Origin of the sequence: Mycobacterium lehmannii, from assembly GCF_002245535.1 — a bacterium.
Taxonomy (GTDB): Bacteria; Actinomycetota; Actinomycetes; order Mycobacteriales; family Mycobacteriaceae; genus Mycobacterium; species Mycobacterium lehmannii.
Genome location: NZ_NKCN01000003.1, coordinates 226,099 through 340,580, shown reverse-complemented (window position 1 = coordinate 340,580; position 114,482 = coordinate 226,099). Strand labels below are relative to the sequence as shown.

Here is a 114,482-nt window from a genome sequence, read left to right as displayed (position 1 = left end):
ACCGAGTTCCCACAGGAACACGTCTCCCGAATTACCCACGACCACCGTGGAATTGGCGCACCCATCCCACGCCGCCCTCGACTTGTCGAAGAACCGCTGCGCCTCATCGGCCGACGTGTACAGCACCGCGGTCTGCTCGACCCAGTGGTTGTTGTGGTCGTCGGGTTCGCGCGCCACCTGGTCGCGCACGTCGGTCCATCCGCTGCCCGCGTACACCGGACCCTCGGCGCCGTACATGGCGCCGAGGCACTCGGGATCCGATACGTCGTCCGAATGATCGGTCATCTCCTCGAGTTCGCTTGTGACTTTCATCGTCGTCGAGCCCATGATGCCGTTCAGTTCGCCGATGGTGAGCAACACGTCGTCGAGCGTCGCCGCGGTCAGCTCCGGCACGTCGACCGCCCCGCCGCGCATCGCGACGCCCGCCACGGTGCTCACACAGCCCGCCAGCACGGCCGACGTCACCAGGACGACACCCGCGGCGCACAGCCGCGACACGGTGCCGAAACGGGTCACCGCGTTATTGTGACCGACTTTCGGCACATTCGCGGCGTAGCCGACAATCTCGACCGAACGCTCAGGAGTGGGCGATCTTGTCCATCATCAGGTCGGCGACCGCGGTCGCGTGTCGGGCGCCGGTCGGGCTGGGGCCGGCGACGTCGGTGATCTCCACCTCCACGATGCAATCGCCTGCCACACCGAGGGCCCGCTGGACCGTCGATCCGGCGTCCTGCATCACCACCGCCGAGACGATCTCGTCGTCGACGCCGACCTCGGTGATCCGGCTCGATCCCTGTGCGCCGCGGTCGGGTTGGCTCAACACCAGCGTTTGGCCGTTGCATCGGTGCCACTTGTCGGCCGATGAGGCGAAGAACTCCTGCGCGGCATCGGCGTCGATGAACTCGACCACCCCGAAGAATCCGGTGACGGTGGGGCCGTTGGCGTCACCGCCGGCCCACGACTGGCTGACCACCGACCGCACCGGGCTGGCTTGATACACCACCTTCTCCAGCCGGTAACCGGTGCTCACACAGTCGGGCGGACTCGCCTCGGCCTCCCGCACGCCCTGCAGCAGCATGTCGGCGCCACCTTCGACGACCTGGCCCATGAAGCCGCTGGCCCCGAACATCGTGGTCAGCTCCTCGGCCGTGGGGAGGGCCTGGTCCAGCATCCGGTTCGGCGACGGTTTGGCCACCTCGGCGATCCGTGGGGCCGGGGCATCACCGGCGGGCGCCGAACAGCCGGCGAGGATCGCGCATGCGCCCACGGCCGCCGCCGTCATCGCCGCCGAGCGCACGCCGACCTACTTCTTGGCCTTGTCGGCGGCCGACGAGTCGGTGGACAGGGCGGCGACGAACGCCTCCTGTGGCACCTCGACCCGGCCGATGGTCTTCATCCGCTTCTTGCCTTCCTTTTGCTTCTCGAGCAGCTTGCGCTTGCGGGTGATGTCCCCGCCATAGCACTTCGATAGCACGTCTTTGCGGATCGCGCGGATGTTTTCGCGAGCTATGATCTTCGAACCGATCGCCGCCTGCACCGGAACCTCGAACTGCTGGCGCGGAATCAGCTCCTTGAGCTTGGTGGTCATCTTGTTGCCGTAGGCGTACGCCGACTCCTTGTGCACGATCGCGCTGAACGCATCGACCGGCTCGCCCTGCAGCAGGATGTCGACCTTGACCAGGTCGGCTTCCTGCTCACCGGCCTCCTCGTAGTCCAGGCTGGCGTAGCCGCGGGTGCGCGATTTGAGCGCGTCGAAGAAGTCGAAGATGATCTCGCCCAGCGGCAACGTGTAGCGCAACTCCACCCGTTCCGGCGACAGATAGTCCATTCCGCCGAGCTCGCCGCGCCGCGACTGGCACAGCTCCATGATGGTCCCGATGAACTCGCTGGGCGCGATGATCGTGGTCTTGACGATCGGCTCATAGACGGTGCGGATCTTGCCGTCGGGCCAGTCCGACGGGTTGGTGACAGTAATCTCCGAACCATCTTCCTGCACAACGCGATACACCACGTTGGGCGAGGTGGAGATCAGGTCGAGGTTGAACTCGCGCTCGAGGCGCTCGCGGGTGATCTCCATGTGCAGAAGGCCCAGAAAGCCGCTGCGGAAACCGAATCCGAGCGCCACCGACGTTTCCGGCTCATACGTCAGCGCCGCATCGTTGAGTTGCAGCTTGTCCAGCGCATCGCGCAGGTCCGGATAGTCCGAGCCGTCAACGGGATACAGCCCCGAGTACACCATCGGTCGCGGCTCCCGGTACCCGGTGAGCGGTTCGGCGGCGCCGTGGCGGGCGGTCGTCACGGTGTCGCCGACCTTGGACTGGCGCACGTCTTTCACGCCGGTGATCAGGTATCCGACCTCGCCGACGCCGAGACCCGCGGAGGCCTTGGGCTCGGGCGAGACGATGCCCACTTCCAGCAGTTCGTGATGCGCGCCGGTGGACATCATCTTGATGCGTTCGCGCGGGACGATCTTGCCGTCGACGACGCGGACGTAGGTCACCACGCCGCGGTAGGTGTCATAGACCGAGTCGAAGATCATCGCCCGCGCGGGCGCGTCGGCGTCGCCGACCGGCGGTGGCACCTCACGCACGACGTGGTCGAGCAGGTCGGCCACGCCCGCGCCGGTCTTCCCGGAGACCCGCAGCACGTCCTCGGGTTCGCAGCCGATGATGTGGGCGAGCTCGGCGGCGTACCGGTCGGGGTCGGCCGCGGGCAGGTCGATTTTGTTGAGCACCGGGATGATGTGCAGGTCGCGATCCAGGGCCAGGTAGAGGTTCGCCAGCGTCTGGGCCTCGATGCCCTGGGCGGCGTCGACGAGCAGCACCGCACCTTCGCACGCCTCCAGCGCGCGCGACACCTCGTAGGTGAAGTCGACGTGGCCGGGGGTATCGATGAGATGCAGGACGAACTCCTGGTCCCCCAATTTCCAGGGCAGCCGGACGTTCTGCGCCTTGATCGTGATACCGCGCTCGCGCTCGATGTCCATCCGGTCGAGGTACTGCGCGCGCATATCGCGATCGGCGACCACACCGGTGAGTTGCAGCATCCGGTCGGCCAGCGTCGACTTGCCGTGATCGATATGGGCGATGATGCAGAAGTTCCGGATCTGCGCCGGCGCCGTGAAGGTCTGATCGGCGAAAGTGCTGATGGGAATCTCCTGGTGAACGCGGACTTCGGGTGCCACCAGCGTATCCAGGCTGCGCCGTAAGCACACAATCGTGCTGGGCGGCGCTCGCTTATGCTCGGAAATATGCCTGCGCCCTGGAGACCACTGCAGACATTCCAGAGGTTTGCCGAGAATCTGGTGTTCAACGAGGCGCCGAAGATCATCCGGCAGATCGGTCAGTCCGAGACCGTGCAGCGCGGCATCCAGCAGGGCATCCGGATCGGTCTGGACGCGATCGCCGGCGCATCCGGAGACGAGGCGCCCGCGATCACCGCCGGACGACCGGTCAGCCGGCACTTCGTGCCCACCGCCCACCGCGCCCGCAAGGTGGTGTACGCCCCCGACCTCGACGGGCGCGCCGACCCGGGCGAGATCGTGTGGACGTGGGTGGTCTACGAGGACGACCCGACGCAGGGCAAGGACCGACCGGTGCTGGTGGTGGGCCGCGACCGGTCCACGCTGCTCGGCCTGATGCTGTCCAGCCAGGATCACCATCGAGACGACCCGGACTGGGTGGCCATCGGCTCGGGCACCTGGGATTACGAGGGACGAGCGAGTTGGGTGCGCCTGGACCGGGTGCTCGACGTGCCCGAAGACGGAATCCGCCGCGAAGGCGCGATCCTGGCCCGCGAGAAGTTCGAGGTTGTGGCCGCGCGGCTACGTGCCGAATACTCCTGGAGCTGACTTTCCCTCCGCCGAACGTGGGGTACCCACACGCGTTCGCGCAGTTGAGCGCACATCAAGCCCACACTCGGCCGAACAGTCAACGCGGTTGGCGCCACATCGGCCACATGGGCGGGCCGCCGTCGGGCAAAGCGATCTCGCCGGTGACGTCGAACCCGAAGCGCTGGTAGTAGGCGATGTTGTCGGGGTTGCTGGACTCGAGGTACGCGGGCGCGTGCTCGGCGTCGCAGCGGTCCAGGCGCGAGCGCATCAGCGCCTGCCCGTATCCGGTGCCGCGCACCGTCGGATCGCTGCCGATCACCCCCAGATACCAGTGCGGCTCCTCGGGGTGGTGCTGCTTCATCAGCTCGGCCATCGCCTGGCCGCGCCGCACATTGGCTCCCATCGCCCGGATGAACGCGGGCATCATCCGCAACTCTTGGAGCCCGGTCTGCCGCCACTCGCCGGGCGGGTCCCACAGCGCGGCGGCCCCGATGTGCTGGCCGCCCGCCACCTCGACTCCTTCGGTGCGCAGGAAGTGGTGGCGGATCATTGTGGCGAACACCCGCGACAGGGCTCGCTCCCTCGCGGCGTCGTTCGGCAGCATCCACTTCATCACCGGATCGTCGTAGAACGCGCGCGCCAGCACCCCCGACATCTGGCGCACGTGCTGCCGCGCAGCCGGAGCGACCTCGACGTCAGCCACGGGTGATGTAGGCCTGCAGCTGCTCCTGCTGCGTTTCGAGCTCTTCCATCCGGGTCTTGACGACGTCGCCGATGCTGACGATGCCGACCAGCCTGCCGTTCTCCATCACCGGCACGTGCCGCACCCGGTTCGTCGTCATCAGAGCGCTCAGGCTGTCGACCGAATCGTCCGGAGCGCAGGTCGCCACCAGCGTGGTCATGATCTCCGACACCGGCTTGGTGAGCAGTTCGCCGCCCCGTCGGTGCAGCGCGCGCACGACGTCGCGCTCGGAGACGATACCCATCAGACCGTCGGGCGACACCACGAGCATGGCGCCGATGTTGTGCACCGCCAGTTCGGTGAGCAATCCCGAGACCGACGTCTCCGGAGTTATCGTGGCCACCGCGGCGCCCTTGCTCCGCAACACGTCCGCGATCCGCATCCTTGCCTCCGCTCGTGATCTTCCTCACAGGCTAGGTTGGACTGACTCGCCGCGGAAGGCTTTGCCAGGTTGCAACCCGGTCACACTCGGGGCGCAACGTCGCGAAAACGGCATTTCAGCAGCGCAAAGTCGAGTACACGACTGTCGGAATACCGTTTCGGAGCCAATTCGACGAGGCCCTCGGGTATATGTGGGGCCATGATCGAGGTCACACTGCTTGGCACTGGAAGTCCCATCCCCGACGCCCGCCGGGCGGGCCCGTCGACGCTCGTGCGCGCGGGCGGGCAGACGTTTCTGATCGACTGCGGTCGAGGTGTACAGCAACGTCTGACGGCCGCGGGAGCGCCGGCGAACGGATTGTCCGCGCTGCTGTTGACACATCTGCACAGCGACCACATCGCGGATTTGGGTGACGTGATCATCAGCCGTTGGGTGTCGACGTTCACGCCCGAGCAGACGCCGCTGCAGATCATCGGGCCGCCGGGCACCGCCGAGGTGGTCGAGCACACCCTCAAGGCGTTCGGCTTCGACATCGGATACCGCATCGCCCACCACGACGACCTGACGGCCCCGCCCCCGGTGGAGGTGCACGAGTACACCGACGGTGAGGTGTGGAACCGCGACGGCGTGACGATCCGGGTCGCGCCCACCGACCACCGCCCGGTCGCCCCGACGATCGGCTTCCGCGTCGAGCACGCCGACGCCTCGGTGGTGCTGGCCGGCGATACCGTCCCGTGCGAGAGCCTCGACCAACTGGCGGCAGGCGCAGGGGCGTTGGTGCACACCGTGATCCGCAAGGATCTCGTCGACAGGATGCCGATGCAGCGCATCCGCGACATCTGCGACTACCACTCCTCGGTCGAGGAAGCGGCGGAGACCGCGGCGCGCGCGGGCGTGGGGATCTTGATCCTCACCCACTACGTGCCCGCAATCGAACCCGGACAGGAAGAGGACTGGCGCGCACTCGCCGCGTCGGTCTTCGACCGGCAGATCGAACTCGGTGACGATCTGCTGCGCGTCGAGGTGCATCCCGGCATCTCGGCGAAGCCGGCCGGCTGACCGGTCAGGCCAACCGGGTGATCTCGACGACGACGTCGAGGTCGGTCGAGCCCTCTCCGGAGTAGATCCCCTTCAGCGGGGTGACATCGGAGTAGTCCCGGCCCACACCCACGCTGATGTACTGCTCGTTGATCGGGACGTCGTTGGTGGGGTCGTAATTCCACCAACCGCCGGTCCAGGCCTGCACCCAGGCATGGCTCTGTCCGTCGATTGTGTCGCCGATCACCGCCTTGTGGTTGGGATGCAGATACCCCGACACGTAGCGAGCGGGAATGCCCATGGAGCGCAACAGGATCAGCGTCAGGTGGGCGAAGTCCTGACAGACGCCCTTGCCCTCGCGCAACGCGTCCAGCCCCGACGAGTGCACTCCGGTGGTGCCCGCGACGTACGCCAACTCGCTGCTCACCCACGACGCGGCGGCGGTGACGGCCTCGTGCGGCGCGTGGTCCTTGATGATGCGCTGACCGACCCGGCGGATGCGCTTGCTCGCGGGCGTGTAGTGAGTGGGCGCAAGGACCTCGTCGAACCTGTCGACGACGGCCTCGGAGTCCAAGTCCTCCCATGTCACTTCGCGTTCGGACATTTGGTCGACGTCGGTCTCCACGACCGACGACGACGTCACCTCCAACTCGGTGTGCGGTGCGTGCAGGTCGAACGCCGTGACCGCCGTCCCCCAGTAGTCGACGTAGCGGTAGTTACGGGTGGCCGGGACGGTTTCCACGCGATTGAGGATCACGTTCTGCCGCGAGTCCGATCGCGGCGTCAGCCGCGCCTCGTTGAACGACGCCGTGACCGGCGACTTGTATGCGTATCCGGTCGAATGCACGACCCGCATCCGCCACATCAGAGTTCACCTTCTTCGACGACGAGCGTGCCGTTGTGACCCGCGTCGTGCCACGCCACCCACGGTGCGGAGTGAAAGTACTGCAGCGCCAACGCTTCACCGACATCGAAGCAGGTCTTCTGCAGGCCGGCCAGCCGCTGTTCCAGCGACTCGAGCAGCACACCGGGGCGCAGGAACTCCAGCTCGCTGCGGGCCCTGCCGAGTAGCCGCTGCGCCTCGGCCGTGGCGCCGAGGCGGCTGTGGGGTCGGTTCATCAACTCGTCGAGGCTGTGTTCGGCAAGCCGCAGCGAATAGAAGATCGACCGGGGGAAAAGCCGGTCCAGCAGCATGAATTCGACCACGCGACCGGCGTCGAGCACACCGCGGTAGGTGCGCAGATAGGTGTCGTGTGCGCCTGCCGACCGAAGCAACGTCACCCATGCCGGTGACGACGCGCTGTCCCCGACCCGCGAAAGCAGCAGTCGCACAGTCATGTCCACCCGTTCGATGGCCCGGCCGAGCACCATGAAGCGGTAACCGTCATCGCGCGACAGCGTCGAGTCGGCCAACCCGGCGAACATCGCGGCGCGGCCCTCGACGAACGAGAGAAACTCGTGCGGTCCGAGACGTTTGGCGGCTCGTTCCCGCTCGGCCAGCGCGTTGTATGTGGTGTTGAGGCATTCCCAGATCTCGGTGGACGTGACTTCGCGTGCGCCGCGGGCGTTTTCGCGGGCCGCCGAGATGGCGTCGACGATTGACCCCTGGGTGCCTCGGCTGAAGGCGACGATGTCGGTCAGCGACCACACATCCAGCGGTGCGTCGGGAGCCTCCATCCCCAGCACCCGCAGCAGCGTCCGCGAAGCCTGGTCGGGGTCGACGCTGGAGTCCTCGAGCAGTTGATGCACGGTCACGTCGAGGATGCGGGCGGTGTCGTCGGCGCGTTCGACGTACCGTCCGATCCAGTACAAGGATTCGGCGTTGCGGGCCAACATCAGCGCACCACCCCTTACTGCTGCTGTTGCTGTTGGTCTTGGGTCTGCCCGTCGCTGCTTTCGGCCTTGGGCCCACGCGCGGACTTGGGCAGCTTGCGCACCACTTCGGCGGCGCCGAGCTCGCGGTCGGCGACCGAGGTGCGCGAGGCCAGCACCCAGGTGTCCTTCGACCCGCCGCCCTGACTCGAGTTGACCACCAGCGAGCCCTCGGGCAGCGCGACGCGGGTGAGTCCGCCGGGCAGCACCCACACGTCGTCGCCGTCGTTGACCGCGAACGGGCGCAGGTCGACGTGCCGCGGCACCAGCTGGTCGCCGATCTGGGTGGGCACGGTCGACAGCTGCATGACGGGCTGGGCGATCCAGCCGCGCGGGTCGTTGCGGATCTTCTTGGCGACGGCGGCGAGCTCCTTCTCCGAGGCGTCCGGACCGAACACGATGCCGTAGCCGCCGGAGCCCTCGACCGGTTTGATGACGAGTTCGTCGATGCGGTCGAGCACTTCCTCGCGTTCGTCGTCGAGCCAGCATCGGAACGTGTCGACGTTGCCCAGCAGAGGTTTCTCGCCGAGGTAGTACTCGATGATCGTCGGCACGTAGGTGTAGACGAGTTTGTCGTCGCCGATGCCGTTGCCGACGGCACTGGAGATCACGACGTTGCCGGCCCTGGCCGCATTGAGAAGCCCGGCGACGCCGAGCACCGAGTCCGGCCGGAACTGCATCGGGTCGAGGAACGCGTCGTCGATGCGACGGTAGATGACGTCGACCTGCCGCTCCCCCTCGGTGGTGCGCATGTAGACGGCGTTGTCGCGACAGAACAGGTCGCGGCCCTCCACCAGCTCAACACCCATCTGCCGGGCCAGCAACGAATGCTCGAAGTACGCCGAGTTGTAGACGCCCGGTGTGAGCACGACGACGGTCGGGTCGGCGACGTTGTTGGCCGCGGCGTTGCGCAGCGACCGCAGCAGATGCGACGAGTAGTCGCCGACGGCGCGCACCCGATGGGTGGCGAACAGGTTCGGAAACACCCGCGCCATGGTGCGGCGGTTCTCCATCACGTACGACACCCCGGACGGTGAGCGCAGGTTGTCCTCAAGCACGCGGAAGTCGCCCTTGGCGTCGCGGATGAGGTCGATGCCCGCGACGTGGATGCGCACGCCGTTGGGCGGAACGATGCCCGCGGCCTCGCGGTGGAAGTGCTCGCAGGAGGTGACCAGCCGGCGCGGGATGACGCCGTCGCGCAGGATCTCCTGCTCGCCGTAGATGTCGTCGAGGTAGAGCTCGAGCGCCTTGACGCGCTGGATGATGCCGCGTTCCAGGCGCGTCCACTCCGCCGCGGAGATGACTCGCGGAACCAGGTCGAGCGGAAAGGGACGTTCCTGGCCCGACAGCGAGAACGTGATGCCCTGGTCGATGAAGGCGCGGCCGAGCGCCTCGGCGCGAGCTTCGAGCTCGGAGGCGTCCGACGGGGCGAGCTCGGTGTAGATGCCCTTGTAGGGGCCCCGCACGTTGCCCTGGGCGTCGAACATCTCGTCGAAGGCTTCGGCGTAGCTACCGAGATCGCTGTATCCGGCGAAGACGCCCTGATATCGCTTGTCCTGCCTACGTGGGCTCCGCGATTGTCGCGCGGACTCGGTCGGCAGGGTACGCAGGCTCATCCCTGCCATGCTGCAACACTTCGGACGTTTCGGCAGGCCAGAGGACTCACTTTGGGCATTTACCCACTCCGCTGGTAACCTGAACCCTCGCTGCCCGCGTGCCGGGCGCCTATCAGACTTTGAGAAACCCCTACAGGATTTACGAAGGACTACACGCGTGGCCAACATCAAGTCGCAGGAGAAGCGCAACCGGACCAACGAGCGCCGCAGGTTGCGCAACAAGTCGGTCAAGTCGTCGCTCCACACGGCGGTGCGCGGCTTCCGGGCGGCCGTGGAGGCCGGCGACAAGGACAAGGCCCAGGAGCTGCTGGCGTCGACCAGCCGTCAGCTGGACAAGGCCGCCAGCAAGGGCGTCATCCACAAGAACCAGGCCGCCAACCGCAAGTCGGGGCTGGCTTCCGCGTTCAACAAGCTCTGAGTTCGTTCGACTTCGCTCAGTCTTCTATGAGCTCGGCGACGCGCCGCACCGTCGCCTCCAATGCGTAGTCCGCGTCCGCTGCGGCACCTTTGACATCCGCATTGAGCGCGGCCACCAACCGCATCGCCTCGGCGACGGTGGTGGTCGACCATCGTCGCGCCTGCTTCTGCGCCTTCTGCACCCGCCACGGCGGCATGCCCAGCTCTGACGCCAGCCGGTAAGGGTCCCCCGACAGCGGCCGCACCCGCGCGATGGTGTGCACCGCTTCGGCGAGGGCGTCGGCCAGCACGACGTGTGGTTCGCCGCGCATCATCGCCCACCGCAGCGCCTCGGCCGCCCCGGCCACATCTCCGACGACCGCCTTGTCGGCGACGTCGAACCCCTTCACCTCGGCCTTGCCCGAGTGGTAGCGGCGCACCGCCTCCGCGTCGACCGCCCCGCCGGTATCGGTCACCAACTGCGAACAGGCCGCCGCCAGCTCCCGGATGTCGGAGCCGATCGCGTCCAGCACCGCGGTGACGGTGTCCTCGCCGACCTTCACCTTCAACGCGCGGAACTCGCGGCGGACGAAGTCGGCACGGTCGGCGGCCTTGGTGATACGCGCGCATGGATGCACTTGCGCGCCGAGCTTCTTGAGCTGATCGGCCAGCGCCTTGGCGCGCCCACCACCCGAATGCACGACGACGAGCATGGTGCCCGGCGGCAGGTCCGCCGCAGACTCGGCGATGAGCGCGGCCGCATCCTTGCCCGCCTCGGCCGCCGCCTCCAACACCACCACCCGCTCCTCGGCGAACAACGACGGGCTCAACAATTCGGCCAGTTCGCTGGTGCTGACCTCACCGGCGCGCAGGCGATCGACCGGAATGTCATGGACGCCCGCCTGTTTGCGCACATCCCGAAGAACCGCCGCCACCGCCCGTTCGACCAGCAACTCCTCGTCCCCGAGCACCAGATGCAACTGCGACGCTTCGCTCACCCCACGATCGTGTCACGCCCCGCCGACAGCCCCGACACCGTCCACGCCAGCAGGCACAGCGCGGCGGCGACCGCCGCGATCCGCACGAAGCGGAAGCGCCACGCGAGGACGACCGCGACTCCTACGCCCGCGGTCAGCGCCACGCCCGCTAGCCCGGACGGCACCGAGACCGTCGACCCCGGCATACCCGCCGCCCAGCGAGCCACCTGCAGTAGCCACCACACCTCCGGGCCGGTGAACCGGATCAGCAGGTCGGCGCCTGCGGGCCAGATTCCACCCAGCGCCGCGGCGGCGGTGCCGAGCACGGTGATCGGTGGAATCACCGGGGCCACCGCGACATTGGCGGCCACCGATACGACGCTGAACGTCCCGGCCATCCCGGCCACCAGCGGTGCGGTGACCAGTTGCGCGGCGGCGGCCACGCTGAGCGCGTCGGCGGCGGGCTTGGGCCAGCCCCTACCGACGAGGCGCCGCGACCACACCGGCGCGACCACGACGAGGGCCGCCGTCGCCGACACCGACAGCGCGAACCCGACGTCGACGGCCAGCTCCGGCGATCCGATCATCAACGCCAGCACGCTGGCCGACAACGCGGGAATGGCCTGGCGGCGCCGGTGCGACAACACCGCCAACAACGTGATCGCCCCCATCACCGCGGCGCGCAGCACACTGGCGGTCGGCTGCACGACCACCACGAACGCCAGTAGTGCGACCGCCGCAAGGCCGACGGCCGCCCGTGGCCCGACGAAACCCGCGGTCAACAGCACGGCGCCGCACACGATCGTCACGTTCGCCCCGGACACCGCGGTGAGATGGGTCAAGCCCGCTGCACGAAAGTCGGCCGTCGTCTGGCGCGGCACACTCGACGTGTCGCCGAGCACGAGCGCGGGCAGCATCGACGCCTGATCGGCGGGCAGCGACCGGCGCGCGGCCTCGGCGAATCCGGCGCGGACCTCAGCGGCCGCACGTTGGACGGCGGACGCCTCGCCGTAGGTGGGACCGCCGATCACCGACAGCACCGCCACGGTGAGATCGCGCCGCGTGGGCCGCCCGATGCGAGCCCGAAACGCCACCGGTGTGCCTGCGGTCAGCTCGCCGATGCGACTGGTCGACGCGAAAACCACGACGCGGCCAGATATCTCGTGTCCATCCAGCACCACGAGGGCCCCACGGAACATCGTCCGGTTGCCGTCGAGCGCACGCGGACTTTCCGTCGGGGTGACCACGACGGCGGCGGCCGTGCCGTAACGCTGGGTGACCGGATGCTCGCGCACCTCGTCGACCCGCAAACCGATCGCGATCGCGAAACCCGCCGCCACCAACCCGACCGCCAGCAGGCTCGCGCCGACACCATTGCCGTCGGTCGCCGCTCGCCGTCCACTACCCCACCACCCCAGCGCCGCGGTGGCCGCCACCGCGCCGACGGCGGCGATTGCCGAACCCCCGACCGGCCACAGGATTCCGGCGCCGGTCACCGCCCAGCCGGTCAGCGCCGCCGGGACCAGGCGCAGATCCAGTGGGGCCGCGTCGGCGTCCGCCACCGGAGTCACACATGCACGAGGTCACGCAGCTTCTCCAGCCGCGCCGGTCCGATGCCGTCGACGTCGCCGAGCTGGTCGACGCTGGTGAACCGGCCGTTGGCGTCGCGCCAGGCCACGATCGCCGCGGCGGTCACCGGCCCGATGCCGGGCAGCGTGTCGAGCTGCTCGACGGTCGCGGTGTTCAGGTCCACCGTGCCGCCCGCCGGTGCACCGCCGTCCCCCGTCGACGGCGTGTTCGTCGACGCGGGCGCCGCGACGCCCGTGCTGACCGAGCTCCCCATGGCGGCCGGTTCACCCGCCGCAGGCGCGATGCCCACGACGATCTGCTCACCGTCGGCGATCCGTCTGGCCATGTTGAGCCCCACCAGGTCGGCGCCGTCCAGCGGCCCGCCCGCCGCGGTGAGCGCGTCGGCGATCCGAGCGCCTTGAGCCAGCGTGACCAGTCCCGGCTTGTGGACCAGGCCCACGACGCTGACGACGACGGGGGCTCCCGGCTCCGGCGGCGCGCCATCGGGTGTCGGGCTGGCCGACGAAACCATCTGCACCGGCGGCAGTTTGGCCGCCGCCACCGCTGGGTTGTCGTCGCGCAGCAGCACGAACACCGTCACCAGCACGGCAATGAGACCGACACCACCGAGCGCCATAACCCCGGCGCGACCGGGATCTGCGCGGACCGCGGCGATCCAACCGGCCGCGCCGCTGCCTGCGGATTCCGGCAACCAGCGCGTCAACGACGTGTCCGGTCGCCGAACCTCATCGCCCGGTTCGGGCTCCACTTCCCCACTCAGCCTGCGCTGCACGCGCTCGGCAGGCAATTCAGTCCGCATGCATGTGAAGCTAGGTGCGGGAACCGACCGCGGGACTCGCCAGCGGCGGCCGGCGACTCGCCCTGTGGATGAAATGAGCGTTGGGGATAGGGCCGATGTCTACAGTGTTGCTGTGGATCGTCGAGTGCCGATGGTCGCGGCCATCGCGTTCGCGGTGCTGTACGCCGTTGCGCTGCTGACGGTTCCGGCGCTGCCCGGCATCGACCACCCGGGCCTCGACATCGTCACCCATCTCAACGAACACTCCGGCGCGATGCGCACCCAGGCGCTGTTGCTGGCGTTCGGCGCGCTGGCTCTGGTGGTGGTGTTCGGCCATGCCCGCGACCGACTCGCGGGACCGTACGCGTTCGTGTTCACCATCGGGTCGGCCGTCGTCCTCGTCCAGATCAGCATCGCGACCTGGTTCACCGCAGGGTTATCGCTGCATCCCGGCGATCTCGGCTCCGGAACTGCGCGGGCGCTCGCCGACGTGGTCACGATGTTCGGACCCCTGCTGACCGTGGCGAACATCATGGTCGCCGCCCCGATCCTGTTGGCGGCCAACGAGGGACGCTTCCCCCGTTGGCTCGGCATCGTCGCGGCGGTCTTCGCCGTCGAGCAGCTGATCGAGACCATCACGATCATCGGGCCGCCGGGAAGCTTCATCTCCCCGGGAGGCCCGATGAACACGTACCTCGGCGGGCCGTTGTTCATCCTGTTCTTCCTCGCGCTCGGGGTGGCGCTGTCGTTGCCCGACGAACCCGACACTCCGGCGTTGCCTGCCGGGGCCGATACCGTCGCCAGCGGGCCTGCCGACGACGCCGACGCATCCGCCTCCGAAGACCCCGCCGAGCGCGACCCGGAATAGCCCAGCCGCGCCGCGCCAACGCACTAGCATTCCCCCGGTGGCGACGTTGCAGCGGTTCACCGACCGTCGGGTGCTGATCACCGGAGGGGGATCCGGTATCGGTCAGGCGACGGTCCTGCGGATCCTCGACGAGGGCGGCACCGTGGTCGCCGCCGACGTCAGCGAGGCCGGGTTGGCCGACACCGAGGCCAAGGCCGGTGAGACGACCGCCGGGCTCACCACCGTGGTGATGGACGTCGGCAGCGAGGATTCGGTGCAAGCCGGGGTCGCACGCGCCGTCGCCGCGATGGGCGGTCTCGATGCGCTCGTCAACGCCGCGGGCATCCTCCGGTCGTCTCACTTTGCCGACACCACGCTTGCCGACTTCGAACAGGTTTTACGCATCAACCTCATCGGGACGTTTCTGGTCACCCGCGAGGCCCTGCCTGCGCTGCGCATCGGCACTGCCCCGGCAGTGGTCAACTTCAGCTCGACGTCGGCGAGCTTCGCACATCCCTACATGTCGGCCTACGCGGCGTCTAAGGGCGGCATCCAGGCGATGACGCACACGTTGGCACTGGAGTTCAGCAAGCAGGGCATCAGGTTCAACTGCGTCCAGCCGGGGTCGATCTCATCGGGAATGACCGACGGCACAGGGCGATCCGGCCAGAGCGTCGGACCCGGCCTGCCGGAGGACGCCGACTACACGCTGTTCGGCAAGATCATGCCGACACTGCCCGTCGACGGTGACGGGATGTTCGCCAAACCCGACGCCGTCGCGGCCGTCGTCGCCATGCTCGCTGCGCCGGAGGCCTACTTCGTCACCGGTACCGAGGTCCGCGTCGACGGCGGCACCCACATGTGAATCGCCGACACCGAGGAGTTTTCGTGACGACAGCTGACCGGCCGCTGCGGGTCATCCAGTGGACGACCGGCAACATCGGCCGCCGGTCGCTGCACGCGATCATCGGGCGAGACGATATGGAGCTCGTCGGTGTCTACGCCCACGGCGCCGACAAGGTCGGCGTCGACGCGGCGGAACTGGCCGGCTGGCCCGAACCCACCGGAGTGACGGCTACCAACGACATCGATGCGCTTCTGGCCCAACGGCCCGACGCCTGCTGCTACAACCCGTTGTGGCCCGACATCGACGAGTTGGCCCGGCTTCTCGAGGCAGGCGTCAACGTCTGCTCGAGCGCGGCGTGGATCACCGGCGGCAAGCAGTCGCCCGAGGACCTCGACCGGATTCGAAAGGCCTGCGAGAAGGGCAATTCGACGATCTTCGGCAGCGGTGCGCATCCCGGTATGAGCAACATGGTGGGGATGGTGCTCTCGGGCGCCTGCGAACGCGTCGACGAGATCCGTATCACCGAGTCGGTGGATTGTTCGACCTATGAGTCGGCGGGAACGCAGACCGCGATGGGCTTTTCGCAGGATCCGGCCACCCCCGGGCTGGCCGAGAGCGTGCGGCGCGAAAGCGAGGTGTTCGCCGAGTCGGCGGCGATGATGGCCGACGCGATCGGCGCAACGCTCGACCGGATGACCTTCGACGTCACGTTCACCGCGGCCACCGGCGATTCCGATCTCGGGTTCATGCGGATTCCCGAGGGCACGGTCGCCGGGGTCCACGGTTACCACCGCGGTTGGGTGGGGGAAAAGAACGTCGTCAGCGTCGGATTCAACTGGATCATGGGCGAGCACGTCACCCCGCCGAAGCCCCTCGAACACGGCCATGTGATCCAGGTGTTCGGACTGCCCAATATGCGCACGGTGCTGCATTGCCTGCCGCCCAGGGACTGGACCGAACCCGGCTTCATGGGCCTGGGCATGATCTACACCGCGCTGCCGGTGACCAACGCCGTACCCGCAGTGGTGGCGGCGCCGGCCGGCATCGTGACGCTCAAGGACCTTCCGCCGATCACCGGGCGCGCGGCGGTGTGAACTCAACGGTGCCGCACGCTCAGAGCCGCTGTGCCAGTCTCGCTTTGCCGGGTCCGTCGAGATCGCTGAGCGCAGCGCCTCGCCCAGCCATCGCCATCAGCAGCGCCTCCCCGCTACCCCGCACCTCCGGGCCGCTGCCGTGAGTCCAGTCGAGATCCGTCGCGACGAGTCGTAGCCCGCGCGCCCGCCACGCTCCCCTCAAGAAGGGCGCGTACTTGGTGAATTCCAATGCAACGACCAGTCTTTCGGGTTTGATCAAGCGGGGCATGTCGAGCGGTCGGCGGATGTCCTGTTGGTGGACCATCCCGTCGGTGAGCGCGATCCGTCCGTCGAATCCCGCCGTGCTGCCGCGCGGCCGGGCGTACTTGCGCATCAGCGCGGTGAGTTCGGACGGAGACTTGTCCGCGTTCAGCGCGACCCCGATCGCGTTCGGATTCCTGTGGCGCAGTAGGCCCAATGCCATGCGGGCCACTGCGCGGGGCCGGCTCAGATCCTCGTAACTGATGACGTGGGCGACCACATCGCGAACCCGCCAGTCCGTGCACAAACTCGGCTGATCCCATTGCTCCGGGGTCAACTGGTCGAGCAGCGCGGCGAAATCCTCGCGCTCCTCGCGTGCCATCTGCATTGGGGCCGTCATTGCGCCTCGCCCTCCAGCAGCTCACCGAACCGGCGCAGGTACAACGGCCAACCCGCATCCCCGCCGACACCGGAAGCCACGGAATCCCAACCGTCGCCGTGCCGTTCGATGTGGCGATGCTCGAGGGTGACGCGCGTGCCACCATCCGCCTCGGCGGTGAACAGCACCTCCACCTCGCTGCACCGCGTCGGATCCGATTCGACCTGCCACGTCGCGCCGATGTCCCACGAGAAGACGAGGCGGCGCGGAGGCTCGACGACGAGCACCCGCGCCCACACGCACACGCTGTCGTCGACACCGCGGTCGTAGATGCGACCGCCGGCGCGGGGTTCCAACACCGTCTCCGCGATCGGCACGCCCAGCAGGTTGTGCTCGCGGGGCTTGAAGTCGCCGAATCTCTCGGTGAACACCTGAAACGCTCGCGCCAGAGGAGCTTTGACCGTGATGTCGTGGCGGATGACCGCGGACCGGGCTGAGGTCATGGTGGATCTCCTTCGCTCTCGACTATCTCCTTGAAACCGGCCAACGCCTGCATCCAGAACCGATCGAGTTCGGCCCGCATCGCGGCCAAGCCCGCGGGCTCCAGTTGATAGACGCGGCGGGTGCCGTCGGCGTGGTCGCACACCAAGCCCGCGAGCTTGAGCACCTTGAGGTGCTGCGACACCGCCGGCCTGCTGACCGGAAGTTCGCGCGCCAGTTCGCCCACCGCCATCGGCCGGTGCGCGAGGCGTTCGACGATCGACCGCCGGGTGCGGTCGGCCATCGCCACCCAAGCGTCACCCTCTTGGTAAGCCAGCACGAACGGTAAGCTACCACTTACCAATCTGTCTCACAAGGCCCATCGCGCGCACGGTTGTGTACGCGAAACACAGGTGGAAAGCGTGCGATCGGCGGACGTTATTCGGCCAGTTGGACGACGACGCCGATCGCACCGGCGCCGAGATGAATCGCCAGCACCGGCCCCATATCGGTGACGGTGAGCGATTGGAGCTGCGGAAGCCGATCGGTCAGCGCGGCGCCGACCTGGTCGGCGCCGTCGTGGTTGTCGACATGGTGCACGGCGATCGAGGCCTGACGCTCACCGACGAGTTCGGCGATGCGGTCCACCATCGCGGCGTGTGCCTTGGTGATCGTCCGGATCCGCTGATCGAGTACGAGCCGGCCGTCGACATCGAGGCGCAGCAGCGGTTTGAGCGACAGCGCAGTCCCCAACCACGACGCCGCGGTCCCGATCCGCCCGCTTCGCCGCAGGTTGTCCAGCCGGTGCACCACGATGAACGCATGGGTGCGCTGAGCCGCCGAACGAGCAACGGCCTCAACCGAATCCAAGTCCGAGCCGGACACCGCGGCCTTGGCCGCCGCCACGGCCGTGAAGCCCACCCCCATCGCCGCCGACCGCGAGTTCACCACCCGCACCAACGATCCGAACTCGCGGGCCGCCTGGACCGCCGAACTGTAACTGCTCGACAGCGCCGACGACAGGTGCACCGCGACCACGCCGTCGCCGCCACTGTCCCGAAGCGCTTGCCGGTAAGTGTCGACGAGGTCGGCGGGCGCCGCCCCGGCGGTGCTGGCGCGCGGTACGTCGTGGATGTCGTAGGGCACTTCGTCGATCCCGTCGCGCAGATCGATCACATCGACCAGCACATGCAACGGCACCTGCCGGATGTCCCACTGTTTCAACTCGTCGGGCGCCAACCGCGACGACGAGTCGGTCACCACGATCACCGACATGGCACGCCGGCTTCGGCGAGCGCTTTGAGCATCGAGTCCGCGACGGCCCGATGGGCTTCGAAGTTCCAGTGGATCCCGTCGGGGTTGCCCTGTCCGCTCATGACGTACTCACCGACCGCCGCCTTGAGGTCGACGAGCGGAACATCATGCTGCCCAGCCCATTCGGTGAGCGCCTTGACCGTGCCCGCGCGGCCGTGGTGCGCCCTGCCGTACGTGTCGGCGATGTGCACCGAGGGCAGGCACGCGACGACGGGAATCCCGGGGCGGTTGAAGTCGATCGCGCCACGCGTCATCTCGAGGTACTCGGCGGACAGGTGCGGGGGCAGCGCCGCTCGCGCCACCGGCGACAGGCGCGGCTGCACCCAGCAGTACCCGTCACGCACCCAGCGCCGCAGCAACGGCGGGCGCACGTAGCGGATGAGTTCGCGCAGCGCGGTCGGCAGCGGCGATGGCAGCGAATCCATCCCGCCCGTGGCGAACACGACCGCACCGGCCCGCGGAAGCGCCGCCCAGGCCCGCGGATCCTGTGTGGCCGCCCACCACACGTCGCGACACGTCCAGCCGATCCGTCCGATCAGCTCGAGATCCCAATCCAATTGTGCGGCAACGATGTTTGGCCAGATACGCGGGTCGTCGGAGGGCAGCCCGCCGGTCGGCCCGTAGTAGGACAGCGAATCGCAGAAGACCAGCAGGGTCCGACGCTCAGAGGACATCGCCGGCAACCTGCGCTGAGGCGTTCCACACGTCGAGCCGCCAGCGGATATCGTCGGCTGCCGCGTCGACCGCGCTGTGGCCGGACAGCTGCACCCAGCTGGCGTTGCCCATTCCGCCCAGTATCGGCCAATTGTCCACCGGCAGGTCGAGCAGCGAGGCGGTCAGCGCCGCGATCAACCCGCCGTGGGCGACCAGCACCACCGGCCGGTCCGGTCCGTCGCCGGATTGGTCCAGCCCCCACTCGGCGTGTTCGTCGACGAGCTCGTCGACCAGCGGCCTGCTCCGCACCGCGACGTCGACGCGGCTCTCACCGCCCGGCGGCGCCCACCGTGAGTCGTCGCGCCATGCCAGCCTGGCTCCCGGCGCGACGGCGTCGACCTCCAGGTGCGTCATACCCTGCCACTGGCCGAGGTGGGTCTCCCGCAGGCGGGTGTCGACGGTCACCGGCATTCCAGCGTGTTCGCCCAGCGCGACTGCGGTGTCGAGGGCGCGGCGCAGATCCGACGACACGATCGCCTGCGGTCGGCGTTTGGCCAACACCTCGGCGGCGGCGACGGCTTGATGACGTCCCAGATCGCTCAGGTCGGTGTCCAGCTGGCCCTGCATCCGGCTGCCCGCGTTGTACTCGGTCTGCCCGTGCCGGAGCATGACCAGGCGCCGGATCCTCCTCACGGCCCGCCGTCCTCGTCCGCGGCTGCCCGCGCCGACGGCTCACCGACATCGACGGGGATCGTCGGGCAGTCTTTCCACAGGCGGTCCAGCGCATAGAAGTTGCGCTCGTCCTGATGCTGGATGTGCACCACGATGTCGACGTAGTCCAACAGCGTCCAGCGGCCTTCGCGGGCGCCTTCGCGGCGGGCCGGTTTGTAGCCGGCGACACGCATCTTCTCCTCGACCTCGTCGACGATCGCATTGACCTGACGCTCGTTGGAGGCCGAGGCGATGACGAAGCAGTCGGTGATGACGAGTTGACCCGACACGTCGATCACGACCACGTCGTCGGCCACTTTGGATGCGGCCGCCTTCGCGGCCACCGTCGCCATGCGAACGGCTTCGTCGGAGGCGCTCATCGATGCTTTCCTTGAGTTGTCAGCGGTTGGGCATAGAGTTTGCGCTTCGCCACGTATTGCACGACGCCGTCCGGCACCAGGTACCAGATCGGCCGGTTCTCCTGGGCGCGCTTCCGGCAGTCGGTCGAGGAGATGGCCAGCGCGGGCACCTCGACCAGGCGCAGCGCGTCGTCCGGCAACTCCTTGACCGCCGCGGCGATGTGCTTGCCGTCCAGTTCGTAGCCGGGCCTGCTGACACCCACGAAGTTCGCGATCGCGAACATGTCCTCCCAGTTCTGCCACGTAAGTATCGACGCGAGCGCGTCGGCCCCGGTGATGAAGTACAGATCGGCGTCGGGGTTGAGCGCATGCAGATCGCGCAGCGTGTCCTTGGTGTAGGTGGGCCCGCCCCGGTCGATGTCGACGCGGCTCACACTGAACCGCGGATTGGAGGCCGTGGCGATCACCGTCATCAGGTAGCGGTCCTCGGCGGCGGTGACGTCGCGGTCCTTCTGCCAGGGCTGTCCGGTGGGGACGAACACGACCTCGTCGAGCCCGAACAAATCGGCCACCTCGGAAGCGGCTACCAGGTGGCCGTTGTGGATGGGATCGAACGTCCCACCCATCACGCCGAGCCTGCGTCGCGGAGCCACGAATAGCCAGCTTACGGGGCTGCCGCGAAATGGCATTCCAGCAGGGCTCTACTCGCACTTTCTCTGCTGGAACGCAATTTCGCGGAACAAGTCAGACCGGTAGCAGCTGGTCGATCACCGTGGCCAGCTGCTTGGCCGAGCGGCATTCGTGCATGGTGATGACGTCTTGGTAGCGCGGCACCGCCGAGTCGCCGCTGCCCCACAGGTGTCGCGGTTCGGGGTTCAGCCAGTGCGCGTGCCTGCTCGAGTTGACCATGTGTGCGAGCAGCTCGATCTCGGGGTTGCGGTAGTTGTTGCGGCCGTCGCCCAGGATCAGCAGTGCGCTGCGGGGTGACAGCGCGTTGGGCCATCGGTCCATGAACGACACGAACGCATGCCCGTAGTCGGAGTGCCCGTCGCGGGTGTACACCCCGGCCTCACGGGTGATCCGCTGCACGGCGACCGCCAGGTCGGCGTCGGGCCCGAACAGTTCGGTGACCTCGTCGGTGGTGTCGATGAAAGCAAAGACGCGAACCCGACTGAACTGCTGGCGCAGCGCGTGCACCAGCAGCAGCGTGAAGTGGCTGAAGCCGGCGACCGAACCGGACACGTCGCACAACACGACCAGCTCGGGCCGCGCCGGATGGGGTTTCTTCAGCACGACGTCGATCGGCACCCCGCCCGTCGACATCGATTTGCGCAGCGTCTTGCGCAGGTCGATCTCACCGGCGCGCGACCGTCGTCGCCGCGCGGCCAGCCGGGTCGCCAGCGTGCGGGCCAGCGGTTGGACCACCCGGCGCATCTGACGCAGCTGATCCCCGGAGGCGCGCAGGAACTCGACGTTCTCGGCGAGCTGCGGCACCCCGTACATCTGCACGTGGTCGCGGCCGAGCTGCTCGGCGGTGCGCCGTTTGGTCTCGCCCTCCACCATCTTGCGCAGCTGGTTGATGCGTTGCGCGGCAAGCGCTTTGGCGATCTGCTCTTGCGTCGGTGTCGGCTCGTCGCCGTAGGGCGCCAGCAGACCGGCCAGCAGCCGGCCCTCGAGGTCGTCCAGGTTCATCGCCTTGAGCGCCTGATACGACGAGTACGACGGACCCCGACTGGAGTTGTACCGGCCGTAGGCCTCGACGATCTGGGCGATCATCGCGGCCATCCGCTCGTCGAGGTTGGCCAGGTCCTGGTTTTCGGCCAGCATGTCCAGCAGCGCCGCGCGCATCGCCTCGACGTCTTCGGGCGGCAGACCCGGCTCCTCGGCGTCGGTGTCGTCGTCGTCCTCGACCAGGATCGTCCTGGCGCCCAGTGCGGCGGGGAACCACAGGTCGAACATCGCGTCGTAGGTGTCGCGGTGGTCGGGGCGGCGCAACACTGCGCACGCGATGCCTTCGCGCAACGCGTCGCGGTCGCCAAGTCCCAGCACCGAGAGCACCCGTCCGGCGTCTACGGTCTCCGACGGTCCAACCGAAATACCTTGTGCCCGTAGCGCTTCGACGAACCCGACGAGATGACCGGGCAGGCCGTGCGGTGCCAGCGGCTGCGGCGGCCGGGTCCGGCGGACGGCCATGTCAGTTGAGCCTCAGCTCGCCGGACGCCTTGATCTGATCCGACTGATGTTTGAGCACCACCCCGAGGGTGGCCGCGATCGTCGCATCGTCGATGGTGTCCAGGCCCAGGGCCAAGATCGTGCGGGCCCAGTCGATCGTCTCGGCCACCGACGGAAGCTTCTTGAGCTGCATCCCCCGCAGCACACCGATGATCTTGACCAGTTCGTCGGCGATCCGCTCGGGCAACTCGGGCACCCGCGACAGCAGGATCCGGCGTTCCAGGTCGGGATCGGGGAAGTCGATGTGCAGGAACAGGCAGCGACGTTTGAGCGCCTCGGACAGCTCCCGCGTGGCGTTGGAGGTCAGCACGACGAACGGCCGCCGCTCGGCGGTGATGGTGCCCAACTCCGGCACGGTCACAGCGAAGTCCGAGAGCACCTCCAGCAGCAGGCCTTCGATCTCGATGTCGGCCTTGTCGGTTTCGTCGATCAGCAGCACCGTCGGCTCGGTGCGCCGGATCGCGGTCAGAAGCGGACGCGAGAGCAGGAACTCCTCGCTGAACACGTCGTCGCGCGTGGCGTCCCAGTCGCCGGACCCCGCCTGGATCCGCAAAATCTGCTTGGCGTGGTTCCACTCGTAGAGGGCGCGGGCCTCGTCGACGCCCTCGTAGCACTGCAGCCGCACCAGACCTGATCCCGTCGACTGTGCGACGGCGCGGGCCAGCTCGGTCTTGCCGACCCCGGCGGGCCCTTCCACCAACAATGGCTTGCCCAACCGATCGGCCAGGAAAACCGCTGTGGCGGTTGCGGTGTCGGGAAGATAGCCGGTTTCGGCGAGCCGCCTGCCGACATCTTCGATGTCAGCGAAGAGCGGCGCTGGGCGCGCGGGGACGCTCACGGGCGGGGTTCGATTCTCTTCGCGCAAGCGCTCATCGTTCTCCTGTTCAGGCGGGGCGAGTGTGACCGTCGCCCCACACAATCCATTTGGTCGAGGTCAGTTCGGGCAGACCCATGGGTCCGCGGGCGTGCAGCTTCTGGGTGGAGATGCCGATCTCGGCGCCGAACCCGAACTGCTCGCCGTCGGTGAACGCCGTCGATGCGTTCACCATCACCGCGGCGGCATCGACGCGTTCGGTGAAGCGTTGCGCGGCAGCAAGATCGGTGGCGACGATGGCTTCGGTGTGTCCGGTGCCGTATTCGTTGATATGGGCGATCGCGGCGTCGACACCGTCGACCACCGCCACCGCGATGTCCATCGACAAGAACTCGGCGCGCAACTCGTCGTCTGACGGGTCGTCGTGCACCGTCACACCGGCGTGTCGCAGCGCCTCGGTCAGCCGCGGCAACGCACGGTCGACGATGGCGGCGTCGATCAGAACCGACTCGGCCGCGTTGCAGACGCTGGGTCGACGGGTCTTGGCGTTGAGCAGGATTCGTTCGGCGACGTCTAGGTCGGCCGATTTATGCACGTACACATGGCAATTGCCGACACCAGTCTCGATCGTCGGCACGGTCGCGTCACGGACGACGGCGTCAATGAGACCCGCACCGCCGCGGGGGATGACGACGTCGACGAGCCCGCGGGCCTGGATCAGATGCGTCACGCTGGCGCGGTCGGCGCTGGGCAGCAACTGCACGGCGTCCACCTCGAGCAGTTCGGTGGCCAGTGCGGCCCGCAGCGCGTTGACCAGTGCGGCGTTGGAGTTGGCCGCCGAGGAGCTACCGCGAAGCAGCACCGCGTTGCCGGATTTGAGTGTCAACCCGAACGCGTCGACCGTCACGTTGGGCCGTCCTTCATAGACGATTCCCACGACGCCGAGCGGTACGCGCACCTGGCGCAGCTGCAAGCCGTTGGGCAGGGTGCGGCCCTGCAACACCTCGCCGAGCGGATCGGGCAACCGAGACACCTGACGCAACCCGTCGGCGATGCCGTCGATCCGTTTCGGGTTCAATGCGAGCCGATCGAGCATCGCCTCGGGCGTGCCTGCGGCACGGGCGACGTCGAGATCGCGCTCGTTGGCCTCGAGAATCTGGCCCGCCGACATCAGCACGTGGTCGGCGGCGGTGTTCAACGCACGGTTCTTGGTTTCCGAACTCAGGGTGGCCAGCGCGCGCGCCGCCAGGCGGCCCCGGCGGGCGGCGTCGTGCACCTGCTGGCGCAGATCGGCGCCGACAGCGCCGACGGGTGCCTCCACACTCATTTATCCAGGGTATCGAACGAGGTTCGGACGTTCGACACGTGTCAGGCGGGGCCCCTGCATTAGCGTTGGGAGCCATGGCGCCGCGGGACTGCAGCCGGGTATGCGTGGTCGGCAGTGTCAACGCTGATCTGACTTTCACCGTGCGCACCCTGCCCCGCCCGGGCCAGACCGTGCTGGCGTCGGGTCTGTCGATGGCCCCGGGCGGCAAGGGCGGCAACCAGGCCGTCGCCGCGGCCAGGGCAGGCGCGAGCGTGCGACTGGTCGCCGCGCTCGGAGACGACGGGTCGGCCGAGATGTTGCGCCACCACCTGGACGCCAACGGCGTCGCACTCGACGGCGTCGTCACCGTTGCGGGACCGAGCGGGTCGGCCGTGATCACCGTGGACTCGTCGGCGGAGAACACGATCGTGGTCGCGCCGGGCGCCAACGGAGCGCTGAGCGTGGACTCCGCCGAGGTCCGCGCCGTCATCTCCGACAGCGACGTGGTGCTGCTGCAGCTGGAGATCCCGATCGCGACCGCGATCGCCGCCGCGCAGGTGGCGTCCTCCGCAGGCGCGGCCGTCATCGTCAACGCCTCGCCGGCCGGGGCCCGACCGCACGATCTGCTCGCCTTGTCCGAGCTGGCCGAGGTGGTCGTGGTCAACGAAACCGAGGCGGGCGCGTGGCACTGGCCGGTCCCCCACCTCGTGATCACCCGCGGGGCGCGCGGGGCGAGCTACCTCGGTGACGGCGAACGCTTCAGCGTGCCTTCCCCCGCGGTGCGCGCGGTCGACACCACCGGCGCGGGTGACGTGTTCGCCGGTGTGCTCGCCGCGCACTGGCTCGACGGCCACGAAGTCGCCCTGCGCCGCGCCTGCGCCGCGGCGGCCCTGTCGACGCTCGTACCGGGAGCGGGTGACTGCGCGCCCTATGCCGAAGCCATCGACGACGCTGTGTCCAACAGAGCAACAGAAAGGCAGCTATGACGACCACCCAGCCGAGCACCACCGACGCCCCGCGGCCGCCCGACGGCGACTGGCTCGGCACCCCGTTCCTGAAGTTCACCCGCGAGGGCGCGTTCGGGGTGTGCCGGCTCGACCGGCCGGAGGCCCGCAACGCGATGACCCCCGCGATGTACTTCGGCATCAAGTACGCGGTCAAGCATGTCGAGAGCGACCCTGATCTCGCCGGACTGCTGATCACGGGTACCGGCGACGTCTTCGCACCCGGCGGGGACATGGGTGGGGGCGGTGCCGACAATTGGATGACGTTCGGGCCTGCGCTGGGGATGGACGCGTTGCCGTTCGACACGCTGCGTCAGTCCGCCAAACCCGTCGTCGCGGCGGTGAACGGGTTGTGCCAGGGCGGTGGGCTGCAGATCGCGCTGTGCGCCGACATCGCCGTGGTCAGCGAGCGAGCTACGTTCCGGGTGCCCGAGCTGTACCGCGGGATCGCCGACACGTACTACAGCCACATGTTGGCCCGGCTCATCGGGCCGGTGCGCACCCGCGACCTGATGTTCACCGGGCGCACGTTGACCGCCGCCGAGGCACACGACTGGGGCATGGTGGCGCGCGTGGTGCCACATGACGAGCTGGCGGAGGCCGCTCGCGAGGTCCTTGCCCAGTGCTGTCGGACTGCGCCCGCGGCTCGAACCGTCGTCAAGTCCAGCCTGGACAACTACATCGGCCTCTACGACCGCATCGGTATGCAGGCCAGCCTGGGCGGCGCGCCCGAGTCCATCGAGGGCTTCATGGCCTTCAAGGAGCGACGGTCGCCGAACTGGGTGCACCCGGACCTGCGCATCGACGGCCGCCTCTAGGGCCGCGATTTGGGTGTAGTTGGTGGCGCTGACCGCAACCAACTACACCGAAATCGCAAGGAAATAGTTCAGCTAATGATGTACTGTCTGCGTCATGCAGACGGTCACTCGCAGCGATGCGCTGTCGCGGTTCGGTTGCGCTCTGTCGGATCCGACCCGCGCCGAGATCCTGTTGATCCTGCGCGACGGACCCGGATATCCGTCGGAACTTGCCGACAAGATCGGCGTCTCCCGCCAGATCCTGTCCAACCACCTGGCGTGTCTGCGGGGCTGCGGTCTGGTGACCGCGCAGCCCGAGGGCCGGCGCAACCGCTACGAACTCTCCGATGAGCGCATCGCACACGCGCTCGACGACCTGGTCGGTCTGGTGCTCGAGGTCGATCCGGCCTGCTGCCCAGCCGCCGCCGACGACGCCTGCTGCTGATGGCCACCCCGAGCGACACCCGACGCACGGTCCTGGCGCGCCGGATCCGCTGGCTCGTGGCGGCCACGATCACCTACAACGTCATCGAGGCGATCATCGCGCTGGCCGAGGGCGCCCGGGTGTCGTCGTCGGCGCTGGTGGGTTTCGGCCTGGATTCGGTCGTCGAGGTGTCCTCCGCAGCAGCCGTCGCATGGCAGTTCTCCGCACGCGATCCCGAAACGCGGGAAAAGGCCGCGCTGCGATTCATCGCGTTCTCGTTCTTCGCACTCGCCGCGTACGTCGCCGCCGACGCGGTGCTGACGCTGACCGGCCGAGGTGAGGCCGCACCGTCGGTCGTCGGCATCGTGCTGGCCGCACTGAGCCTGATGATCATGCCGGTGCTGTCGTTGGCGCAACGGCGGGCCGGTCGCGAATTCGGGTCGACGTCTGCGGTCGCCGACTCCAAACAGACACTGCTGTGCGCCTACCTGTCGGCGATCGTGCTGGCGGGCTTGGTTCTCAACGGCCTGTTCGGCTGGTCGTGGGCCGACCCGGTCGCCGCGCTCGGGATCGCGGTGATCGCGGTCCGCGAAGGGGTCGAGGCCTGGCGCGGGGACCCTTGCTGCGGGTGAGCGTCGAGAAAGGAGTGAGCATGCCGATCGTCGCCATCGTCTTGTTCGTGGTGTTCGCCATGCTCGGATTCGGTTGGCGCAGTTGGCAACAGAAACGCCGCACCGGGTCGACGGGTTTTCGTGGTATCAGCGGCCGGCCGTTGTCACTCGAGTGGTTCGCCGGCGTGGGGTTCGTCGTCTCGATGGGTGCCGCGGTGTTCGCGCCGATCCTGCAACTGGTCGGCATCGTCGCTCCGCTGGCGCCGCTGGATCGGACCTGGGTGAACATCGCCGGCATCGCGATCGCGGTGGCGGGCATCGCCGCAACGCTTTACGCACAGGTCGACATGGGCGACTCGTGGCGCATCGGGGTCGACGCCAGTGAGAAGACGACGTTGGTGCGCCGCGGCGTGTTCGGATGGGTGCGCAATCCGATCTTCACCGCGATGATGGTGTTCGGCTTCGGAATCGCCCTGATCACACCGAATCCCGTCGCGGTGATCGGGTTCGTACTGCTGGTCACGACGATCCAGACACAGGTCCGTGTCGTCGAAGAACCGTACCTACTCACCGTGCACGGCGACGACTACCGCGACTACCTTGCAACCGTCGGTCGATTCCTTCCCGGCGTGGGACACCGGTAGCACGCGACGAAATCGCCGTCATTCCTCAGGGATTTCGCGCTCGATCTCGTCGAGCCAGGTGCGTGCGGGCATGTCCGACGGCGCCCGCCAGTCGCCCCGCGGCGAGAGCGATCCGCCGTGTGACACCTTGGGCCCATTCGGCACGGCCGACCGCTTGAACTGGGCGAACGAGTAGTAGCGCTGGGCGAACACCTGCAGCCAGTGCCGGATCTCCTTGAGCGAGTACGACGGTCGCTTCGACTCGGGGTATCCGGTCGGCCACTCGCCGCGCTGCGGATCGCTCCATGCGTGCCAGGCCAGAAACGCCACCTTTGAGGGCCGGAACCCGAAGCGCAGCACCTGGAACAGCGAAAAGTCCTGCAGTACATATGGTCCGACCTTGGACTCGCTGCTCTGGATCTCCTCGTCCTCACCCGCGGGCACCAGCTCGGGCGAGATCTCGGTGTCGAGCACCGACTGCAACACCTCGTTGACCCTGTCGTCGAACTCCTTGGAGGAGATCACCCAGCGAATCAGGTGCTGGATCAACGTCTTCGGAACACCGCCGTTGACGTTGTAGTGCGACATCTGGTCGCCCACGCCGTACGTCGACCACCCCAGCGCGAGTTCCGACAGGTCGCCGGTGCCCAACACGATGCCTCCGCGCTGGTTGGCAAGGCGGAACAGGTAATCGGTGCGCAGCCCGGCCTGCACGTTCTCGAACGTGACGTCGTAGACCTTCTCCCCGCGGCCGAACGGGTGGTCGATGTTGGTCAGCATCAACTCCGCTGTGGAGCTGATGTCGAGTTCGGTGAACGTCACCCCCAGCGCCTCGGCCAACCGCTCGGCGTTGCCCTTGGTGCGCTCGCCAGTCGCGAATCCGGGCATGGTGAACGCGAGAATGTCGCTGCGGGGGCGCTGTTCGCGATCCATCGCCCGGGCGGCGACGATCAAGGCGTGCGTCGAGTCCAGACCTCCGGACACCCCGAGCACGATCTTGGGGAAGTTCAGCGCGCGCAGGCGCTGTTCAAGCCCGGCCACCTGGATGCTGTAGGCCTCGTAGCAATCCTGTTCCAGCCGTTCGGGATCCGACGGCACGAACGGGAAACGCTCGATGTGGCGAAGCAATCCGACGTCGCCGGTCGGCGGATCGAGCTGGAACTCCACCCGCCGGTAGGTGTCCGTCGATGCCGCGTGGTGTCTGCGGTTGTCGTCGAAGGTGCCCATCCGGATGCGTTCGGATCGCAGCAACTCCAGATCGACGTCGGCGACGGATCGGCGTTCACCCTTTGGGAAGCGCTCGGATTGCGCGAGGCATTCGCCGTTCTCCCAGATCATCGTCTGCCCGTCCCAGGCCAGGTCGGTTGTCGACTCGCCCTCGCCCGCCGCGGCGTACACATAGGCGGCCAGGCAGCGCGCCGACGCCGAGCGGGCCAGCAGGCAGCGGTCTTCGGAGCGTCCGATCGTTATCGGGCTTCCGGACAGGTTCGCCAGCACCGTCGCGCCGGCCAGTGCCGCCGACGCGCTCGGCGGGATCGGCACGAACATGTCCTCGCAGATCTCGACGTGCAATACGAACCCGGGGACGTCGGTCGCGGTGAACAACAAGTCGGGCCCGAACGGCACGTCGGCCCACTCACCTCCGCGGCCCATTCGGATCGCGCCGCGCACGTCGTCGCCGGGTGCCATCTGCCTGCGCTCGTAGAACTCCCGATACGTCGGCAGGTAGGACTTGGGCGCGACGCCGAGCACGCGGCCGCGGTGGATCACGATGGCCGTGTTGTAGATCCTGTGCCGATAGCGCAGCGGAGCTCCGATCACGAGGACGGGCATCAGGTCGGCGGAGGCGACGACGATGTCGAGCACCGCGTCCTCGACCGCATCCAGCAGCGCGTCCTGCATCACGATGTCCTCGATGGAATATCCCGACAGCGTCAGCTCCGGAAAGACCGCGAGCGCGACGTTGTCGTCGTGGCAGGCGCGCGCCATCCGCAGCACCGACTCGGCATTGGCCCGCGGATCGGCGAGCGTCGTGTGGTGCGTGCATGCGGCGACGCGGACGAAGCCGTGCCGGTACGCCGAGTAGAAATCCATGCCTCATTGTTGCCCGAAAACGGAACGGGGTATGCAAGTCCCCATGAGTGACACCGCAGTGCTGGTCATCGACATGATGAACACCTACCGCCATCCCGACGCCGAGAAGCTGATCCCCCACGTCGCCGAGATCATCGATCCCCTTGCGGCGCTCGTCGCCGAGGCCCGTGACCGCGACGATGTCGACCTCATCTACGTCAACGACAACTACGGCGATTTCACCGCCGAGTTCAGCGACATCGTGCAGTCGGCGCTGCAGGGCGAACGCCCCGACCTGGTCGAGCCGATCGTCCCGCAGAAGGGCTGCCGCCTGATGACGAAGGTGCGTCACAGCGCCTTCTACGCCACGGCGCTGGCATACCTGCTGGGGCAGTTGAAACCCGAGCGGGTCATCCTCACCGGTCAGGTCACCGAGCAATGCATCCTCTACACCGCGCTGGACGCCTATGTCCGGCACTTCCCCGTCGTCGTGCCACCGGACGCCGTAGCCCACATCGACCCGGAACTCAGCGACGCGGCACTGACCATGATGAAAAGCAATATGAGCGCCGAGATCACGCCCGCGGCAAAGTGTTTGCAGTAATTCAGGCGGACGCGAGGTCCTGCTCGAAGCCGCGCGCCGATGTCTCGGTCCTGGCGCCGGTCAGTTCACGGGCGGTGTTGATCAGCCCGACCATGCTGAACGCCTGCGGCGTGTTCCCCACGTGCCTGCGGATCGTGGTGTCGAATTCCTCACTGAGCAAACCGACATCGTTGCGCAGGCCAAGCAGGCGTTCGAACAGTGCGGTCGCCTCGGCGGTGCGGCCTAGCCCGTGCAAGGCGTCGGCGAGCCAGAAGGAGCACGCGAGGAACGCGCCCTCGTGGCCGGGCAACCCGTCGACACCGTGCTCGGTGCGGTACCGCAGCAGGAGTCCATCGGTTGTCAAGCGCGCCTGCACCGCGTCGACGGTGCCTCGTACGCGGGGATCGTTCCAGGGTAGGAAGCCGACCCGCGGGATCAGCAGCAGCGCGGCATCGACCGCATCGGACCCGTAATACTGGGTGAAGGTGTTGCGGTCGGTGTCGTAGCCGTTGGCGCACACCTCGGCGTGAATCTCGTCGCGCAGGGCACGCCACCGATCCACCGGTCCGGGTAGCCCGTGGTGGTCGACCGTCTTCACTGCGCGGTCGACACCCGCCCATGCCATCACCTTCGAGTGCACGAAATGGCGCCTGGGACCGCGAACTTCCCACAGGCTGTTGTCGGGGTCGCGCCAATGACCCTCGAGATAGTCGAGCAAGGCGCGCTGCACATCCCAGGCCGTGTCGTCGGTCGTCATGCCGGCGTCGCGGGCCAGATGCAGTCCGTCGAGTACCTCGCCCCACACGTCGAGTTGGAACTGGCCGGCCGCGGCGTTGCCGATTCGCACAGGGGCGGACCCCTCATAACCCGACAACCACGGCAGCTCCTGCTCGTAGAGCCTCCGCCTGCCGTCGAGCCCGTACATGATCTGCAGTTTCGACGGATCGCCTGCCACAGCTCGCACGAGCCATTCCCGCCAGGCCCTGGCCTCGGCGACGAACCCGGTGCCTAGGAGCGCTTGCAACGTGAAGGCCGCGTCGCGGAGCCAGCAGAAGCGGTAATCCCAGTTGCGTGAGCCGCCGAGTTGTTCGGGCAGCGACGTCGTGGCCGCCGCCACGATGCCGCCCGTCGGCGCATACGTCAGAGCTTTGAGTATCACCAGCGCCCGGCGGACCTCGCTGTCCCACCTGCCTCGGTAGCGGCACCGCGAGATCCATTCGGTCCAGAACCTTTCGGCCTCCGCGATGGCGGTGTCCGGGTCGACGGGCGCGGGTCGGGGCAGGTGTGACGGCGCGTAGGTGAGCACGAACGGGATCCGCTCACCGGCGGCGACGTCGAACTCGGCGACCGTGGAGAGATCCTCGCCGCGTATCGGCGCCGGCGTGCGCAGCCAGATTGCGTCGGGTCCGGCGACGGCAGCGAGGTCGGCACCCTCGCGGCGCACCCACGGCACGATGTGGCCGTAATCGAAGCGCAGCCGCAACACCATGCGCATGGGCACGCGACCGGACACTCCCTCGACGACGCGCACCACATCGGGTTCGGTGCCGCGCGGGGGCATGCAGTCCACCATGCGGACAGTCCCCTCCGGCGTGTCCCATTCGCTTTCCAGGATCAGCGTGTCTCCGCGGTATCTGCGCCGGGTGGCCGGTCCGCCGGATGCCGGTGCGATCCGCCAACTGCCGGCTTCTTCGTCGTGCAGCAGTGCGGCCAGACATGCCGGCGAGTCGAACCGCGGTAGGCACAGCCAGTCGATGGCTCCGTCGCGGCCCACGAGCGCGGCCGTCTGAAGGTCTCCGAGCAAGGCGTAGTCCTCGATCGCCGCCATTTTCACGCCGACCCGTCGAGCGTGATGACGACCTTGACGTCGTCGTCTCGGGTGTCGAAAGCGTCTTCGGCACGGTGCAGGGGTACCCGGCGGCTGATCATTTGCTCCAGCCACCCGCGGTCCGCGGTCGCCAGCGCTTCGGCGGCCTGCCGGTAATGCCGCAGGTTTGCGTTTACAGAGCCGACGACGACGTCGTTCTCCAGGACCAGTTCACGGTTGAGACCGCCGGCGTCAACGTCGAGTCTGCGTCCGGACGGGGACACCCCTGTCAGGCAGACGATGCCGTAATGCGCTGTGCTGCACATGACGTCGAACACCACGCGGCTGGCGCCGGTGGCCTCGATGACGATGTCTGGCTGAAGCCGGTCGGCGACATCGCCGGCGGGATCGTGGTGATAAGTGGCGCCAAGAGACTCGGCCAGCGCGGGTTTGGGCCCGTCGGTGACGAGGTCGAGCACATGAACGTCAAGGCCCTGCTGCACTCCCAGCAGCGCAGCGAGCAGGCCGATGGGCCCGGCCCCCGTGACCAACACGCGTTCAGGTTCGAACCACGACCGCCGCCCGATCGAGTGCACCTGTTCCCATGCTTTGGCGACCACCGTGGTGGGCTCCATCAAGACGCCGACGTCGGCGAGTTCGCGGTTCAGCGTCACTGCGTAATCGGTTTCCACGCACCATACTTCGCTGCCGTAACCGTCGATTCCCTTGATGCCGCGTTCGGTGTATCGACCGTTGCGGCACATATCGAATTCGCCGTGGGCGCAGGCAGGGCACGGCACCGGGTCGGGGCGTCGCACCACGCCGACCACCAGATCCCCGATGCCGAAGCCGGTGCCGTCGGGCGCTTGCAGCACCCGACCCAGTGACTCGTGCCCCAGGATCAGGCGGTCACGGCTTGGCGGCGCCTCGCCGTACTGCCCGGCGGCGATCTCTTTGTCGGTCCCGCACACGCCGACCGCAATGCCCTCGACCAGCAGTTCGCCGGCCGCCGGCTGCGGATCGGCCACAGTCTCGACGCGCAGCGACCCCGCCTGCCCGGGTTTGGTGGTCAGCGCGCGCATCGAGCGTCAACCGAGCGCGGTCAGAAGCTCGTCGCACATGCGTTCGCACTGGCGGCATACGTCGGCGCAGATGCGGCAGTGGTCGTGGTGTTCGGCATGGCGGCCGCACTCGTCGGCGCATGCGCGGCAGCCGGTCACGCAGGACCGCAGCACCTCGGCGGTGAGGTTTGCGTCGTAGCCGGTATGCCGGGACAGCACCCGGGCGGTCGCCGCACAGATATCCGCGCAGTCGGAGTTGGTTCGGATGCACTTGGTCAGTTGGGCGATCGACTCTTCGCGGAGGCAGGCGTCCGCACACGCGGTACACGCCTGCGCACAGTCGAGACAGGCCTCGATGCACGCCACCAGCTCTCCGCGGTCGACTCCGCCTAGATCCTGCGGGTGGGTCTCGAGCATTCTGCCCGCAACACTCATGGCATCCTCCTCGGTCGTCGGTGTTCGACGGTCGCGTACCCGTGGTCGTCTCGTGGAAACGGTTGGCACGGCGTCGACATCGACCATCGCCGATCCGTCACCGCGCTGATCGGTCGAGATGACGCTGAGTGAACCGTCGGTTTCCAGCACCACGGCCGCGACGCCCGCAAGATCGCCGAACCCTGAGGAGCGCATCGCCTGGCGCACCTCGTCGGCGCTCACCCGTTGACGGCGCAGCGCGTCGTCCCGGAACCGCCCGTGAGACACCAGCAGCGTCGGGGTGGACTTCAGCGCCATCCGGGCGGCTCGCGCGCGGGAGGAGATCAACGCCGCAACGAATTGCAAGGCCACCAGAAGCGCCAGCGCCGCGGCACCTTCGACATACGACACCTCGGAGCTGAGCAGAATGGTGGCCAGGGTGGACCCGACCGCGACCGTGACCACGAGGTCGAAGGCGTTGAGTTTGGCGAGCGTGCGCTTGCCCGAAAGACGTAGCAGCACAACCAACGTCGCATAAGCGGCCGCGCCGATCACCAGCACCCTCACGACATCCGACCAACCGTCGGACCACATGTTCGTCAGTCCTTCCAAATTCAGAGGCATCGGCCATCCCCGTTCCGCAACGGCGGCCGCTGCGGACGCTCCACGCCTACCCGTGCGGCCCCGGCGCAAACCGGGTATCGGCTCGACGTTTGGCGCCGCGGGCAGCGGGTAGGCCCCGCTTCGGTGATGGAAATCAAACGGTTCAAGCCCGCTCCCTTCACGACGGCCCTGCTCGTGATGTTCCTGCTGTCCGGCTGCGGCAGCTTCACCACTGGCGAGTCGACCAACCGTGGGTCCGGTTCGCAGACGTCGGAGACCACAGTCGAGAACGCTTTCGTCGTACCCCGCTATCTGCCCGGATCGTGCGAGATCCAGGTCGGCGACACCGCACAGTTGCGGTTCACGATCACCAACAATCGACCGGCGGGCACCGAACGGCTGGAGGCGATCGCGACAACGGCCGCCGAGACCGCCCGCATCGAACCGAGCCCTCCGATCGAGATCCCCGCAGGCACTGCGCTTGCCACCGGTCAACCAGTCGAACCGGGCCGGCCGCTCACCGTCACCCTTGACGGCATCACCAAAACCGTTCGGCCCGCCTACAACGTCGACGTGACCTTCCGCTTCCAACAGTTCGGCGAGCTGAGCATGCCCGTTCCCGTCGAAGCCTGCCCGAGACAGCAATGAGCAACGGCAAGCGGGATCGCATCGCCGAACCGTGGGGTGCGCGAACCCCCTACGCCAAGGGGGAACAGTGGCCAGAACGCGTCGACATGTTCCTCGCCGACGGGTTGGAACCAGAATCGGTGGACCGCTGGGTGCAGTCGGCCTCGATTCTGCACTCCAACGGTGACGGGCTCGACATCGCGGTCAAGGACGGCCGGATCGTCGGTGTCCGCGGCCGCGAAATCGACCGCGTCAACCACGGTCGTCTCGACCCCAAGGACTTCTACGGGTGGCAGGCCAACGCATCCGGCGATCGACTGACCACACCGATGATCCGCGTCGACGGTGAACTCACCGAGTGTGATTGGGACACCGCGATGGATCAGGTCGTGCGCCACAGCAAGCGACTGCTCGACCGGTATGGACCGTCGGCGTTCGGTTTCTACACGTCGGGTCAGCTGTTCCTCGAGGAGTACTACACCCTCGGTGTCATCGCCCACGGCGCGATCGGCACCAACCACGTCGACGGCAATACCCGGCTGTGCACCGCGACCGCCGCCGAGGCGCTGAAAGAATCGTTCGGCTGCGACGGCCAGCCCGGCTCCTACACCGACATCGACCACGCCGACGTCATCGCGCTATACGGCCACAACGTCGCCGAGACCCAAACCGTGCTGTGGATGCGGATTTTGGACCGCCTCGCCGGACCGGACCCGCCGGCCGTCGTGTGCGTCGATCCGCGCAGGACGCCCGTCGCCGCGCACGCGACCGTGCACCTCGCCCCACTGCCCGGCACCAATGTCGCGTTGATGAACGGCCTGCTGCACGAGATCGTCCTCAACGACTGGATCGACACCGACTACGTCCGCGCGCACGCTGTCGGATTCGAGGAGTTGCGCAAACGCGTCGCCGAATTTCCGCCCGAGCGCGCCGCCGAGATCTGCGGCGTGTCCGCCGACGACATCCGGTCGGCGGCACGGCTTGTGGGCACCGCGGAACGGCTGCTGTCGACGGTGCTGCAGGGCTTCTACCAGTCTCATCAGGCGTCGGCCGCGGCGGTGCAGGTCAACAACATCCACATCCTGCGCGGCATGCTCGGCAAGCCGGGATGCGGGTTGTTGCAGATGAACGGGCAACCCACTGCCGAGAACACGCGCGAATGCGGCGCCGACGGTGATCTGGCCGGTTTCCGAAACTGGTCGAACGACAGCCACATCGGCGAGTTGGCCGACCTGTGGAACCTGGACATGATGCAGATTCCGCACTATGCGCCGCCGACCCATGTGATGCAGGTGATGCGATACGCCGAACAGGGCACATTGCGCCTGCTGTGGGTCAGCGCAACCAACCCAGCGGTGTCGCTACCCGAACTGCGCCGCATCCGCAGCATCTTGAGCCAGCAACGGCTGTTCCTCGTCGTTCAGGACATCTTCCCCACGGAGACAACCGATCTCGCCGATGTGGTGCTGCCCGCGGCCACATGGGCGGAGAAGACCGGGACGTTCACCAACACCGACCGGACGGTGCACCTGTCGGAGAAAGCGGTGGACCCACCCGGCCAGGCGCGGCCCGATCTCGACATCTTCCTCGATTACGCCCGCCGCATGAATTTCCGCGACCGCGACGGCAATCCGTTGCCGTCGTGGACCGATCCGGAGTCGGCCTTCACCGCGTGGCAGCGGTGCAGCGCAGGGCGACCGTGCGATTACACCGGTTTGAGTTACGACAAGCTGCGCGGCAGCGCTGGGATTCAATGGCCCTGCAACGACGATCATCCCGACGGCACCGAACGCCTCTACTCCGACGGGCGGTTCTGGGCCGACCCCGACTACTGCGAGGCCTACGGCAAGGACCTGATCACCGGCGCGCCGCTGGAGCCGACCGAGTACCGCGCGATGAACCCGCACGGCAAGGCGATCATCAAGGCGGCCGAGTACCTGCCGCCGCACGAAGCTCCGGGCGACGACTTTCCGTTCGCGCTGATCACCGGCAGGACCGTGTACCAGTTCCACACCAGAACCAAGACCGGCCGCGTACCCGAGCTTGCCGCGGCGGCTCCGGAGGTGTGGGTCGAGGTGTCCGAAGCCGACGCCCACCGGCTCGGCATCCGCGAAAATGACCTCGCAGAGATCGAGACACCGCGCGGTCGCGTGCGAGCCAAGGCGCGCATCACCGACATCCGCACCGGTGTGCTGTTCCTGCCGTTCCACTACGGCTACTGGGACACCGAGGACGCCGAGTGCGATCGGGCCGCCAACGAGCTGACACTGACCGACTGGGACCCGGTCTCCAAACAGCCGATCTTCAAGACCGCGGCGGCCCGGCTGGCCGTCGCGCCGACCGGAGCGGAGTCACCATGAAACTGGGCTTGGCCCTGCGCGAACTGCACCGCTCCGAACTGCGGCTGGCACGCTCACTCGACGCGATCGCCGCGCGCCACCACGCCGACCACGGCATTCATCACGTCGCGAACGACCTCACCGTGTGGTCGCGTGAGCATGTCGAACTGATCGCGCAGATCGGACCTCACTACGGCGTCCGCTTGCGCGCGCGTCCGCGAACCAAAGCGGTCACCGAGACGGCCCAGCAGTGGGTCAGCGACCGCCTGGGCCGCCGGCCCGAACCCGCCCTGCTGTTGTTGGCGGATCTGAGGCGGCTGCACCGGTTGGCGGCCGGAGTTTCGCTCGATTGGGAACTGCTGGCTCAGGGCGCACAAGCCGCCAAGGATGAGCGGCTGCTGGAGCTCACCCAGCGGTGCCATCCGCAAGCGCTGCGACAGATGCGGTGGGCGAACGCGATGCTCAAGGAGTTGTCGCCGCAGGCATTGGCCAATTGACGAGCCAACTGCCCGCCCGAGCGCTAAACCGGTTGATCGCACGCACCGGCTGCGAGAGATCAACCCGCTAAGCACCGATGAGGCTGAATTTCCACGATGCGCCTACCCTCGACCAGGTGGACGCACCCGAACTTGTCGGCCTGCTGCGCGACCGACGGATCGCGGTGCTCACCGGTGCGGGGATGTCCACCGACTCCGGAATCCCCGACTACCGCGGCCCGGACTCGCCGCCGAGCAATCCCATGACGATCCGCCAGTTCATCTCCGACCCCGCGTTCCGGCAGCGGTACTGGGCGCGCAACCACCTCGGCTGGCGTCATATGGACGCCACGCTGCCCAACGCCGGCCATCGGGCCCTCGCCACGCTCGAGGGCGCGGGTGTGGTGTCCGCGCTGATCACCCAGAACGTCGACCTGCTGCACAGCAAGGCGGGCAGCGACAACGTCGTCAACCTCCACGGCACCTACGCGCAGGTGATCTGCCTCGACTGTGCGCACACGATGAGCCGCGCCGCCCTGGCCGATCTGCTGGAGGCGGCGAATCCGGGCTTCGCCCAGCGGGTCGCCGAGTCGGTGGGCGGCATCGCGGTCGCCCCGGACGCCGATGCCGTCGTCGGCGACACCACGTCGTTCCGCGTCGTCGACTGCCCGCAGTGCGGCGGGATGCTCAAACCCGACATCGTCTATTTCGGCGAGAACGTCCCTAAAGAACGTGTGGCTCAAGCCTATTTGATGGTCGATGCGGCCGATGCGCTACTCGTGGCGGGGTCGTCGCTGACGGTGTACTCGGGTTACCGGTTCGTGCGCCACGCCGCGGCGGCGGGTATGCCGATCGCGATCGTCAACCGCGGACCCACCCGCGGCGATGCGCTGGCGACGGTCAAGATCGACAACGGGTGCTCCCCCATGCTGGCCTTGTTGGCCGACGAGCTGCCCGCCCTCGCGACGTCGACGGGAATGACGGCGTGACCCAGACCTCCGAGGACGCCTCGTGGCTCCGCGAGCTGATCGACCGGCACCGCCCTGAGCCCGGGCCGGTCACCGGCCGGTGGGCACTGGGCATCGGCGACGTGATCGCCGAGCACTCGCTCACACCCGACAAACTCCGGTGGCTGGTCCGCAAGCTCAACCACTTCGGCGGCGTGGCCATCAGCGAGGACGCGGTCGAGTTCGACGGGGACGCCGTCGAATGGGCGGAGGTCGAAGAGGTCCGCACCCGCAGCCTGATCGAGTACCTGTTCACCGGCGGAGTGGACAAGCAGATCGACAAGCTGCCGCTGCCGTGGTTCCCGTTCCGGCACAAGGTGCTCGGCGCGGTCTCCCGCGCTGCGCTGACGCTTCTGCTGGCCGCGGCCAAGCAGCAACTCGAAGGCGGCGCACTGGAGATTCGGATCCCTGCGGAGGTGCGCTACGACGGCCTGCTGCGCACTCGCGAGCTCACACCGGGAATGTTGGCGGCGGTGATCCTCGCCGATCCGGTGGTCCGCGAATGTTTCGAGGCGACCGCGAAGGCCAACGGCGTGACGGTGCAACCGGCCGACGACGACGTGATGGAAAGCGCCGACGAACGCGCCGACCAGATCAAGGCGGTGTTCGAGGGGATCTCGGCACGCATCCGATCGCTGGGCGATCACTAGCGCAACGGCTTAGACCGCCACCAGGTCGTCGGCGTGTACGGCGGGCCGGCGCAGCTCCGGTGACAGATCCGACGTCGACCGGCCCAACATCGTCGCCAACTCACCGCGGTCGTAGGCGACGACGCCGCGCGCGACCATCGTCCCGTCCTGCGCCCGCAACTCGACGACGTCGCCGCCGTAGAAGCGCCCCGACACCGCGGTGATACCGGCGGGCAGCAGCGAGCGCCGCTGCGTGAGCACCGCGCGCACCGCACCGTCGTCGAGTGTCAGCGCGCCCGCGGCCTCGGCGGCGTAGCGCACCCAGAACCGGCGCGCTGACATCCGCTCGGGCCGCGGCGCGAACACCGTGCCGACGGACGCGTCGGCCAACGCGGTCGCCGCATCCGAGGCCGCGGCCAGCAACACCGGCACCCCGGCGTCGGCGGCCAGTAACGCCGATGACAGCTTCGACGCCATCCCTCCGGTGCCCAGTTGGCTACCTCGGCCGGCCACCACGCCGTCGAGGTCCTCCGGCTGCGCCACCTCGGCGATGAAGCGCGCCCCGCCTGTCTCGCACGCCCTCCGGGGATCCGAATCGTAGAGCCCGTCGATGTCGGACAGCAGGATCAGCGCGTCGGCGCCGACCAGGTGCGCGACCAGCGCCGAGAGCCGGTCGTTGTCGCCGAACCTGATCTCGTTGGTGGCCACGGTGTCGTTCTCGTTGACGATCGCCACCGCGTGCAGCGCCCGCAACCGGTCGAGCGTGCGCTGGGCGTTGGTGTGCTGGACTCGCATCGAGATGTCGTGCGCGGTCAGCAGGACCTGTCCGACGGTGCGCTCATAACGCGCGAACGCCGCGCTCCATGCGTTGACCAGGGCCACCTGGCCGACGCTGGCGGCGGCCTGTTTGGTGGCCAGGTCGGCGGGCCGCCTCGACAGCCGCAGCGGTTCGATGCCCGCCGCGATGGCCCCCGACGACACGATGACCACATCTGAGCCCGCCCGCATCCGGTTCTCGATGGCCTCGACCAGCACCGCAAGCCTGCCGGCGTCGAACACTCCGGTCGGCGTGGTCAGCGCGGTGGTGCCGATCTTGACGACGACGCTGCGCGCGGTGCGCACCGCCGCCCGGTGCGCCGACTCATCGGGGCGCGCGGAGGCGGTCATGACTCGCCGCCGGGGCGGCGCCGTTCCCGCCGCGCGGCCTTACGCTCGGCGGCCCCGACGCGATCGGTCTGCTCGAGCCGCTGATCCGTGCCGCGACCCGACATCGGTACGTCGACGCCGGCGGGTGTCTGCGGCTCCCAATCGAAGGTGACCTCACCGATGGTCACCGCGCATCCGGGCCGCGCGCCCAGCTTCAACAGCTCATCCTCAACACCCAGGCGGGCCAGCCGGTCACCGAGGTAGCCGACGGCCTCGTCGTTGTCGAAATCGGTTTGGGCGACCCACCGTTCGGGCCGGACACCATGCACGACGAAACCGCCGTGCCCGTCCGGCTCGACGGTGAAACCGCTCTCGTCCACGGGGACGGGACGAATGACGGGTCGGCGCGGCACCACCGGCGGTTGCGCTTCGCGGTACGCCGACACCATCTCCCACAACGCGAAGGTCAACTGCCGCAACCCTTCCCGGGTCACGGTGGACACCTCGAACACCGGCCAGCCGTAGCGGCGCACGATCTCCTCGCGCACGAATTCGGCCAGCTCGCGGGCGTCGGGCACGTCGATCTTGTTCAGCACCACCGCACGCGGACGCTCGGCGAGGTCGCCCAGCGTCGAATCGCCCTGCAGTGTCGGCGTGTACGCGGCGAGCTCGGCTTCCAGCGCGTCGATATCGGAGACCGGGTCGCGTCCGGGTTCCATCGTCGCGCAGTCGACCACGTGCACCAGCACCGCGCAACGTTCGATGTGCCGCAGAAAGTCCAGTCCCAGCCCGCGCCCCTGTGAGGCGCCGGGGATGAGGCCGGGAACGTCGGCGACGGTGAAGGTGTTGCCGCCCGCGGACACCACGCCGAGGTTGGGCGCCAGCGTCGTGAACGGATAGTCGGCGATCTTCGGTTTGGCCGCCGAGATCACCGACACCAGCGAGGACTTGCCTGCGGACGGGAAGCCGACGAGCCCGACGTCGGCGACGGTCTTGAGCTCCAGCGTCAGGTCGCGGACCTGACCCTTCTCCCCCAGCAGCGCGAAGCCGGGAGCCTTACGTGCGCGCGATGCCAGCGCGGCATTGCCCAGGCCGCCGCGGCCACCGGCGGCCGCTTCGAAGCGGGTGCCGGCCCCCACGAGGTCGGCGAGCAGCCGGCCGTCCTCGTCGAGCACGACCGTGCCGTCGGGAACCTTGACCTCGAGGTCGGCGCCCGCGGCCCCATCCCGGTTGCCGCCCGCGCCCTGCTTGCCGGACGGTGCGACGACGTGCGGATGGAAGTGGAAGTCGAGAAGGGTGTGCACTTGCGGGTCGACGACCAGGATCACGCTGCCCCCGCGACCGCCGTTGCCGCCGTCGGGACCGCCGAGCGGTTTGAACTTCTCGCGGTGGACCGAGGCGCAGCCGTTGCCGCCGTTGCCGGCTCGCGCGTGGATCACGACGCGGTCGACGAAGCGAGGCATCGGTCTTCCTTTCCGTGACGAGTGTGAGCTACTGCCAGCTTCAGCCGGGAAGTCGCAGCAGCATCACATTCGCGGCAGGAAGTCAGGCCTCCTGCGGCGCCGGTCGAACGACGCTGACGATCTTGCGGCCGCGCTTGGAACCGAATTCGACGGCGCCGGGAGCGGTGGCGAACAGAGTGTCGTCACCTCCGCGGCCGACGTTGGTGCCGGGATGGAAATGCGTACCCCGCTGCCGTACCAGGATTTCGCCGGCCTTGACGATCTGGCCGCCGAACCGCTTGACGCCGAGCCGCTGTGCGGCGGAGTCGCGACCGTTCCGCGAGCTGGAAGCGCCCTTTTTGTGTGCCATGTCTGTGGTTCCCCTCAGTGCTCTCTGTTCTTCGCCTGACGGCTCATCACTGCTTTCGGTCCTTCGCCTGACGGCTCATCACTTGATGCCGGTGACCTTGAGGACGGTCAGCTGCTGACGGTGTCCCTGCCGCTTGTGGTAGCCGGTCTTGTTCTTGAACTTGTGGATGCGGATCTTCGGGCCCTTGGTGTGCTCGAGGATCTCGCCGGTGACGGCGACCTTCTCCAGCGACTTCGCGTCGGAGGTCACCTTCGACCCGTCGACGACGAGGGCCACGGGCAACGAGACGCTGGCGCCGGGCTCGGACTCGAGCTTCTCGACCTTCACCACGTCGCCGACGGCAACCTTGTACTGCTTGCCGCCGGTCTTGACGATTGCGTACGTGACCTTCTCGGCTGCCATCGTCTTACTACTCCTACGTCGTTCACTGGGCGCGCGCGATTTGCCGCTGCGCTGGTCTGGGTTTGCGACTGCCGCCGACTACATGGTCCAGCCTGGCGACAACTGCTCAAGGCTACTTGAGCCGCCGTATGAGGGTCAAATCACCGCAGGTCACGGCTTGTCGGCCCCCGGGCCAGCAGGTCAGCGCTCGTGGCTTGGCGGGCCCGCAGGTCGGGCGGCCGCGCGACGCCGGTGCCGCCCTCGCGAGACAGCCGCAGATGCGACCCCCCTGGTGTCGTAGTCCGTGGAGTCCTCGTCCTCGTCCGAATCCTCGTCGTCGTCCTCATCAGAGTCGTCGTCGGAGTCGTCGGCGCCGATGACCTCGATGTCGTCGTCGATGTCGTCTTCGTCGTCATCGGAATCCAGGTCGATCTCGTCCTCGTCCTCGTCCTCGTCCTCGTCTTCGTCGGAATCATCGGAGTCGGTCTCGTCGAAGTCCTCGTCCTCGAGGTCCTCGATATCGTCCTCGCCCGACTCGATCACCGCGGTGCGGATGGCTTCGGAATCGGTCTCGGCGACCTCCTCGGGCTTCTGGTCGCGGCGCTCATCGTCGGTGGTGTCTTCGTCGACGGCATCGTCGTCTGCGTCATGGCGACCGTTGGCCGCCGCCATCGCCTTGAACATCGGGTGCTCGCCCGCGGGATGCGGCGGGACCTTGGCCACGGCGACGTCGTCGGACTTGGCACCGCGCTTTCCGCGCTTACCACGCCGACCGCCGGTGTCGGACTTTCGTCCGCTGCTCGACGTCGAGTCGACCGGGTCGCCGTGCAGCACGATCCCGCGCCCGCTGCAGTGTGTGCATGGCGTCGAGAACGCCTCCACCAGACCGGTGCCGAGCCGCTTGCGCGTCAACTGGACCAGGCCCAGCGAGGTCACCTCGGAGACCTGATGGCGAGTCCGGTCCCGGGCCAGCGCCTCGGTCAGCCGCCGCAGCACCAGGTCGCGGTTGTTCTCCAGCACCATGTCGATGAAGTCGATCACCACGATGCCGCCGATGTCGCGCAGCCTCAGCTGGCGCACGATCTCCTCGGCCGCTTCGAGGTTGTTGCGGGTGACGGTCTGCTCGAGGTTGCCGCCCGACCCGGTGAACTTGCCGGTGTTGACGTCGATGACGGTCATGGCCTCGGTGCGGTCGATGACGAGCGTGCCGCCCGAGGGCAGCCATACCTTGCGGTCCATCGCCTTGGTCAGTTGCTCGTCGATGCGGTGCACCGCGAACACGTCGGGGCCGTCGGCGGAAGCGGGCTCGTATTTCGTCAGTCGCGGAAGAAGTTCGGGCGCAACCGAATTCACATAGTCGTTGATGGTCTTCCAGGCGTCGTCGCCGGAGACCGTCAAGCCCGTGAAGTCTTCGTTGAACAGGTCGCGGATCACCTTGACCAGCACATCGGGCTCTTCGTAGAGCGCGACGGCCGCACCGGCCTTCTTGGCGGTGATGTCGGCGGCCTTGGCCTCGATCTCGGACCAGCGCTTGGCGAGGCGTTCGACGTCGTTGCGGATGTCCTCTTCTTTGACGCCCTCGGATGCGGTCCGGATGATCACACCGGCGTCGGGCGGCACCACCTCACGCAGGATCTCCTTGAGACGCTGGCGTTCTGTGTCGGGCAGTTTGCGGCTGATGCCGGTCGACGAGGCTCCGGGCACGTAGACCAGGTACCGACCCGCCAACGACACCTGCGTCGTCAACCGGGCGCCCTTGTGGCCGACGGGGTCCTTGCTGACCTGGACGACGACGTAGTCGCCCGGCTTGAGCGCCTGTTCGATCTTGCGGGCCGCGCCGCCGAGTCCGGCGGCTTCCCAGTTGACCTCGCCGGCGTAGAGGACACCGTTGCGCCCGCGGCCGATATCGACGAAGGCCGCCTCCATCGAGGGCAGCACGTTCTGCACGATGCCGAGGTAGATGTTGCCGACCAGGGAGGCCGACGCCGCCGAGGTCACGAAGTGCTCGACGACGACGCCGTCCTCGAGCACGGCGATCTGCGTGTAGCGGGCGCCCTCGTGCGGAGGTTCGGTGCGGACCTTGTCGCGCACGACCATCATCCGTTCGACTGCCTCGCGCCTGGCCAGGAACTCGGCCTCGCTCAGGATGGGCGGGCGGCGCCTGCCTGCGTCTCGGCCGTCGCGCCTGCGTTGCCGTTTGGCCTCCAGCCGGGTAGATCCGCTGATTCCCTGGATCTCGCCGTCGCCGCTGCCGGACTTGTCGTTTCTGGTCGACTTCCGCGGTTCGCGCTCGTGCACGACGGTGTTGGGCGGATCGTCGGGCGAGGTCGCATCGCTGTCGTCCCCCGATCCCGTTTTGCGACGACGACGGCGGCGACGACGGCGGGTGGCGCCATCGGTGCCGGTGTTCTCGTCGTCGCCGTTGTCCTCGTCGGAGTCGTCCGAGTCGTCGCCGTCGGAGTCCGAACCCTGGGAACCGCCCTGATCGGCGTCCCCGTCGCCGTCGGCGTCGTCACCGTTCTGCTCACCGCGACCGCGGCCCCGTCCGCGCCGACCGCGGCGGCGACGGCGACCCGAGGGTCGCTCGGACTGGTCGTCGTCGCTGTCCTGGCCGTCGTCACCGTCGTCGTCGGTGTCGTCGTCATCGTCGTCGGCGTCGTATTCGAAGCGGACGGGCTGCGGCGCGACGAACAGCGGCATGTATTCGGCGCGCTGCGGCGCCTGTTCCGCCGGGGTCTCCAGAATCGTCCGGGACTCCGGCTCGTCTCCGTTTCTCGGTTCGGAGGAATCCGGAGGTTCGGCGACATCCGCCGGTTCGGACGTCTGCGGCGCTTCGGCACCGTCGGCGAGCGCTTCGCGCACGCGTTGGGCCTCGTCCTCCCCGAGAGGGGATTCGGCGGTGCGAGGGCGGCCGTCCAGCGCGGTCAGCGCCTCGAGAACCCGCTCGCTGGTGGTGCCCAGCACCTGAGCCAGCGAATCGACTCTCAACGACTCCGGCTGAGCGTCCTGTGCTTCTCGCGTGTGTTCAGATAGGTCTTCGGTGGGGGCATCTTCGGCCACGTAGTCTCCTTAAGCCCCCGGGCGCGTCGTGTTTGACGCGGCCACGCGAGGACTTCCGCTATGGACCCGGGTGACTTCGCCCGAGCTTGTTGTGGTCTCGCTCCGAGCGGCCCACTGGGGACCATCCCGGTGCCGGTCTGAATGATGGCTGGACGGTCGGCGCCGCATCACGCGTGGCGATGGTCGCGCACGTCTAAGTCTTCATTCGGGTGTCCGGTCCCCGTTGGCGGCCGGTCACCCGCGTCGAGTATCCCACATCACGACGCCCCGCCCGACCAGGCTGGGCGAGACAGGTCGCGAAACCCTTACTTGCCGGGGAACCAGAGATCGATCTCGCGCGCGGCGGACTCCGGGGAATCCGAGCCGTGAACGAGGTTGTCCTGGGTGATCAGGGCCAGGTCACCGCGGATGGTGCCCGGTGCGGCCTTCTCCACGGGGTCGGTTCCGCCGGCGATCTGCCGGAACGCCGCGATGGCACGTGGACCCTCCACGACCGCCGCCACGACCGGGCCCGATGTGATGAACGCGAGCAGCGAATCGAAGAACGGCTTGCCCTCGTGCTCGGCGTAATGCCTGCGGGCCAACTCGTCGCTGACGGTCACCAGCTTCAGCTCGGCGATCGCCAGCCCTTTGCGTTCGATCCGGGAAAGGATGTCACCGACAAGACGCCGCTTGACGCCGTCGGGCTTGACCAACACGAGGGTCCGTTCAATCGGCTCAGTCACGGCCGACAGAATAGCCGCCGAAACCGACTACTCCGGCGGACGCTGCTGACCAGGCAGAAGTCCCCTCTTCTGGCGGCGAAGGACCTCGGCGCGCAGATAGGCGATCAGCAGCCACACCACCAGGAAGATCACCCCGACGAACGCGATCGCCCCGTCGAGGACCACACCCGCGATCAACACGACCTGAAGGCCCACGTTCACCCAGATCGCCCACGGTTTGCCCTGCACGCCGGCCAGCAGCACCAGGATCACCGCCATCCCGATGAGGAAGCCGCCGGTGGCCGCCGTGAGGCCGCCGCCGATATTGGCCACCACCGGCAGCGCCAGCAGCACGACGATGGCTTCCAGGATCAGCGTGCCCGCCATCACCCCGCGGAAGCTCTTCCAGGGATCCGGCTGCTGCGGCGCCGGTTCGGTCATTGCGGGTCCTTTCCGAACAGCGTGCGTGCCGCTCCGGCGGTGACGACCGAGCCGGTGATCACGATCCCCGCGCCCCCCAGCAGTTCACCCTCGATCGCCGACTCCTCGACGATCGCGGTGGCGATCTCGATCGCGTCGGGCAGCGTCGCCGCGGTGACCACCCGCTCGGGACCGAACTTCTGCTCGGCCACCAGCGCCAATGCCTCCACGTCGAGCGCGCGCGGTGATCCGTTGTGCGTGACGACGACCTGGTCGAACACCGGTTCCAGGGCGGTCAGGATGCCGTCGACGTCCTTGTCGCCCATCACCGACACGACGCCGACCAGAAAGCGGAAGTCGAACTCCTCCTGCAGTGCCTGCGCCAACGCCGTGGCTCCGGCCGGATTGTGCGCGGCATCGATGAAAACCGTTGGCGCGCTGCGCATCCTCTCCAGCCGGCCGGGGCTTGTCACCGCGGCGAAGCCCGCCCGCACCGCGTCGATGTCCAGCTGGCGCTGTGCCCCGGCGCCGAAGAACGCCTCGACGGCCGCAAGCGCGAGCGCGGCGTTGTGCGCCTGGTGTTCTCCGTGCAGCGGCAGGAAGATTTCGGAGTACAGGCCGCCGAGCCCCTGCAGTTCGAGCAGCTGCCCGCCGACGGCGACCTGCCTGCCGAGCACCGCGAACTCCGAGTCCTCGCGCGCGACCGCCGCGTCCGCGCGCACCGTCTGGGCCAGCAGCGCTTCCATCGCCTCGGGCGCCTGCCTGCCGATGATCGCGACGGTATCGGTGGGAACGAGGTCGTCTTCCTGTTTGCCGATGATCCCGGCCTTCTCGGCGGCGATCTCGGCGAGGGTGTCGCCCAGGTACTCGGCGTGGTCGACACCGATCGGAGTGATCACCGTGACGGGCGCGTTCACGACGTTGGTGGCGTCCCAGCGACCGCCGAGGCCGACCTCGACGACGGCGACATCGATCGGCGCATCGGCGAAGGCGGCGAACGCCATCGCGGTCACGACCTCGAACTTGCTCATGGCCGGGCCAGCCTTTCCGAGAACGCCGGCCTCGGACTGCTGATCGACCAGGTGCACGAACGGCTCGATCTCGCGATAAGTGTCGACGTAGGCCGCGGGGCTGATCGGCTTGCCGTCGATCGAGATGCGCTCGACCGCCGATTGCAGGTGCGGGCTGGTGGTGCGTCCGGTGCGGCGGTGCAGTGCGGTCAGCAGCGCATCGACCATCCGCGCGACGGACGTCTTGCCGTTGGTACCCGCGATGTGGATCGACGGGTACCCGCGCTGCGGTGAACCGAGCAGTTCGAGCAGCGCCGAGATGCGCGTCGTGCTGGGTTCGAGTTTCGTTTCGGGCCAACGCTGGTCGAGCAGGTGCTCGACTTGCAGGAGCGCCGCGATCTCGTCCGGTGAAGGCTCGGGATCCGGCGGCCCCAACGGCTCCACGTCCGGCTCTGGCAGGTCGTCCGGCTCCGGGTCGGTCATCGCAGCGCGGCCAACCTCGCAGTGATGCGCTCGACTTCCTCCTGCGCGATCTGCTGGCGTCCGCGGATCTTGTCGACGACCTCTGCGGGCGCCTTCGCCAGAAACGCCTCGTTTCCAAGTTTTCCTGTCGTACTGGCCAGTTCCTTCTGCGCCGCGGCGAGATCCTTTTCCAGCCGGCGCCGCTCGGCGGCCACGTCCACGGTGCCCGACGTGTCGACCTCGACGGTCACGGTGCCGCGCGACAGCCGCACCTCGATGGCCGCGGTCGGGGCGAAGCCATCACCGTCGGTGGTCAGCCAGGCCAACGAGCGCACGGCGGGCACCTGCGCCTGCAGGTCCGCGCCGGCGATGTCCGACAACCGCGCAGGCACCTTCTGCCGGTCGTTGAGTCCCTGATCGCTGCGGAAGCGGCGCACCTCGGTGATCAGCTTCTGCATATCCGCGACCCGTTGCGCGGCAACCGGATCGGGTTCGAAACCCGATGGCGTCGGCCAGTCGGCGATCACCACCGACTCGCCGCCGGTCAGGGTCTTCCACAGCACCTCGGTGACGAACGGCATCACCGGATGCAACAGCTTCAGCAGCGTGTCGAGCACCGCGGCCAGCACGGCCGTCGTGTGCGTGATGCCCTCGGCGAGCTGCACCTTGGCCAGCTCGACGTACCAGTCGCAGAATTCGTCCCAGGCGAAGTGGTAGAGCGATTCGCACGCGCGGCTGAACTCGTAGGCGTCGAAGGCCGAATCCACCTCCGCGCGAACCTGTTCCATGCGGCCCAGGATCCACCGGTCGGCGTCGGTCAGCTCGGCGGTCTCTGGGAGCGGAGCGGGTGCGGCGCCGTTCATCAAGGCGAACCGGGTGGCGTTGAACAGCTTGGTGGCGAAGTTGCGTGACGCTCGGGCGTGATCCTCGCCGATGGACAGGTCACCGCCCGGGCTCGCCCCGCGGGCCAGCGTGAATCGCAGCGCGTCGGCCCCGAAGATCTCCACCCAGTCCAGCGGATCGATCCCGTTACCGCGTGACTTGCTCATCTTGCGGCCGTGCTCGTCGCGGATCAGCCCGTGCAGGAAGACGTTCTGGAACGGCACCTGGGGTCCGCGCTGACCGTCGAGGGTGATTGCCGGATCGTCGGCGACGAAGGTGCCGAACATCATCATCCGCGCCACCCAGAAGAACAGGATGTCGTACCCGGTGACCAGCACGGTCGTCGGATAGAACTTGGCGAGGTCAGCGGTGTGGTCCGGCCAGCCCATGGTGGAGAACGGCCATAGCGCCGAACTGAACCAGGTGTCGAGCACGTCGGGGTCCTGCTCCCAGCCCTCGGGCGGCGTCTCGTCGGGCCCGACACAGACGGTCTGGCCGCCGGGGCCGTGCCAGATCGGGATGCGGTGGCCCCACCACAGCTGGCGCGAGATGCACCAGTCGTGCATGTTGTCCACCCACGCGAACCACCTGGGCTCGAGGCTGGGCGGGTGAATCACGGTGTCGCCGTTGCGAACTGCGTCGCCGGCGGCCTTGGCCAGCGCGTCGACCTTGACCCACCACTGCAGCGACAGCCTCGGCTCGATCGGCTCGCCGCTGCGTTCGGAGTGGCCGACGCTGTGCACGTATGGCCGCTTCTCCGCGACGATGCGGCCTTGCGAGGCCAGCGCCTCGCGCACCTTGACCCGAGCCTCGAAGCGGTCCTGGCCGTCGAATTCCGTTCCAGTGCCGACGATTCGGCCCTTGGTGTCCATGATGGACGGCATCGGGAGCTGGTGGCGCAGACCGATCTCGAAGTCGTTGGGGTCATGGGCGGGCGTCACCTTGACGGCGCCCGTGCCGAATTCGGGGTCGACGTGCTCGTCGGCGACGATCACGATGTCGCGGTCGATGAACGGGTGCGGCAGCGTCTTGCCGACCAGGTCGCGGTAGCGCTCGTCGTCGGGGTGCACCGCGATCGCCGTGTCGCCCAGCATCGTCTCGACTCGGGTGGTGGCGACGACGATGTGCGGTTCGTCGTCGTGGAGCGAGCCGTACCGGAACGACACCAGCTCACCCTCGATGTCTTCGTATTTGACCTCGAGGTCGGAGATGGCGGTCTCGAGCACCGGCGACCAGTTGACCAGTCGCTCGGCCTGGTAGATCAGGCCCGCGTCGAAGAGTCGCTTGAAGATCGTGCGCACCGCGCGCGACAGGCCCTCGTCCATCGTGAACCGGTCGCGGCTCCAGTCGACGCCGTCGCCGAGGCGGCGCATCTGCGCGCCGATCGTGCCACCGGATTCCCGCTTCCAGTCCCAGACCTTGTCCACGAACAGGTCGCGGCCGAAATCCTCTTTGGTCTTGCCGTCGACCGCGAGTTGCTTCTCGACGACCGACTGGGTGGCGATGCCGGCGTGATCCATGCCCGGTAGCCACAACACCTCGTAGCCCTGCATCCGCTTGCGGCGCGTCAGCCCATCCATCAGGGTGTGGTCCAGCGCGTGGCCCATGTGCAGGTTGCCGGTGACATTCGGCGGGGGCAGCACGATCGAATAAGCCGGCTTGCTGCTGGTCGCGTCGGCGGTGAAGTAGCCGGCCTTGACCCAGCCCTCGTAGAGGTCGCTCTCCACTGCGGCCGGGTCCCAGGACTTGGGCAGGGCTTCGGCAGAGGATCGGGGGCTGGCGGTCACCCCGCAATTCTAGGAATGCAGTGCGCGCTGTCGCTAACTGCCCCGAACGGAGCGGCTTTTCGCTCCTGATGCGATGTGACGTGCGCTACCTGTGTAGGCGCGTCGTCTCCAGCGTCACCCCCGCGGCGGGCAGGCGGGTGAGCAACGCGTCGCCCATCGCCGCGGCGGGGGTGAGCACGCCGCGAAGGTCAGACAGCTTGTCCCGGTCCAGCGCCAGCGCGAGCCCACACTCCCCTAGCAGCACCGCCGTCGCCTTGTAGCCCGGATCGCCCTTCTGCGACATGACGGCCCGATACCGGGTGCCCGTGGTGGTCGTCGCGTACGTTTCGACGGTGTAGTGGCCGCTCTCGCGGACCTTCTCGCTGGGACCGGTGCCGGGTTTGGGCAGCACCCGGTCGACCAGCTTGCTGGGCACGCGGTCGAAGTAACGGCTGCCCAGCGCCATCGTCGCGACGTTGCCGGCAGCGGCCAGCGCCGATGCGACCGGCGCGAGCACCGACTTGCCCATACTCATCTGTTCGCCGTACTCCAGGCGCCGACCATAGGCGTAGTCGAGTAATGCGTTGCTGCGCCGCACGATACGGGTGTTCACCGCGGCCATCACGAAAGGCGCAACCCAGTACCCGTCGAGCTCCGGTGCGATCTCCGCGCCCCGCCGCCACCGCAGATCGGGTTGACCGCCCAGTTCGGGTTCGGCGGCGCGGTCGGGGGTGAGCGTGTACGGGTCGTTCATCACCCGTCGCGCCTCTTCGTCCGACGACGCCGCCCGCATGACCTCGATCATCGACGCGGCCGTGCCGCCGGAGACCCCGCCCTTGAAGGAGCGCACCACAAGGTTGGTGTCGGTGAGTTCGCCCGCGCCGTCCTGCTGCGCGCGCCGGTACAACGCGAACACCGTGAGATCCGATGGGACGGAATCGAATCCGCACGAGTGCACGATCCGGGCGCCGGTGTCGGCGGCCTGCTTGTGGTACTGGTCGATGCTCTCGCGGATGAACAACGACTCACCGGTCAGGTCCGCATAGTCGGTGCCGGCGGCCGCGCACGCCGCGACCAACGGCAGACCGTACTTCGCGTAGGGCCCCACCGTGGTCACCACCACGCGCGTCTGTGCGGCCATCGCGTTCAGTGTCGACGGCTGCGACGCGTCCGCGGTGATCAGCGCCCAGGAGGCGGCCTTGCCACCCAGGGAGTCTCGGACCGCGATCAGCTTGTCGTGCGACCGACCTGCAAGCGCGATCCGGGCGTCCGGCGCCGTCCTGGCCAGGTATTCGGCGGTGAGTTTCCCGACGAACCCGGTTGCTCCGTACAAGACGATGTCGAATTCCCGCTCCGGTGCGCTCATGGTCGCGACGCTACCCGAGCGTCTCGGGCACCTCGACGTCCTCACCGAGCACGTGCCGGGCCAAGAACCCGATGACGACCTGGTACCAGATCTTGGCGTGTTGGGGTGTGAGCACCCAGTGGTTCTCCGACGGGAAGTACAGGAACCGGTGCGGGCTGTCGCCGTCGGCGTCGGCGGGCAGCGCGGAGTGGGTCAGCAGCTCGTACCAGAGCCGCAGTGCCTGGCCGATCGGCACCCGGTAGTCCTTGTCGCCGTGGATGACCAGCATGGGCGTGCGAATGTCGCCCACGTGGCGGTGCGGCGAGTTCGCCTGCGCCATGTCGCGCGTCATCTCGCGTAGCCAGTAGTACGACGAGTCGGTGGTGGCGCCGAACTGGTCGAGCGCCCAGAGGCTGGCGTGGGTGACGATCGCGTCGAACCTGTCGGTGTGGCCGGCGACCCAGTTGGCCATGTAACCGCCGAACGATCCACCCATCGCCGCGGTGCGGGACGCGTCGATGCGCGGATGGGTGCACGCGGCGTCGGTGAGGGCCATCAGATCCTCGAACGGGGCACCGCCCCATGCGCCCCAACCTCGTGCGATGAAGTCCTGCCCGTAACCGGTGGACATCCCGGGATCGGGCAGCAGCACCGCATATCCGCGAGCCGCCAGCAGCCACGGATTCCACCGCCACGACCACACGTTCCAGCTGGCCAACGGGCCGCCGTGGATCCACAACAGCAGCGGTGCCTCGCCGTTACCCGCCGGCAGCGCCAGCCACGAACGCACTCGCGTGCCGTCGGCGGAGGTCGTCTCGAGTTCGATCAGCGTCCCCGGCAGCGGCGGCGACGCCGCACATGGGAGTTCGGTGATCGCGCCGTCGGGGTCGATGCGCACGGGGTGGGGTGGCGCGGCGTAGGAGCTGCGCAACGCGAACAGCACACCGCCCGCAGCGACCACCGCGTCGGAGTAGCAGTAATCGTCGAAGGTCAGCTGGGTCACCGCGCCGTCGGCGAGGTCGACACGGAAGACCGGTGCCCTGCCGTCCTGATCGGCCGTGACGATCACCGCCGAGCCGTCCCGCAGCCATGTCACCGATGCCGGCCACCGGTCCCAATCGTCGGTGAGCACGCGTGGACTGTCACCGAATCGGATGCAGCCCAGCGTTATTCGCGGTGGGGTGTCGGGCGTCGAGAACGTCTCGCGCAGGTAGACGACGGTCGAACCATCCGGGGAGATGGACGGACTCCACACGTCGGCGGCGGCCTCCTCCACCACCACCGTGCGTTCGCCGCTGTCGAGGTCGATTCGCATCAACACCGATTGCCGAGACGCGCCGGGGGCGGGCCGTTGCCACGTGGTGACCAGAAAGCGCCCGTCGGAACTGACGTCGAAGTCGGAGTCGCGCAATGCAGCGCCCGGCGCGGGGGTCAGGTCGCGGACGTCCTCACCGCGGGCGGAATCGTTGGTCAACGCGACGCCGAGCAGGTGCGGCTCGCCCGGCCCGAGATCGGAGTCCCAGTGGCGGATCGGATAACCGGTGTGCAGGATCGCGGTGATCTTGTTGTCCTTGCGCAGGGACCGGAGCCGACGGTCGTCGTCGATGGTCCGTGCCGACGGCATCAGCGGTGAGCGCACCACAACGACGTCCTCCTCGCGGGCGGGGCGCACCGCCTCGACGCCGCCGGGAAGCGCCAACACCCGCGCCGCCTCACCGCCGGTCGACGGCAGCCGCCACAGCGCGGCGGGCGGCTCGTCGTCATCGGGGGTCGGGCGGACGGCGATGAACAGCAGATCGCCGTTGGCCGCGAACGCGGGCGCCGACTCCCCCTTGGTCCCTCGCGTCAGTCGGCGTGCCGGTTGGGCACCGGCGGGATCAAGCTCCCAGACCGCGCTGACGTATTCGGTTCTCTTGTCGTTGAGTTGGGCGACGGTGGTCACCAATCGTGTTCCGTCCGGCGACAGCGCCAGCCCCGAGAGGCGGGGCAACGCGACGTACTCGTCGAGGTCGTGGAAGGGGGCGCGAGACGAGGTGGACAGGACGTCGGGGGCCGTCGCGATCATGCCCCGTTCGTAGCACACCGATCGGACGCCTTCTCTGCACGAACTGCGCGCTCGGCGCGCTACGTTCGACAGATGCCGAAGCGGATCGTAGTTGTCGGGGCAGGCATCGCCGGGCTGGCGAGCGCCGTCGCGCTGCAACAGCGCGGACACGAAGTCACGCTCGTCGAGGAGCGCGCCGACACGTCGTCCGGCGCCGGGATCAGCATCTGGCCCAACGCATTGGCCGCACTCGACGACATCGGCCTCGGCGACCCGGTGCGTCAAGCCGGCGGCCGGGTCACCGCGGGCGCGGCCCGTTGGCGTGACGGCAGCTGGCTGCGGCGACCCGAACGGCAACGCCTCATCAAGGCCCTCGGCGAACCTCTCGTGGTCATCCGCCGCTCGGCGTTGACGTCGATCCTGGCCGGTGCGCTCGCCGACGGCACCCTGAAAGCCGGAGTGGCGGCCGAGGCGCTGGCAACGACCGCCGACGGCGTAAGAATAAGGCTGGCCGACTCCGCGGTGCTGGGGGCCGAGGCCGTCGTGGGCGCCGACGGCACCCATTCGATGGTCGCCCGTCATCTCAACGGACCGCTGCACAACCAATACGTCGGCTACACCGCGTGGCGCGGAGTGGCTGAGTGCACGATCGATCCTGAGCTCGCGGGCGAGACGCTCGGACCCGCGGTCGAGTTCGGCCACGTGCCGCTCGGGGAGGACCACACCTACTGGTTCGCCACCGAACGCGTACCCCAGGGGACGACGGCGCCGCAAGGTGAACTGCCCTACCTCCAGGAACGGTTCGCGTCGTGGGCCGCGCCCATCCCCGAGATCCTGGCCGCCACCGACCCCAAGGCCGTCATGCGCAACGACCTCTATGACCGCGACGAGGCCCGCCAGTGGTCGCGGGGTTCGGTCGTGACGGTCGGTGACGCCGCGCATCCGATGCGCCCGCACCTCGGACAGGGCGGTTGTCAGGGGCTGGAGGACGCCGCGATCCTCGCGAGGTTCCTCGATGGCGACGACGATGTCGCCACCGCCTTCGCGCGGTTCGAGAAGTTCCGCCGCCCGCGGGTCCGCTCGCTGGTCCGCGAATCGCGGTTCATCGGGCGCGTCATGAACCTGCCGCCGGCGATCAGTGCGCTCGTGAGCCGTGCGACGGTGCTGGGACCCGAAGCCCTGGTGGCCCGCCACCTGGCCGATGTGGCGTCGCGGTCGGCGTTCAAGCTGCCGACCGACCGCGACCTGTTCGCGGTGTGACCGTGCGGCTGGGCCCGCTGGTCGTCGACGCGGCCGACCCGCCGGCGATGACCGCCTTCTGGGCCGCGGTCCTCGGCGCCGAGGCCCAGCGCAGGCTGTTGGTCTTCCGACCGCAGAACTACCCGAAGACGGTGAAGAACCGCGTCCACGTCGACCTCTACGTGCGCGATGTCGCGTCGCTCCTCGACCTCGGCGCCCGCGTCCTCGCCGACCACACCGGGTGGACGATGCTGGCGGACATCGAGGGCAACGAATTCTGCGCGTTCCCGCAGGACCCGGGAGGAGGCCCGCCCGCCCGCGTCTTCGCCGTTTGCACGGACAGCGACCGGCCCGAAGAGCTCGCCGCCTGGTGGGCGCCCCGGGTGGGAGCCGAACTGCGGGACGGTCCCGACGGGACACCGCGGTGGCTCTACGGGTCGGCCGGTTGGGAGGACCTCATCTGGAAGTTCGTCCGCGTCGACGACGACCGTGTCGTTCCCAACCGCTGGCAGTGGAGCGTCGACTCGGCTCCCGGGGCGCTGAGCGATCCGCAGGGCAACGAGTTCAGCGTGCTCCGGCGATCGTCCCGATCGGGTTGAGCAGCGCGGTGCACATCTGACGCGGGTTGACGAAGCCGAACAGCCCGCTGGACGGCATCGAAGCGCAGCCGGTCGCCGAGGCAGGCACCGTCCGTGCGGTCGGAGCGGACGGACCCGACGGCGTGGTCCACACGGCGGGCGTCGCGCCGCGGGGTCCGCACTTCGGCCACGCCTTCAGGCCCTGGGTGCGCAGGACATTCTCGGCAACGCGGATCTGCTCGGCGCGCGACGCGGTCGCGGGGTTGCCGACACCGCCGTTGGCCGCCCAGGTGGCCTGCTTGAACTGCAGACCCCCGTAGTGGCCGTTGCCCGTGTTGATCGCCCAGTTGCCACCGGACTCGCATTCGGCGATGGCGTCCCAGTTCACCGAATCGGCGTTGGCTGTGGCCAACGACGACTCGGACAGTGCCATCGGCACCATCGCCAGCGCTCCGGAGATCGCCGCGGCCAAGAGGCTCTTGCTCACTGCATTACGAACGTTCATCTCTGCGGTCCTTCCCCGACCGTTTTCACAAGGCCCGCATCCGAGAACCCCTCGATCTCCGCTGCGGTTATCCGGTGTGTCGGGTGATGAACGTCACGTGTTACGCGAGGGTCAAAAGTTTTATTCGTTACTTAATTGGCGTAAGAGCCTTCTGAGAAAGAAGAGGCGGTGCCGGATACCCGGCACCGCCTCTTGGTCAAGACGAAACGCGTGCTTAGCCGCGACCGCCGCAGGTCGGCCATGCGCCGATGCCCTGCGACTGCAGCACGTTCTCGGCGACGCGGATCTGCTCCTCGCGGCTGGCGTTGTGCGGGGAGCCGCTGCCACCGTTCGATTGCCACGTGCCCATGGTGAACTGCAGGCCGCCGTAGTAGCCGTTACCGGTGTTGATGGACCAGTTACCGCCCGACTCGCACGCCGCGACGGCATCCCAGTCCACACCGCTGTCCGCATTGGCAGTGCCGGTGGCCAGAGCCATGGGCGCCAACGCGAGCGCTCCGGCAAAGGTCGCCAGGCCAAGTGTCTTGCGGATGTTCGTCAACTTCTATCCTTTCGCCACGCGCGCGCCAACACACACCCGCGCCAGAGCGCGCGGAGTGGGCATGCCTGTCAGCCAGGCCAGGGAGTTGGGCCGCACCGTCTCGGTCGGGTGCGACAGCGGGAGGCCGGAATGCCTCGCCGGGCCTCAGCGCCGGCGGCCGCCGGAGACCGTTCGCCTCCTACAGCCCCACTCACACACAGGTTCGTGGTTTCAAATTGTTTGCTCCGGGTAGAGCCATTGGGGACCGTACAAAAAGAGTTCGGCCGCCGTCATATCGAGCAAAGGTGTGTCGCGGCATGATCACGAAACGATTACGGCGCAGATTTCTCAGCATATTCCCAGGTTGCGCTGCGCTTTGACGGACACGGCAAAACTGATGCCAGGACACGATGTCGTGAGCCATCTCACGGTCATTTTGTGAGCTGGAACACGGGTATGTGCGGTCGCGCACTGGTTGGAGCGGCGAAAACCGCAGTGTCGTCGACGAAATGAAACGCAACGAGCATGATCGTTGCCCATGCCTACGGCAACTTCGCTGGCCCTGCGACGGCTTCGATAGTTGAAATACGTTGTGCGTCAGTAACTCACGACGTCACCGACTCGAGGCCGAATGTACCGACCTGCGGCAGCCTCTACCGGATCGTCACGGCATCCGTTACACCCGCGGGGCTTTCGTCGCCAGTGCGACATACATCGGCACACCCCTCGGGCCGTGAACCGCCTTCTGAACCCCAGGCCATGCCGTGCCTCGCTAGTTTCGCCGCGACCGGCCCACCCGCAGCGGCCTACCTTTGGGGCGGGCGCGGGCACCGAATCAGTCCCCAGCGAGCTCGAATTCGCCGACCGCTGCGGGTGATGCTGCCGAAAGGCGCTGAGAGCCAGCCGTATTCGTGCATCTGTTATGCCGATATTGCGCTTTCACGCGGCGAGCCGCTATCAGCACGTTGATGTGCTTATCACGGCAAAACGCGAGCTAATTCACTGGCAGGAATTCAATTCACACAATTGCGAATAGCAGGTATTTCAATCAGTGAATTTGCTAGGCGATTTGCACGTTGCGGATCGCCTCCAGGTCGGCGGCGGTGTTGATGTTGGTCAGCGCACGCTGTTGCGGCATCACGATCCGCTGTGTGTCGACCCGGTCGACCAGCGCGCGCATGCTGCGCTCCCCCGCGTCGATCAGTTCGTCGACGCGCCCAGCCAGCGCGGTGCGGTAGACGCCTGCCAGGTAGTGGTCACGGCCGTCCCAGGGCAACACCACGTCCGCCCCGACGCGCACCGCCGGGGCGACCAATGTGTCGATCAAGTCGACGGTCAACAGCGGCATGTCCACCGCGGAGACGAAAGCGAGTTCCGATCCGGCGTCGGCGGCCGCCCGCAGCCCCCGGCCGGTCGCCAGCAGTGGGCCGACGCCAAGCACCTCGTCGCGCAGAACCTCGGCGTCGAGCGCTGGCATCGCCTGCCCCGGGGCGGCGATGACGAAGATCGGCGCGCAACGCGGCTTGAGGATGTCCACCATCCGCTCGACGAGCGTCGAGCCTTCGTACGGCAACGTGGCCTTGTCGCGGCCCATGCGGCGGGAAGCCCCGCCCGCCAGGATGATTCCGGCCAGCGGAACGGTGGTCGTCATGACCGTGACGTTAGTCGACAGTCCAGGTGTCTTTGCCCCGAAGCAGTGACTGAAGCGCCGCCGTGTCGTGTGCCCTCTCGGTGCGGGCCGCGGTGATCTGCTGACGGGCCGCATCGTCGTAGGTCGGCTTGCTCACCTGGCGGAAGATGCCCATCACCATGTGCTCGAGGCTCTGTTCCGACAGCCGCGACAACGCGAACGCGTAGGCGGGGTCCTCGAGGTTGGCGTCGTGCACGACGATCTCGTCGGCCGACACATCGGCGGTCTTGGCGATCTCGAGCCCGTAGCCGGACTTGACCACGCAGTACTCGCCGTCGGCCCCGAACGTGACCGGCTCACCGTGGGTGAGGTTGATCAGCCGCTCCTCGGCGCCTTCCTTGCGCAGGGCGTCGAACGAGCCGTCGTTGAAGATCGGGCAGTCCTGCAGGATCTCGACCAGGGCCGCACCGCGGTGAGCGGCGGCGGCGCGCAGCACCTCGGACAACCCCTTGCGGTCGGAGTCCAGTGCACGCCCGACGAACGTCGCGTCGGCACCGAGCGCCAACGACACCGGGTTGAACGGGTAGTCCAGCGACCCCATCGGCGTCGACTTGGTGACCTTGCCGACCTCCGACGTCGGGGAGTACTGGCCCTTGGTCAACCCGTAGATCCGGTTGTTGAACAACAGGATCGTGATGTTGATGTTGCGGCGCAGTGCATGAATCAGGTGGTTGCCGCCGATCGACAGCGCGTCACCGTCACCGGTGACAACCCACACCGACAGATCCTCGCGGGCCAGCGCCAAGCCGGTCGCGATCGTCGGGGCGCGGCCGTGGATCGAGTGGAACCCGTAGGTCTCCAGGTAGTACGGGAAGCGACTCGAGCAGCCGATACCGCTGACGAACGCGATGTTCTCGCGGCGCAACCCCAACTCGGGCAGGAAGTTGCGGATGGTGTTGAGGATGACGTAGTCACCGCAACCGGGGCACCAGCGGACCTCCTGGTCGCTGGTGAAGTCCTTGGACTTCTGCGGCTGATCGGTCGTCGGCACCCGACTGGTGCCTGCGGTCAACCCGAGATCTGCTCCGATCAAGTCGGTCATACGTTCGCTCCCACACCGCTCACGCCGACTTCGACGGTCGCCGCCGCCAGTCGTGCGAACTTCACTTTGTCACTTTCCTTCTCGCCCAACGTTCCGTCCAGCGCCGCATCAATGATGCCCTCGACCTCGTCTGCCAGGAAGGCCATGCCTTCCACCTTGGTGACCGACTGGACGTCGACGAGGTACTTGCCCCGCAGCAGCAGAGCGAGTTGGCCGAGGTTCATCTCCGGACACACGACCGTCGGATACCGCCGCAGCACCTCTCCGAGGTTGGCCGGGAACGGGTTGAGGTTGCGCAGGTGCGCCTGGGCGACCTTGATGCCCTTGCGGCGCGCCCGCCGGCACGCCTCACCGATCGGCCCGAAGCTGGAACCCCAACCGAGCATCAGCAGTTCGGCGTCACCTGTCGGGTCGTCGACCTCGAGATCGGACACAGCGATGCCGTCGACCTTGGCCTGCCGCAGCCGGACCATCAGGTCGTGGTTCTTGGGCTCATAAGAGATGTTGCCGGAGCCGTTGGCCGCCTCAAGGCCACCGATCCGGTGCTCGAGACCGGGCGTACCGGGGATCGCGAACTGGCGCGCCAGGGTCTCCGGATCGCGGGCGTACGGCTGGAACGGCTCGCCGGACTTGGCGAACGTGTGCTCGATGGCCGGGTAGCTGCTGACGTCCGGAATCCGCCACGGCTCGGAGCCGTTCGCGATCGCACCGTCGGAGAGGATGACCACCGGCGTGTGGTAGTTGACCGCGATGCGGGCGGCCTCCACGGCCACGTCGAAGCAGTCCGACGGTGAGCGGGGCGCCACCACCGCGACCGGCGACTCGCCGTTGCGGCCGTACATCACCTGCAAGAGGTCGGCCTGCTCGGTCTTGGTCGGAAGACCGGTCGACGGCCCGCCGCGCTGCACGTCGATGATGATCAGCGGCAGTTCTGTCATCACCGCCAGACCGATCGCCTCGGACTTCAGCGAGATGCCCGGGCCCGAGGTGCTGGTGACGCCCAGGGCGCCGCCGTAGGACGCGCCGATAGCCGCGCCGATGCCGGCGATCTCGTCCTCGGCCTGGAAGGTCATCACGTTGAAGTTCTTGTGCTTGGACAGCTCGTGCAGGATGTCCGACGCCGGGGTGATCGGGTAGGTGCCGAGCACGACCTGCAGATCGGCGAGTTGACCGGCGGTGACGATTCCGTAGGCCAGCGCGGTGTTACCGGAAATCTGGCGGTACTCACCGGTTTTGAGCTTGGCGGGTGCGACCTCATAGGTGCTGGCGAAGGCCTCGGTGGTCTCGCCGTAGTTCCAGCCGGCCTTGAGCGCGAGCACGTTGGCCTCGGCGACGTCGGGCTTGCGGGCGAACTTCTCGCGGATGAACGCCTCGCTGTGCTTGAGTTCACGGCCGTACATCCACGACAGCAGACCGAGCGCGAACATGTTCTTCGCCCGCTGGCCGTCTTTCTTGGAGGCGCCGATCGGCTCGACCGCGCCCAGCGTCAGGGTCGTCATCGGCACGGCCTGCACGACGTAGTCGGACAGTTCCTCGGTCTCCAACGGGTTGGCTTCATAGCCGACCTTGGCGAGGTTGCGCTTGGTGAACTCGTCGGAGTTGGCGATGATCAGACCGCCGCGGGGCAGGTCGGAGACGTTGGCCTTCAGCGCCGCCGGGTTCATCGCGACGAGCACATCGGGGCGGTCGCCCGCGGTCAGGATGTCGTAATCGGCGATCTGGATCTGGAACGACGACACACCGGGCAGCGTGCCCTGCGGCGCGCGGATCTCGGCGGGGTAATTCGGTTGGGTGGCAAGGTCGTTGCCGAACAGGGCGGCTTCGGAGGTGAACCGGTCACCGGTGAGCTGCATACCGTCGCCGGAGTCGCCGGCGAATCGAATGACGACCTTCTCGAGCTTCTGTCGAGGACCCGCACTCCCCGGACTGACCGCGTTGTCCTTCGCTGCCACGAGGCCTGCCTTCCACACTGCGTGGGGACGTCCTCCGAGTCACAGTCGAGTCGACGCGCCGTCGGTGGACGTCCACCAAAATTTTTGATGTCACTGCCAGTACCGATTATTGCACTTTTCTTAGGCGGCCCTTCACCGGACTCGCCCGCGGCGTGCCGCACGCGGAGGGTCGAACACACAGCTCAGTCGATGTGCGGATGCCTGCCGTGAGACATAACTGTGTTGTTCGTCACGTCTACGAGACAAAAATTCTAAGGAAATGGTTACCGTCCAGTAGCCGGTAGCTAGCACGCATCGTCGGTGCTGGTCGTCCCGTTGTCAGTGCCGGGTGGACGCCGACTCCCCGCGCCGTTCGTGCCAACGCAGGCGCAGTAACAGCAGGTGACGGTGCGCGCGGAAGCCAGCCGACAGCGGATCACGCCAGACCGGCATGCGGCGGTTCGGTTCGAGTTCGTTGTGCACGCATCCATTGTGCCGTCCGAATGGCTACGACGCCGCCTCGCGCGCTGGCCCCGGCATGAACAGCAAGGAAAACGTTATCGACGTCGAATCGCCCTAGTGTGGAGTCATGGGTCGGGTCACAGCCAGGCGGCGGGTAAAGCATGTGACCATGGACTCCGCGGTGGCGCGGCCGGAAACCCTCGTGGTCGAGGAGCCGATGGAGATCCGCGTCAACGGCGTACCCGTCACGGTGACGATGCGCACTCCGGGCTCCGATGTCGAACTCGCGCAGGGCTTTCTGCTCACCGAGGGTGTCATCGCCGGACGTGACGACGTGCTCACGGCGCGCTACTGCAGAGGCACGGGCGTCGACGACGCGGGCTTTTCGCAGAACACCTACAACGTCCTCGATGTGCGGCTGGCCCCGCATGTCGCGCCGCCCGACGTCGACGTCACGCGCAACTTCTACACCACGTCGTCGTGCGGGGTCTGCGGAAAGGCCTCACTGGAGGCAGTACAGCTGAGCAGCCGCCACGGCCCGGGCGATGACCCAACGACCATCACCGCGCAGACGCTCTCGCAGCTGCCTGCGCGGCTGCGCAAAGCGCAGAAGGTGTTCGCCAGCACGGGCGGCCTGCACGGCGCCGCGCTGTTCGACTCCGGGGGCACAACGCTCGCCGTGCGCGAAGACATCGGCCGGCACAACGCCGTGGACAAGGTCATCGGGTGGGCGGTCGAGCAGGACCGTGTTCCGCTGACGGGGACCGTCCTGCTGGTCAGCGGACGCGCTTCGTTTGAGCTGACGCAGAAGGCCGTGATGGCGGGGATTCCGGTGCTTGCGGCGGTGTCGGCGCCGTCGTCGCTGGCGGTCGATTTGGCCAGCCAGTCAGGGCTGACCCTGGTGGCCTTCCTGCGGGGCCGGTCGATGAACGTCTACACCCGTCCCGACCGCGTCGTGCACTGACGCGGCTCGTTCCTCGCCGCTTGATCGTCGTCAGGCGGGACTGATTGCCCGACTCCTCAACGCGGCTCGTTCCTCGCCGCTTGATCGTCGTCAGGCGGACTTGTCGCGACGCTCCGGACGCGACGGCTTGCGCGGCACGATCGTCGGCAGCACGTTGTCCTGCACGGTCTCCTTGGTGACGACCACCTTGGCGACGTCGTCACGGCTGGGGATGTCGTACATCACCGGAAGCAGGACCTCTTCCATGATGGCGCGCAGTCCGCGAGCACCGGTGCCGCGGTGGATGGCCTGATCGGCGATCGCCTCGAGCGCCTCGTCGGTGAACTCGAGTTCGACGCCGTCCATCTCGAACAGGCGCGTGTACTGCTTCACCAACGCGTTCTTGGGCTTGGACAGGATCTGCACAAGGGAGTCCTTGTCCAGATTCGTCACCGACGCCACCACCGGCAGGCGGCCGATGAACTCCGGGATCAACCCGAACTTGATCAGATCCTCGGGCATGACCTCGGCGAAGTGGTCGGCGGTGTCGACGTCGGCCTTCGAATGCACCTCGGCGCCGAAGCCCAGGCCGCGCTTGCCGACGCGGTCGGACACGATCTTCTCCAGACCCGCGAACGCTCCCGCCACGATGAACAACACGTTGGTGGTGTCGATCTGGATGAACTCCTGGTGCGGATGCTTGCGGCCGCCCTGTGGAGGCACCGACGCCTGCGTTCCCTCCAGGATCTTCAGCAGAGCCTGCTGGACACCCTCACCGGAGACGTCACGGGTGATCGACGGGTTCTCGCTCTTGCGGGCGATCTTGTCGACCTCGTCGATGTAGATGATGCCGGTCTCGGCGCGCTTGACGTCGTAGTCGGCGGCCTGGATCAGCTTGAGCAGAATGTTCTCGACGTCCTCGCCCACGTATCCGGCTTCGGTCAGCGCGGTGGCGTCGGCGATCGCGAACGGCACGTTGAGCATCTTGGCCAACGTCTGCGCCAGGTAGGTCTTACCGCAGCCGGTCGGACCCAGCATCAAGATGTTGGACTTGGCCAGTTCGACGGGTTCGGAGCGCGAATCGCGGCTCTTCTCCCCCGCTTGGATGCGCTTGTAGTGGTTGTAGACGGCGACCGCGAGCGTGCGCTTGGCGGTGTCTTGTCCGATGACGTAACCCTCGAGGAACTCGCGGATCTCCGCGGGTTTGGGCAACTCGTCGAGCTTTACGTCGTCCGCATCGGCGAGTTCCTCTTCGATGATCTCGTTGCAGAGATCGATGCACTCGTCGCAGATATAGACGCCCGGACCCGCAATGAGCTTCTTAACCTGCTTTTGACTCTTGCCGCAGAACGAGCACTTCAGCAGGTCACCGCCGTCTCCAATGCGCGCCATGGTGGTGGGGTCCTACTTTCCTCGCAGCCGATGAAGCTTCTTTTCGGTGGTTGCCTCGGGTGGTGAACCCGACGCTACCCGTTTGTTCCCGCGCGAGGCGACCGATAAAGCCGAATCGCGCCAGTGGTATTCATCTGTGTTCGCGCCAACATATCGTCTGATTACCCTCGGACCCCAGCGAACGCGCCGCCGTGTCGTTGGCGTGTCGTGGCCGTGACCGGACCGAGAGGGCGTCGGCACCCAAAGTACCCGTTATCGGCGCGGTGCACGCCGGCGCCGATTCGGTGTGACGCTATCGGCGCCCGGGGCCTGCGGGACCCGGCCCGGCCGGTCCCGGCCCGACCGGACCCGGACCAGCGGGGCCCACCACTCCTCCGACACCGACGGGACCTGCGGGCCCGACGACGGGGTTCGGGGGGTTGACATAAACGGTCGCGTCGACGGGCACGCATTGGAGCGAGTAGACGTCCCAATACGTCCCTGCGGGACAGGGCGGTTCCTGAGCCTGACCGACCGCCGGCGAGGCGATCTGGGCCAGGCCGCAAACCGCGGCCGTCGCCGCCAACGCGGTCATCGCGAAACCCGCTCGCATCCCAACTGTCATCGCGGTCCTCCCTGGCCGTCCGCCCGTGCAGACGAACAGCGTGCCACGCCAAAGGCAGACGCGAACCGCATTTCGCGCGGTTGCGGGACAGATCAGGCGGTCTGGGCCGACAGCTTGCGGTACTCCAGAACGGTGTCGATGACGCCGTAGTCCTTAGCCTCTTCGGCGGTCAGGATCTTGTCGCGGTCGGTGTCCTTGCGGATCTGCTCGGGGGTCTTGCCCGTGTGGTTGGCCAGCGTGACTTCCATCAGCGTGCGCATCCGCTCGATCTCCTTGGCCTGGATCTCGAGATCGGAGAACTGGCCCTGGATGACGCCGGCCAGCGCGGGCTGGTGAATCAGCACGCGAGCGTTGGGCAGCGCCATGCGCTTGCCGGGGGTGCCCGCGGCCAGCAACACCGCGGCCGCCGAAGCGGCCTGGCCCAGGCACACCGTCTGGATGTCGGCTCGGACGTACTGCATGGTGTCGTAGATCGCCATCAGCGAGGTGAACGAGCCGCCCGGGGAATTGATGTACATGGTGATGTCGCGGTCAGGGTCGAGCGACTCCAGCACCAGCAACTGGGCCATGATGTCGTTCGCCGACGCGTCGTCGACCTGCACACCGAGGAAGATGATGCGTTCCTCGAACAGCTTGTTGTACGGGTTGGACTCCTTGACGCCGAAGCTCGAGTGCTCGATGAACGACGGCAGGATGTAACGGGCCTGAGGCTGAATCACGGCACCGCCGTGGGGCTGCAGGCGGGCGTCGGCCTGAGGATGCAAGTGATCGGTCATTTGTCTAGTCCTGCTCCTGGTCCTGAGCCGTTGACGCTCGCGCTGGTGATGATGTGGTCGACGAAGCCGTACTCGAGGGCCTCCTGCGCGGTGAACCAGCGGTCGCGGTCGGAGTCGGCTTCGATCCGCTCGATGGGCTGCCCGGTGAACTCGGCGTTCAACCGGAACATCTCCTTCTTGATCACCGCGAACTGCTCGGCCTGGATCGCGATGTCGGCCGCACCGCCGGTGATGCCGCCGAGCGGCTGGTGCATCAGGATCCGGGCGTGTGGCAGGGCGTAGCGCTTACCCTTCGTGCCCGCCGCGAGCAGGAACTCGCCCATCGAGGCGGCCATACCCATGGCGTAGGTGGCGACGTCGCACGGCGCCAGCACCATGGTGTCGTAGACCGCCATGCCGGCGCTGATGGAGCCGCCGGGCGAGTTGATGTAGAGGTGGATGTCCTTGGTGGGATCCTCGGCCGACAGCAGCAGAATCTGCGCGCAGAGCTTGTTGGCGATGTCGTCATCGACCTGCGAGCCCAGGAAGATGATCCGCTCCGCCAGCAAGCGCTCATAGACCGAGTCGACAAGGTTGAGGCCTTGCGAGGCGCCACGCATGTGGGTCACGTCTGGATACCTGCTTTCTTCAAGAGCTTGATACTCACCGACACTAACCAACCCGCGCGGGCGTGCAGTCCCTAGACGGGCCGCGTTCGCTCTCAGCGTCACTTCGCGTCGGCCGACTCCTCGTTCGCTTGTGACTCGGCGGCGTCGGAGGCGTCTTCGGCAGCTTCCTCGGTCTGCTCTTCGGACCGGCCGAAGAACTCGGTGGTGTCGATCACGTTGCCGTCGGAGTCTTTGACGGTGGCGGCCTCGACGACAGCGGCCAGCGCCAGCCCGCGACGCACGTCGGCGAACAGCGCGGGCAGCTGGTTGTTCTGCTGCAGCGACTGGATCAGCTGCTGCGGCTGCAGGCCGTACTGCTGAGACATCAGCATCAGGCGCTCGCTGATGTCGTTCTGGCCGACCTGGACGTCGAGCTTGTCAGCGATTGCATCGACCAGCAGCTGCGTCTTGACCGCCTTCTCCGCGTTGGTGCGATTGTCGGTGTCGAACTGCTCGCGGCTGCTGCCTTGGGCTTCGAGCGCCTCGGCCAGACGCGCCTCGTCGTGGTCGAGCCCGTGGATGGCGTTGTGTAGCGCGTCGTCGACCTGGGCCTGCACCACGTTCTCCGGCAGCGGCACCTCGACCTGCTCGAGCAGCGTCTCGAGCACCTTGTCGCGGATCTTCTCGGCCTGCTGCACCCGCTTGACCCGGCGCACCTGCTCGACAAGTGACTCCTTGAGCTCATCCATGGTGTCGAATTCGCTTGCCAGCTGGGCGAATTCGTCGTCGGGCTCGGGCAGCTCGCGCTCCTTGACCGACTTGACGGTGACGGTCACCTGCGCGTCCTTGCCGGCGTGCTCACCGGCGGCCAGTTTGGTGGTGAAGACGCGGGTCTCCCCCTCCTTGAGCCCGACGATCGCCTCGTCGAGACCGTCGATCAGTTGGCCCGAGCCGACCTCGTGCGACAGCCCCTCGGTGGCAGCCTCGGCCAGCTCCTGGCCGTCCACGGTGGCCGACAAGTCGATGGAGACGAAGTCGCCGTTCTCGGCGGCGCGCTCCACACCCGTGAGCGTGCCGAAGCGTGCCCGCAGCGTCTGCAGTTCGGCGTCGACCTCTTCGTCGGTCACCTCGATCGCGTCGACGGTCAGCGTCAGTTCCGACAACTCGGGAAGCTCGATCTCGGGGCGGACGTCGACCTCGGCCGTGAACGTGAGGTCCTGGCCGTACTCCTTATTGGTGATCTCGATCTCGGGTTGGCCCAGCGGCTGCACCTCGGAGCTGGTGACCGCCTCGCTGTAGCGGCCGGGAAGGGCCTCGCTGACGACCTGGTCGAGCATTGCTTCGCGGCCGACACGGGCCTCGAGCAGCTTGCGCGGCGCCTTGCCGGGACGGAAGCCGGGGAGTCGGACCTGCTTGGCCAACTGCGCGAACGCGCGGTCGAAGTCGGGTTCGAGCTCAGTGAAGGGCACCTCCACGTTGATGCGCACCCGGGTGGGGCTCAACTTCTCGACGGTGCTCTTCACGATCTTGCTCCTCATATTCTGGTTCGGTCGGTGTCGCAGTCGGGGTGACAGGATTTGAACCTGCGGCCTTCCGCTCCCAAAGCGGATGCGCTACCAAGCTGCGCTACACCCCGTGCTCTGCACGTCGCGCCGGCGCTTGAGCGCTGCGCCTGCGCGGGCCGTCCGCAAAACACGGAACGACCACGCGAGATACTACGGGCTGGACACGCGAAGCCCTCAATTGGATTTGATTTGGCTGCCGCCTGTACGATCTGGTCTTGCTGTACATGCGGGCGTAGCTCAATGGTAGAGCCCTAGTCTTCCAAACTAGCTACGCGGGTTCGATTCCCGTCGCCCGCTCTGATGACGTCCCTGCTAGGGCCGTTGTTGCTTTTGAGGGCGGTTTCAGCGCCGCTCTTCTGTCCCGTTCCGCGTCCCGTTCGCGCGTAAGCGTTCCGGCCCTGTGAGCGCGCCACGTGCGTTGATGAGTCGAAGTTCCCAATTAACCGAGCGGCGCAGTGATGCTGCCGCCAAGGTCGTCCTGTAGCTCCTGGCAGGCGGCCCGGCTCCCGCAGTTAACGGTCCAGTTCTTCCCGTCGAGCATGCCGTACTCCATGTTGTTGCCTCCTAAGACTTCGACTATGAAGTCGATCTGCTCATCGATCTTCGATTGGTCCGCGTAAATGGCAAGAACCATCTCCGTGCCGTCGATGTAACAATTCCCTGCGTCGACCGAATTCATCCCCCCGCCGGTCGGCCTCATATTGCACGTGTGTCCGTACTTCGTCAGGTCGTCGGCGAGCGCTTGGGCAGATGGATACTCCTGCAGTCCCGAGAGCTTTGTCGGCTGCGAAGGGCTGGAGCTTTCCGTAACGGTCACCGTGGCCGGTGAAGACGAGTTTGATCCGCAGGACACAAGTGCGGCTGCCGCAAGCACGAGTAACGCAGGGCCGATACGCATGCTTATTCCTCCCCTGTTCGAACATCTGCGAAACCAACCGGTGTATACCCAGCCACGGCAAATTTTTCGCTGTTAGCCGGCAGCCGAATAACGTTGTCGCCCGGAAGCCGTCGCGCCAAGCGCTGCCATCGTCTCGATGTGATCCTCGGTCAAGAGGTGGGCGTACACCGATTCCGCTCCACTCGCTACCAGCGACAGCTCGGTGGCGCGCGCGTTCCGCCCGCGGGGCGCTCCCTTCCGTGCGACACCCGCGCGACCGACCGCGCTCTGGACGAGATCATCGCTATGCTCGCGGCGATGCTCACCGCCGTCGAACCGCAGGTCAACCGAAGTAGGCCATGATGCGCGTTCTGGCGATGTTCCGCGTGCACAACGGCGAGGACGTGCTGCCGCGCGTGCTCGATTCCCTGGCCGGCTGGTGCGACGACGTCTACGCGGTCGACGACCGCAGCACCGACGGGACCGCGCAGATCCTGCACGAGCATCCCGCGGTCACCAACGTGGTCCACGCCCGCTCCGATCTGCCACAGACCCCGTGGCTGATCCCCGAACCACCGGGGCTCGAATTGCTCTACCGCATGGCCGATTTCTGCCGCCCCGATTGGATCTTCATGATCGACTCCGACCAGGTGGTCGAAAGCGACATCGACATCCCGGCGATGCTCGCACAAGTCCCCGACGATGTCGCGGCGCTGATGTGTCCGATGATCCCCAGCTGGGACGATCCGGACTATCCGGACATGATCCCGCTGATGGGCACCGCCGAATCAATGCGCGGACCATTCTGGCGCTGGCGTCCCGGTTTGCACGCCGGCACACGCGCGATCCACAACCCGCACTGGCCGGCCAACATCACCGAACACGGTGGCATCGGCGTCGCCAACGACGTGCGCCTGCTGCACACCGGATGGTCGACGCTGGCCGAGCGGATCGCCAAGGTCGAGCACTACCGCAAGCTCGATCCCCACTCCGAGTTGAACTACGGCGTGCCCTACGACCGCGCCCTGTTGTTCGGGTACGCCTACGACGAGATCGACCTGCTGCGCTCCGATTACCGGCGGCGGGCATCAGGTGACTTCGACCCCGCCGAACCCGGCGCCCGGGTACCCATCGATCGCGACCGGCTCGCGATCGCGTCGGGCTACGGACGCCGCGCATCCGGTTTCCACCCCGGCGTCGACTTCGCGGCGGCGCCGGGAACACCGGTCCACGCCGCGACGTCGGGCACCGTCAGCCGCGTCGTGAACCTTGACGACGGGCTGCAATCGGTGACCATCGCGGGAGCCGACCGTGAGACCGTGTACGTCTTCCGGCCGGGCGATGACCGCCGCATCGACGTCGAAGCCCAAATCGACGCAGGCACAGAAATCGGCGTCCTGCAGGCACACGACGAATCTGCCGATGGCTTCCTGCATTTCGAGGTCCACGTCGACGGCGAGCACGTCAACCCCGTGCGCCACCTGGCGAACATGGGACTAAAGCCGTGGACACCGTCGGGGCGTCCGCGCCCGGTGTCGGGCACGTTCCCCCCGTCGTCGCCCTGCGCGATCATCGTCTGAGCTGATCCTCCAGAGCCCGCGCGGACCGGATGGTCGAACGCACCTCCTGGAGCAGCTTGGCCGGATGCTGCTGGTCCATCGCGCTGAGCCGGTTGTACTCCTGCACCCCGAAACCCGCTGACTCCAAACGGATGTCATATCGCAGTGCCAACGTGCGCAGGGCTTCGAAGTGCAGGTAGGGCACCAACGGCTGACCCGTCACCATCAGACACGACGAGCCGCGCATGCCGGCCGTCTGCGCGGCGAACGTATACGTGTCGGCGGAATTCGCCCGGCGGCGTTCGGGATCCGGTGACGGCGTCTCGAGCAGCATCACGTGAACGCCGAATTCGTTGCTGTCAGGCGGAAAGTGCCAGACCGTCTCGTTGCACTGCACTCGATCGACGCGGCGCCTCACATGCGCGCAGACCTCGTCGACAACGAGGCCGAACACGTCGCGGGCGGCGGCGACCATCAACTCGAACTCGGTACGTGCGCCAGGCGCACACGCGGCGACGGCATCGGCTTCGGAATCCAGCAGGCGTCGGGACGCCGCGGCGAGTACGACATTGCCGACTCGGCGGCTCGCGACCATCTCCCCCGCGTAGCGCGTTCGCAGCAGGTTCGTGTACCGCCCGCCGCCGATGACGATGAGGTGATCGAAGTCGGTTCCGGCGGGCTGTAACTCGGCGATGAGTCCCAGCTGGTCCGCCAATTTCTCGATCCGCTCGAGGTGATCATCAGGCAGCTCGAGACGAGGGATCAGCCACCGGACCGCCCCGCCGGCGTCCTGGTTGCGGAACCGGACCGCACTCTGGCGCCGCGCTTTGCCCCGGTAGTCCCATACCTCGCTGAACTCGTCCAGGAACGCGAGCCGTTCGCTCAATGTCTGGCCTCGCGGAATGCTTCCGCCGAACATGTCGACCAGTTCGGTCAGGGCGGGGTGAGTGCACCACGCCTCGATCTGTCCCCGATATTCCGCGGCGACGTCGCACATTTGATGCATCCTTTTCGCATACCGCCAGCGGCGCCGGGTGGTAATCATAATGCGGCATATGTCTTGAGACGGGAGCACTTTAGGTGAGGATCCTCGTTACCGGCGGCGCCGGCTTCCAAGGGAGCCACCTCTGCGAAGCCCTCCTCGCCGCCGGACACCGCGTGACCGTCCTGAACACCTTCTCGGTGACCGGCAAGCAGAACCTGGCCGACATCGCGAACGATGACCGGGCCGACGTCGTGTTCGGTTCGGTCACCGACTGGGAATTGGTCAGCAAGACGGTGCGCGATCACGAGGTGGTCTTTCACCTGGCGGCAAATGTCAACGTCGACAGGTCGCTCAGCGACCCGAAGAGCTTCATCGAGACCAATGTGGTGGGGACCCAGAACGTTCTGGAGGCCGCCCGCGAATACGGCGCGCGGGTGATCCTCGCGTCGACCTGCGAGGTGTACGGCGACGGACATCGCTTGGGCCCGGGCTCGCTGCTGGACGAAACCGCCGAACTGAAGCCGAACAGTCCGTATGCGGCGTCGAAGGCTGCCGCCGATCGCCTCGCGTACTCCTACTACCGCTCCTACGGCATGGACGTCACGATCGTCCGACCATTCAACATCTTCGGTGAACGCCAGAAGAGCGGCGCGTACGGGGCGCTCATCCCGATCCTCGTCCGCAAGGCGTTGACGGGCGAGGACCTCGTGATCTTCGGGGACGGAAGTGCCACCAGGGATTACCTCCACGTCAGCGACGTGGTGAACGCATACCGCCTCGTGTTGGACACGCCGGAGTTGGCGGGCCGCGCCATCAATGTCGCCAGCGGCGTGAACACGCGTGTACGCGACATCGCCGACTACATCGCGGAAAGATTCGGCACGAGGGTGGTGAACGGGCCCGCGCGGCCCGGGGAGGTGACCCGCTTTCCGGCCTCCATCGAATTCGCGCAGCAGATCGGCTTCGCTCCCGAGGTGAAGATCTGGGAGGGCATCGATCGCTACATCGAGTGGGCGAAACAACAGCCGCTCCCGGCTCGCTGAATCCCAGGACGCTACAGCTGCTTTCGGGCCTCCACGAGAACCCGAGTGGGATGGGTGACGAACCGCCCGTGCGCTTCGATGCGTTCGTGCACCGTGCGCAGGCGCGTCAGGTACGGCTCCGCGGTGAAATCCGGCACCGTCCAAATCAGCTTGCGCAGAAAGTAGACGACCGCGCCGATGTCGTAATACTCCGAAGTGAGCGTCTCAAGGCGTAGGTCGACGACCTGCAGACCCGCTGCCTCCGCCTGCGCGGCCTGGACGGAGGGCTCCATGTGCGCGCCCAGCTCCGGCATCGGGCCCATGACGGCTTCGATGAGCTCGAGCGCAGTCGCCGGCCCCGGATGCTGGGCCAGATAGGTTCCGCCCGGCCGCAGGACCCGGGCGATCTCGGTCCACCAGACGGCGATGGGGTGGCGACTGCTCACCAGGTCGAAAGCGTTGTCGGCGAACGGCAACGGCGGTTCGCCTCGAGTCTGCAGAACCACGACGCCGCGAGGATGAAGCAGACGAGTCGCTTTGGCCGCGTTGGGTGGCCACGACTCGGTAGCCGCCATCGTCGGCGGGAACTTGTCTACCCCCGCGAGCACCTCACCCCCGCCGGTGTAGAGGTCCAGCGCCGCTGACACCTCGCCCAGCCGCCGGCTGAGCAGACGCTGGAAACCCCACGACGGCCGCTCCTCGGTGGCGCGGCCGTCGAGCCAGGAGAAGTCCCACCCGTCGATGGGCTCCGCGACCGCCTCGGCGACGAGTTCCTCGAAAGATCGGCTCATCGACCTCACGCGGCCACCTCTGCGCGGTCGGGTGCGCGGGTCGCCACCACAACGGCCAGTACACACAGCATGAAGACGACGAACACCGGCCAGATTGCGACGACCTGAGCCAGCAGGCCGAAGCCCGCGCCGAGGATCCCGGTGACCACAGCGGTGAGCGTAGCGGCGAAGCTGATCAGAACTGCGCGTTGTTCTTCGGCGGCGAACGCACTGATCCACGACACCATCGCGGCCGCGATCGCGGCGTTCGACAAGACGACGAGAAAAAAGACGCCGCCGTACACCCACAAGCGTGGCTCGTCGAAGATCAGTTCGTTGGCAAGGCAGATCGCCGTCGCGACGCAGCTCACGAACGCGCTCGACACGAGCATTCCGCGTACCCCGGCGCGGCCGAACACGTTGCGCCACAGGAACGAACCGGCGACGAGCCCTGCCGCCGAACCGATCACGATCATGTGCAGGCTGCCGGCGGTGTCGACATGGGCCAGCGACGTCCGCAGCGCGAAGAACGTCTCGTTCACCAGGATCGGGACGAAGACGATCTGCGTGGTCAGGAACACCCGGTACCAGCGGGCGGTACGGAGCACGGCGAGCCCTTCGCGGAAATCGTCGACGAGACGGCGTGGTGCAGCCACCGGGCCCGGCCTCGCCGGTCCGACGATGAGCGCGGCCACGAAGGCGATGCCCATCGCGGCGGCGCCCAACCAGAGCACATCGAGATGTCCGTCTGCGGTGTCGCGGTTGGGCAGCAGCGGGATGAGCAGCAACGTGGCCGCGACGGTCAGGATGGCTCCGAGCGCCTGCTGGTTGAGCACCAGCTCGTTGCGCCGGGCCGCGGTGACCATGCGCGAGATGATCTCGGCGAAGGCGTTGTTCGCCACTCCCATCGCACCGCCGATGAGCACCGACGACGACAGGAACGTGAACACCACCAGCGTGTTGTGCAGCGCGGCTGTGGCGACAATTGCGGTCAGGACGGCGATGGTGCCCGCGGCGGCGGCGATGACGACGTTCGGGCGGTGCCGTGACCGTTTGAGCAGCAGCGATGACATCGCATTCCCGAGCACGAAACCGATACTGAAGCTCGGGACGACGAACCCGGCCGCCATGTCCATGTCCTCGGCCACCAGAAGGAACGGCAGGACCGCCAGAACGCTGCCCAACTGCGCGCCCATGAAATAGAAGGCGCCGAACCCCAGCAGTACCCGATAACGGCTCTGCGCCACGGCCACCGCCGACCCACCTTTCCTGCCGGTGTCGACCGGCCTGTCGATGGTGTCAGTCCGACCAGGATTGCGCTGACGAAAGGCGGTGGATCGGTTCCGGTCTCGCGACTCCTCGGGGAGTCACCCCGCCCACCGGAACACCCACGACGAACTTCACTTCTTCGCTGAAATTGACGCTTCCGGAACAGAAACGGCGCCGCCCCCGGTCGCGCACCACCCTCTTGCACTCGTTTCATCGGCAAGCACGCTACCGAGACCTGCTCGGGTGATACGGCTTGACAATTTGCTGCTTTTGCAGGTTGGCGACACGTTTTCTGACTCTAAAGTCGGCCTATTGACACCGAATGCCATATTTCGGCCATATCTCGTTCAATGGAATGTCATCCTTTTTTTTGTCAATAACTTGACTCATGACTGTCGGTGGCATACCTATCTAGGAAGGAACAATTAAAAGGGGTTTCAATGGGCCCGATCGACTTCTCGCGCGAGACAGCCGCCGCTCGCCGGCGGTGGCCAGAGCCGGGTGGAAGTGCGCCCAGTACGGATCCTCCTTTACCGTCCAAGATCAGGACGGACGATTCCTCCCGCTTGACCCCGCGTGCGGACCCGCCCCAAGGGCCGTCGCGATGAGGCGCGGGCGGGAATGTTTGGATAAGTGGACTTATGGGAATGCAATAAGTACCCTTACTCAGGGCTATAAGTGTGCTTACGGGGGGATAGATTGCGTGTATTGACGGGCTTCGAGCCTGCCCATGTCGGTTTGATACCAGACGGTATGCGTCGATGGGCGAAAAGTCGCGGCATCTCCTTGGCTGAGGCGTATCTACAGGGCGCGGAAAAGGTAGCCGACATCCTTCAGGTGCTGCGCCGTCACAACGTGCGGACCGTCTCGGTGTACAATCTCAGCCGGGCCAATCTCGCCCGCAGTCAGGCCGAACTCGAGCCGGTGTTCAACGCCTCGATCCACTTCCTCACCCACTTGATTCCCGACCGCTTCGAGCCCGACGACTGCAGTGTGCGGTTGCACGGCGACCGCACGGTGCTGCCCTCGGAGTACGTCGCGGCAGCCGAGCGCGCCGAATCGGTTATGCGCGGCGAAGAATTCCGGATCAACATCCTCGCCGCCTACGACGCGAACGACGAGCTACGAACAGCTCTTCAGCAAGCGCAGAAACGGGGCGGCGAAATCCGCGGTGCCTTCGACATCGAGGATGTGGACCTGGTCATCCGCACCTCCCCCGAGCCGCTGCTGAGCGGCTTTCTTCCGCTGCAGACCCAGTACGCACAACTGCGGTTCTTGACGACGCCGCTCAACGAACTCGAGGAGCGACACATCGACGAGTTCATCGACGACTACCGGCGCACGCCGCAGCTCCGGGGACGGTAGACACCGATGCACTCCGATCGGCGCCCCTTGATCATCGGGGCAGGACCCGCCGGCCTCACCGCGAGTCTCGAGCTGGCGAAGAACGGCGTCGCAGCCCAAGTCTTCGAGGCATCGTCGAACGTCGGAGGTCTGGCGCGCACCCCTGGTGAGCACGGTTTCCGGGTCGACCCCGGTGGCCACCGCTTCTTCACCAAGAACGAGCAGATACTCGAACTCTGGAAATCTCTGCTTCCGGCCGAAGAGTGGCACTCGGTGTCGAGGCGCTCCGCCATGCTCGTCGACGGCCATTTCGTGCCTTACCCGCTTCTCGGCCGAAACCTGCTGACTCAGTTGGGTTATGGGCGCGGAGCACGGGGTCTAGGCAGTCTTCTGTGGTCCAGGCTTCGACGTGGAGGGCGTTCGCTCGACGACTCTGCGACCTTCCTCGAGTGGGGCCGGTATCAGTTCGGCAACTATTGGTACCGCATGTTCTTCGACGGGTACGTTCGCAAGACATGGCTCGCCGAGCCCGCTCAGCTCACCAGCGATTGGGCCGAGCAGCGGATCAAGCCGATCGTGTGGGGCGGCCGCGACGCGATGGCCGCCGATGCGTTTCTCTATCCCCGCCGCGGGCCCGGTCAGCTCTGGGACGCCGCAGCAGCAGAGCTGGCGAAATTCGGTGTCGAACCGTCGCTCGACTCACCGGTGGCCAAGCTGGGCTTCGATGGCAGAAGGTGGACGGTCGAACTGCGCGACGGAGGCAGTGCGACCGGCGATGCGGTCTTTTCCAGCATGCCCCTGCAGATGTTGGTCAATGCCCTGGAACCCGCGCCGCCACAGCACATTTGGGAGGCTGCCGCCCAACTGAAGCACCGTGGGCTGATCACGGTCGCGGTTGCCCTCGGACAGCGCCGCGAGCTCCCTTTCAACTGGGTGTACACGCCGGGCATGGACCTGCGGGTGGGACGTATCCAGAACTACCGCCAATGGTCCGACGACCTCACTCCACCCGAGTGGGACGGAACATACCTGGGATTCGAGTACTTCATCGGCGCTGGCTCGGCGCTGTGGGCCGCCGACGACGATTACATGCGGCAGATGGTCGAAAGCGACTTGCACACACTGGGTTTCGATCCGTCCGCGATCGAGCGCGTCATGGTGGTCCGCTCGCAGTTCGCCTATCCGATCTGCAATCCGGCGATGGAGACAAGCGTCGCCCGGATTCGGGATTACCTGCGCAAGCACTACCCGTCCCTGCATCCGATCGGACGCAACGGCATGCACCGCTACGACAACCAGGACCACGCGATGCTCAGTGCCATGCACAGCGTCAAGCGGTACTTCGGCGAGAGTGTCGACCCCTGGCAGGTCAACAAGGAACGCCGCTACCACGAGTCCGGGTTGCTGAAGGTCTAGTACTCCGACCGCCCCGGGTCGCCGAATTGTTCCTACTCTGCGGGTTTCAGCACCGCAAGCACAGTCAGGACCAGGATTTTGAAATCGAGCAGAAGCGACCAGTTCTCGATGTAGTAGTTGTCGAATTCCGCCCGGTCGGCGATCGAGGTCTGGCCCCGAAGTCCGTGCACCTGGGCCCAACCGGTGATGCCCGCCTTCACTCGGTGGCGGTCGCCGTAGCGTCGCACCTGCATCTCGAACAGTTCGACGAACTCCGGTCGCTCGGGGCGCGGGCCCACCAGCGTCATGTCCCCGCGCACCACGTTGACCAGTTGGGGTAATTCGTCGAGGGATGCCTTGCGCATGAACTTGCCGATCGCAGTGCGCCGGTCGTCGCCTTCCACTCCCCCGGGCGCCGAACCGTCCTTCAACGCGAACGCTTTCGTGGCCGCGCCGACGGGTCGCATGCTGCGAAACTTCAGGCAGTCGAAGACCTTGCCGTCGCGTCCGACGCGTTCCTGACGGAAATAGACAGGGCCTGGCGAACTCAGCTTCACCAGGATCGCCAGCGTGAGATACAGGGGCGAGATCACGATCAGCAGGACCGCGGCGATCAGTCGGCCCAAGGCATGCTTGACGGCGAACTGCCACCCCTTCGGGTCCGTGTGGGAGAGCACCAGCAGCGGGATGCCACCGAGGTGCTCGACGTAGGTTGCGCCGCCGATGACGTCCATCAATCGAGGCACGACGCGCACGCGCAGGCCCAGGTTGTGGGCCAACTGGGCGCTGAGGGCCAGCTCGTCGTCGGGAGTCGACGACGGCGCCACGATGAGCTCCTTGGCGCCCGTGGCCTGAGCGGCGACTTCGAGGTTGGCGGTGGATCCGTAGTACGGCACGTCGGCCAATTCCGCGGCGCTCGGACGAGTGTCGTCGAGCACCCCGACGGGGTGCAGACCGTAGTCGGGGATCTGACGCATCCGTGTGATGAGCTGATGGGCGAACGGACCGGAACCGATGATCAGCGCCGACGATCCGAAGCCGTGCCTTCGCCGAAGGTAGCGCTCGGCCAACGATCGGATGAGACGGTTCGCAGGCAGCAGGATGGCCGCACAGACCCAGATGCGGATGGCCAATTCGCTTGGGCGGACGTACTCCACGACCACCGAGCCGGTCGGAAATGGGGGTACGAGCACAAGCATGACGGTGAGTGTCGCCAGCGCAGATACCGCTACCGAGGTTTCGACGGGTTCGAAGTCGTCGAGGAAGCTGTGGCCGAGCTTGCGCTTGTACATCGATCGGGTGTGCATGATCACCAGGAGGATCGGCACGAAGAGCCACGAGATTGCGGAGATGTTCCGTTCATGAATCGGGCCCGGCGTCAGCCAAAGCGCTATCCCGACTGACCACGCCGCGGCCCAGACGTCCAAGCCGACAGTGAGCGCCACATAACCCGACTCGGCACGAAGGGTTTCGATCCAGCCGGACTTCCCACCGCGAGAAGTGGGTGACGGCACGGCCGTGAGCTGCGGGACCGTAGTCCTGAGCCGAGGCTGCGAATCGCGGGTGGGCGATTTCGCGTCAGGCTGCATTCTCCCCCCGATGGAAACCCGACGTGCACAGAAGTGTCTGCGTCCGCAAACGTTGCCAGTCTAAGTCATGACGCCGAAGATCCAGCCAAATCGGGGAGCCGAACGGCCCGCTCATCGCTGTGGCTAGGAGCCCGAGTGGAACATGCGTTCTGCGGCGAGCGCGGCGAGGTCGCTGAGCACCTGAAGATGACCCGTACTCCACAGGCGTGGCTTGGTGTCGTACACGCACAGTGTCCCAACGGCATTGCCCGCTTCGTCCATCAGCGGTATGCCGAGGTAGGCCACCACCGTCCCGTCCCGCACCGCGGGATGCTGCTTGAAAGTCGGATCGGCCCGCGCGTCCTCCAGGATCAGCGGCGCGCCATTGGCCACCGCGTACTGACACACCGAGCGCTCGATCGGTGTCTGCCGATCCTCCGGTGAGGTGCTTTCTTGACCGACGGCACTTTTGAAGAACTGTCGATCGACGTCGACAAGCGACACCATCGCGAAGGGAGTGTCGAGCGCTTCGGCCGCGGCCCGGGTGATCCGGTCGTAGATAACCTCCGGCGGCGAGTCCAGCAAGCCGGTGTCGTGCAGGGCGGCAAGTCGGTCAGGGTCGGCAATGACGGCCGACACGTCTGGCATCGCCTCCTCGTCGAGCACGCCCACCGCGGCAAGATGAGTTTGCAGGTCGGCGATGTTCGGATCGTTGGCGCGCCTCAAATCGGTGGCCATTTGCGCCGCAACCGCACGGGCAACGTACGTGTCGACGCTCTCGCCTGCCTCACGCGCATGCTGTTCGAGCAGGCGGTTAAGGAAGTCGTCGAATCTGCGTACCCACCGCGTCACCCAGTTCACGGTACGCAAATTGACGCCCGAACGAAAATCGGGGGCCCGGTTGACCGGGTTTGCCCGAGACCGCCACGGACCGCCACGGTACAGCGCACCGACGGACAACGCGCGTGACCGCCCGGCCACACCGTCCGCGATCCGGTTTTCGCGTTCACGCTGGGTACGCTGGGCGCTATGAACGGTGTTCTGCTCGTTCTCGTCGTCCTGGTCATCGTCGCTCTCGGCGTCGTGGCCTACGCCGCGATGAGGGCTTCTGACCGGCGCAAGGCCGCCTCGCTCGAGGACGCGAAAGCCGACGCCCGCCGCGTCATCGAACGTCTCGGCGGTCAGGTGATCGGCCTGACCGGTAACGACGACGCGTCGAAGCAGGCGCTGGCCGACGCGTCCGAGCGCTACACCGCTGCCGGGTCGCAGATCGACCAGGCCAACACCGCCAAGCAGGCGTTGCTCGCCAAGGAGAGCGCGCTCGAGGGCCTCTACTACGTACGCGCCGCTCGCGTCGCGATGGGCATGGATCCCGGCCCCGAACTCGAAACGCTCGCCGGCCAGCGGTCAGCGGGCACGGTGACCGAGGAGCGCAAGGTCGAATTCGAGGGCCGCGAGATCGAGGCCTCGCCGACGCCATCCGAGCGCACCCCGAACTACTACCCCGGCGGCCGGGTCGCGGGTCGGCCGGTGCCTGCGGGTTGGTATTCCGAGCCGTGGTGGAAGCCAGCGCTCGTCGCCGGCGCCTGGGGCCTGGGCTCGGTGCTGCTGTTCGACGCGTTGTTCTCCGGCATGCACGGCAGCGGCTATGAACAAGGCTTCGCCCAGGGATACGACCAGGGGCTCGACCAAGGCCAGGATCCCGGAGGCGACTGGGGCGGTGACGGCGGCGGCGACTGGGGCGGCGGCGGTGACATCGGCGGCGGCTTCGGCGATTTCGGCGGCTTCTGACCTTCTGCTACAGCCGGCTCTCCAGACGCGCCGACACCCCGGCCTCCTGTAGGTCGAGCCGTTCGAGCATCGCGCGGACCGCCTCGTCTTCGATGCGGCCCTCGTCGCGTTCGGCGATCAGCGCGGCGCGCTGGTGGGTGAGCACGTCGCGGTACAGCGCGGCGAACACCTCGGAGCGCTTCGTATGCGCCTCGGGGTCCGGCATCTCGTCGGCGTCCTGCGAGTGCCGGGCGATGGTCGCCTCGATCTCGGCGGCCACGCGAGAGCTCAGCCCCGCAGGCGGATTGGCCCGAAAGTCGGCCAGCACCCGATCGGCGGCGTCGTGCACGACGCGTTCGGCCTTGAGTTCCTCCTCGCGATCGACCGCGTGATCGTCGGAGAACCGCGAAATGTGCAGCCGCCGGATCAGGATCGGCAGCGTCGAGCCTTGAAGCAGCAGCGTGCCGACGCTGACCACGAACGCGATGGCCTGAATGGTGGCCCGCTCGGGAAACGGCTCGCCGGTGACCGTCGTCGCCGGAATGGCCGCGGCCGCAGCCAAAGTCACCACCCCGCGCATCCCCGTCCACGACACGACCACGTTCTCCCGCCAGGACAGCGACCGCCGGTCGACGCGTGACCGCCACTTACCCGGCGGGTTGTTGCGCCGCCTGGTTCCCAGCGCACCGCGACCTCCGCCTGCCGGTACGGGAACGCTCAACCGCGTCTCGACGTGCTGGGACAGCTTGTTGCGCCCGAAGATGGCGAACACCGACAGCGGCCGGATCACCAAGACGATGACCAGCACGACCAGCGACGCCACAGCGACCTCGGCCAGCGACTCGTGCGCCTCCTGCAGGTCCTCGAGCACGAAGCGCAGATGCAACCCGATGTAGGCGAACACGAACGCCTCGAGCAACACGTCGACGGAGTTCCACACATACCGTTCCTGCAGCCGGGTCTGGTACCCGGCCGACAGCGTGCCGTTGGCCACCACGAAGCCGGCGACGACGACGGCCAACACCCCCGATGCGTGCAATTCCTCGGCGACGATGAACGCCGCGAACGGCACCACGAGGCCCTGCACCGTCTCCAATCCCGGATTGGCCAGTCGCCTGCGGATCCACAGCGTCACGTACCCGAGCAGCGCGCCCACGATCGGCCCGACGACGGCGCTGTAGCCGAACAACAGCAACGGGTTGTGGATGAAGATGTGTCCGCCGGTGACCTGCACCACCGCGATCGAGAACAGGGTCAGCGCAGCGGCGTCGTTGATCAGGCTCTCTCCGGTCAGGATCGCCATCACCCGCCTCGGCAGGCCCAGCTTGCGTCCGACAGCGACCGCGGTCACCGCGTCCGGCGGCGCCACGATCGCGCCCAGCACCAGGGCCGTGGCGAACGTCAGGGGCACCACCACCAGCCACGCCGAGGCCGCCACCGCGAATGCGGTCACCACGACCAGCCCGACGCCGAGGCCCAGGATCGGCCTGATGTTGCGCAGGAACGTCGGGAACGAGAAGTTCAGCGCCGCCGAGTACAGCAGCGGCGGCAACACCACCGTCAGGAGGATGTGCGAATCCAGTTCGGGTGGCTCGAAATCCGGCAGAAACGACACAGCGGCGCCGATGATGACGATGACCAGGGCCGGTTCGAGGCCGCGCCGGTGTGCGACAGCGGTGACGACGATGGCTCCGACGACGACGAGAATCAACTCCACGCGCCGATTGTCGCGCAGGAGCGCCCGTCACGTTGACCCAGCCGCGGTGCCTACGTCTGGTCGGTGGGGCACCAGAACAGGTTGCGGCCTTCCATCACCTTCGTGCGGATCTCGGTGCCGCACAGCCGGCACGGCTCGCCCGCCCGCCGATAGACGTAGGTGCGGGGCCGTCCGGGCCCGTACGAGGGCAGCCCGTGGTCGTCCTCGGGGCGGATCGTGTGGATCTTGCCGCGCCGCAACCCGATCCGCATCAACGCGACGAGGTCGGTCCACATCGCGTCGAACTCGTCCTCGTCGATGCGGATGCCCGGCCGGTGCGGGTCGATGCCGTGCCGAAAGAGCAACTCGTTGCGATACACGTTGCCGACCCCGGCGATCACCGTTTGGTCCATCAGCAGCGCCCCGATCGGCCTGCGCGACTTCCGGATTCGGGCCCACGCCAGCGATCCGTCGGCGTCACGGCGAAGCGGATCGGGTCCCAGCCGGTCGATGACGTCGGCGATCTCCGGTTCGGCGAGCACCTCACACACCGTCGGCCCCCGAAGGTCGGTGCCGTACTCAGCGCCGATCATCCGCATCCGGACCTGTCCCACCGGCGGCGGTGGTGCCGTCCCCGCAGGCAGCGCCCACTCGGTGAACGTGCCGTACAACCCGAGATGCACATGCACCACCCGGCCACCTTCGTAGTGGTGGAACAGATGCTTGCCGTAGGCGGTGGCCTTCTTGAGCACCCGCCCGTCGACGGCGGCGGCGCCGTCGGCGAACCTGCCCTGCGGGCTGGACACCATCACCGGTGCCCGAGCGAAGCGCCGCTGGTGCAACCGGGCGAGCCTGTGCAGAGTGTGGCCTTCCGGCATCCCTAGGCGCCGGGCACCGGGGGCGCGACGTGGGTGCGTTCGTACTCAGTGAGGATGTCGATACGACGTTGGTGCCGTTCGGCTTCCGACCACGGGGTGCTCACGAACGCGTCGACGATCGCGAGCGCCTCCTCGACGGTGTGCATGCGCCCGCCGATGCCGATCAGCTGGGCGTTGTTGTGCTCGCGTGCGAGTTTGGCGGTCTCGATGCTCCACGCCAGCGCGCAGCGTGCGCCGGGGACCTTGTTGGCCGCGATCTGCTCGCCGTTGCCCGAGCCGCCGAGCACGATGCCGAGGCTGCCCGGATCGCCGACGGTCCGCTGCGCGGCAGCGATACAGAACGCGGGATAGTCATCGTCGGGGTCGTTGACGAACGCCCCGCAATCGATCGGCTCGTGCCCGGAACTGCGCAGGTGCTCGACGATGGCCTGCTTGAGGTCGAAGCCGGCGTGATCGGCTCCCAGGTAGACGCGCATGGCCGTCATTGTGGCAGACGCCGTCGGCCCGACCCGGGCCCCGCTCAGTCGAATTCCGGCGACTCCGTGCGGGTGCGCTTGAGCTCCCAGAAGTGCGGATAGGACGCGAAGGTCACCGAGGCGTCCCACAGCTCGCCCGCCTCTTCGCCGCGCGGGATTCGCGACAGCACGGGTCCGAAGAAGGCGACACCGTTGACATGGATGGTCGGCGTGCCCACGTCCTCGCCGACGGGGTCCATGCCCTCGTGGTGGCTCTTGCGCAGCGCCTCGTCGTACTTGTCGGTGGTGGCGGCCTCGGCCAGTTCGGCGGGTAGTCCGACCTCGGCGAGCGACTCCTTGATCACCACGTCGAAATCCTGGTTGCCCTGGTTGTGGATGCGGGTTCCCATCGCGGTGTACAGCCCGCCGAGGACCTCGCGACCCTTGGCCTGTTCGGCGGCGATGGCGACCCGCACCGGCCCCCACGCCTTCTTCATCGCCTCCTGGTACTCCTCGGGCAGGTCGCGGCCCTCGTTGAGCACCGCGAGGCTCATCACCCGGAAGCTCACGTCGATGTCGCGGACCTTCTCGACCTCGAGGATCCAGCGCGAGGTGATCCAGCACCACGGGCACAGCGGGTCGAACCAGAGTTCTGCGACGGACTTCTCGGACATGGGCGAATCCTTCCGGGCGCGGGGTGGGCAGAGTCCATTCCTGACAACTGCGGTCGCGCTTGGAGTGTTCCCCCGCGGCGGCGCCTATAGCGGCCCACTTCGCAGGCCGCGATATGAGAAACGCCTAAGAGTGCAAACGGTGATCGAACCGTGTTCCTGATGTGACCAATGTGAAGAATCGTTACCGAAGTGAATAAACCTGTTGATCTTCGAGTACGCGCTCTGGCGTTGGGGGTCGGTCTGGCGGCGGTCGCGACGACGTTCGCCGCACCGGCCCAAGCCGACACGACCGACGACGGTTTCCTGGCCGCACTTCGCGGCGCAGGCATGTCCGTCGACAACCCCGTGAACATGGTCGCGCTCGGGGAATCCGTCTGCCCGATGCTCGTCGAACCGGGCAAGAACCTCGCCAAGGTGTACACGCAGGTGTCCGACAACGGCATCCCGCCGGACATCGCGGCCTTCTTCACCGGCATCGCGATCTCGATGTACTGCCCGCAGATGTTGGCGTCAGTGGGCAACGGCACCGTGATGGACTGGCTGCCCGCGGCGCGGGCCATCCCGGGTTTCTGACGCAGCACGTGCGACGCGCCCTCGGGCGACGCGGGCTATAGGTTGGTCGCGTGGCACTTCCCAACCTGACCCGTGACCAAGCCGTCGAACGCGCCGCTCTGGTCACCGTCGACAGCTACCGCGTCGAACTCGACCTGACCGACGGCACCGGCAAGCCCGGCGAGCGCACCTTCCGGTCCACCACGACCGTCGAATTCGACGCCCTTCCCGGCGCCGACACCTACATCGACATCGCGGCCGACACGATCCACAGCGCCACCCTCAACGGTCGCGAGATCGACGTGTCGGGCTATGACGAATCGACCGGCATCCCGCTGACGGGACTGGCCGCTCACAACGTCCTCGTCGTCGATGCCGATTGCCGATACTCCAATACCGGAGAGGGCCTGCACCGCTTCGTCGACCCCGTCGACGACGAGGTGTACCTGTATTCACAATTCGAAACCGCTGACGCCAAGCGGATGTTCGCGTGCTTCGACCAACCGGATCTCAAAGCGGCCTTCGACGTCACGGTGACAGCGCCGTCGCACTGGGAGGTCGTGTCCAACGGCGCCACCGTCAGCGTCGAGGACGCCGGTACAGCCAAGCGACACACCTTCGCCGCGACCCCACGGATGAGCACGTACCTGGTGGCGCTCGTCGCGGGCCCGTATGCGCGCTGGGACGACGTCTACAGCGACGACCACGGCGACATTCCGCTGGGGTTGTTCTGCCGCAAGACCCTGGCCGAGTTCATGGACGCCGAACGGCTGTTCACCGAGACCAAGCAGGGATTCGGCTTCTACCACAACAACTTCGGCATCCCGTATGCGTTCGGTAAGTACGACCAGCTGTTCGTACCGGAGTTCAACGCCGGCGCGATGGAGAATGCCGGGGCGGTGACGTTTCTCGAGGACTACGTCTTCCGCAGCAAGGTGACCCGAGCCTCCTACGAACGGCGCGCCGAGACCGTCCTGCACGAGATGGCGCACATGTGGTTCGGCGACCTGGTCACCATGCAGTGGTGGGATGACCTGTGGCTCAACGAGTCTTTCGCAACGTTCGCCTCGGTGCTGTGCCAGGCAGAAGCCACCGAGTACACCGAGGCGTGGACGACGTTCGCGAACGTGGAGAAGTCGTGGGCGTACCGTCAGGACCAACTGCCCTCCACCCATCCCGTCGCCGCCGACATCCCCGATCTGGCGGCCGTCGAGGTGAACTTCGACGGGATCACCTACGCCAAGGGCGCCAGCGTCCTCAAGCAACTGGTCGCCTACGTCGGCGAGGAGGAGTTTCTCTCCGGCCTGCGCGACTACTTCCGCGACCACGCGTTCGGCAACGCCACATTCGGTGACCTGCTGGGCGCGCTGGAGAAGGCCTCGGGGCGCGACCTGTCGGGATGGGGACAGCAGTGGCTCAAGACGACGGGGCTCAACACGCTGCGACCCGACTTCGACCTCGACGCCGAGGGCCGGTTCACCCGGTTCGCCATCGACCAGAGCGGGGCTGCGCCCGGCGCCGGTGAGACCCGGGTGCATCGCCTCGCGGTCGGAATCTACGACGACGACGGCTCCGGCAAGCTGGTGCGGGTGCATCGCGAGGAACTCGACATCGAGGGTTCGAGCACGGACGTGCCTGCGCTGCACGGTGTTCCACGCGGGAAGATGATCCTGGTCAACGACGACGACCTGACGTACTGCTCGCTGCGGCTGGACCAGGATTCGCTGCAGACGGTGCTGACGCGCATCGCCGACATCGCCGAGCCGCTGCCGCGCACCCTCGCGTGGTCGGCGGCGTGGGAGATGACACGCGAGGCCGAGCTCAAGGCCCGCGACTTCGTGTCGTTGGTATGCGGCGGTGTGCACGCCGAGACCGAAGTCGGTGTGCTGCAACGGCTTCTGCTGCAGGCCCAGACGGCCCTGAACTCCTACGCCGACCCGGAGTGGGCGCGCTCGTCGGGCTGGCCCGAGTTCGCCGACCGGTTGCTCGACCTGGCCCGCGGCGCCGAGGGCGGCTCCGATCACCAACTGGCCTACGTCAACGCGCTGTGCGGATCGGTGCTCAGTCCGCGGCATGTGGAGGTGCTTTCGGCGCTGCTGGACGAAGACCCCGCGCTCAAGGGTCTGCCCGGTCTGGTCGTCGACACCGACTTGCGGTGGCGCATCGTGACCGCACTCGCCGCCGCGGGCGCCGTCGACTCCGAGGGCATGCAGACGCCGTTCATCGACGCCGAGGCCCAACGCGATCCGACCGCGGCGGGACGACGGCACGCCGCCGCAGCGTCGGCCGCGCGACCCGAACTGGCGGTCAAGGAAGCGGCGTGGGAGCAGGTGATCGAGGACGACACGCTGGCCAACATCACCGCGCGCGCGATCATCGGCGGCTTCGTTCAGCCCGGTCAGCAGGCGCTGCTGTCGCCGTTCCGCGAGAGGTACTTCGGCGCGATCGCGGGCGTGTGGCAGCGGCGGTCCAGCGAGGTCGCCCAGACCGTGGTCATCGGGTTGTACCCGGGGTGGGACATCAGCGAGGACGGGCTGGCCGCCGCCGACCAGTTCCTCGCCGACCCCGATGTGCCGCCCCCGCTACGGCGTCTGGTCATCGAGGGCCGAGCCGGCGTAGAGCGGTCCCTACGCGCCCGCGCCTTCGACGTCACCTGAGCACCTCCCCTTTTCGGCGCGAGCGACCGTGTCAGTACGCCGACACGCCGCGTCGGGCCGTACAAGAGCGGTCGCTCGCGGTGCATGCTGAGCGCGTGGCGGTCAGCAGAACTCGCCGGGCCAGGGCGGCCCGCAAGCGTAAGCGTCGACTCGGCGCCGTCGACAACGACCTCACGGCGCAACAGTGGCAAGCGTTGAAAGACGCGTGGAAGGGCTGCGCCTACTGCGGCGCGACGGATCGAGCGCTGCAACGCGACTGCGTCATGGCGATCTCCCGCGGCGGCCGGTACACCATCGACAACGTCGTACCGGCGTGCGCCTCGTGCAACACCAGCAAGTGCAACGACGAGGTCACCGCGTGGCTGCGGCGCAAGCGTCTCGACGAGCAGCGCTTCCTCGAGCGTTACGTCGAAATTCGTGCTGAGCTCGCACTCGATGCACAGTGACGCGCCCGCGAACGTGCGCATAACGCTGCTCTGGCGCGGCGTGTCGTGTTCAGACACGCACTCTCGCGCGACAACGGAGGGTGCGGTCAGGCCGGGGTGACGCCGGCGCTCATCACCCGCACCGCGCTGATCAACCCGTCCATCAGGTTGCCCTCTTTGAACGACGCCGCCGCCGCGGAGACGCCCAGCGGTGCGGCCTCTTCGATACCGCGCCCCTTGACGTCGGCGCCGTAGACCACCTCGATCGCGTGCTGATCGGGCGAGACGGCCAGCAGCACGGCGTTGTTCGGGGTGGGCACCTGAGCGAGGACCTCGCGCGCGGTGGCCGCGGTGTCGTCGCCGAGATCGCCGATGTACACCGCGAACCGGGCCTTCGAAGCCCGCGAGCCGTACTTGAGCGCGTCGTCGAGGAACACCAGGTCTTTGGTCGGGAAGGGGTAGTCCAACGACAGCTCACCAGGCTGCGTGACACCGGAGATCCGGCCGCTGGAGGTGACCACCCAACCCATCGGGAGGTCGGTGTGCTCGAGCGCGGCCCGATGGCCGGTTACCGCAACGTCACCACTTGCCACTGGCGCCGCCTCCAATCGTCACCGCGTTGGACTGGTGTTCACCCACGTTTCCGCCGTGGGCCGCCGAGTCGGCGGCCACACTGCGTCCGGTCGCGTGCCCGTGGTCGGCGGGCTCGTCGGACGCCCACAGGATCGGGGCGTGCTTCCAAGGGTCGGACATCTTGTAGCTCGCCGGGTGTGGGCCCTTCTTGCTCCAGATCATCAGGGCAAGCACAGCCGTCAGCCCGAGCGGCACCAAGGTCAATAGCAGGATTGTCGTTGTGGTGCTCACGTCGCAAACCGTATACCAGCCGCGTTTACGCCGCGCCCTCGCCCAGATATCGGACCCATGACGGGTCGAGTTCCTTGACGCTGGACAACAGCCGCCAGTGCTGGCCCTTCGGCGGAACGGGCACCGTGCGCAGCGACCACCCCAGCTCGGTGAGCAGCCGGTCGGCCTTGCGGTGATTGCACGACGAACAGGCCGCCACGCAGTTCTCCCACGAGTGCACTCCCCCGCGGCTGCGCGGAACCACATGGTCGACGGTGTCGGCCTTGCTCCCGCAGTAGGCGCAGCGAAACCGGTCGCGGTGCATCAACGCCGCGCGCGTCATCGGGATGCGCGCCCGGTACGGCACCCGGACGTAGGAGCGCAACCGGATGACCGAGGGCACCACGATCGATCGCGTCGCCGAGTGGATGACCGGCCCGCCGGGATCGTCATGCACGACGTCGGCCTTACCGCACATCAACATGATGACCGCCCGCCGCATGGGCAGAGCGGTCAACGGTTCGTAGGTGGAGTTCAGCAGCAGCACACGGCGACGACCCCAGATCGACCCCTCGGTGGTACTCGGCGGATGGATGTCGACGCTGTGGAGGACGCGTGCCTGCGCGCCCGGTACCACCGACCCGGCTAGGGCGGTCGCGGCACCGTGACTCCGCTGGCCGGCCCTTTTGGACGGGCCTTTCTTGCGATGCGCCATACGTCCTCCGTCCGACAGTTCACCACGGATTCCTGTGAATCGCACGACAATTCTCGACGTGTTCGCAGGTCAGTCAGGTGAACATCGGGTGGTGCGCCCGCCTGACCTGGTGAATCCAGCAACAAGGAACAATGGTCGGCGTGACACAGCCACAGAGGTCGTTCTATGACGAAGTCGGTGGCCACGAGACGTTCCGCGTGATCGTGGCGCGGTTCTACGAGTTGGTCCGCGAGGACGAGATCCTGCGTCCGCTCTACCCCGAGGAGGACCTCGGACCGGCCGAGGTGCGGCTGCGGATGTTCCTCGAGCAGTACTGGGGCGGCCCCCGCACCTACTCCGACCAGCGTGGGCATCCGCGGTTGAGGATGCGCCACGCCCCGTTCCGGATCGGCTACATCGAACGCGACGCGTGGCTGCGGTGTATGCACACCGCGGTCGCGGAGATCGACTCGGACACCCTCGACGACGAGCACCGCAAAGAGCTGCTGGCCTACCTCGAGATGGCCGCCCATTCGATGGTGAACGCGCCGTTCTGATGACGAATTCTTGGTGGTCTGACGCGCTGTTCTACCAGGTCTATCCGCGCTCGTTCCGCGACAGCAACGGTGACGGGGTCGGCGACCTCGACGGGGTGACATCCGGCCTGGACTATCTCGAGGCGCTCGGCGTCGACGCGATCTGGCTCAACCCGGTGATGGTCTCGCCGATGGCCGACAACGGCTACGACGTGGCCGACCCGCGCGACGTCGACCCTCTGTTCGGCGACCTGGCGGCGTTGGACCGGCTCACCGCCGCCGCCCATGACCTGGGCATGAAGGTGACGATGGACCTGGTGCCCAACCACACCAGCTCCGCGCATCCGTGGTTTCAGGCGGCTCTTGCCGCGAGCCCGGGCAGCCGGCAGCGCGAGCGCTACATCTTCCGCGACGGCACCGGGCCCGGCGGTTCGAAACCTCCCAACAACTGGCTGTCGGTGTTCGGTGGGCCTGCGTGGACCCAGGTGACCGAAGCCGACGGCAACCCCGGCCAGTGGTATCTGCACCTGTTCGACGCCGAGCAGCCCGACCTCAACTGGGAGAACCCCGAGGTCTTCGACGACCTCGAACGGACGCTGCGGTTCTGGCTCGACCGCGGCGTCGACGGCTTCCGCATCGACGTCGCGCACGGGATGGCCAAGCCGCCCGGGCTTCCCGACATGACGATTGTGGGACGCGAGATGCTGCTGGCCGAGATGGACGACGATCCCCGGTTCAACAACGACGGCGTGCACGAGATCCATCGCCGGATCCGGCGAGTGTTCGACGACTATCCGGAATCCGTTGCGATCGGCGAGGTCTGGGTCTACGACAACGAGCAGTTCGCACGCTACGTGCGTCCCGACGAACTGCATCTGGGCTTCAACTTCCGGCTCCTGCGCGCGGCGTTCGACGCCGCCGACATTCGTCACGCGATCGAGAACTCAATGGCCGCAGCCGAATTGGTGGACGCCATCCCGACGTGGACGCTGGCCAACCACGACGTCGACCGCGTGCCCACCCGCTACGGCGGCGGTGCCGTCGGCTTGGCCCGCGCCAAGGCGATGGCGCTGGTCATGCTGGCGCTGCCGGGGCCGGTGTTCATCTACAACGGTGAGGAATTGGGTCTGCCGAACGCCGACCTCCCCGACGAGGCGCTGCGCGACCCGGTGTGGGAGCGTTCCGGGCACACCCGCCGCGGGCGCGACGGCAGCAGGATTCCGATGCCGTGGGAGGGCGATGCGCCGCCGTTCGGGTTCTCCGACAACCCGGACACCTGGTTGCCGATCCCTCCGGAATGGTCGGCGCTGACGGTTGAGAAGCAGTTGGCGGATCCGTCGTCGACGCTGGCGTTATTCCGTCGCGCTTTAGAATTGCGTTCACAGCGTGCCGAATTCGACGGTTTGACGGTCGAGTGGCTGGACTCGCCCGCCGACAGCCTGGTGTTTCACCGCACCGGCGGGTTGGTGTGCGTGCTGAACGCCGGCTCGCGGCCGATACCGCTGCCGGAGGGTCAGGTGCTGCTGGCGAGCGCGGAGGTGTCCGACGGCGCCCTGCCGCCCGACAGCGCGGCGTGGTTGGTCTAGCGATGCGCGCTCGCGGTGGCGCGAGCGACCGGAAAATGTACTCCTGTAGCGGCGTGTCGCTGTGCAAACACGGTCACTGACGGGAAGAAAGGTCAGCGCAGGACGACGGCGGGGTCGCCGCGGCGGCGGTACACCGAACCGAACCGCGCGTCGACGCGCAGCCACGTCGGCGTCACCCGCACCCGTACGATCTCATCAGCTCCTACCGCTGATCCCGACTGCGGCAGGAAACCCATTGCCGTCAAAGCGAATACACACCTCATCGGGATACCGACGCTGTCGTCGCCCGAACTGACCGCGACGACCTCCTGGTCCAGCAGCGACACCGGTGGACCGTGACTGCTGGAGTGCTCTTTGGCCAACTCCCCACCGCGCTGCGCCAAGTCGAGCACGACGCGGGCGGGTACATCGTCGAGGTGGACGAAGCCGGAGTCCGGCGGAAGCGCTCCGCGCCAGGCGGAATCCAGCGCGAAGCCGGGTTCGACGAAGCCGGTACCGTCGATGGTCCGCAGCCCCTCGACCAGAGTGTCGGCGCCCGCGGAAAGATCCGGCGGATTGACCCGACCCTCGACCACCCGGCTGGCCAGCACATCGAATCCCGTTGCGACCCAGGCGACCAGCACATCATCGGACCGTTGACGCAACCTGATCACCGCGGCTTCGTCGAGACGCAAAGCCCGCTCGGCGAATGTCGCCAGGTCTCCGCGATGCGGTAGCTCGGTCAGCCAGAGGCCCCGCTCGGATCGCGTCATCGTGTCCAGCGCTGCAGATACTCTTTTTGCTGCGGCGAAAGCCGGTGCAGCCGCTGTTCTTTGATGTGCACAGCGGCCAACTGGGTGTCCGCGATCACCGCCGGCTTCGAGTCCGGCGGCGCGCCCACCGATCGCACCTCGTAGCCGACGGTGAAATCGACCGAGCGCACGCGCTTCGACCACATGGTCACCTGCAGCGGCGAATCGATCAGCCGCAGCTGGGCCTTGTACGCGATGTTGACCTCGGCGATGAGCAAGCCGATCGTCTCGATCTCCGGGCCAAACGGTTCTCGCAGGAACGGAATCCGGGCTTCCTCGAGGATCGTCACCATGGTGGCGTGGTTGATGTGCTGATACATGTCGATGTCCGACCACCGCACATGGACCGGCGCGACAAACGTCGCCCCACTTGTGGTGCGCGCGAGATCAGCGCCTGTCATCGAGAAGTCCCCGTTCCACTGGTCCGTGTCATGCTGCGAATCTGACGCGCCGCCACCGACAGCGTCGCGAGGTCGTGCTGACCGCTTTCATGAATCTCGTCGAGCGTGCGACGGGCGCGGTCGACCCGGGAACCGTTCGTCGTCTCCCATTCCGCGATCTTCTCCTCACCCGTCTCCTCAGGTTCACCCACCGCCAGCACGTCCAGGCACAGAGCGCGCAGCGACCCGTAGATGTCGTCCCGAATCGCCAACCGCGCCAACGAATGCCAGCGGTCGTCACGCTCGAGCCGCGACACCGCGGTGAGCAGGGTATCGGTGTTGAGGTAGTTCATCAGCGCGAAGTAGGTGTCGGCCACCTCGTCGGGTTCGCGCTCCACGATGTCCCCGATGTCGATGATATCGAGAAGGCTGAACTGGTACAGCCCGGTGGCCAGCTCGTACGCCAGATCCTCGGGGACTCCGCGCGAGGTGAGGTCGTCGGTCTCCTTGGCCACGATGGCCTCGTCCTCACCACGCAGCCACTCGGACATCCGCGGTGTCAATGCCGCGACTTTGGCCGCGAACCGGTTGGTCTCGGCACCTACCGCCAGCGGCTGAGGACGGTAGTTGAGCAGCCAGCGCCCGGCCCGGTCCACCAGCCGCCGCAGATCCAGGGTCATCCGGTCGGTCACCGCAACCGAAACACCGTCGTCCCCCGCTGCGCGGATCTGCCGCCAGATGTCGTTGATCCCGAAGATCGCGTTGGCCGCGGCATAACTGCGCACAGCGTCCAGTGGGCCCACCCCGGCGTCCTCGCTGATGCGGTACACGTAGGTGATTCCGCTGGTGTCGATGACGTCGTTGACCAGCATGGTGGTGACGATCTCGCGGCGCAGTTCGTGCGACCGGATCTCCGCGGCGAACGGCTCACGCAGCTTCTCAGGGAAGTACCACGGCAGCCGGGAGGCGAACGCCTCCTGATCGGGCAGCTCGCTGGCCAGCACGTCGGCCTTCAGCGCAAGTTTGACGTGAGCCATCAGCGTGGCGAGTTCCGGTGAGGTCAAACCGATTCCGGCGTCGGTGCGGCGGTGGATCTCCTTCTCCGACGGCAGCGCCTCGAGTTCACGGTTGAGGCCGCGGTCGGCGACGAAGGCCTTGATCATGCGCGAGTGCACCGGAAGCAGGCTTGCCGCGTTGGCGCGGCTGGTGCCCATCAGATCGTTCTGATCCTCGTTGTCCCTGAGCACCAGCCGGCCGACCTCGTCGGTCATCGACAGCAACAGTTCGGTGCGGTCTTCAGGGCTGACCTTGCCCGCGGTGACCAGCGAGTCGATCAGGATCTTGATGTTGACCTCATGATCGGAGCAGTCCACCCCAGCCGAGTTGTCGAGCGCGTCGGTGTTGATGCGGCCACCGGCGAGGTCGAACTCGATACGCCCAAGCGCGGTCACGCCGAGGTTGCCGCCCTCACCGACCACCTTGGCCCGCAACTGGTTTCCGTTCACCCGGACCGGATCGTTCGCACGGTCGCCGACATCGGCGTCGGATTCGGATTCGGCTTTGATGTAGGTGCCGATACCACCGTTGAACAACAGGTCGGCGGGCGCCTTCAGGATCGCCTTGATCAGGTTGGGAGGGGTCAGCTCATCGACGTTGTCGTCGATGCCCAGAGCGGCGCGGGCCTGCGAGCTGATCTGGATCGACTTGTGCTCCCTGCTGTAGACGCCGCCGCCCTCGCTGATCAGCGAGGAGTCGTAGTCCTCCCAGCTCGACCGCGGCAGCTCGAACAGGCGCTTGCGCTCCTCCCACGAACGCGCCGCGTCGGGATCGGGGTCGATGAAGATGTGGCGGTGGTCGAAGGCGGCCAGCAAGCGAATGTGCTTGGACAGCAACATGCCGTTGCCGAACACGTCGCCGCTCATGTCGCCGACACCGACGACGGTGAAGTCCTCCGACTGGGTGTCGACACCCATTTCGCGGAAGTGCCGCTTGACCGACTCCCACGCGCCTCTGGCGGTGATGCCCATGGCTTTGTGGTCATATCCCACCGAACCGCCCGAGGCGAACGCGTCGCCGAGCCAGAAGCCGTAGGACTTGGCGACCTCGTTGGCGATGTCGGAGAACGTCGCGGTGCCCTTGTCGGCGGCGACAACGAGATAGGCGTCGTCGCCATCGCGGCGCACCACATCCGGCGGCGGGGTGACCTGTCCGGACCCCTTGTCGACGTTGTCAGTCACATCGAGCAGACCGGCGATGAACAGCTTGTAACACGACACACCCTCGGCGCGTTGCGCTTCGCGGTCGTCGGCGGCATCTCCGGTCGGAGTCGGCGGCTGCTTGACGACGAAACCGCCCTTGGCGCCGACAGGCACGATCACCGCGTTCTTGACGGCCTGCGCCTTGACCAGTCCGAGGATTTCAGTGCGGAAGTCCTCGCGGCGGTCCGACCAGCGCAAGCCGCCACGCGCAACGTAACCGAACCGCAGGTGCACACCCTCGACCCGCGGCGAGTACACGAAGATCTCGAACTTCGGTCGCGGCAGCGGTAATTCGTCGATCAGGCCGGGATCGAGCTTGAAAGACAACACGTCCTCGTACCGAGCCGACTCCTGCCGCCTGACAAAGTAATTGGTGCGCAGCGTCGCTTGGATCATCGACGCGAACGCCCGCAGCACGCGGTCGGTGTCCAGGCTGACCAGTGCGTCGATGTCGGCGCTCACCGCCGCCGCGGCCGCCTGGGCGTCACGACGTTTCGGGGCGTCCTCGTGCTCGTCCTCGAACGGACAGAACAGCGCCTCGAACAGTTCGACCAGCGAACGGGCGGTCTTGGCGTGGTCGTTGACGACGGCCTCGATGTGCGACTGACTGTACGGAAAACCCGCCTGCCGCAGGTATTTCGCATAGCTGCGCAGCACCGAGACCTGCTGCCAGTTCAGGCCGGCCCGCATCACCAGCTCGTTGAACCGGTCGGTCTCGGCGCGGCCGTGCCAGATCGCGGTCAGCGCGTCGGCGAAACGCGTGGCGGTTCCGGTTCGTTCGGATTCGGACTCGATCTGCGGGATCGACTTGTGCGGTGAGATTTTGAACTGGTAGATCCAGACCACGAGCCCGTCAGGCCGTTCGACGGTGAACGGTCGCTCTTCGAGAACCACCACGCCCATCGACTGCAGCATCGGCAGCAGATCGCTCAGCGACGCGGAGTGCCCACCCAGATACAACGTGAGCTGCGCGGTGCCTTCCTCGAGATCGGTGAGCACGGGTTGGATCGAACCGTCCTGCAGGTCTTCGATGACCGCGATGTCATCAATCGCGTCGAGTGGCGCGACCGCCTGCTTGTAGGCCTCGGGGAAGGCGGCGGAATAGTGTTGGGCCGTGCGCTGATTGATCGAACCCGTCTTCACCGCGCCGATCAACCGGTCGCCCCAGGTGCGCGCCGCTTCGGTGAGCAGATCCTGGATCCGCGACTCGTTGGCCGGGGATGTGTCGATGTCACGGGCGCCGGCGCCGTCGGGCATGCGTACCGCAAAATGAACTACTGCCCAAGGTGATTCGCTGACTCGAGCGGTGTACTCGATGCTGACCCCGCCGAGTTCGCGCACGAGGATGTCCTGCATCTCCAACCGCACGGCGGTGGTGTAACGGTCGCGCGGCAGGTACACCAGGCACGAGACGAACTGCGCGAGGGAATCGGCACGCATGAACAGCAACGTGCGCCGGCGGGATCCGAGGTCGACGACGGCCTTCACCATGTCCAGCACGTCCTGCGCCGACAGGGCGAACAATTCCGCGCGAGGGATGGTCTGGATGATGTCGAGCAGCAGTTGTCCGGGGTGGCTGGGGTCGTTGCGTGACAGCGACAGCGCCTCGTTCACCCTGCGTGAGATCAACGGAATCTCAAGAACATTGGCGTTCATGGCCGCCACCGTGAACAAGCCGACGAAGCGGTGTTCGATGACGGTCGGTCCGTGTTGTTCGCGGACGACCGCGATGTGAGGGTAGGCGCCGTATCGCAGATAGCTCGGAATGGTGGCCTGCGCCAACACGAGAAGGTCGTCGTCGTCGGTCAGCGGCGGCAGCACGTCGTGGCGCAACCGAAGCGCCCCCAGCCGGCTGGACGGATCGACCGACGACCGACCGTCCTGTATCGAACACCGCTGGTAGCCCAGCAGCACGAAATGCCCGTCGGCCAGCCATCGCAACAGCGCGGCAACGTCCTCGCGGTCGGGTCCGCGGAACCTGCCGCCGGTGTCGGTGGCCACGTCATGTGCCAACCGGCGCAGCGTCGACGATAGCTCGCCGGTGTCGAGCGCGACGTGACGCGCATCGGCGAGCACGCTCGGCAGCATCTGCGCCACCTGAGCGAGCGCCTTAGGGTCGACGGTCGCCGCGAGCTGGACATGGATCCAGGCCTCGAACACCCCGTCGCGGGACCCGCCGGCTTCAGCGGCCGGCGCGACATCGAGCAGTTCGCCTGCGCGCGCACGGTGTACCCGCAGCACCGGGTTCATGATCGCGGTGTAGGCGACGCCGAAGCGGTGCAGCAGCACCGTGACCGAGTCCATCACCATCGCGGAGTTGTCGGTGACGATCTGCAGTGCGGGGCCGAACCCGGCCGGGTCGTCGGCGCGGTACACCTCGACGCGGGTATCGCCGTAGGGGCGGAAGCGACCGAGCCGGTGATGCGCGGCGATGAGGTTCGGCGTGACGACCTGATGCGCCGTCGCTGTCACCGGCATGGTGACCGTGGAATCGGCGGCGGGGGCGTCGGCGTGTGGGCCCCGGTAGGTCTCTAGATAGGCCCGCGCGAGTCGCCCCACGGTCTCGTCGTCGAGTCCAGGAGAGTGGTTGGCCCCGGTGACGCCGACCCCGGCGCCCGCTGATCTCCCGACGTCTCCCGGATTCACCGACATGCGACGCTCCTGAACTGTAGGCGCGGACCTCCGCCGTCGGATGTCACCACCAGCCCCGATGGGCGAAGCGGCTCCGCGGTCCGCAGAAGTCGACCCTAGTAGCCCGCGCGCGGGCTTTGCGGGTACCCCGCCGGATCAGTCGCGGGTGAGCTTTCGGTGCGTCACGCGGTGCGGGCGGGCGGCCTCTGCGCCGAGCCGTTCGACCTTGTTCTCCTCGTAGGCACCGAAGTTGCCCTCGAACCAGAACCACTTGGCCTCGTTGTCCTCGTCGCCCTCCCACGCCAGGATGTGGGTACACGTGCGGTCCAGGAACCACCGGTCGTGGGAGATCACGACCGCGCAGCCGGGGAAGCTCTCGAGCGCGTTCTCCAGCGACGACAGCGTTTCGACGTCCAGGTCGTTGGTCGGCTCGTCGAGCAGGATCAGGTTGCCGCCCTCCTTGAGGGTCAGCGCGAGGTTGAGCCGGTTGCGTTCACCGCCGGACAGCACACCGGCCGGCTTCTGCTGATCCGGGCCCTTGAAGCCGAACGCGGAGACGTAGGCCCGCGAGGGGATTTCGTTCTGGCCGACCTCGATGTAATCCAGCCCGTCGGAGACGACCTCCCACACCGTCTTCTTCGGGTCGATGCCCGCACGGCTCTGGTCGACGTAGCTCAACTTGACCGTCTCGCCGACCTTGACCGTGCCGCTGTCGGGCTGCTCGAGGCCCACGATGGTCTTGAACAGCGTCGTCTTACCGACACCGTTGGGACCGATGACCCCGACGATGCCGTTACGCGGCAGCGTGAACGACAGGTCCTTGATCAGCGTGCGGCCGTTGAAGCCCTTGTCGAGGTTCTTGACCTCGACGACAACGTTGCCCAGCCGTGGCGGCGTGGGAATCTGGATCTCCTCGAAGTCGAGCTTGCGAGTCTTCTCCGCCTCGGCGGCCATCTCCTCGTAGCGCTGCAGGCGTGCCTTGCTCTTGGCTTGGCGCGCCTTGGCGCCCGACCGAACCCAGGCGAGCTCGTCTTGGAGACGCTTCTGCAATTTGGCGTCCTTACGTCCCTGCACGGCGACGCGCTCGGCCTTCTTCTCCAGATACGTCGAGTAGTTGCCCTCGTACGGATAGGCCCGTCCGCGGTCGAGTTCGAGGATCCACTCGGCCACGTTGTCCAGGAAGTACCGGTCGTGCGTGACGGCGAGGATCGCGCCCTTGTACTCGGCGAGGTGCTGTTCGAGCCACTGCACGCTCTCGGCGTCCAGGTGGTTGGTGGGCTCGTCGAGAAGCAGCAGGTCGGGCTTGGACAGCAGAAGCTTGCACAACGCGACCCGTCGCCGCTCGCCTCCGGACAGATGGGTGACCGGCTCGTCGGGCGGCGGGCAGCGCAACGCGTCCATCGCCTGCTCGAGCTGGGAGTCGATGTCCCAGGCGTCGGCGGCGTCGAGCTCCTCCTGCAGCCGGCCCATCTCCTCCATCAGCTCATCGGAGTAGTCGGTGGCCATCAGCTCGGCAACCTCGTTGTAGCGGTTCAGCTTCTCCTTGATCGCCACGCCCTCTTCGACGTTCTCGCGGACGGTCTTGTCCTCATTGAGCGGCGGTTCCTGCTGCAGGATGCCCACTGTCGCTCCGGGCTGCAGGAACGCGTCGCCGTTGTTGGGCTGGTCCAGCCCGGCCATGATCCGCAAGACGCTCGACTTGCCGGCTCCGTTGGGACCGACGACGCCGATCTTCGCGCCCGGAAGGAAGTTCAGGCTGACGTCGTCGAGGATGACCTTGTCGCCGTGCGCCTTGCGGACCTTCCGCATCGAATAGATGAATTCGGCCATGCCGTGGGATGCCTTTCAGAAGTTGCGAGTCTCTCGGTGATGCTCGCGGACCATCGTAGGCGTGGCCCCGCCGGCGCAGGCGAGTGAGCTACTCGAGGCCTGCGCCGGCGGCTTCCCCGCGCTACGCGGTCAGGGGCAGCGCCGTGTCGGGCTGCTCCGTGTCGTCGTCATCACCGGTGTCTTCGGAGTGGTTGTCCGGGTCGGTGAACCGCTGTTCGGACTGCTGCCGGCCCCGGTCGATGCGTGCCGTGCACCGGGCCAGATCCGGCCCGACCGATGTGGCGCGCACTTCGACCGACGAGCGTCGGTTGCCGTCCCGGTCGTCGTATTCGCTTGTGTAAACGTGTCCGACGACGATGACGGGGTCGCCCTTGACCAGCGCCGCGCTGGGCCCGGCAACCACCCTCCCCCAGCAGTTCACCGTCACGAACAACGAGTTTCCGGGCTCCCATGTTCCCTCGGCCGTGCGGCGGCGCGAGTTGCTCGCGACCCGGAACCGGACCATCTCCTGATCCCCCACCCGCCGATGGATCGGGTCGGTGACGATGTTGCCGACGATGGTGAACGGTGTCTCGAACATGACGATCTCCTGTTTCTTTGCGTTTGCTTGCCGATCGCCTTGTGGCGTCTCGGTGACACCGCTATTGAGCGCCGCGGCGCCGACACCGGGACTCGGCGCGCTCCGTCGCCGGGCGGCCCTGTGGATGAATTCGTCGTTGGGGATGGTGCGTTCGTCGTCGCCAGACCGACGTTTTGGCTGGTATACCCACCCGCGATCGCCCATTGCGTAGGTTTCGAGCGGGCGTCCCCGGAACCTACGGGCGCCAGCCCCTCGACAGCAGGGCGTTTCGCGCCTGCTCGACGATGTCGACCCCGCGGTCCTCTTTGATGACGTGGATGACGTGCCAGCCGAGCCGCTGCAGCACGCGGTTGACCTGAACGTCAAGCACGTACTGTCGTCGGCTGGTGAGGTGTTGTTCTCCGTCGTACTCCGCGCCGACTTTGAAGTCCTCCCAACACATGTCGATGCGCCGGACGTAGCGGTCGCACTCGTCACGGACGACGAATTGTGTGGCGGGGCGAGGTAGGCCGGCATCGATGAACAGCAGCCGCAGCCATGTTTCCCTCGGCGACTCGGCGCCACCGTCGACGAGCGGCAGCGCCGACCGTAGCCGGCGCAGGCCACGCACACCGCGATGACGTTTCGCCAGTAGTGCGACGTCCTCGGTGGCGAACGGGCACGCATTCATCAACGCGTCCAGGCGTGCGACCGCCCGGTCACGCGGCTGATGGCGGCCGAGGTCGAAGGCGGTCCGGGCCGGCGTGGTCACCCGGATGCCCGCCACCGACGTGACCTCGTCCCCGTCCAGGGTCTCGTCGCGCACGATCAACCCGCGCTGGCGCCGGACCGCCGCGACCAACTCGATGGGAACGTCGTCCACGACCCATTTCGCCCCGTGCATCGCGGAGGCGGCCACGCCGGCGATCACCGCCGAAGGCGAGGCGAGGGATACGCCGACGATCCTCTCGCGAAGCGACACCTCGTGGCCTCGCGGGATATAGACGCCGCGGTACAGCGGCCGATACTGACTGCGCAGGCGCGCTCTCGTGAGGTGGCCGGCGGCCACGGCGTCACGGCCGACGAACGGAATGTCCACACAGATTGGACGCCCGCGACCCCGTTCTGGCTCCACACACCTCGAAACCGACGCAATGGTCGATTCGCGGGCCGAAAACCAGCCAAAGCGTCGGTCTGGGCGCCGACTCGCCGGATCTCAGCGCGAAGAGGCGTCGCGGCGGGCGAGCTCGGCGAGCATCGCGTTGTAGGCGGCGAGCTCCGCGTCGTCGTCGCGGTCGGCGGCCCGGTCGATTCGTTTGGCCGTGCGCTGGTCGCTGCGCGTCCACTGGATCAGCAGCGCGAGCATCACCAGCACGAGCGGTACCTCACCAGCGGCCCAGGCGATTCCCCCGCCGGTGCGCTGATCGGCGAGCAAGTCGGTGTGCCAATCCAACTGCAGTGACCGGTAGAACGGCTCGCCCAGCACGGTTTTGGTGCCCATCAGCACCACACCGAAGAACGCGTGCAACGGCAGCGACGCGAACACCATCGCGACCTTGCCCAGGTGAGGAATCTGGCGCGGCGCTGGATCGATGCCGATGGTGACCCAGTAGAAGAGGTATCCGCTGAGCAGGAAGTGCAGATTCATCAGCACATGTGCGCCGTGCTTGTCGACCGCCGCATCGAACAGCCCGCCGAAGTAGAGCCCGTAGAAACCGGCGACGAAGATGACCGTCGCGATGATCGGCTGTGTCAGGAACCGTGACACCCGCGAATGCAACGCCGCCAACAGCCACTCCCTCGGACCCGGCGGCTCACCGCGGCCCGCGGTCGGCAGCGCCCGCAGGGCCAGCGTCATCGGCGCGCCGAGCACCAGCAGGATCGGCACCAGCATCGACAGCGTCATGTGGGCGACCATGTGCATCGAGAACATGGCCGGCATGTAGCGGCCCAGCCCCGACGACGTCGCGATCAGCAGCGACGCGCAACCGCACAGCCAGCCCAGCGTCCGGCCGACCGGCCACGCGTCACCCCGACGGCGAAGCCGGCGCACACCGAGCAGGTAGACCACCGCGAGGACGATCGCGGCGGTGCCGAAGATCAGGTCGAAACGCCAGTCGAGCAGGATCCGCTCGACGGTTGGCGGGCCTGCGAGGTCGTATCCGATCGCCACCTCGACGGGGCTGGGCTGTTCGGCCAGCGGCGGTGGAGGAGTACGACCGAGCCCGACCGCGATGCCGAACGTCGCGCCAAACAGCAGCGCCTCGAGCAGCGCCAGACGCACCAGCGGACCGCGCGCGTCCGGGTCTTCCTGCAACGCGGCCACCGCGGAGCGGCGTTGCCACCACCCGATCACCGCAAGCAGGGCCAATGCGCAGATCTTCGCGACGATCAACCAGCCATACTCGGTGCGCACCAGGTCGGCCGGTTCGACGCGCACGAGCGCGTTGATCACGCCGCTGACGGCCATGACGACGAAGCACCAGAACGCGAGCGCCGAGAAGCGGCGGGCGGCGAGGTCGGCGTGCTTACCGCGCCGCATCCCATGCACCAGCAGGGCGAGCAGCCCGCCCGCCCACAGCGCAGCGGCACCCAGGTGAAACAACAGGCTGTTGGTGGCCATGTCGTGGGCGCCGCCGGTGGATGAATGCCCGGCCAGCCCGAGCGGGATCAGCGTCGTCAACGCCCCGCCCAGCAGGACCGGCGTCCAGGACCAGCGCAGCACCGGCAGGCTGGCCACCGTGACGGCGGCGGCCAGGAACGCCGTCCACCGCCACGCGCTGGCCATTTCGACGAGGTCGGCCGCCGACCAGACGGCCACCGGGTCGAGGGTCTGGCTCAGTGGTTGACCGGAGACGTCGGACACCGTCAGCGGAACCATCAGCGCCGCGCATACCGTCCACGCCGCGGACGCGCCGGTGCCCAGGCGCAGCGCGCGGTACCCGCCGGCGTCGAGCACGCCGTTGGTTTGAGGCGGCGTCAGGAACGCGGCGAACAGGAAGGACCCGACGGCGGTGACCGCCGCGATCTCGCCTGCGGCCCGCACGAACGGCAGGCCGTAGGTCGTGATCGGCCCGGGATCCGGCAGTCCGGTCGCACTCAGCGCGTCGGCCAGCGACAGAGCCCCGATACCCGCGGCGATCGTTCCCGCCAGGACTGCCACCCCGACCAGCACCGGCCATACCGCGCTGGTGCGCACGCCCGATGCCGTCGTCGTCATCCCACCAGCGTATGGCGCGGCTCAACCTCTGAGGGAATCGCCGAGCGTACCGTTGCTCACGCCGCTACTCGAGAAACACGTACAACCGTGCACTCGGCGGACTCAGGAGGCTTGGCGCGCCTCACGATGCGCGATCTCACGCGCGATGAACTGCTCGCGGGCGATCTGCTCGACCTTGTCCATATCGCGCAGGATGGCCCGCAGTTCGTCCCGGAACGCGGTGCGGCGCTCGTGCAGGTCGGCGGCGGGTTCGAGCAGGTCCTGGTCGGCGGCGACCTGGCGGGCGGTCGCGAACAGCAACGCCGACACCGCTTCGTTGCTGCGCACCCGGCTCTGCGCGACGTACTGGTTGCCCAGTCCGAGCGCCTTCTTCGTCAGGTCCTTCTCGTCGATCTCGGCAGGGGCGTCGAGCAGCGCATCGGCGACAATCTGGTACGCCTCGAAGAAGGGTCGCAGCATGGCGCCCGCCAACAGCGGCGACTTGGTCCGCAGTAGTTCCTCGACCCGCTGTTCGCCGCCGGTCACCTGCTCCTCCCAGCCGCTCTGCCAGGACAGCTCCTCGGCGACGTGCTCGCGGAACGCCGCCGAATCGGCGAAGTAGAAGTCGAACTTCAACAGATCGCGCAGCCGCATCACCTGCGACCAGAACGCCCCCAGCCGGTCAGACCCCGCGCGGCCGGCGTGCACCAGCGCCAACTCGACCAACGAGGTTTCGAGGAACGCGTCGATGAGGGTGTTGCGGTAGAACGCCGCTTCGTGCTCGTCCTCGGGAGCGATCCGCCAGACGGGCTCGCGCCCGCCCTCGACGCAGGTGACGGGGTGCCGGTTGGACAGCGCGTCGAGCGCGGCTTGCACACCTTCTGGGGTGCGTAACCGCAACGCACTGTTGGTCATCGGGGTCTGCTTGCGCTCGAGATAGTCCAGCGACGGCTGCAGCGTGTGGTGAATCTGGCTCAGCGTCAACGCGATTCCGCGTGTGGTGAGCAACAGCGCCGACACCAGCGCCGAGGCGTTGACCGGCGTGGCCCGCAGGATCCGCCACGACACTTCGAACGCCATCTTCTGCAGGGCAAGGCGTTTGGCGCTCTCATCGGTGGTCATCGGCCCGTGCGGCGCGCCGAGGTACTCGCGCATGGAGACGGCCTCGGGAAAGCGGACGTAGATCTTGCCGTAGTTGCGCTCGCCCTGGGCCTTGATGAAGTTGTACATCCACGACAGGCTTTCGGGCGTCTTCTCGCCGCCGCGGGCGTAGGCGGCGTATTCGGACGTCTCGTGCAGCTGGTCGAAACTGATCGACACGGGCTGCAGCAGGATGTCCTCGCTGCGGCCGTCGAGATAGGCATCGGCCACGTAGGCGAGCAGGCCCAGCTTGGGCGGCAACATCTTTCCTGTGCGCGACCGGGTGCCCTCGATCGACCAGCTGAGGTTGAATCGCTTCTCCACGATGTAGCCGACGAACTGCCGCAGCACGTACTTGTAGAGCGGGTCGTCGAGCTTGCGACGCAAGAAGATGACACCCGAATGGCGCATCAACGGTCCCATGAAGCCGAACGAGAGGTTGATGCCCGCGAAGGTGTGCACCGGCGGTAACCGGTTCTCCTGCATCGCCACCGGCACGATCACGCCGTCGAGGTAGGACCGGTGCGAGAACAACAGCACGGCCGGATGGTTCTCCAGGTTGCGCCGCATCAACTCGACTTCGTCGCGGTTGTAGTCGATGTTGGGGTCGAAGCCGCGGCTGAAGATCGCGCGCCCCAACGACGGAATCAGATCGACGGAGAACCGGCTCCACCCCGTGGAGAGCTCGTCGAGCATCTCCCCTGCGGTCTCCAGGTCCGCACCCGGAATCTTTGACAGGCCTTCGCGGAAGCGCGCCGACGCCAACAACTCCGGCTTGATGAGCCGTGGCGATTTGTACTCGGGTCCCAGCAGCCGCAGTTCGACCCGCTCGATCGCCAGGATCGCGCGGCGGATCACGAAACGCGCGAATTCCCTGGGATTTTCGGCGACGGTGGTGTCGGCCCATTGCTGACGCAGTTCGGAGACCTTCGCCGGTTCACCGGCGACGACGCGGGCTCGAGTCCGGTCGCGGCGCAGGATGCGGCGCTGCAGAATTTCGGGCGGACGGTAGGTGTCGCGGCCCGAGAGCAGCGCCACCACCTTGGATCGGGTGGGCAGGCCGCCGGGCACCCAGAACACCCGTACGGGTACCACGGAGCGGTCTTCTCCGGCTTCGAGTTCGGACACGAGCGAAGCCAGCACACCGGCAGGCGGGTCCTCGTACGGCAACAGCAGGACGTCGATCTTGGCCTCGGGGTTCTCGCGCCGTTGCCGCTCGAGCCAGTCGTCGAGCAGATCACGTTCGGCCGCAGAAGAAGCCGACGCCAGCACCAGCGCGTCACCGGTGGGCGTGAAGGGCGTGTACTGGTCGACGGACGGCTTCACGGACGCCTCCTCCCCGCGGACTTCGGTGCCGACTTCTTGGCGGCCGGCGCGTTGCGCACCGACTTCGTCGCCGACTTGGCCTCGGACTTGGTCGCCTTCTTGGCCGCCTTCTTCGCCGCCGACTTCTTGGCGGACGAGCTCTTCGGCCGGACATTGCGGTCATAGAGCTCGGGAAGAGACGACTCGTCGTGCGGCCAGTCCGCCAACGTGTCGAGGTAGAGCTGGCGCACCTCGGCGATGCGCTCCCCGAGATTGTCGTGCGTCCAGTCGTCGACCGGGATCGGCGGATAGACCACGACGTCGACCGTGCCGGGATTGAAGGTGCTCGAATCGCGCGCCGCGATCACTTCGGCGTTGCGAATGACGATGGGCACCACCGGAATACCGGCCGACATCGCAATCCGGAACGGCCCCTTCTTGAACGGCCCCACCTCGGTCGTGTCCAACCGGGTGCCCTCCGGGGCGATCAGGATCGACAGCCCCTTGCGCGCGAGTTCCTCGACCTTCTTGAGCCCCTCGACCGCCTTCTGCGGGTCCTCGCGATCGATGAACGCGGCGTCCATGATTTTGCCGAGGGTGCCGACGATCGGATCCTTCTCCAATTCCTTCTTGCCCACCGACGTGAAGTTGGTGTCCACCAAGTGGCCCGCGATCAACGGGTCGGCCTGGTTGCGGTGATTGAACAGAAACACCGCGGGACGCTTCTTGGTCAGGTTCTCCTTGCCCAACACGTTGATGTTGATGCCAAGGGTGCTCATCAGCGCCCGGCCGAAAGCCGCGGTGAAGAAGTTGACCCCGTTGCGCTTGCTCCGCGTCAACAGCCCCAGGCCGAGCGCCCCGGCCGCGATGGGTCCCATGGTCGCGATACCCGCCGCCGTGCGCAGTTGCGAAACCGGGCTCGCACCACTGCGACTGCTGAAGCGCAGCACCGGCCAGCCCCGCTTGGCGGCGACCGCGGCGAGCTTGCCTCCCGGATTCGTCGGGCGGGGGTTGCCCACCAGATACATCAACGCGACGTCCTCGTCGCCGTCGGCGTAGAAGTAGCTCTTCGACAGGTCGACACCGTGCTCGGCCGCGAACTTCTGCACCGCCCTGGCCTTGCCCGGCCCCCAGATGATCGGGCGCGTCACCTCCCCGGTGAGCAATCCGTGCTCGTCGATCTCGAACTTGTTGCTCAACACATTCGAGATGCCGAGGAAACGCGCGACGGGCTCGACCTGCACCGTCAGCGCCGACGAGCTGAGGACGACGGTGTGGCCGCGGGCCATGTGCGCGCGCACCAATTCGCGCATCTCGGGATAGATCCGGCCGACGATCTTCTGGACGAACAACCGCTCGGCGAGTTCGTCGACGTCATCGAGCGAATTGCCGCGCAGCATGCGTGCACCCTTGCCGATCAGGTCCTCGAACTCCGACCGTCCCAGTTGGTGGTTGAGGCCGGCCTGAACCATGCCGATGAACTCGCCCATCGACATCTGGCGACGACGAAACCGGTCCTGCGTCATCACGACACCGGTGAAGCCGGCGACCAGGGTGCCGTCGAGATCGAAGAACGCACCGACTTCGGGTCCCTGCGGGCTGGCCTGGATCTCGGCGACCGAACCCGGCAGCCGCATGGTGCGCCGGGCGCTCTGGCCGTCTGGCGAAGTCATTGCGCTGCACTCCCATTCGACGACGAGACAGTGGAAGGGGCCGGGTCGACGGTGAACGAGGCGGGTTCGGCTCGACCGTCGCCGCCCAGGGCGAGGACCTCGTCGAAACCCGACAGCAGGCAGCGCGCCCACAACTCCTGGTCGGTGATCGCCGCGCGGTCGTAGCGGGTGGTGATCGTGCAGTACCCCGAGCGCGAGATCAGCACCACCATCATCGCCACGCCCGGCAGCGGGCCAAGTCCATACTGGCGCAGGACTTTTGCGCCCGCGATGTAGGTGTCCCCCGCGTACACCGGGACATTGCTGGCCTGGACGTCGGAGTTCACGATCGAGCCGGCCATCGTCTCGAGGGCGGTGTCTGGCAGCAGCCCGACCAACGGAGCGATCGCGCTGACCATGTCGATCGCGCGTTCCTCGCGCTTGGTGGTCATCTGCGAGCGGATGTTGCGGATGCGGATCTCGGGGTCCGTCAGGCCGATCGGCGCGGCGAGGTTCAGACCCGCGAACCGGTTTCCGCCCGCCGGGTCCGCATCCGAGCGGAGGTTGACCGGAACCGCCATCGGCAGCGTGTCGAGCGGTACGCCCTTGGCTTCGTGGTAGAGCCGCAGCGCGCCGCACAAACCCGCCAGATACGCGTCGTTGATCGAACCGCCGGCCGCCTTGGCAGCCCGGTGCAGAATGCCGAACTCGATGTCGATGGCCTCGCTGCGCGACGACAGGCTGCGTCGCCGCAGCACCGGCGACGGATCGGCAACCGGACCGATCACGCGCGCACCCGACATGGCGTATCCGACAGCGCCACCGAGCCGGGAGATCGGGTCGCGGATCACCTCCCCTGCGACGTGCGCGGCGCCGAACAACGCTCCGCGCACGCGACCCGCGATGGTGCCGGGCAGCCGGACGAGCCCTTGGCGCATCAGGTCGTTGGGCGACAAGTCCTGCGGGATGGGAAGAGGCGGCAGCGGCTGTGGCGACGGGTCGCGCTCGAGGTCATAGAGATTGGCGAACATCTCGACTCCGCCGACCCCGTCGGTGACCGCATGGCTGAGGTGAACGACCATCGCGGCGCGGTCGTCGGCGAGCCCTTCGACCAGCGTTGCCGTCCACAGCGGCCGGGAGATGTCGAGCGGCGACTGCGCGGCCACCTCGGCGAGGTCGAGCACCTGACGGAACGTGCCGGGTTGCGGGGCGCGCACCCGACGGAGATGGAAGTCGAGGTTGAAGTCGGGGTCCACCACCCACCTCGGCGCCACGGTCGGCAGCGTCGGCATCACGACCTTCTGCCGCAGCCGCAAGACCTTGCGCGAGGCGGCGTCGAACTTGGCGCGGAACGTATCCCAGTCCGGCGCGCAGTCCAGAAGCTCGACGGTCATGATCCCCGAGCGGGTACGCGGATTGGCCTCGCCGCGGTGCAGGATCTGGTCGAGTGGGCTGAGTTCCTCAGGGAGTCCCGCCGCGTCGAGTTCCGGCACGTCGCTCATGGGCCGTCGCGTCCTCCTGCTCGTGATCGTGTGGCCACCACGCTAGTCGGCGGTGCGAGGGCGCGAGGCGGCTTTAATCCGTGAGCCTGCAGGCCTGGCGATAGACTCTCGTGGCGTTGCCCCCGTAGCTCAGCGGATAGAGCAGCCGCCTTCTAAGCGGCTGGTCGCAGGTTCGATCCCTGCCGGGGGCGCTCATCGCCGGATTTCGGCCCGGACATACTTGACCCGATGCCAACCAACGACGTCGAGCACCGGCTGAGCCCGCTGCCGGACACGGGATACGTCTATCGCACAGCGTGGCGGGTGGCCACGGGCGACATCGACGGCGACCTGCACCTGCGCCTCGACGGCGTTGCGCGCTACATCCAGGAGGTCGGAGCGGAGAACCTCGTCGACGCAGGCGAGGCCGACGACCACCCCCATTGGCTCGTCCAACGCACGGTCATCGATGTGATCGAGCCGATCGAGTTCCCCAACGAGATCTCGTTCAGCCGCTGGTGCTCTGCGCTGTCCACCCGGTGGTGCACGATGCGCGTCGACCTGGTCGGCAGCGACGGCGGCCGCATCGAGACCGAGGGCTTCTGGATCGCCATCAACAGCAAGACCCTTACGCCCCAGCGCGCCTCGGACAGCCTGATCGCGCGGTTCGCCACCACCACCGACGAACTCCGCCTCAAGTGGCGGCCCTGGCTGACCAACCTCGACGATGCCGACGAGGTGGTGCCGTTCCCGCTGCGTCGCACCGACATCGACATCTTCGAGCACGTCACCAACACCGCTTACTGGCATGCCATCCACGAGGTGATGGCGTACGTTCCCGACGTCTGCCGCGCCCCGTACCGAGCGGTGGTCGAATACCGCAGGCCGATTCGCTACGGCGAGGACGTCACCATTCGCTGGGCGCGGCGCGGCGACAGCGTGCAGATCGGGCTGACCGTCGACGACGACGTCCGCGCCGCCGCTCTGATCGCCAAGCTGTAACCCTTCGCGTACTATCTGCACCCAAGGCGCAAGTGTTTGCTGCGCATGGGGCGGAAGGGCGCGGGATGGTCGATTCAAGCAAAAGATGGATGCGGCTCGCGACGGGCGCGGCGGCCGTCGGCGTCGCGACCACCGTCGTCGGTCTCGCCGCCACCCAACCGGCGTCCATATCGGCTTCCCTCGTAGATCTGACCGCGCTCATCGTCGTCGGCAGCTCGACGAATCCGACGGGTGCGGGTGTGGCGGACTTCTTCGACGGGAAGTTCAACACCCCGACCTACACGAACTACCACGGCGGCGAGGACATCGTTTACGTCGACTTCCGCACCGGTCCCGCCGGCATCGAACGGGCCCTGTACGACCACCGTGGCGAACAGAACGCGGTGCTCGCGTCCGGCTGGGGAGCGGCGAATGCCAGTTTGCTGCTTCTGCGGAGCCGGTCGGATCTCGACGACACCGTCTTCATCCTCGACAACGACGTCGCGCGCCCCGACGGCGGTTTCGGCACTAGGTACCCGTGGTTCGCGCTGATCGGGGTCAACCCGATCCCCACCCCGAGCGACGTCCCCGCCGCGCAGGTCGTCAACACCGGCTACGAGTACGACTACAACTCCAACGCCCCCGCCGACGTGCTGAACCCGGTGGCCGCGGTCAACTCCCTGGTCGCCTACCTTTACACCCGGCTGAACCAGTCCGAACGCGTGCTGCCGGTCGACGAGGCGGGCGAATCCACCGTCGCGTGCACTGCCAACACCTGCGCGATCATGGCGAGCGGCACGGTGAAGGACTGTCCCGACGCCCGGTGCAGTTTCCCCGGGGACCGCATCACGGCCTACGTCACCACCAGGGACAACACCACCTACGTGACGTACACGGCCGACGAATTGCCCCTGACCCGGCTGACCCGCGACGTCTTCGGAGACCAGATCGCCGACCTGACCGGACCGCTACTGAAGCTGGCCGTCGACTCGGCTTACTACGACGGCAACCCGATCCCCAGGGACCCCAGCGCCTACCGCCCGGCCCGGCTGGCTCCTCCGCCTGACGAGTTGTTGGCCACGGCGGCCAAGGTTCCGGGCGCGATCGTGCAGGGCCTGTCGGCGGTGACGTCGACGCGGCCCCCGGTGCAGCAGCAACGGCAGGAGACGTCGGTGCAGGCCGAGCCGACGGTCACCGAGCAACGGACCGAGCCCGTGAAGACGCACAAGGGGACACCGGACGTCGTGCCCAAACGCGGCCCGCAGCTCAACGTCGTGCGCGACAGCGTGAAGGCCGAGCCGGGCAAGGTCGGCGGCGTCGCCGAGGAGGGCGACACCGACCCGAAAGACGATCAGCGGCAAGTTGATTCCGTCGTGACGGTGAACGGTCCACAGCTTGAGACGCAGACGCCGACCAAGGCGGATCCCGTGGGCGCCGACACCGACGACGCGGCCAAGTCCGCGCACCCGGGGGCAGACGCAGCGGCCTGACAAGTTTCCCGCGTCACAGCCTGCACCGATACCTCCTTCGCCGAACCAACGGATCGATAGACTCGGCGACGTGAAGCCAAGGCGCGGGATGCCCGCCGTCGTGTCCGTCGGCGTGATGGTCCTCGCGCTCGCGGCGCCCGCGCATGCCGCGCCGCCGCCAAGCTACGGCAGCAACGGTGTCTTCAACGTGACCACGAACCCGAGGCCGGGCTGGACCACCGCGTCGATCGAGCCCGGCCGGTACCGAGTGGACCAGGCGCCGAGCATGTTCCCGTACCAGAGCGCACCCGGCTTTTGGTATCGGTGCCACAACTTCCCGTGCAGCCCCAGCTACCCCGGAAACCTGATCGCCTCGGGCGGCGCGGTCCGCGACGTACCGACCTTCGTCGACATCCTGCCCAGCGATGTCGCGGTGGCCCTGCACAACGTCACGCTCACCGTCGCGAACTGACGGCGCACGAGGGTCACTAGGCTGAGCCGGTGACTGATCCGGTACTGATCCACATCGAGGACCGCGTCGCCGTCCTCACCGTCAACGACCCGGAGCGCCGCAACGCGGTCACGTTCGAGATGTCCGCTGCGCTGCGCGAAGCCGTGGACGCGGCTGAGGCCAACCCGGATGTGCACGCAGTCATCGTCACCGGCGCGGGCAAGGCGTTCTGCGCGGGCGCGGACCTCAGCGCGCTCGGTTCGGCGACCGAGGACGGGCTGCGCAAGATCTACGACGGCTTCCTTGCCGTCGCCAACTGCGCGCTGCCCACCATCGCAGCGGTGAACGGCGCCGCCGTCGGCGCCGGGCTGAACCTGGCCCTTGCGGCCGACGTGCGGATCGCCGGGCCGGCCGCCCTGTTCGACCCGCGCTTTCAGAAGTTGGGAATCCATCCCGGCGGAGGTGCGACCTGGATGCTGCAGCGAGCGATCGGTCCGCAGGCCGCCCGCGCGTCTCTGCTGTTCGGCATGCGGTTCGACGCCGAAGCCGCGGTCCGCTACGGCCTGGCGCTCGAGGTCGCCGACGACGCCGTGACCGCCGCGAAGGAGCTGGCCAAAGGACCGGCTGGGGCGCCGCGGGAGGTGGTGCTCGCAACCAAGGCGTCGATGCGGGCGACGGCCAACCCGGGCGTCGTCGACGTCGAGCAGCACCGCATCGCTGTCGACACCGAACTCGGCCCGCAGGCCACCTCGATCCTGTCCCCAGAGTTTCAGCAGCGGCTGGCGGCCGCGCAACGCAAGTGAGTCACACGCGGTCGACGTAGAACCAGCGGCCCGCGCGACGCTCGAACCGGCTGCGTTCACGCATCGCCCCTGGCTGGCCCGAGTGGATGTAGCGGGCCGTGAACTCGACCTGGCCGTGCTGGTCGTCTTCGCTGCCCGCGACCACATCGCTGATCTCGAGCCCGGTCCACGCCATCTCGCGGTCAAGCGTGACGTCGGGTGGCCGTGTCCGCGGATGCCACGTCGTAAAGAGGTAGTCCGCAACACCTTTCGCGAACGCGCTGTAGCGCGAACGCATCAGCTCCTCGGCCGTCGCCGCGACGCGTGCACCGTCGTGCAGCGGTTCACAGCATGCGGAATACGCGTTCCCGCTGCCGCACGGACACCCATCGTCTTGCGCCATGGCAGAGATCATGCCCGCTACAGATCGAGCAGCGCTGTCTCCGGCGCTTCGATCAGATCGCGCAGTTCGCACAGGAACGCCGCCACCTGCGCACCGTCGGCGATCCGGTGGTCGAACGCGCAGGTGAGGTTCATCGTTGTCCGCGCGACGACCGCGTCGTCGACCACGACCGCGCGCGGCTTGAGCGAGCCGACGCCGAGGATGGCGGCCTCGGGATAGTTGATGACGGGCACTCCGTCGTCGAGGCCGAGCGCGCCGAAGTTCGACACGGTGAACGTCGAGCCCTGCAGTTCGGTCGGTTTGAGCGTGCCCGCGCGCGCGTTGCGGATGAGCCGGGCCACCTCAGCCGCGAGTTGGCGGGTGGTCTTGAGGTGGGCATCGCTGACAACGGGCACCAACAGGCCACGCGGCGCGGCGACACCGAACCCGAGGTGTACGGCCGAATGCAGGTGGATCTGAGCACCGTCGGTGGTGTCGACCCACGTGGCGTTCAGATTGGGGTGGTGACGCAGCCCGATGGTCAGCAGTCGCAGCGTGAGCACGAACGGCGTGATCGGCGCGTCCTCGTCGGCACGGTCGCGCAGCCGGTCGCGCAGCCGCAGCAGGTTGGTCCCCTCCACCTGCACCGCGGTGTGCGCGTCGGGAATCTGCCTGCGCGACATGGTCATCCGCCGAGCCATCTCGGCTTGCACACCGCTCACCGTCACCATGTCGGGGCTGGGCGCGGACCGGCCCGCCGCGGCGAGTACGTCTTCGCGGGTGATGACACCGTCGGGGCCGGAACCCGTCAGCGCCGCCAAATCCACGTTCAGCTCCGCGGCCAGCTTGCGCACCGGCGGTTTGGCGCGGACGCGGTGCGGCGGCGCCGTCGCTCGCCTGCTGTCGTCCATCGCGGCGTCGGCGCCGTAGCCGACGAGAACGGGTTTGCGCTTCTCGGCGGGCGGTTCGGCCTCGGTCGCGATGCGCACCAACGTCGCGCCGACCGCCAGCGTCTCGCCTTCGCCGCCGCCGAGTTCGACCACGCGGCCCGCGTACGGGCTGGGGATCTCGACCTCGGCCTTGTTGGTCTCGACGGTGCACAGCGTCTGGTTGAGTTCGACATCGTCGCCGACCGCGACACTCCACGCGGTGATCGTCGCGTCCTCGAGTCCCTCGCCGAGGTCGGGCACCA

105 protein-coding genes, 3 tRNA genes and 3 pseudogenes (2 of these 111 only partly in view) are annotated in these 114,482 nt (G+C 67.3%); 36 read left to right on the top strand and 75 right to left on the bottom strand.

What is annotated here, in order from left to right; translation table 11 throughout:
- From CEX87_RS06250 to lepA, 3 genes are all read right to left on the bottom strand, one after another.
- A protein-coding gene (locus CEX87_RS06250) for a sensor domain-containing protein (RefSeq protein WP_233151297.1) crosses the window boundary here: on the bottom strand, positions 1-516 show its 5' portion. The gene continues 186 nt to the left of window position 1, outside the view; the window shows 516 of its 702 coding nt (coding positions 1-516); it begins with the start codon at positions 514-516; its stop codon lies beyond the left edge, outside the window.
- 61 nt (positions 517-577) lie between these two features.
- Positions 578-1,297: a sensor domain-containing protein gene (locus CEX87_RS06245; protein ID WP_066808373.1), complete on the bottom strand. Its 720-nt coding sequence runs from the start codon at positions 1,295-1,297 to the stop codon at positions 578-580.
- 6 nt (positions 1,298-1,303) lie between these two features.
- A complete protein-coding gene (gene lepA, locus CEX87_RS06240) occupies positions 1,304-3,217 on the bottom strand; it encodes a translation elongation factor 4 (RefSeq protein ID WP_233151300.1) in 1,914 nt (637 codons plus the stop codon).
- Between the two features lie 21 nt (positions 3,218-3,238).
- On the opposite strand from lepA, the gene CEX87_RS06235 reads away from it, so the two are divergent.
- Positions 3,239-3,850 carry a type II toxin-antitoxin system PemK/MazF family toxin gene (locus tag CEX87_RS06235; RefSeq protein WP_064396775.1) on the top strand — a complete coding sequence of 204 codons (612 nt, stop codon included), beginning with the start codon at positions 3,239-3,241 and terminating at the stop codon, positions 3,848-3,850.
- Between the two features lie 79 nt (positions 3,851-3,929).
- On the opposite strand, the gene CEX87_RS06230 is transcribed toward CEX87_RS06235, so the two are convergent.
- On the bottom strand, positions 3,930-4,535 hold the full coding sequence (locus CEX87_RS06230; RefSeq protein WP_233151296.1) for a GNAT family N-acetyltransferase: 606 nt from the start codon (positions 4,533-4,535) through the stop codon (positions 3,930-3,932).
- Entirely contained in the window at positions 4,528-4,956 is a 429-nt protein-coding gene (locus CEX87_RS06225) for a CBS domain-containing protein (RefSeq protein ID WP_064396778.1), read from the bottom strand. The genes CEX87_RS06230 and CEX87_RS06225 overlap by 8 nt, the downstream gene beginning before the upstream one ends.
- A gap of 198 nt (positions 4,957-5,154) precedes the next feature.
- Here CEX87_RS06225 and CEX87_RS06220 point away from each other — a divergent pair, with 198 nt between their 5' ends.
- Positions 5,155-6,015 carry a ribonuclease Z gene (locus tag CEX87_RS06220; protein WP_094286390.1) on the top strand — a complete coding sequence of 287 codons (861 nt, stop codon included), beginning with the start codon at positions 5,155-5,157 and terminating at the stop codon, positions 6,013-6,015.
- Between the two features lie 4 nt (positions 6,016-6,019).
- On the opposite strand, the gene CEX87_RS06215 is transcribed toward CEX87_RS06220, so the two are convergent.
- Genes CEX87_RS06215 through CEX87_RS06205 form a run of 3 tightly spaced genes read right to left on the bottom strand, consistent with a single transcriptional unit; the run spans position 6,020 to position 9,482 of the window.
- Positions 6,020-6,859 (bottom strand): transglutaminase family protein, encoded by an 840-nt coding sequence (locus CEX87_RS06215; protein ID WP_064396783.1) that lies wholly within the window; start codon positions 6,857-6,859, stop codon positions 6,020-6,022.
- Positions 6,859-7,830, bottom strand: a complete 972-nt coding sequence (locus tag CEX87_RS06210; RefSeq protein ID WP_064396784.1) for an alpha-E domain-containing protein — start codon at positions 7,828-7,830, stop codon at positions 6,859-6,861. Before CEX87_RS06210 ends, CEX87_RS06215 begins: the two co-directional genes overlap by 1 nt.
- A 14-nt stretch (positions 7,831-7,844) precedes the next feature.
- Complete coding sequence (locus CEX87_RS06205; RefSeq protein WP_174523494.1) at positions 7,845-9,482, bottom strand: circularly permuted type 2 ATP-grasp protein; 1,638 nt, start codon at positions 9,480-9,482, stop codon at positions 7,845-7,847.
- 157 nt (positions 9,483-9,639) lie between these two features.
- Here CEX87_RS06205 and rpsT point away from each other — a divergent pair, with 157 nt between their 5' ends.
- Complete coding sequence (gene rpsT / locus CEX87_RS06200; RefSeq protein ID WP_064396786.1) at positions 9,640-9,900, top strand: 30S ribosomal protein S20; 261 nt, start codon at positions 9,640-9,642, stop codon at positions 9,898-9,900.
- 16 nt (positions 9,901-9,916) lie between these two features.
- Here the strand turns inward: rpsT and holA are convergent, their stop codons facing one another.
- The 3 genes from holA to CEX87_RS06185 are packed head-to-tail and all read right to left on the bottom strand — an operon-like array spanning position 9,917 to position 13,244.
- A complete protein-coding gene (gene holA / locus CEX87_RS06195; protein WP_198957166.1) occupies positions 9,917-10,858 on the bottom strand; it encodes a DNA polymerase III subunit delta in 942 nt (313 codons plus the stop codon).
- A gap of 14 nt (positions 10,859-10,872) precedes the next feature.
- Positions 10,873-12,417, bottom strand: coding sequence for a ComEC/Rec2 family competence protein (locus CEX87_RS06190; RefSeq protein ID WP_094286449.1), 1,545 nt, complete (start codon positions 12,415-12,417; stop codon positions 10,873-10,875).
- Between the two features lie 5 nt (positions 12,418-12,422).
- Positions 12,423-13,244, bottom strand: a complete 822-nt coding sequence (locus CEX87_RS06185) for a ComEA family DNA-binding protein (protein ID WP_094286388.1) — start codon at positions 13,242-13,244, stop codon at positions 12,423-12,425.
- Positions 13,245-13,356: 112 nt separating this feature from the next.
- Here CEX87_RS06185 and CEX87_RS06180 point away from each other — a divergent pair, with 112 nt between their 5' ends.
- Genes CEX87_RS06180 through CEX87_RS06170 form a run of 3 tightly spaced genes read left to right on the top strand, consistent with a single transcriptional unit; the run spans position 13,357 to position 16,011 of the window.
- Positions 13,357-14,091 carry a hypothetical protein gene (locus CEX87_RS06180; RefSeq protein ID WP_233151295.1) on the top strand — a complete coding sequence of 245 codons (735 nt, stop codon included), beginning with the start codon at positions 13,357-13,359 and terminating at the stop codon, positions 14,089-14,091.
- Positions 14,092-14,128: 37 nt separating this feature from the next.
- On the top strand, positions 14,129-14,935 hold the full coding sequence (locus CEX87_RS06175; protein ID WP_082695011.1) for an SDR family NAD(P)-dependent oxidoreductase: 807 nt from the start codon (positions 14,129-14,131) through the stop codon (positions 14,933-14,935).
- Between the two features lie 23 nt (positions 14,936-14,958).
- Positions 14,959-16,011 carry an NAD(P)H-dependent amine dehydrogenase family protein gene (locus CEX87_RS06170; protein WP_064396795.1) on the top strand — a complete coding sequence of 351 codons (1,053 nt, stop codon included), beginning with the start codon at positions 14,959-14,961 and terminating at the stop codon, positions 16,009-16,011.
- A 19-nt stretch (positions 16,012-16,030) separates the two neighbouring features.
- On the opposite strand, the gene CEX87_RS06165 is transcribed toward CEX87_RS06170, so the two are convergent.
- The 11 genes from CEX87_RS06165 to CEX87_RS06115 form a co-directional block, all read right to left on the bottom strand.
- The gene (locus tag CEX87_RS06165; protein WP_064419630.1) at positions 16,031-16,651 is read right to left on the bottom strand and encodes a maleylpyruvate isomerase family mycothiol-dependent enzyme; all 621 of its coding nucleotides are present in this window, start codon (positions 16,649-16,651) and stop codon (positions 16,031-16,033) included.
- Entirely contained in the window at positions 16,648-17,133 is a 486-nt protein-coding gene (locus CEX87_RS06160; RefSeq protein WP_064396799.1) for an SRPBCC family protein, read from the bottom strand. The genes CEX87_RS06165 and CEX87_RS06160 overlap by 4 nt, the downstream gene beginning before the upstream one ends.
- Entirely contained in the window at positions 17,130-17,414 is a 285-nt protein-coding gene (locus CEX87_RS06155; RefSeq protein WP_064397379.1) for an ArsR/SmtB family transcription factor, read from the bottom strand. Before CEX87_RS06155 ends, CEX87_RS06160 begins: the two co-directional genes overlap by 4 nt.
- Before the next feature lie 134 nt (positions 17,415-17,548).
- Positions 17,549-18,385, bottom strand: coding sequence for a DegV family protein (locus CEX87_RS06150; protein WP_064396801.1), 837 nt, complete (start codon positions 18,383-18,385; stop codon positions 17,549-17,551).
- Positions 18,376-19,098, bottom strand: coding sequence for a diglucosylglycerate octanoyltransferase (gene octT, locus CEX87_RS06145; protein ID WP_066808347.1), 723 nt, complete (start codon positions 19,096-19,098; stop codon positions 18,376-18,378). Before octT ends, CEX87_RS06150 begins: the two co-directional genes overlap by 10 nt.
- On the bottom strand, positions 19,088-19,747 hold the full coding sequence (gpgP, locus tag CEX87_RS06140; RefSeq protein WP_064427626.1) for a glucosyl-3-phosphoglycerate phosphatase: 660 nt from the start codon (positions 19,745-19,747) through the stop codon (positions 19,088-19,090). Before gpgP ends, octT begins: the two co-directional genes overlap by 11 nt.
- 20 nt (positions 19,748-19,767) lie before the next feature.
- Entirely contained in the window at positions 19,768-20,169 is a 402-nt protein-coding gene (gene rsfS / locus CEX87_RS06135) for a ribosome silencing factor (RefSeq protein ID WP_064396805.1), read from the bottom strand.
- Entirely contained in the window at positions 20,166-20,837 is a 672-nt protein-coding gene (nadD, locus tag CEX87_RS06130) for a nicotinate-nucleotide adenylyltransferase (RefSeq protein ID WP_198957162.1), read from the bottom strand. Before nadD ends, rsfS begins: the two co-directional genes overlap by 4 nt.
- Before the next feature lie 55 nt (positions 20,838-20,892).
- Positions 20,893-22,341, bottom strand: coding sequence for a vWA domain-containing protein (locus tag CEX87_RS06125; protein ID WP_064396809.1), 1,449 nt, complete (start codon positions 22,339-22,341; stop codon positions 20,893-20,895).
- Between the two features lies 1 nt (position 22,342).
- A complete protein-coding gene (locus tag CEX87_RS06120; RefSeq protein ID WP_064396811.1) occupies positions 22,343-23,218 on the bottom strand; it encodes an AAA family ATPase in 876 nt (291 codons plus the stop codon).
- A gap of 46 nt (positions 23,219-23,264) precedes the next feature.
- Positions 23,265-24,521 (bottom strand): glutamate-5-semialdehyde dehydrogenase, encoded by a 1,257-nt coding sequence (locus CEX87_RS06115; protein ID WP_064419632.1) that lies wholly within the window; start codon positions 24,519-24,521, stop codon positions 23,265-23,267.
- 74 nt (positions 24,522-24,595) lie between these two features.
- On the opposite strand from CEX87_RS06115, the gene CEX87_RS06110 reads away from it, so the two are divergent.
- The 5 genes from CEX87_RS06110 (at position 24,596) to CEX87_RS06090 (ending at position 27,980) form a co-directional block, all read left to right on the top strand.
- Positions 24,596-25,486 (top strand): PfkB family carbohydrate kinase, encoded by an 891-nt coding sequence (locus CEX87_RS06110; protein ID WP_064419633.1) that lies wholly within the window; start codon positions 24,596-24,598, stop codon positions 25,484-25,486.
- Positions 25,483-26,322, top strand: a complete 840-nt coding sequence (locus CEX87_RS06105) for an enoyl-CoA hydratase/isomerase family protein (RefSeq protein WP_094286381.1) — start codon at positions 25,483-25,485, stop codon at positions 26,320-26,322. Before CEX87_RS06110 ends, CEX87_RS06105 begins: the two co-directional genes overlap by 4 nt.
- A 94-nt stretch (positions 26,323-26,416) precedes the next feature.
- Entirely contained in the window at positions 26,417-26,746 is a 330-nt protein-coding gene (locus CEX87_RS06100; protein ID WP_094286379.1) for an ArsR/SmtB family transcription factor, read from the top strand.
- Positions 26,746-27,357: a cation efflux transmembrane domain-containing protein gene (locus CEX87_RS06095; RefSeq protein ID WP_094286377.1), complete on the top strand. Its 612-nt coding sequence runs from the start codon at positions 26,746-26,748 to the stop codon at positions 27,355-27,357. Before CEX87_RS06100 ends, CEX87_RS06095 begins: the two co-directional genes overlap by 1 nt.
- Before the next feature lie 20 nt (positions 27,358-27,377).
- Positions 27,378-27,980, top strand: coding sequence for a methyltransferase family protein (locus CEX87_RS06090; protein WP_094286447.1), 603 nt, complete (start codon positions 27,378-27,380; stop codon positions 27,978-27,980).
- A gap of 18 nt (positions 27,981-27,998) precedes the next feature.
- On the opposite strand, the gene CEX87_RS06085 is transcribed toward CEX87_RS06090, so the two are convergent.
- A complete protein-coding gene (locus CEX87_RS06085; protein WP_094286375.1) occupies positions 27,999-30,053 on the bottom strand; it encodes an NAD(+) synthase in 2,055 nt (684 codons plus the stop codon).
- A 43-nt stretch (positions 30,054-30,096) separates the two neighbouring features.
- On the opposite strand from CEX87_RS06085, the gene CEX87_RS06080 reads away from it, so the two are divergent.
- Positions 30,097-30,636, top strand: coding sequence for a cysteine hydrolase family protein (locus CEX87_RS06080; RefSeq protein WP_064396824.1), 540 nt, complete (start codon positions 30,097-30,099; stop codon positions 30,634-30,636).
- 1 nt (position 30,637) lies between these two features.
- Here the strand turns inward: CEX87_RS06080 and CEX87_RS06075 are convergent, their stop codons facing one another.
- The 4 genes and pseudogenes from CEX87_RS06075 to CEX87_RS06060 all read right to left on the bottom strand — a co-directional run.
- Positions 30,638-32,443: a glycoside hydrolase family 15 protein gene (locus tag CEX87_RS06075; RefSeq protein WP_094286373.1), complete on the bottom strand. Its 1,806-nt coding sequence runs from the start codon at positions 32,441-32,443 to the stop codon at positions 30,638-30,640.
- 2 nt (positions 32,444-32,445) lie between these two features.
- Complete coding sequence (locus CEX87_RS06070; protein ID WP_094286371.1) at positions 32,446-33,504, bottom strand: glucose 1-dehydrogenase; 1,059 nt, start codon at positions 33,502-33,504, stop codon at positions 32,446-32,448.
- 6 nt (positions 33,505-33,510) lie between these two features.
- Entirely contained in the window at positions 33,511-33,918 is a 408-nt protein-coding gene (locus CEX87_RS06065) for a four-helix bundle copper-binding protein (RefSeq protein ID WP_094286445.1), read from the bottom strand.
- Positions 33,919-33,993: 75 nt separating this feature from the next.
- Positions 33,994-34,491 (bottom strand): annotated as a pseudogene (locus CEX87_RS06060) (DUF421 domain-containing protein); the annotation flags it as partial.
- A 156-nt stretch (positions 34,492-34,647) separates the two neighbouring features.
- Between CEX87_RS06060 and CEX87_RS06055 the strand changes: the two are divergent.
- From CEX87_RS06055 to CEX87_RS06035, 5 genes are all read left to right on the top strand, one after another.
- A complete protein-coding gene (locus tag CEX87_RS06055; RefSeq protein WP_094286369.1) occupies positions 34,648-35,148 on the top strand; it encodes a hypothetical protein in 501 nt (166 codons plus the stop codon).
- Positions 35,145-37,487, top strand: coding sequence for a molybdopterin oxidoreductase family protein (locus tag CEX87_RS06050; RefSeq protein WP_094286367.1), 2,343 nt, complete (start codon positions 35,145-35,147; stop codon positions 37,485-37,487). Before CEX87_RS06055 ends, CEX87_RS06050 begins: the two co-directional genes overlap by 4 nt.
- Complete coding sequence (locus tag CEX87_RS06045; RefSeq protein WP_064396834.1) at positions 37,484-37,963, top strand: hypothetical protein; 480 nt, start codon at positions 37,484-37,486, stop codon at positions 37,961-37,963. The genes CEX87_RS06050 and CEX87_RS06045 overlap by 4 nt, the downstream gene beginning before the upstream one ends.
- A gap of 116 nt (positions 37,964-38,079) precedes the next feature.
- Complete coding sequence (locus CEX87_RS06040; RefSeq protein ID WP_094286365.1) at positions 38,080-38,931, top strand: NAD-dependent protein deacetylase; 852 nt, start codon at positions 38,080-38,082, stop codon at positions 38,929-38,931.
- Positions 38,928-39,599 carry a hypothetical protein gene (locus CEX87_RS06035; RefSeq protein WP_094286363.1) on the top strand — a complete coding sequence of 224 codons (672 nt, stop codon included), beginning with the start codon at positions 38,928-38,930 and terminating at the stop codon, positions 39,597-39,599. The genes CEX87_RS06040 and CEX87_RS06035 overlap by 4 nt, the downstream gene beginning before the upstream one ends.
- A 9-nt stretch (positions 39,600-39,608) precedes the next feature.
- On the opposite strand, the gene proB is transcribed toward CEX87_RS06035, so the two are convergent.
- From proB to CEX87_RS05980, 11 genes are all read right to left on the bottom strand, one after another.
- Complete coding sequence (gene proB, locus CEX87_RS06030; RefSeq protein ID WP_064396838.1) at positions 39,609-40,745, bottom strand: glutamate 5-kinase; 1,137 nt, start codon at positions 40,743-40,745, stop codon at positions 39,609-39,611.
- Positions 40,742-42,187 carry a GTPase ObgE gene (gene obgE, locus CEX87_RS06025; RefSeq protein ID WP_064396840.1) on the bottom strand — a complete coding sequence of 482 codons (1,446 nt, stop codon included), beginning with the start codon at positions 42,185-42,187 and terminating at the stop codon, positions 40,742-40,744. Before obgE ends, proB begins: the two co-directional genes overlap by 4 nt.
- A gap of 82 nt (positions 42,188-42,269) precedes the next feature.
- Complete coding sequence (gene rpmA, locus CEX87_RS06020; RefSeq protein ID WP_064396842.1) at positions 42,270-42,536, bottom strand: 50S ribosomal protein L27; 267 nt, start codon at positions 42,534-42,536, stop codon at positions 42,270-42,272.
- A 78-nt stretch (positions 42,537-42,614) separates the two neighbouring features.
- On the bottom strand, positions 42,615-42,938 hold the full coding sequence (rplU, locus tag CEX87_RS06015; RefSeq protein ID WP_064396844.1) for a 50S ribosomal protein L21: 324 nt from the start codon (positions 42,936-42,938) through the stop codon (positions 42,615-42,617).
- 180 nt (positions 42,939-43,118) lie between these two features.
- Positions 43,119-45,977, bottom strand: coding sequence for a ribonuclease E (gene rne, locus CEX87_RS06010; protein ID WP_094286362.1), 2,859 nt, complete (start codon positions 45,975-45,977; stop codon positions 43,119-43,121).
- 305 nt (positions 45,978-46,282) lie between these two features.
- Positions 46,283-46,690: a nucleoside-diphosphate kinase gene (gene ndk, locus CEX87_RS06005; protein WP_064419716.1), complete on the bottom strand. Its 408-nt coding sequence runs from the start codon at positions 46,688-46,690 to the stop codon at positions 46,283-46,285.
- A gap of 39 nt (positions 46,691-46,729) precedes the next feature.
- Positions 46,730-47,122 (bottom strand): DUF4233 domain-containing protein, encoded by a 393-nt coding sequence (locus CEX87_RS06000; RefSeq protein ID WP_064396849.1) that lies wholly within the window; start codon positions 47,120-47,122, stop codon positions 46,730-46,732.
- Positions 47,119-48,594: a bifunctional tetrahydrofolate synthase/dihydrofolate synthase gene (gene folC, locus CEX87_RS05995; protein WP_094286360.1), complete on the bottom strand. Its 1,476-nt coding sequence runs from the start codon at positions 48,592-48,594 to the stop codon at positions 47,119-47,121. The genes CEX87_RS06000 and folC overlap by 4 nt, the downstream gene beginning before the upstream one ends.
- Entirely contained in the window at positions 48,591-51,242 is a 2,652-nt protein-coding gene (locus CEX87_RS05990) for a valine--tRNA ligase (protein ID WP_064427561.1), read from the bottom strand. The genes folC and CEX87_RS05990 overlap by 4 nt, the downstream gene beginning before the upstream one ends.
- 85 nt (positions 51,243-51,327) lie before the next feature.
- Complete coding sequence (locus CEX87_RS05985) at positions 51,328-52,587, bottom strand: saccharopine dehydrogenase family protein (protein WP_064396853.1); 1,260 nt, start codon at positions 52,585-52,587, stop codon at positions 51,328-51,330.
- A 10-nt stretch (positions 52,588-52,597) separates the two neighbouring features.
- Entirely contained in the window at positions 52,598-54,631 is a 2,034-nt protein-coding gene (locus CEX87_RS05980; protein ID WP_094286358.1) for an alpha/beta hydrolase family protein, read from the bottom strand.
- A gap of 72 nt (positions 54,632-54,703) precedes the next feature.
- Here CEX87_RS05980 and CEX87_RS05975 point away from each other — a divergent pair, with 72 nt between their 5' ends.
- Both CEX87_RS05975 and CEX87_RS05970 read left to right on the top strand, forming a co-directional pair.
- On the top strand, positions 54,704-55,870 hold the full coding sequence (locus CEX87_RS05975; RefSeq protein ID WP_064426193.1) for an FAD-dependent oxidoreductase: 1,167 nt from the start codon (positions 54,704-54,706) through the stop codon (positions 55,868-55,870).
- Positions 55,867-56,448 (top strand): VOC family protein, encoded by a 582-nt coding sequence (locus CEX87_RS05970; RefSeq protein WP_064426194.1) that lies wholly within the window; start codon positions 55,867-55,869, stop codon positions 56,446-56,448. The genes CEX87_RS05975 and CEX87_RS05970 overlap by 4 nt, the downstream gene beginning before the upstream one ends.
- Positions 56,449-56,593: 145 nt before the next feature.
- Here CEX87_RS05970 and CEX87_RS27480 read toward each other — a convergent pair.
- The 6 genes and pseudogenes from CEX87_RS27480 to CEX87_RS27190 form a co-directional block, all read right to left on the bottom strand.
- Positions 56,594-56,824, bottom strand: a pseudogene (locus tag CEX87_RS27480) (transglycosylase family protein); the annotation flags it as partial.
- A 322-nt stretch (positions 56,825-57,146) separates the two neighbouring features.
- Positions 57,147-57,371, bottom strand: a pseudogene (locus tag CEX87_RS05960) (transglycosylase family protein); the annotation flags it as partial.
- Between the two features lie 1,141 nt (positions 57,372-58,512).
- Complete coding sequence (gene mobA / locus CEX87_RS05955; protein WP_064396863.1) at positions 58,513-59,103, bottom strand: molybdenum cofactor guanylyltransferase; 591 nt, start codon at positions 59,101-59,103, stop codon at positions 58,513-58,515.
- A gap of 10 nt (positions 59,104-59,113) precedes the next feature.
- Positions 59,114-60,184: a 2-oxoacid:ferredoxin oxidoreductase subunit beta gene (locus CEX87_RS05950; protein ID WP_064419649.1), complete on the bottom strand. Its 1,071-nt coding sequence runs from the start codon at positions 60,182-60,184 to the stop codon at positions 59,114-59,116.
- The gene (locus CEX87_RS05945; RefSeq protein ID WP_064397394.1) at positions 60,181-62,136 is read right to left on the bottom strand and encodes a 2-oxoacid:acceptor oxidoreductase subunit alpha; all 1,956 of its coding nucleotides are present in this window, start codon (positions 62,134-62,136) and stop codon (positions 60,181-60,183) included. The genes CEX87_RS05950 and CEX87_RS05945 overlap by 4 nt, the downstream gene beginning before the upstream one ends.
- Positions 62,137-62,454: 318 nt before the next feature.
- A complete protein-coding gene (locus tag CEX87_RS27190) occupies positions 62,455-62,598 on the bottom strand; it encodes a hypothetical protein (RefSeq protein WP_156431692.1) in 144 nt (47 codons plus the stop codon).
- 106 nt (positions 62,599-62,704) lie between these two features.
- Here CEX87_RS27190 and fdhD point away from each other — a divergent pair, with 106 nt between their 5' ends.
- Positions 62,705-63,541, top strand: coding sequence for a formate dehydrogenase accessory sulfurtransferase FdhD (gene fdhD / locus CEX87_RS05940; RefSeq protein ID WP_064426197.1), 837 nt, complete (start codon positions 62,705-62,707; stop codon positions 63,539-63,541).
- Positions 63,542-63,631: 90 nt separating this feature from the next.
- On the opposite strand, the gene clpX is transcribed toward fdhD, so the two are convergent.
- The 6 genes from clpX to CEX87_RS05915 form a co-directional block, all read right to left on the bottom strand.
- Positions 63,632-64,912 carry an ATP-dependent Clp protease ATP-binding subunit ClpX gene (gene clpX, locus CEX87_RS05935; RefSeq protein ID WP_064396868.1) on the bottom strand — a complete coding sequence of 427 codons (1,281 nt, stop codon included), beginning with the start codon at positions 64,910-64,912 and terminating at the stop codon, positions 63,632-63,634.
- A 292-nt stretch (positions 64,913-65,204) separates the two neighbouring features.
- The gene (locus CEX87_RS27335) at positions 65,205-65,516 is read right to left on the bottom strand and encodes a hypothetical protein (RefSeq protein ID WP_198957161.1); all 312 of its coding nucleotides are present in this window, start codon (positions 65,514-65,516) and stop codon (positions 65,205-65,207) included.
- Between the two features lie 92 nt (positions 65,517-65,608).
- A complete protein-coding gene (clpP2, locus tag CEX87_RS05930) occupies positions 65,609-66,292 on the bottom strand; it encodes an ATP-dependent CLP protease proteolytic subunit ClpP2 (protein ID WP_064396870.1) in 684 nt (227 codons plus the stop codon).
- On the bottom strand, positions 66,289-66,891 hold the full coding sequence (locus CEX87_RS05925; protein WP_064396872.1) for an ATP-dependent Clp protease proteolytic subunit: 603 nt from the start codon (positions 66,889-66,891) through the stop codon (positions 66,289-66,291). Before CEX87_RS05925 ends, clpP2 begins: the two co-directional genes overlap by 4 nt.
- A gap of 107 nt (positions 66,892-66,998) precedes the next feature.
- Positions 66,999-68,402, bottom strand: coding sequence for a trigger factor (gene tig / locus CEX87_RS05920; RefSeq protein ID WP_094286442.1), 1,404 nt, complete (start codon positions 68,400-68,402; stop codon positions 66,999-67,001).
- A gap of 39 nt (positions 68,403-68,441) precedes the next feature.
- Positions 68,442-68,515 (bottom strand) — tRNA-Pro (locus tag CEX87_RS05915).
- A 155-nt stretch (positions 68,516-68,670) separates the two neighbouring features.
- Between CEX87_RS05915 and CEX87_RS05910 the strand changes: the two genes are divergently transcribed.
- A tRNA-Gly gene (locus tag CEX87_RS05910) sits at positions 68,671-68,741 on the top strand.
- A 142-nt stretch (positions 68,742-68,883) separates the two neighbouring features.
- Here the strand turns inward: CEX87_RS05910 and CEX87_RS05905 are convergent.
- Positions 68,884-69,342, bottom strand: a complete 459-nt coding sequence (locus tag CEX87_RS05905) for a hypothetical protein (RefSeq protein WP_142301071.1) — start codon at positions 69,340-69,342, stop codon at positions 68,884-68,886.
- 341 nt (positions 69,343-69,683) lie between these two features.
- On the opposite strand from CEX87_RS05905, the gene CEX87_RS05895 reads away from it, so the two are divergent.
- Positions 69,684-70,901, top strand: a complete 1,218-nt coding sequence (locus CEX87_RS05895) for a peptidoglycan DD-metalloendopeptidase family protein (protein WP_094286440.1) — start codon at positions 69,684-69,686, stop codon at positions 70,899-70,901.
- On the opposite strand, the gene CEX87_RS05890 is transcribed toward CEX87_RS05895, so the two are convergent.
- The gene (locus tag CEX87_RS05890; protein WP_233151294.1) at positions 70,891-71,877 is read right to left on the bottom strand and encodes a hypothetical protein; all 987 of its coding nucleotides are present in this window, start codon (positions 71,875-71,877) and stop codon (positions 70,891-70,893) included. The two genes, CEX87_RS05895 and CEX87_RS05890, sit on opposite strands and share 11 nt — an antisense overlap.
- 83 nt (positions 71,878-71,960) lie before the next feature.
- Here CEX87_RS05890 and CEX87_RS05885 point away from each other — a divergent pair, with 83 nt between their 5' ends.
- Entirely contained in the window at positions 71,961-72,908 is a 948-nt protein-coding gene (locus CEX87_RS05885; protein ID WP_094286351.1) for a dTDP-glucose 4,6-dehydratase, read from the top strand.
- 11 nt (positions 72,909-72,919) lie between these two features.
- Here CEX87_RS05885 and CEX87_RS05880 read toward each other — a convergent pair whose 3' ends face one another.
- Together CEX87_RS05880 and CEX87_RS05875 are read right to left on the bottom strand one after the other, a co-directional pair.
- The gene (locus CEX87_RS05880) at positions 72,920-73,678 is read right to left on the bottom strand and encodes a class I SAM-dependent methyltransferase (RefSeq protein ID WP_094286349.1); all 759 of its coding nucleotides are present in this window, start codon (positions 73,676-73,678) and stop codon (positions 72,920-72,922) included.
- Positions 73,679-73,683: 5 nt separating this feature from the next.
- On the bottom strand, positions 73,684-74,910 hold the full coding sequence (locus tag CEX87_RS05875; protein ID WP_064426198.1) for a hypothetical protein: 1,227 nt from the start codon (positions 74,908-74,910) through the stop codon (positions 73,684-73,686).
- Between the two features lie 724 nt (positions 74,911-75,634).
- Between CEX87_RS05875 and CEX87_RS05870 the strand changes: the two genes are divergently transcribed.
- Positions 75,635-76,291, top strand: coding sequence for an undecaprenyl diphosphate synthase family protein (locus CEX87_RS05870; RefSeq protein WP_318255088.1), 657 nt, complete (start codon positions 75,635-75,637; stop codon positions 76,289-76,291).
- 6 nt (positions 76,292-76,297) lie between these two features.
- Positions 76,298-77,686: an FAD-dependent oxidoreductase gene (locus tag CEX87_RS05865; protein ID WP_094286346.1), complete on the top strand. Its 1,389-nt coding sequence runs from the start codon at positions 76,298-76,300 to the stop codon at positions 77,684-77,686.
- Positions 77,687-77,718: 32 nt separating this feature from the next.
- Here CEX87_RS05865 and CEX87_RS05860 read toward each other — a convergent pair whose 3' ends face one another.
- Entirely contained in the window at positions 77,719-79,254 is a 1,536-nt protein-coding gene (locus CEX87_RS05860; RefSeq protein ID WP_064396885.1) for a sugar transferase, read from the bottom strand.
- 123 nt (positions 79,255-79,377) lie between these two features.
- Entirely contained in the window at positions 79,378-80,085 is a 708-nt protein-coding gene (locus CEX87_RS05855; protein WP_064397401.1) for a GAF domain-containing protein, read from the bottom strand.
- 177 nt (positions 80,086-80,262) lie between these two features.
- Here CEX87_RS05855 and CEX87_RS05850 point away from each other — a divergent pair, with 177 nt between their 5' ends.
- Positions 80,263-81,024, top strand: coding sequence for a flagellar assembly protein FliH (locus tag CEX87_RS05850; RefSeq protein WP_064396891.1), 762 nt, complete (start codon positions 80,263-80,265; stop codon positions 81,022-81,024).
- 7 nt (positions 81,025-81,031) lie between these two features.
- Here CEX87_RS05850 and CEX87_RS05845 read toward each other — a convergent pair whose 3' ends face one another.
- Genes CEX87_RS05845 through CEX87_RS05830 form a run of 4 tightly spaced genes read right to left on the bottom strand, consistent with a single transcriptional unit; the run spans position 81,032 to position 84,706 of the window.
- Entirely contained in the window at positions 81,032-82,720 is a 1,689-nt protein-coding gene (locus tag CEX87_RS05845; protein ID WP_064396894.1) for a cation:proton antiporter, read from the bottom strand.
- 50 nt (positions 82,721-82,770) lie between these two features.
- Positions 82,771-83,577, bottom strand: a complete 807-nt coding sequence (locus CEX87_RS05840) for an Fpg/Nei family DNA glycosylase (protein ID WP_064396897.1) — start codon at positions 83,575-83,577, stop codon at positions 82,771-82,773.
- Between the two features lie 2 nt (positions 83,578-83,579).
- The gene (locus CEX87_RS05835) at positions 83,580-84,053 is read right to left on the bottom strand and encodes a ribose-5-phosphate isomerase (protein WP_064397403.1); all 474 of its coding nucleotides are present in this window, start codon (positions 84,051-84,053) and stop codon (positions 83,580-83,582) included.
- Between the two features lie 44 nt (positions 84,054-84,097).
- Positions 84,098-84,706, bottom strand: coding sequence for a mycothiol-dependent nitroreductase Rv2466c family protein (locus CEX87_RS05830; protein ID WP_094286342.1), 609 nt, complete (start codon positions 84,704-84,706; stop codon positions 84,098-84,100).
- A 189-nt stretch (positions 84,707-84,895) separates the two neighbouring features.
- Here CEX87_RS05830 and CEX87_RS05825 point away from each other — a divergent pair, with 189 nt between their 5' ends.
- The 3 genes from CEX87_RS05825 (at position 84,896) to CEX87_RS05815 (ending at position 88,361) form a co-directional block, all read left to right on the top strand.
- On the top strand, positions 84,896-85,279 hold the full coding sequence (locus CEX87_RS05825) for a DUF732 domain-containing protein (RefSeq protein ID WP_198957160.1): 384 nt from the start codon (positions 84,896-84,898) through the stop codon (positions 85,277-85,279).
- A gap of 50 nt (positions 85,280-85,329) precedes the next feature.
- Positions 85,330-87,915: an aminopeptidase N gene (pepN, locus tag CEX87_RS05820; protein WP_094286340.1), complete on the top strand. Its 2,586-nt coding sequence runs from the start codon at positions 85,330-85,332 to the stop codon at positions 87,913-87,915.
- Positions 87,916-88,010: 95 nt separating this feature from the next.
- Positions 88,011-88,361, top strand: coding sequence for an HNH endonuclease (locus tag CEX87_RS05815; RefSeq protein WP_064419657.1), 351 nt, complete (start codon positions 88,011-88,013; stop codon positions 88,359-88,361).
- A gap of 86 nt (positions 88,362-88,447) precedes the next feature.
- Here the strand turns inward: CEX87_RS05815 and CEX87_RS05810 are convergent, their stop codons facing one another.
- The 3 genes from CEX87_RS05810 to CEX87_RS05800 are packed head-to-tail and all read right to left on the bottom strand — an operon-like array spanning position 88,448 to position 89,898.
- Complete coding sequence (locus tag CEX87_RS05810; protein WP_064419658.1) at positions 88,448-88,933, bottom strand: DUF5130 domain-containing protein; 486 nt, start codon at positions 88,931-88,933, stop codon at positions 88,448-88,450.
- Positions 88,920-89,204: an aa3-type cytochrome oxidase subunit CtaJ gene (gene ctaJ / locus CEX87_RS05805; RefSeq protein ID WP_174522786.1), complete on the bottom strand. Its 285-nt coding sequence runs from the start codon at positions 89,202-89,204 to the stop codon at positions 88,920-88,922. Before ctaJ ends, CEX87_RS05810 begins: the two co-directional genes overlap by 14 nt.
- Before the next feature lie 25 nt (positions 89,205-89,229).
- Complete coding sequence (locus CEX87_RS05800; RefSeq protein WP_064396907.1) at positions 89,230-89,898, bottom strand: HNH endonuclease; 669 nt, start codon at positions 89,896-89,898, stop codon at positions 89,230-89,232.
- 131 nt (positions 89,899-90,029) lie between these two features.
- Between CEX87_RS05800 and CEX87_RS05795 the strand changes: the two genes are divergently transcribed.
- Both CEX87_RS05795 and CEX87_RS05790 read left to right on the top strand, forming a co-directional pair.
- The gene (locus CEX87_RS05795; protein ID WP_165593302.1) at positions 90,030-90,434 is read left to right on the top strand and encodes a globin; all 405 of its coding nucleotides are present in this window, start codon (positions 90,030-90,032) and stop codon (positions 90,432-90,434) included.
- Positions 90,434-91,999 carry a glycoside hydrolase family 13 protein gene (locus CEX87_RS05790; RefSeq protein WP_094286336.1) on the top strand — a complete coding sequence of 522 codons (1,566 nt, stop codon included), beginning with the start codon at positions 90,434-90,436 and terminating at the stop codon, positions 91,997-91,999. Before CEX87_RS05795 ends, CEX87_RS05790 begins: the two co-directional genes overlap by 1 nt.
- A gap of 92 nt (positions 92,000-92,091) precedes the next feature.
- Here CEX87_RS05790 and CEX87_RS05785 read toward each other — a convergent pair whose 3' ends face one another.
- The 10 genes from CEX87_RS05785 to CEX87_RS05740 all read right to left on the bottom strand — a co-directional run bounded on the left by CEX87_RS05785 (position 92,092) and on the right by CEX87_RS05740 (position 109,246).
- A complete protein-coding gene (locus CEX87_RS05785) occupies positions 92,092-92,751 on the bottom strand; it encodes a hypothetical protein (RefSeq protein WP_416171886.1) in 660 nt (219 codons plus the stop codon).
- Positions 92,748-93,191 (bottom strand): acyl-CoA thioesterase, encoded by a 444-nt coding sequence (locus tag CEX87_RS05780; protein WP_064396911.1) that lies wholly within the window; start codon positions 93,189-93,191, stop codon positions 92,748-92,750. Before CEX87_RS05780 ends, CEX87_RS05785 begins: the two co-directional genes overlap by 4 nt.
- Positions 93,188-98,080: an NAD-glutamate dehydrogenase gene (locus CEX87_RS05775; protein WP_094286334.1), complete on the bottom strand. Its 4,893-nt coding sequence runs from the start codon at positions 98,078-98,080 to the stop codon at positions 93,188-93,190. The genes CEX87_RS05780 and CEX87_RS05775 overlap by 4 nt, the downstream gene beginning before the upstream one ends.
- A gap of 135 nt (positions 98,081-98,215) precedes the next feature.
- The gene (gene ettA, locus CEX87_RS05770) at positions 98,216-99,889 is read right to left on the bottom strand and encodes an energy-dependent translational throttle protein EttA (RefSeq protein WP_064396915.1); all 1,674 of its coding nucleotides are present in this window, start codon (positions 99,887-99,889) and stop codon (positions 98,216-98,218) included.
- 121 nt (positions 99,890-100,010) lie between these two features.
- Positions 100,011-100,469, bottom strand: coding sequence for a single-stranded DNA-binding protein (locus tag CEX87_RS05765; protein ID WP_064396916.1), 459 nt, complete (start codon positions 100,467-100,469; stop codon positions 100,011-100,013).
- 235 nt (positions 100,470-100,704) lie between these two features.
- The gene (locus tag CEX87_RS05760) at positions 100,705-101,547 is read right to left on the bottom strand and encodes a hypothetical protein (protein WP_094286332.1); all 843 of its coding nucleotides are present in this window, start codon (positions 101,545-101,547) and stop codon (positions 100,705-100,707) included.
- Between the two features lie 117 nt (positions 101,548-101,664).
- Positions 101,665-103,668, bottom strand: a complete 2,004-nt coding sequence (locus CEX87_RS05755; RefSeq protein WP_064396920.1) for a bifunctional copper resistance protein CopD/cytochrome c oxidase assembly protein — start codon at positions 103,666-103,668, stop codon at positions 101,665-101,667.
- A 102-nt stretch (positions 103,669-103,770) separates the two neighbouring features.
- Positions 103,771-106,113 (bottom strand): glycerol-3-phosphate 1-O-acyltransferase, encoded by a 2,343-nt coding sequence (locus CEX87_RS05750; RefSeq protein WP_064396923.1) that lies wholly within the window; start codon positions 106,111-106,113, stop codon positions 103,771-103,773.
- On the bottom strand, positions 106,110-107,765 hold the full coding sequence (locus CEX87_RS05745; RefSeq protein WP_094286330.1) for an HAD-IB family hydrolase/lysophospholipid acyltransferase family protein: 1,656 nt from the start codon (positions 107,763-107,765) through the stop codon (positions 106,110-106,112). Before CEX87_RS05745 ends, CEX87_RS05750 begins: the two co-directional genes overlap by 4 nt.
- Complete coding sequence (locus tag CEX87_RS05740; RefSeq protein ID WP_064427572.1) at positions 107,762-109,246, bottom strand: wax ester/triacylglycerol synthase family O-acyltransferase; 1,485 nt, start codon at positions 109,244-109,246, stop codon at positions 107,762-107,764. The genes CEX87_RS05745 and CEX87_RS05740 overlap by 4 nt, the downstream gene beginning before the upstream one ends.
- A gap of 118 nt (positions 109,247-109,364) precedes the next feature.
- Between CEX87_RS05740 and CEX87_RS05735 the strand changes: the two genes are divergently transcribed.
- The 5 genes from CEX87_RS05735 to CEX87_RS05715 all read left to right on the top strand — a co-directional run bounded on the left by CEX87_RS05735 (position 109,365) and on the right by CEX87_RS05715 (position 112,929).
- Positions 109,365-109,437: transfer RNA gene (locus CEX87_RS05735), tRNA-Arg, on the top strand.
- 37 nt (positions 109,438-109,474) lie between these two features.
- The gene (locus tag CEX87_RS05730; protein WP_064396928.1) at positions 109,475-110,227 is read left to right on the top strand and encodes an acyl-[acyl-carrier-protein] thioesterase; all 753 of its coding nucleotides are present in this window, start codon (positions 109,475-109,477) and stop codon (positions 110,225-110,227) included.
- A gap of 89 nt (positions 110,228-110,316) precedes the next feature.
- Positions 110,317-111,696 carry an alpha/beta hydrolase family protein gene (locus tag CEX87_RS05725; protein WP_233151292.1) on the top strand — a complete coding sequence of 460 codons (1,380 nt, stop codon included), beginning with the start codon at positions 110,317-110,319 and terminating at the stop codon, positions 111,694-111,696.
- A gap of 88 nt (positions 111,697-111,784) precedes the next feature.
- Positions 111,785-112,147: a hypothetical protein gene (locus tag CEX87_RS05720; protein ID WP_416171888.1), complete on the top strand. Its 363-nt coding sequence runs from the start codon at positions 111,785-111,787 to the stop codon at positions 112,145-112,147.
- 29 nt (positions 112,148-112,176) lie between these two features.
- Positions 112,177-112,929, top strand: coding sequence for an enoyl-CoA hydratase (locus tag CEX87_RS05715; RefSeq protein WP_064396932.1), 753 nt, complete (start codon positions 112,177-112,179; stop codon positions 112,927-112,929).
- A 1-nt stretch (position 112,930) separates the two neighbouring features.
- Here the strand turns inward: CEX87_RS05715 and CEX87_RS05710 are convergent, their stop codons facing one another.
- Positions 112,931-113,311, bottom strand: coding sequence for a YchJ family protein (locus CEX87_RS05710; RefSeq protein ID WP_094286436.1), 381 nt, complete (start codon positions 113,309-113,311; stop codon positions 112,931-112,933).
- A 17-nt stretch (positions 113,312-113,328) separates the two neighbouring features.
- Positions 113,329-114,482, bottom strand: the 3' portion of a protein-coding gene (locus tag CEX87_RS05705; protein WP_064427574.1) for a dihydrolipoamide acetyltransferase family protein. It continues 19 nt past the right edge of the window; only the last 1,154 of its 1,173 coding nucleotides appear in the window; the start codon falls outside the window, past its right edge; it ends in the stop codon at positions 113,329-113,331.

Excerpts from the sequence above, each read along its gene's own strand:
- CEX87_RS06065 (WP_094286445.1), bottom strand. The coding sequence starts at position 33,918 with ATGAGTGTTGCGGGCAGAATGCTCGAGACCCACCCGCAGGATCTAGGC.
- CEX87_RS06085 (WP_094286375.1), bottom strand. The coding sequence starts at position 30,053 with ATGGATTTCTACTCGGCGTACCGGCACGGCTTCGTCCGCGTCGCCGCA.
- CEX87_RS06000 (WP_064396849.1), bottom strand. The coding sequence starts at position 47,122 with ATGACCGAACCGGCGCCGCAGCAGCCGGATCCCTGGAAGAGCTTCCGC.
- CEX87_RS05720 (WP_416171888.1), top strand. The coding sequence starts at position 111,785 with ATGCCCGCCGTCGTGTCCGTCGGCGTGATGGTCCTCGCGCTCGCGGCG.
- fdhD (WP_064426197.1), top strand. The coding sequence starts at position 62,705 with ATGGGTCGGGTCACAGCCAGGCGGCGGGTAAAGCATGTGACCATGGAC.
- CEX87_RS05950 (WP_064419649.1), bottom strand. The coding sequence starts at position 60,184 with ATGACCGACTTGATCGGAGCAGATCTCGGGTTGACCGCAGGCACCAGT.
- octT (WP_066808347.1), bottom strand. The coding sequence starts at position 19,098 with ATGTCCTCTGAGCGTCGGACCCTGCTGGTCTTCTGCGATTCGCTGTCC.
- folC (WP_094286360.1), bottom strand. The coding sequence starts at position 48,594 with ATGACCGACCCGGAGCCGGACGACCTGCCAGAGCCGGACGTGGAGCCG.
- CEX87_RS27335 (WP_198957161.1), bottom strand. The coding sequence starts at position 65,516 with ATGACAGTTGGGATGCGAGCGGGTTTCGCGATGACCGCGTTGGCGGCG.
- CEX87_RS05785 (WP_416171886.1), bottom strand. The coding sequence starts at position 92,751 with ATGACGCGATCCGAGCGGGGCCTCTGGCTGACCGAGCTACCGCATCGC.
- CEX87_RS06155 (WP_064397379.1), bottom strand. The coding sequence starts at position 17,414 with ATGGCCGACCGCACCCGGCGGTCGATCGTCGAACGCCTCGCGCACCGG.
- CEX87_RS06235 (WP_064396775.1), top strand. The coding sequence starts at position 3,239 with ATGCTCGGAAATATGCCTGCGCCCTGGAGACCACTGCAGACATTCCAG.
- CEX87_RS06160 (WP_064396799.1), bottom strand. The coding sequence starts at position 17,133 with ATGACCTCAGCCCGGTCCGCGGTCATCCGCCACGACATCACGGTCAAA.
- CEX87_RS05795 (WP_165593302.1), top strand. The coding sequence starts at position 90,030 with ATGGTCGGCGTGACACAGCCACAGAGGTCGTTCTATGACGAAGTCGGT.
- CEX87_RS05765 (WP_064396916.1), bottom strand. The coding sequence starts at position 100,469 with ATGTTCGAGACACCGTTCACCATCGTCGGCAACATCGTCACCGACCCG.
- CEX87_RS06115 (WP_064419632.1), bottom strand. The coding sequence starts at position 24,521 with ATGAGTGTGGAGGCACCCGTCGGCGCTGTCGGCGCCGATCTGCGCCAG.
- CEX87_RS05880 (WP_094286349.1), bottom strand. The coding sequence starts at position 73,678 with ATGAGCCGATCTTTCGAGGAACTCGTCGCCGAGGCGGTCGCGGAGCCC.
- CEX87_RS05740 (WP_064427572.1), bottom strand. The coding sequence starts at position 109,246 with ATGAGCGACGTGCCGGAACTCGACGCGGCGGGACTCCCTGAGGAACTC.
- CEX87_RS05850 (WP_064396891.1), top strand. The coding sequence starts at position 80,263 with ATGAACGGTGTTCTGCTCGTTCTCGTCGTCCTGGTCATCGTCGCTCTC.
- CEX87_RS06080 (WP_064396824.1), top strand. The coding sequence starts at position 30,097 with ATGAGTGACACCGCAGTGCTGGTCATCGACATGATGAACACCTACCGC.
- rplU (WP_064396844.1), bottom strand. The coding sequence starts at position 42,938 with ATGGCAGCCGAGAAGGTCACGTACGCAATCGTCAAGACCGGCGGCAAG.
- CEX87_RS05895 (WP_094286440.1), top strand. The coding sequence starts at position 69,684 with ATGCGCGTTCTGGCGATGTTCCGCGTGCACAACGGCGAGGACGTGCTG.
- CEX87_RS05905 (WP_142301071.1), bottom strand. The coding sequence starts at position 69,342 with ATGCGTATCGGCCCTGCGTTACTCGTGCTTGCGGCAGCCGCACTTGTG.
- CEX87_RS06220 (WP_094286390.1), top strand. The coding sequence starts at position 5,155 with ATGATCGAGGTCACACTGCTTGGCACTGGAAGTCCCATCCCCGACGCC.
- CEX87_RS06185 (WP_094286388.1), bottom strand. The coding sequence starts at position 13,244 with ATGCGGACTGAATTGCCTGCCGAGCGCGTGCAGCGCAGGCTGAGTGGG.
- CEX87_RS06105 (WP_094286381.1), top strand. The coding sequence starts at position 25,483 with ATGACGACCACCCAGCCGAGCACCACCGACGCCCCGCGGCCGCCCGAC.
- CEX87_RS05840 (WP_064396897.1), bottom strand. The coding sequence starts at position 83,577 with ATGCCGGAAGGCCACACTCTGCACAGGCTCGCCCGGTTGCACCAGCGG.
- CEX87_RS06100 (WP_094286379.1), top strand. The coding sequence starts at position 26,417 with ATGCAGACGGTCACTCGCAGCGATGCGCTGTCGCGGTTCGGTTGCGCT.
- CEX87_RS06150 (WP_064396801.1), bottom strand. The coding sequence starts at position 18,385 with ATGTCGGTGATCGTGGTGACCGACTCGTCGTCGCGGTTGGCGCCCGAC.
- CEX87_RS06050 (WP_094286367.1), top strand. The coding sequence starts at position 35,145 with ATGAGCAACGGCAAGCGGGATCGCATCGCCGAACCGTGGGGTGCGCGA.
- proB (WP_064396838.1), bottom strand. The coding sequence starts at position 40,745 with ATGACCGCCTCCGCGCGCCCCGATGAGTCGGCGCACCGGGCGGCGGTG.
- nadD (WP_198957162.1), bottom strand. The coding sequence starts at position 20,837 with ATGCCATTTCGCGGCAGCCCCGTAAGCTGGCTATTCGTGGCTCCGCGA.
- CEX87_RS05925 (WP_064396872.1), bottom strand. The coding sequence starts at position 66,891 with ATGCGTGGCGCCTCGCAAGGCCTCAACCTTGTCGACTCGGTCTATGAG.
- CEX87_RS05980 (WP_094286358.1), bottom strand. The coding sequence starts at position 54,631 with ATGATCGCGACGGCCCCCGACGTCCTGTCCACCTCGTCTCGCGCCCCC.
- CEX87_RS05745 (WP_094286330.1), bottom strand. The coding sequence starts at position 107,765 with ATGACTTCGCCAGACGGCCAGAGCGCCCGGCGCACCATGCGGCTGCCG.
- CEX87_RS05730 (WP_064396928.1), top strand. The coding sequence starts at position 109,475 with ATGCCAACCAACGACGTCGAGCACCGGCTGAGCCCGCTGCCGGACACG.
- CEX87_RS05755 (WP_064396920.1), bottom strand. The coding sequence starts at position 103,668 with ATGACGACGACGGCATCGGGCGTGCGCACCAGCGCGGTATGGCCGGTG.
- CEX87_RS06045 (WP_064396834.1), top strand. The coding sequence starts at position 37,484 with ATGAAACTGGGCTTGGCCCTGCGCGAACTGCACCGCTCCGAACTGCGG.
- CEX87_RS05830 (WP_094286342.1), bottom strand. The coding sequence starts at position 84,706 with ATGTCCGAGAAGTCCGTCGCAGAACTCTGGTTCGACCCGCTGTGCCCG.
- CEX87_RS05800 (WP_064396907.1), bottom strand. The coding sequence starts at position 89,898 with ATGGCGCATCGCAAGAAAGGCCCGTCCAAAAGGGCCGGCCAGCGGAGT.
- rpmA (WP_064396842.1), bottom strand. The coding sequence starts at position 42,536 with ATGGCACACAAAAAGGGCGCTTCCAGCTCGCGGAACGGTCGCGACTCC.
- CEX87_RS05860 (WP_064396885.1), bottom strand. The coding sequence starts at position 79,254 with ATGCAGCCTGACGCGAAATCGCCCACCCGCGATTCGCAGCCTCGGCTC.
- CEX87_RS05890 (WP_233151294.1), bottom strand. The coding sequence starts at position 71,877 with ATGTGCGACGTCGCCGCGGAATATCGGGGACAGATCGAGGCGTGGTGC.
- CEX87_RS05725 (WP_233151292.1), top strand. The coding sequence starts at position 110,317 with ATGCGGCTCGCGACGGGCGCGGCGGCCGTCGGCGTCGCGACCACCGTC.
- clpX (WP_064396868.1), bottom strand. The coding sequence starts at position 64,912 with ATGGCGCGCATTGGAGACGGCGGTGACCTGCTGAAGTGCTCGTTCTGC.
- clpP2 (WP_064396870.1), bottom strand. The coding sequence starts at position 66,292 with ATGACCGATCACTTGCATCCTCAGGCCGACGCCCGCCTGCAGCCCCAC.
- CEX87_RS06090 (WP_094286447.1), top strand. The coding sequence starts at position 27,378 with ATGCCGATCGTCGCCATCGTCTTGTTCGTGGTGTTCGCCATGCTCGGA.
- CEX87_RS06125 (WP_064396809.1), bottom strand. The coding sequence starts at position 22,341 with ATGGCCGTCCGCCGGACCCGGCCGCCGCAGCCGCTGGCACCGCACGGC.
- CEX87_RS06095 (WP_094286377.1), top strand. The coding sequence starts at position 26,746 with ATGGCCACCCCGAGCGACACCCGACGCACGGTCCTGGCGCGCCGGATC.
- CEX87_RS05985 (WP_064396853.1), bottom strand. The coding sequence starts at position 52,587 with ATGAGCGCACCGGAGCGGGAATTCGACATCGTCTTGTACGGAGCAACC.
- CEX87_RS05790 (WP_094286336.1), top strand. The coding sequence starts at position 90,434 with ATGACGAATTCTTGGTGGTCTGACGCGCTGTTCTACCAGGTCTATCCG.
- rsfS (WP_064396805.1), bottom strand. The coding sequence starts at position 20,169 with ATGAGCGCCTCCGACGAAGCCGTTCGCATGGCGACGGTGGCCGCGAAG.
- CEX87_RS05865 (WP_094286346.1), top strand. The coding sequence starts at position 76,298 with ATGCACTCCGATCGGCGCCCCTTGATCATCGGGGCAGGACCCGCCGGC.
- gpgP (WP_064427626.1), bottom strand. The coding sequence starts at position 19,747 with ATGCTCCGGCACGGGCAGACCGAGTACAACGCGGGCAGCCGGATGCAG.
- CEX87_RS06215 (WP_064396783.1), bottom strand. The coding sequence starts at position 6,859 with ATGTGGCGGATGCGGGTCGTGCATTCGACCGGATACGCATACAAGTCG.
- CEX87_RS05775 (WP_094286334.1), bottom strand. The coding sequence starts at position 98,080 with ATGTCGGTGAATCCGGGAGACGTCGGGAGATCAGCGGGCGCCGGGGTC.
- CEX87_RS05835 (WP_064397403.1), bottom strand. The coding sequence starts at position 84,053 with ATGCGCGTCTACCTGGGAGCCGATCACGCCGGCTTCGACCTCAAGCAG.
- ettA (WP_064396915.1), bottom strand. The coding sequence starts at position 99,889 with ATGGCCGAATTCATCTATTCGATGCGGAAGGTCCGCAAGGCGCACGGC.
- CEX87_RS06205 (WP_174523494.1), bottom strand. The coding sequence starts at position 9,482 with ATGAGCCTGCGTACCCTGCCGACCGAGTCCGCGCGACAATCGCGGAGC.
- CEX87_RS06055 (WP_094286369.1), top strand. The coding sequence starts at position 34,648 with ATGGAAATCAAACGGTTCAAGCCCGCTCCCTTCACGACGGCCCTGCTC.
- CEX87_RS05710 (WP_094286436.1), bottom strand. The coding sequence starts at position 113,311 with ATGGCGCAAGACGATGGGTGTCCGTGCGGCAGCGGGAACGCGTATTCC.
- CEX87_RS06070 (WP_094286371.1), bottom strand. The coding sequence starts at position 33,504 with ATGCGCGCGCTGACCACCAAACCCGGGCAGGCGGGGTCGCTGCGCGTC.
- CEX87_RS06110 (WP_064419633.1), top strand. The coding sequence starts at position 24,596 with ATGGCGCCGCGGGACTGCAGCCGGGTATGCGTGGTCGGCAGTGTCAAC.
- CEX87_RS06075 (WP_094286373.1), bottom strand. The coding sequence starts at position 32,443 with ATGGCGGCGATCGAGGACTACGCCTTGCTCGGAGACCTTCAGACGGCC.
- CEX87_RS06210 (WP_064396784.1), bottom strand. The coding sequence starts at position 7,830 with ATGTTGGCCCGCAACGCCGAATCCTTGTACTGGATCGGACGGTACGTC.
- CEX87_RS06165 (WP_064419630.1), bottom strand. The coding sequence starts at position 16,651 with ATGACGGCCCCAATGCAGATGGCACGCGAGGAGCGCGAGGATTTCGCC.
- CEX87_RS05975 (WP_064426193.1), top strand. The coding sequence starts at position 54,704 with ATGCCGAAGCGGATCGTAGTTGTCGGGGCAGGCATCGCCGGGCTGGCG.
- CEX87_RS05780 (WP_064396911.1), bottom strand. The coding sequence starts at position 93,191 with ATGACAGGCGCTGATCTCGCGCGCACCACAAGTGGGGCGACGTTTGTC.
- obgE (WP_064396840.1), bottom strand. The coding sequence starts at position 42,187 with ATGCCTCGCTTCGTCGACCGCGTCGTGATCCACGCGCGAGCCGGCAAC.
- CEX87_RS06225 (WP_064396778.1), bottom strand. The coding sequence starts at position 4,956 with ATGCGGATCGCGGACGTGTTGCGGAGCAAGGGCGCCGCGGTGGCCACG.
- mobA (WP_064396863.1), bottom strand. The coding sequence starts at position 59,103 with ATGACGACCACCGTTCCGCTGGCCGGAATCATCCTGGCGGGCGGGGCT.